At 45.1% G+C, this 115,343-nt stretch carries 83 protein-coding genes, 1 pseudogene and 1 riboswitch (2 of these 85 running past the window's edge); of the genes and pseudogenes, 62 read left to right on the top strand and 22 right to left on the bottom strand.

The window, feature by feature from the left end; translation table 11 throughout:
- Window positions 1–1,661, bottom strand: partial view of a TonB-dependent receptor gene (locus BDI_RS08415; RefSeq protein ID WP_005858129.1) — the 5' end (the start) only. The gene continues 1,747 nt to the left of window position 1, outside the view; the window shows 1,661 of its 3,408 coding nt (coding positions 1–1,661); it begins with the start codon at window positions 1,659–1,661; its stop codon lies off the left edge, out of view.
- 191 nt (window positions 1,662–1,852) lie between these two features.
- A complete protein-coding gene (locus BDI_RS08410; protein WP_011966559.1) occupies window positions 1,853–2,866 on the bottom strand; it encodes a FecR family protein in 1,014 nt (337 codons plus the stop codon).
- A 110-nt stretch (window positions 2,867–2,976) separates the two neighbouring features.
- On the opposite strand from BDI_RS08410, the gene BDI_RS08405 reads away from it, so the two are divergent.
- The gene (locus BDI_RS08405; RefSeq protein WP_005858125.1) at window positions 2,977–3,519 is read left to right on the top strand and encodes an RNA polymerase sigma-70 factor; all 543 of its coding nucleotides are present in this window, start codon (window positions 2,977–2,979) and stop codon (window positions 3,517–3,519) included.
- 55 nt (window positions 3,520–3,574) lie between these two features.
- Here the strand turns inward: BDI_RS08405 and BDI_RS08400 are convergent, their stop codons facing one another.
- Window positions 3,575–4,195 carry an HU family DNA-binding protein gene (locus BDI_RS08400; RefSeq protein ID WP_008779597.1) on the bottom strand — a complete coding sequence of 207 codons (621 nt, stop codon included), beginning with the start codon at window positions 4,193–4,195 and terminating at the stop codon, window positions 3,575–3,577.
- A 323-nt stretch (window positions 4,196–4,518) separates the two neighbouring features.
- Between BDI_RS08400 and BDI_RS08395 the strand changes: the two genes are divergently transcribed.
- The 6 genes from BDI_RS08395 (at window position 4,519) to BDI_RS08370 (ending at window position 14,055) form a co-directional block, all read left to right on the top strand.
- Window positions 4,519–5,490 (top strand): FecR family protein, encoded by a 972-nt coding sequence (locus BDI_RS08395; protein ID WP_011966558.1) that lies wholly within the window; start codon window positions 4,519–4,521, stop codon window positions 5,488–5,490.
- A 172-nt stretch (window positions 5,491–5,662) separates the two neighbouring features.
- Window positions 5,663–9,037, top strand: a complete 3,375-nt coding sequence (locus BDI_RS08390) for a TonB-dependent receptor (RefSeq protein ID WP_011966557.1) — start codon at window positions 5,663–5,665, stop codon at window positions 9,035–9,037.
- A gap of 18 nt (window positions 9,038–9,055) precedes the next feature.
- Window positions 9,056–10,561: a RagB/SusD family nutrient uptake outer membrane protein gene (locus tag BDI_RS08385; RefSeq protein WP_011966556.1), complete on the top strand. Its 1,506-nt coding sequence runs from the start codon at window positions 9,056–9,058 to the stop codon at window positions 10,559–10,561.
- Between the two features lie 84 nt (window positions 10,562–10,645).
- On the top strand, window positions 10,646–12,076 hold the full coding sequence (locus BDI_RS08380) for a sulfatase family protein (RefSeq protein ID WP_009274937.1): 1,431 nt from the start codon (window positions 10,646–10,648) through the stop codon (window positions 12,074–12,076).
- Window positions 12,073–13,647: a sulfatase family protein gene (locus tag BDI_RS08375; RefSeq protein WP_009017144.1), complete on the top strand. Its 1,575-nt coding sequence runs from the start codon at window positions 12,073–12,075 to the stop codon at window positions 13,645–13,647. The genes BDI_RS08380 and BDI_RS08375 overlap by 4 nt, the downstream gene beginning before the upstream one ends.
- A 216-nt stretch (window positions 13,648–13,863) precedes the next feature.
- Window positions 13,864–14,055 carry a hypothetical protein gene (locus BDI_RS08370; protein WP_009274938.1) on the top strand — a complete coding sequence of 64 codons (192 nt, stop codon included), beginning with the start codon at window positions 13,864–13,866 and terminating at the stop codon, window positions 14,053–14,055.
- Here BDI_RS08370 and BDI_RS08365 read toward each other — a convergent pair.
- On the bottom strand, window positions 14,044–15,135 hold the full coding sequence (locus BDI_RS08365) for a glycoside hydrolase family 76 protein (RefSeq protein WP_008779603.1): 1,092 nt from the start codon (window positions 15,133–15,135) through the stop codon (window positions 14,044–14,046). The two genes, BDI_RS08370 and BDI_RS08365, sit on opposite strands and share 12 nt — an antisense overlap.
- A 134-nt stretch (window positions 15,136–15,269) precedes the next feature.
- Between BDI_RS08365 and BDI_RS08360 the strand changes: the two genes are divergently transcribed.
- From BDI_RS08360 to BDI_RS08350, 3 genes are all read left to right on the top strand, one after another.
- The gene (locus tag BDI_RS08360) at window positions 15,270–16,205 is read left to right on the top strand and encodes an alkaline phosphatase (RefSeq protein ID WP_005858107.1); all 936 of its coding nucleotides are present in this window, start codon (window positions 15,270–15,272) and stop codon (window positions 16,203–16,205) included.
- Between the two features lie 11 nt (window positions 16,206–16,216).
- Entirely contained in the window at window positions 16,217–17,137 is a 921-nt protein-coding gene (locus tag BDI_RS08355; protein WP_009274939.1) for an endonuclease/exonuclease/phosphatase family protein, read from the top strand.
- A 106-nt stretch (window positions 17,138–17,243) separates the two neighbouring features.
- Window positions 17,244–18,821 carry a carboxylase gene (locus tag BDI_RS08350; protein WP_011966555.1) on the top strand — a complete coding sequence of 526 codons (1,578 nt, stop codon included), beginning with the start codon at window positions 17,244–17,246 and terminating at the stop codon, window positions 18,819–18,821.
- A 142-nt stretch (window positions 18,822–18,963) separates the two neighbouring features.
- Here BDI_RS08350 and rpiB read toward each other — a convergent pair whose 3' ends face one another.
- The 6 genes from rpiB to BDI_RS08320 all read right to left on the bottom strand — a co-directional run bounded on the left by rpiB (window position 18,964) and on the right by BDI_RS08320 (window position 25,971).
- Complete coding sequence (gene rpiB, locus BDI_RS08345; RefSeq protein WP_005866347.1) at window positions 18,964–19,395, bottom strand: ribose 5-phosphate isomerase B; 432 nt, start codon at window positions 19,393–19,395, stop codon at window positions 18,964–18,966.
- A 2-nt stretch (window positions 19,396–19,397) separates the two neighbouring features.
- On the bottom strand, window positions 19,398–21,428 hold the full coding sequence (locus BDI_RS08340) for a transketolase family protein (RefSeq protein ID WP_011966554.1): 2,031 nt from the start codon (window positions 21,426–21,428) through the stop codon (window positions 19,398–19,400).
- 180 nt (window positions 21,429–21,608) lie between these two features.
- A complete protein-coding gene (locus BDI_RS08335; protein WP_008779607.1) occupies window positions 21,609–22,301 on the bottom strand; it encodes an NUDIX hydrolase in 693 nt (230 codons plus the stop codon).
- A 20-nt stretch (window positions 22,302–22,321) separates the two neighbouring features.
- The gene (galK, locus tag BDI_RS08330) at window positions 22,322–23,467 is read right to left on the bottom strand and encodes a galactokinase (RefSeq protein WP_005858095.1); all 1,146 of its coding nucleotides are present in this window, start codon (window positions 23,465–23,467) and stop codon (window positions 22,322–22,324) included.
- A 107-nt stretch (window positions 23,468–23,574) separates the two neighbouring features.
- Window positions 23,575–24,849, bottom strand: a complete 1,275-nt coding sequence (locus BDI_RS08325) for an MFS transporter (RefSeq protein WP_005858093.1) — start codon at window positions 24,847–24,849, stop codon at window positions 23,575–23,577.
- 45 nt (window positions 24,850–24,894) lie between these two features.
- The gene (locus tag BDI_RS08320) at window positions 24,895–25,971 is read right to left on the bottom strand and encodes an aldose epimerase family protein (protein ID WP_005866355.1); all 1,077 of its coding nucleotides are present in this window, start codon (window positions 25,969–25,971) and stop codon (window positions 24,895–24,897) included.
- A gap of 225 nt (window positions 25,972–26,196) precedes the next feature.
- On the opposite strand from BDI_RS08320, the gene BDI_RS08315 reads away from it, so the two are divergent.
- Window positions 26,197–28,656: a hypothetical protein gene (locus BDI_RS08315; protein WP_005866357.1), complete on the top strand. Its 2,460-nt coding sequence runs from the start codon at window positions 26,197–26,199 to the stop codon at window positions 28,654–28,656.
- 214 nt (window positions 28,657–28,870) lie between these two features.
- On the opposite strand, the gene BDI_RS20875 is transcribed toward BDI_RS08315, so the two are convergent.
- On the bottom strand, window positions 28,871–29,107 hold the full coding sequence (locus BDI_RS20875) for a hypothetical protein (RefSeq protein ID WP_154395402.1): 237 nt from the start codon (window positions 29,105–29,107) through the stop codon (window positions 28,871–28,873).
- A 289-nt stretch (window positions 29,108–29,396) separates the two neighbouring features.
- On the opposite strand from BDI_RS20875, the gene BDI_RS08305 reads away from it, so the two are divergent.
- Window positions 29,397–31,745 carry an ABC transporter permease gene (locus tag BDI_RS08305; protein ID WP_011966552.1) on the top strand — a complete coding sequence of 783 codons (2,349 nt, stop codon included), beginning with the start codon at window positions 29,397–29,399 and terminating at the stop codon, window positions 31,743–31,745.
- Window positions 31,746–31,849: 104 nt separating this feature from the next.
- Here the strand turns inward: BDI_RS08305 and BDI_RS08300 are convergent, their stop codons facing one another.
- Window positions 31,850–32,380, bottom strand: coding sequence for a DJ-1/PfpI family protein (locus BDI_RS08300; protein WP_011966551.1), 531 nt, complete (start codon window positions 32,378–32,380; stop codon window positions 31,850–31,852).
- Between the two features lie 166 nt (window positions 32,381–32,546).
- Here BDI_RS08300 and BDI_RS08295 point away from each other — a divergent pair, with 166 nt between their 5' ends.
- A complete protein-coding gene (locus BDI_RS08295) occupies window positions 32,547–32,900 on the top strand; it encodes a winged helix-turn-helix transcriptional regulator (protein ID WP_005858079.1) in 354 nt (117 codons plus the stop codon).
- A gap of 20 nt (window positions 32,901–32,920) precedes the next feature.
- Here BDI_RS08295 and BDI_RS08290 read toward each other — a convergent pair whose 3' ends face one another.
- Window positions 32,921–34,441 carry a hypothetical protein gene (locus BDI_RS08290; RefSeq protein WP_011966550.1) on the bottom strand — a complete coding sequence of 507 codons (1,521 nt, stop codon included), beginning with the start codon at window positions 34,439–34,441 and terminating at the stop codon, window positions 32,921–32,923.
- Window positions 34,442–34,669: 228 nt separating this feature from the next.
- On the opposite strand from BDI_RS08290, the gene rbsK reads away from it, so the two are divergent.
- The 14 genes from rbsK to BDI_RS08220 all read left to right on the top strand — a co-directional run bounded on the left by rbsK (window position 34,670) and on the right by BDI_RS08220 (window position 51,569).
- A complete protein-coding gene (gene rbsK, locus BDI_RS08285) occupies window positions 34,670–35,593 on the top strand; it encodes a ribokinase (RefSeq protein WP_009017154.1) in 924 nt (307 codons plus the stop codon).
- A gap of 22 nt (window positions 35,594–35,615) precedes the next feature.
- Window positions 35,616–37,172 carry an ADP-ribosylglycohydrolase family protein gene (locus BDI_RS08280; RefSeq protein WP_009017155.1) on the top strand — a complete coding sequence of 519 codons (1,557 nt, stop codon included), beginning with the start codon at window positions 35,616–35,618 and terminating at the stop codon, window positions 37,170–37,172.
- A gap of 13 nt (window positions 37,173–37,185) precedes the next feature.
- Window positions 37,186–38,190, top strand: coding sequence for a nucleoside hydrolase (locus BDI_RS08275; RefSeq protein WP_005858071.1), 1,005 nt, complete (start codon window positions 37,186–37,188; stop codon window positions 38,188–38,190).
- Between the two features lie 7 nt (window positions 38,191–38,197).
- Window positions 38,198–39,199, top strand: a complete 1,002-nt coding sequence (locus BDI_RS08270; RefSeq protein ID WP_005858069.1) for a GRP family sugar transporter — start codon at window positions 38,198–38,200, stop codon at window positions 39,197–39,199.
- A gap of 89 nt (window positions 39,200–39,288) precedes the next feature.
- Window positions 39,289–40,038, top strand: a complete 750-nt coding sequence (locus tag BDI_RS08265; RefSeq protein WP_009274948.1) for a hypothetical protein — start codon at window positions 39,289–39,291, stop codon at window positions 40,036–40,038.
- Complete coding sequence (locus BDI_RS08260) at window positions 40,025–40,405, top strand: GtrA family protein (RefSeq protein WP_005858065.1); 381 nt, start codon at window positions 40,025–40,027, stop codon at window positions 40,403–40,405. The genes BDI_RS08265 and BDI_RS08260 overlap by 14 nt, the downstream gene beginning before the upstream one ends.
- Window positions 40,406–40,410: 5 nt before the next feature.
- Entirely contained in the window at window positions 40,411–41,343 is a 933-nt protein-coding gene (locus tag BDI_RS08255) for a glycosyltransferase family 2 protein (protein WP_005858063.1), read from the top strand.
- Between the two features lie 150 nt (window positions 41,344–41,493).
- Window positions 41,494–42,894 (top strand): class II fumarate hydratase, encoded by a 1,401-nt coding sequence (gene fumC, locus BDI_RS08250; protein ID WP_009274949.1) that lies wholly within the window; start codon window positions 41,494–41,496, stop codon window positions 42,892–42,894.
- Between the two features lie 94 nt (window positions 42,895–42,988).
- Window positions 42,989–46,432 carry an alpha-L-rhamnosidase gene (locus tag BDI_RS08245; RefSeq protein WP_011966549.1) on the top strand — a complete coding sequence of 1,148 codons (3,444 nt, stop codon included), beginning with the start codon at window positions 42,989–42,991 and terminating at the stop codon, window positions 46,430–46,432.
- Between the two features lie 190 nt (window positions 46,433–46,622).
- Entirely contained in the window at window positions 46,623–48,011 is a 1,389-nt protein-coding gene (gene potA / locus BDI_RS08240; protein ID WP_005858057.1) for a polyamine ABC transporter ATP-binding protein, read from the top strand.
- A gap of 12 nt (window positions 48,012–48,023) precedes the next feature.
- Window positions 48,024–48,821 carry an ABC transporter permease gene (locus BDI_RS08235; RefSeq protein ID WP_009274952.1) on the top strand — a complete coding sequence of 266 codons (798 nt, stop codon included), beginning with the start codon at window positions 48,024–48,026 and terminating at the stop codon, window positions 48,819–48,821.
- Window positions 48,821–49,609: an ABC transporter permease gene (locus BDI_RS08230; protein ID WP_011966548.1), complete on the top strand. Its 789-nt coding sequence runs from the start codon at window positions 48,821–48,823 to the stop codon at window positions 49,607–49,609. The genes BDI_RS08235 and BDI_RS08230 overlap by 1 nt, the downstream gene beginning before the upstream one ends.
- Before the next feature lie 6 nt (window positions 49,610–49,615).
- Window positions 49,616–50,953 (top strand): ABC transporter substrate-binding protein, encoded by a 1,338-nt coding sequence (locus tag BDI_RS08225; protein WP_041525665.1) that lies wholly within the window; start codon window positions 49,616–49,618, stop codon window positions 50,951–50,953.
- A gap of 1 nt (window position 50,954) precedes the next feature.
- Complete coding sequence (locus tag BDI_RS08220) at window positions 50,955–51,569, top strand: HAD family hydrolase (RefSeq protein WP_005858049.1); 615 nt, start codon at window positions 50,955–50,957, stop codon at window positions 51,567–51,569.
- Between the two features lie 25 nt (window positions 51,570–51,594).
- Here BDI_RS08220 and BDI_RS08215 read toward each other — a convergent pair whose 3' ends face one another.
- The gene (locus BDI_RS08215; protein ID WP_005858047.1) at window positions 51,595–52,275 is read right to left on the bottom strand and encodes a queuosine precursor transporter; all 681 of its coding nucleotides are present in this window, start codon (window positions 52,273–52,275) and stop codon (window positions 51,595–51,597) included.
- Window positions 52,276–52,336: 61 nt separating this feature from the next.
- Window positions 52,337–52,999, bottom strand: coding sequence for a DUF2490 domain-containing protein (locus BDI_RS08210; RefSeq protein ID WP_011966546.1), 663 nt, complete (start codon window positions 52,997–52,999; stop codon window positions 52,337–52,339).
- A gap of 113 nt (window positions 53,000–53,112) precedes the next feature.
- Between BDI_RS08210 and BDI_RS08205 the strand changes: the two genes are divergently transcribed.
- From BDI_RS08205 to BDI_RS08165, 10 genes and pseudogenes are all read left to right on the top strand, one after another.
- Window positions 53,113–53,994, top strand: a complete 882-nt coding sequence (locus BDI_RS08205) for a hydroxypyruvate isomerase family protein (protein ID WP_009017162.1) — start codon at window positions 53,113–53,115, stop codon at window positions 53,992–53,994.
- A 225-nt stretch (window positions 53,995–54,219) separates the two neighbouring features.
- Window positions 54,220–54,723: an RNA polymerase sigma factor gene (locus BDI_RS08200; protein ID WP_011966544.1), complete on the top strand. Its 504-nt coding sequence runs from the start codon at window positions 54,220–54,222 to the stop codon at window positions 54,721–54,723.
- Window positions 54,720–55,307: a hypothetical protein gene (locus BDI_RS08195; protein ID WP_011966543.1), complete on the top strand. Its 588-nt coding sequence runs from the start codon at window positions 54,720–54,722 to the stop codon at window positions 55,305–55,307. Before BDI_RS08200 ends, BDI_RS08195 begins: the two co-directional genes overlap by 4 nt.
- Before the next feature lie 27 nt (window positions 55,308–55,334).
- Window positions 55,335–55,775, top strand: coding sequence for a DUF5024 domain-containing protein (locus tag BDI_RS08190; protein ID WP_008779625.1), 441 nt, complete (start codon window positions 55,335–55,337; stop codon window positions 55,773–55,775).
- Between the two features lie 245 nt (window positions 55,776–56,020).
- Window positions 56,021–56,701, top strand: coding sequence for an ABC transporter ATP-binding protein (locus BDI_RS08185; protein ID WP_005858035.1), 681 nt, complete (start codon window positions 56,021–56,023; stop codon window positions 56,699–56,701).
- Window positions 56,702–56,796: 95 nt separating this feature from the next.
- Window positions 56,797–59,121: an ABC transporter permease gene (locus BDI_RS08180; protein ID WP_011966542.1), complete on the top strand. Its 2,325-nt coding sequence runs from the start codon at window positions 56,797–56,799 to the stop codon at window positions 59,119–59,121.
- Window positions 59,122–59,146: 25 nt separating this feature from the next.
- Entirely contained in the window at window positions 59,147–61,501 is a 2,355-nt protein-coding gene (locus tag BDI_RS08175; RefSeq protein WP_011966541.1) for an ABC transporter permease, read from the top strand.
- A gap of 199 nt (window positions 61,502–61,700) precedes the next feature.
- A pseudogene (locus BDI_RS21040) lies at window positions 61,701–61,784 on the top strand (ABC transporter ATP-binding protein); the annotation flags it as partial.
- Between the two features lie 82 nt (window positions 61,785–61,866).
- Window positions 61,867–64,251, top strand: a complete 2,385-nt coding sequence (locus BDI_RS08170; RefSeq protein ID WP_011966540.1) for an ABC transporter permease — start codon at window positions 61,867–61,869, stop codon at window positions 64,249–64,251.
- Between the two features lie 22 nt (window positions 64,252–64,273).
- Window positions 64,274–66,640 carry an ABC transporter permease gene (locus BDI_RS08165; protein ID WP_011966539.1) on the top strand — a complete coding sequence of 789 codons (2,367 nt, stop codon included), beginning with the start codon at window positions 64,274–64,276 and terminating at the stop codon, window positions 66,638–66,640.
- Here BDI_RS08165 and BDI_RS08160 read toward each other — a convergent pair.
- Together BDI_RS08160 and BDI_RS08155 are read right to left on the bottom strand one after the other, a co-directional pair.
- On the bottom strand, window positions 66,627–67,973 hold the full coding sequence (locus tag BDI_RS08160; RefSeq protein WP_005858025.1) for a sodium/glutamate symporter: 1,347 nt from the start codon (window positions 67,971–67,973) through the stop codon (window positions 66,627–66,629). The genes BDI_RS08165 and BDI_RS08160 overlap by 14 nt on opposite strands.
- Window positions 67,974–68,060: 87 nt before the next feature.
- On the bottom strand, window positions 68,061–68,951 hold the full coding sequence (locus BDI_RS08155) for an AraC family transcriptional regulator (protein WP_008774281.1): 891 nt from the start codon (window positions 68,949–68,951) through the stop codon (window positions 68,061–68,063).
- 102 nt (window positions 68,952–69,053) lie between these two features.
- On the opposite strand from BDI_RS08155, the gene BDI_RS08150 reads away from it, so the two are divergent.
- The 8 genes from BDI_RS08150 to BDI_RS08115 all read left to right on the top strand — a co-directional run bounded on the left by BDI_RS08150 (window position 69,054) and on the right by BDI_RS08115 (window position 85,297).
- Window positions 69,054–70,355, top strand: a complete 1,302-nt coding sequence (locus tag BDI_RS08150) for a hypothetical protein (RefSeq protein WP_005858020.1) — start codon at window positions 69,054–69,056, stop codon at window positions 70,353–70,355.
- A 32-nt stretch (window positions 70,356–70,387) separates the two neighbouring features.
- Window positions 70,388–72,133: a class I mannose-6-phosphate isomerase gene (locus tag BDI_RS08145; protein WP_011966538.1), complete on the top strand. Its 1,746-nt coding sequence runs from the start codon at window positions 70,388–70,390 to the stop codon at window positions 72,131–72,133.
- A 149-nt stretch (window positions 72,134–72,282) separates the two neighbouring features.
- The gene (locus tag BDI_RS08140; RefSeq protein WP_011966537.1) at window positions 72,283–73,380 is read left to right on the top strand and encodes an ROK family protein; all 1,098 of its coding nucleotides are present in this window, start codon (window positions 72,283–72,285) and stop codon (window positions 73,378–73,380) included.
- 3 nt (window positions 73,381–73,383) lie between these two features.
- Complete coding sequence (locus BDI_RS08135) at window positions 73,384–75,750, top strand: GH92 family glycosyl hydrolase (RefSeq protein WP_011966536.1); 2,367 nt, start codon at window positions 73,384–73,386, stop codon at window positions 75,748–75,750.
- On the top strand, window positions 75,740–76,882 hold the full coding sequence (locus tag BDI_RS08130) for an MFS transporter (protein WP_011966535.1): 1,143 nt from the start codon (window positions 75,740–75,742) through the stop codon (window positions 76,880–76,882). Before BDI_RS08135 ends, BDI_RS08130 begins: the two co-directional genes overlap by 11 nt.
- Window position 76,883: 1 nt before the next feature.
- Entirely contained in the window at window positions 76,884–79,772 is a 2,889-nt protein-coding gene (locus BDI_RS08125; RefSeq protein WP_011966534.1) for a hypothetical protein, read from the top strand.
- A gap of 730 nt (window positions 79,773–80,502) precedes the next feature.
- Window positions 80,503–83,679 (top strand): SusC/RagA family TonB-linked outer membrane protein, encoded by a 3,177-nt coding sequence (locus BDI_RS08120; RefSeq protein ID WP_005857976.1) that lies wholly within the window; start codon window positions 80,503–80,505, stop codon window positions 83,677–83,679.
- A gap of 25 nt (window positions 83,680–83,704) precedes the next feature.
- Window positions 83,705–85,297, top strand: coding sequence for a RagB/SusD family nutrient uptake outer membrane protein (locus BDI_RS08115; protein ID WP_011966533.1), 1,593 nt, complete (start codon window positions 83,705–83,707; stop codon window positions 85,295–85,297).
- A gap of 692 nt (window positions 85,298–85,989) precedes the next feature.
- Here the strand turns inward: BDI_RS08115 and BDI_RS08110 are convergent.
- Window positions 85,990–87,570, bottom strand: coding sequence for a RagB/SusD family nutrient uptake outer membrane protein (locus tag BDI_RS08110; RefSeq protein ID WP_011966532.1), 1,581 nt, complete (start codon window positions 87,568–87,570; stop codon window positions 85,990–85,992).
- 28 nt (window positions 87,571–87,598) lie between these two features.
- Window positions 87,599–90,763 carry a SusC/RagA family TonB-linked outer membrane protein gene (locus BDI_RS08105; protein WP_005857983.1) on the bottom strand — a complete coding sequence of 1,055 codons (3,165 nt, stop codon included), beginning with the start codon at window positions 90,761–90,763 and terminating at the stop codon, window positions 87,599–87,601.
- A gap of 358 nt (window positions 90,764–91,121) precedes the next feature.
- On the opposite strand from BDI_RS08105, the gene BDI_RS08100 reads away from it, so the two are divergent.
- From BDI_RS08100 to BDI_RS08090, 3 genes are all read left to right on the top strand, one after another.
- Window positions 91,122–93,476 carry a GH92 family glycosyl hydrolase gene (locus BDI_RS08100; protein WP_005857974.1) on the top strand — a complete coding sequence of 785 codons (2,355 nt, stop codon included), beginning with the start codon at window positions 91,122–91,124 and terminating at the stop codon, window positions 93,474–93,476.
- A 9-nt stretch (window positions 93,477–93,485) separates the two neighbouring features.
- On the top strand, window positions 93,486–95,756 hold the full coding sequence (locus tag BDI_RS08095; RefSeq protein WP_005857972.1) for a GH92 family glycosyl hydrolase: 2,271 nt from the start codon (window positions 93,486–93,488) through the stop codon (window positions 95,754–95,756).
- Window positions 95,757–95,874: 118 nt separating this feature from the next.
- Window positions 95,875–98,151, top strand: a complete 2,277-nt coding sequence (locus tag BDI_RS08090; protein WP_005857970.1) for a GH92 family glycosyl hydrolase — start codon at window positions 95,875–95,877, stop codon at window positions 98,149–98,151.
- A 35-nt stretch (window positions 98,152–98,186) separates the two neighbouring features.
- Here BDI_RS08090 and BDI_RS08085 read toward each other — a convergent pair whose 3' ends face one another.
- Window positions 98,187–100,727, bottom strand: a complete 2,541-nt coding sequence (locus tag BDI_RS08085; protein WP_008779642.1) for a hybrid sensor histidine kinase/response regulator — start codon at window positions 100,725–100,727, stop codon at window positions 98,187–98,189.
- Window positions 100,728–100,872: 145 nt separating this feature from the next.
- Here BDI_RS08085 and BDI_RS08080 point away from each other — a divergent pair, with 145 nt between their 5' ends.
- The 8 genes from BDI_RS08080 (at window position 100,873) to BDI_RS08040 (ending at window position 106,056) form a co-directional block, all read left to right on the top strand.
- Window positions 100,873–101,520, top strand: coding sequence for an AAA family ATPase (locus tag BDI_RS08080; protein ID WP_008779643.1), 648 nt, complete (start codon window positions 100,873–100,875; stop codon window positions 101,518–101,520).
- Window positions 101,521–101,578: 58 nt separating this feature from the next.
- Window positions 101,579–101,893 (top strand): hypothetical protein, encoded by a 315-nt coding sequence (locus BDI_RS21100; protein WP_005857964.1) that lies wholly within the window; start codon window positions 101,579–101,581, stop codon window positions 101,891–101,893.
- Window positions 101,893–102,186 carry a hypothetical protein gene (locus tag BDI_RS21095; protein ID WP_005857963.1) on the top strand — a complete coding sequence of 98 codons (294 nt, stop codon included), beginning with the start codon at window positions 101,893–101,895 and terminating at the stop codon, window positions 102,184–102,186. The genes BDI_RS21100 and BDI_RS21095 overlap by 1 nt, the downstream gene beginning before the upstream one ends.
- A complete protein-coding gene (locus BDI_RS21090) occupies window positions 102,183–102,740 on the top strand; it encodes a glycoside hydrolase family 3 C-terminal domain-containing protein (protein WP_005857961.1) in 558 nt (185 codons plus the stop codon). The genes BDI_RS21095 and BDI_RS21090 overlap by 4 nt, the downstream gene beginning before the upstream one ends.
- An 85-nt stretch (window positions 102,741–102,825) precedes the next feature.
- On the top strand, window positions 102,826–103,230 hold the full coding sequence (locus BDI_RS08060; RefSeq protein ID WP_005857959.1) for a hypothetical protein: 405 nt from the start codon (window positions 102,826–102,828) through the stop codon (window positions 103,228–103,230).
- Entirely contained in the window at window positions 103,227–104,528 is a 1,302-nt protein-coding gene (locus tag BDI_RS08055) for a DUF3440 domain-containing protein (RefSeq protein ID WP_011966531.1), read from the top strand. Before BDI_RS08060 ends, BDI_RS08055 begins: the two co-directional genes overlap by 4 nt.
- Entirely contained in the window at window positions 104,512–105,036 is a 525-nt protein-coding gene (locus BDI_RS08050) for an IbrB-like domain-containing protein (RefSeq protein ID WP_005857955.1), read from the top strand. Before BDI_RS08055 ends, BDI_RS08050 begins: the two co-directional genes overlap by 17 nt.
- A gap of 90 nt (window positions 105,037–105,126) precedes the next feature.
- Window positions 105,127–105,223: riboswitch (TPP riboswitch) on the top strand.
- A 62-nt stretch (window positions 105,224–105,285) separates the two neighbouring features.
- Entirely contained in the window at window positions 105,286–106,056 is a 771-nt protein-coding gene (locus BDI_RS08040; protein ID WP_005857953.1) for a sulfide-dependent adenosine diphosphate thiazole synthase, read from the top strand.
- A gap of 63 nt (window positions 106,057–106,119) precedes the next feature.
- Here BDI_RS08040 and BDI_RS08035 read toward each other — a convergent pair whose 3' ends face one another.
- Complete coding sequence (locus tag BDI_RS08035; RefSeq protein ID WP_011966530.1) at window positions 106,120–106,539, bottom strand: hypothetical protein; 420 nt, start codon at window positions 106,537–106,539, stop codon at window positions 106,120–106,122.
- Between the two features lie 70 nt (window positions 106,540–106,609).
- Here BDI_RS08035 and BDI_RS08030 point away from each other — a divergent pair, with 70 nt between their 5' ends.
- From BDI_RS08030 to BDI_RS08015, 4 genes are all read left to right on the top strand, one after another.
- Window positions 106,610–107,014: a DUF6769 family protein gene (locus BDI_RS08030; RefSeq protein ID WP_011966529.1), complete on the top strand. Its 405-nt coding sequence runs from the start codon at window positions 106,610–106,612 to the stop codon at window positions 107,012–107,014.
- Between the two features lie 78 nt (window positions 107,015–107,092).
- Complete coding sequence (locus tag BDI_RS08025) at window positions 107,093–108,301, top strand: efflux RND transporter periplasmic adaptor subunit (RefSeq protein ID WP_011966528.1); 1,209 nt, start codon at window positions 107,093–107,095, stop codon at window positions 108,299–108,301.
- Between the two features lie 15 nt (window positions 108,302–108,316).
- Window positions 108,317–111,400, top strand: coding sequence for an efflux RND transporter permease subunit (locus BDI_RS08020; RefSeq protein ID WP_011966527.1), 3,084 nt, complete (start codon window positions 108,317–108,319; stop codon window positions 111,398–111,400).
- 5 nt (window positions 111,401–111,405) lie between these two features.
- Window positions 111,406–112,590, top strand: a complete 1,185-nt coding sequence (locus tag BDI_RS08015; protein ID WP_011966526.1) for a TolC family protein — start codon at window positions 111,406–111,408, stop codon at window positions 112,588–112,590.
- A gap of 66 nt (window positions 112,591–112,656) precedes the next feature.
- Here BDI_RS08015 and BDI_RS08010 read toward each other — a convergent pair whose 3' ends face one another.
- Window positions 112,657–113,604, bottom strand: coding sequence for an NAD(P)H-dependent flavin oxidoreductase (locus BDI_RS08010; RefSeq protein ID WP_011966525.1), 948 nt, complete (start codon window positions 113,602–113,604; stop codon window positions 112,657–112,659).
- Window positions 113,605–113,712: 108 nt separating this feature from the next.
- Between BDI_RS08010 and BDI_RS08005 the strand changes: the two genes are divergently transcribed.
- Together BDI_RS08005 and BDI_RS08000 are read left to right on the top strand one after the other, a co-directional pair.
- The gene (locus BDI_RS08005) at window positions 113,713–113,892 is read left to right on the top strand and encodes a hypothetical protein (RefSeq protein WP_005857938.1); all 180 of its coding nucleotides are present in this window, start codon (window positions 113,713–113,715) and stop codon (window positions 113,890–113,892) included.
- A 164-nt stretch (window positions 113,893–114,056) separates the two neighbouring features.
- On the top strand, window positions 114,057–115,343 hold the 5' portion of the coding sequence (locus BDI_RS08000; RefSeq protein ID WP_008779650.1) for a M3 family metallopeptidase. The gene runs 834 nt beyond the window's last position; only the first 1,287 of its 2,121 coding nucleotides appear in the window; its start codon is at window positions 114,057–114,059; the stop codon falls past the right edge of the window.

The following is a 115,343-nucleotide window of genomic DNA, read 5'->3' as shown; positions in this document are numbered from 1 at the left end:
AGTCCGTCCGTGATATCGGCGATCAATCTAAAGTTACCGTTCATCTCCCGGGTATTGAACGTGGCGGTCTCGCTTTCCTTGGCCAGCGCTATCGCATTGCTCCAGCCTCCTTGCGTGAAGAACTCTCCGTTGGCGTTATAGATCGGGAAGTTCGGCATATCAAACATCGCCTCGCCGATCACCCAAGCGCCATTACTTCCTATGTCCGTACGTTTCTGGTTATCCAAAGATACCTTTGTCTCTAATTTTAGCCACTTTGCCAATCGATAATCATAATTCATACGCAGATTGTATTTGGTATTATTATCGTCTGCATATTTTACCACGCCAAATTGTTTGCTGTAGCCGGCGGATAGGTAATAGTTAGACTTCTCGCCTCCACCGGAGATTGTTAGGTTATGGCGATGTTGTACGCCATTGGTCAGCAACTCGTCCATCCAGTCCGTGTTCGTGAAAAAGAGCTTCCAGCCGGGTTGGGTGGGATGGTCGATAGGGTTCGGATCGTTCGCTAAGATGCGATCCAGAAGCTCTTGGGTATAGAGTGGGGCGGCACCGTTGTGTATGTTCGCCTCGTTATCCATAATCGCCATCTCATAATTTGTCGGGGCTTTCATGATTCCGGTCATTTTCGTGATCGCCAAGTTCCCGTTGTAAGTAAGTTTCGGTGCTCCGCTCTTTCCTTTCTTAGTCGTGATTAATACAACACCTCCGGCGGCACGGGAACCATATATGGAGGCTGAGGCATCTTTCAATACCGATATAGCCTCGATATCCTGCGGGTTGATCATATTCATATCCCCGGGGATTCCGTCGACCAAGACTAGCGGGGTATTCCCTCCGTTCGTGGAGGAGGCGCCACGCACGTTCAAGTCGAATTCCTCGTTACCCGGTTGTCCGGATGTTCGCTGAACGACCATACCGGGAATTTCTCCTTGCAAGGCGGACAGGACATTTGTAACCGGCTTAGAGTCGATTACCTCGGAGGATATTTTCGAGATCGCTCCGGAAAGATTGCTTCGTTTCTGTGTTCCGTAACCGATCACGACTACCTCATCAAGCTTCTGGGTGTCTTCCTTTAGCTGGATATTGAGGGTTTTGTTGTTGCCTACGGCCACTTCTTCCGATAAATAGCCGATGTAGGATATGAGTAGGATCGATTTACCGTTCGCCTCGATGCTGTACTGACCGTTCAGGTCGGTAACTGTACCATTTGACGTACCTTTTACCACGACATTCGCTCCGATGATCGGTTCGCCCCGTTCATCTGTAATGATACCGGTCACTTTTCGGTCTTGCGTCACCGGAACGGAGGCGTTGCCCGCGTTTCCGAGACTGACGGCTATCGTGTTATTCTCCCGCTTAAAATAAAGATTGGCTTGCCGGGTGATCTCGTTCAATACGCTGTTGACGGGAGCGTTTTTGAACTTTAGGTTAACCTGTACGTTCCGGTTCGCGATGGCTTCTCCATAGAAAAATTTTAATCCTGTCTGCTTCGACAAATCATCAAAGACTTTCTGTATGGGTTGGTTTTTGACTTGAATTGTTATTCTTTCTTTCTGATTTTCTTGCGCTTGCAGAGGTTCAGGGGAGCCTAACGCTAAAAAAACTAAAATAATAGAACAACACATCCAATTATTCCTAGTAATAGTTGGAAAGTTCATAATTTTGTATGTTTAAAGGTTGTTTTTATACACTTTTAAAAACAGTCCGATTTATGTAATCTCCAAGGGGGTCCAATCCAAGGGTGTACATATCGGGAAAGATAAAGGGAGATCGAAGGTCAGAGGTCGGTTTCCCTTTTTTATGTGGCTAAGCTTATGTCGTATCTTTCATGGGCAAATCGATTTTAAGGTTAATGACTCGTTTTATATAACACGATCCGACTTTCTTCTTTCCGGTATCGGATGCCGGTTGAATATTGAATTGCGTTCAGTACGGCTTCCAGACTTTTATTGTCGTGCTCGCCATAGATGTAATCGTCGAATACGACATTCGGATCGAGTACGATCTCTTGATTATACATCCGCTCCAAATCGTGTATAACGCTACTGATAGGTGTCCGGTTGAAATAAAGGCCGCCTTGCAGCCAAGCCGTTACTTTTTGGGCGTCCTCGTTCTTTTTAAGAATCTCTCCATTTGTGTTATTCACGATTATCTGCTCGTTCGGTAATAGGCGCATTACGCTTTCGGGCATATCCACCTCAACTTTTCCGGTCCGAACGCTGACGGCCATCAACTCATCCTCTTGATAGGCTTTTACGTTGAAAGAGGTTCCGAGTACTTTTACGTCGGCTTGCCGGGTACGGACGATGAAGGGCTTGCCCTCGTCTCTCATGACATTGAAAAAAGCTTCTCCTTCCATTTCTACCAAACGGATGTCAGAGGTAAATTCCGTTGGGTATCGCATGACGGTACCGGCGTTTAGATGAACGACCGTGCCATCGGGAAGGGTGACTTGCTTATGTTCGCCATGATTGACGCTTATTTCCGTTAGGAGATGGTCGCTGGCAGATGTATGCTGCTTTGCTGAATGATTTAGGTATAGTTTCGCTCCGAATCCGATGGAAACGATAATCGCTATGCTCGCCGCGTACTTGATGAAAGTGGATAGGGAGATTCTTCTTTCTCTTTTACGTGTCTTATCCAACAGGTCTTGCGCCTCCTTCTTATAAAGCAGATGATTATGGGAATCGGATTGAGGTAAGTCTTGCGCCTCGTTCCAGACCCGGTCCATTTCGCTTTCTAATTCTGCTCGCTCGGTTATGGATGCGGCTAGCTTCCGCAAGGTCTCTATATCGTTCCGTGTATAGAGTCCATTTACATATCGGATTAATAAATCGCTTATATATTTGTTTTCTTCTTCCATTATTTCTCGTGCTATATTAATAGTACAAAGAAGTCCGGGAGAACTGGGATATCATTAACTTTTATTAGTATATGATTTTATTATCTTCGCGAAACGATATGTGATGCTAAATGGAAGAGAGACAAATTATAAAGTCGTTGAAAGAAGGAGATAGGGAGGCTTTTTCGATGTTGTATAAACAATATTGGGAAAAGGTTTATCATTTCTGCGGGCTTTATTTGAATAATCGGGATGTAGCCGAGGATGTGGTACAAGAGGTGTTTATCAAGGTCTGGGAGTCGAGGGAATTCATCCGGGAGGATGATAACTTCAAGGGTCTTCTGTTTATCATCACCCGTAACTTGATCTTTAATCATCACCGGAAGAACGTGAACGAGGACTTTTATAAAATGACGGTCTTGTCCGCTATGGATACCTCCTACGACTTAGAGGAAGAGATCACCGCCTATAACTTGGGGGAGTATATCGATCATTTGATAGAGGAATTGCCGGAAAGACGCCGGGTTATCTTTAATCTAAGCCGGAAGGAGCATAAAAGCTATAAAGAGATAGCCTTCCAACTCAATATTTCCGAGAAGACCGTTGAGAACCAGATCAGCGAAGCCTTGAAGTTCTTGAAGAAAAATATCATGTTACTTATCTGGTTTATCTAGCGCTTTCCTAGGTCACGTATTTGTAGAGTCCGGAAGTGCCACTGCGTCTTAAGTTTTAGTTTTGCCCGTCTTCTTTTTCAGGCAGCACATAAATCCGGTGTGTTCGATATCCTACGCTGGCTATTACGTTATCCTTGATAAATTGCTTGATATCCTCGCTCGCACGGTAGCGGGTACAATTGTTCAAGCCGGCGTAATCGGTGAGATTTATATATGAGTTTCTTTCTAGATAAGATAACATCTTAGCCTTCCTTCCCTCGATTCCCGTTTTGGGCAGATTTTCCCGTTTAACCAAGATGGGGGCGTTCTTTTTTACCATCTCCTTCAGTCGGGGAGAGCAGCGGAAGTTAACGCCGTGTATGCTAGCGCTTGATTTAGTATTTCCTTTCTGGTCCGTTACTTCTTTGCTTTTTACCGATGGCGAGAAATGTCCCAATCCTTCCAGTTCCACGCTGTACCCATAGGATAATTCCCTGCCGATATAGGAAGTAAGTGCCTCCAATACACCTTTTATGTCGGCGGAGGTGACGGATGAGCATTCGGAAATATACTCACATATATCGTTCATGCGTTTGGTATCTCTGGTGATGACTCGTGCGCAGGATGTTGGCCCGCGTTGTTCATTGCCCGGTGTATTATAAATACTGACTTGGATGCCACTTCTTGGTTTTCCCATGATTTTCTCGTTATTTAAATGGATAATGTATAGGATGCCTCGGAGATTTAACGTTTATCTCTTTGGCGTTTCTATTTGATGAAATCGGTTGCCGACGCCCTCGGCAATGCTGCTGACGCTGTCGGAAATATTGCTGACGGCGTCGGAAATACTGCCGACACCGTCGGCAACCAATTTCATTGAATACAAAGGACGGAAATATAAGGATGGAAAGCAAGGAAGATCCGTTATATTTCTTGTATACCTAAGTGAAATTTTTTTATCACCCAATAGGGGGAAGGAAAACATGGCGTGTATTTATAAATAGAACAAGAATAATAAACATGAGCGAAGATACGAGAACGATATTGAAGAAGTTGATGCGGGATGCTCTGGATGAGAAAGATCGGCAACGTTTGCTGTGTGACCCAAAAGTGGAAGAGCGTATGCGTTCCCAATGGGACGAGGCTGCGGATCGCGTGAATCCCGTGGTGGGGAATCGCATGTGGGAACGAATCATAGCCCGGACAATGGCGACAAACGGTGTCCGTAAACTCTGGGTCTATAAGATTACGGCGATAGCCGCCTCCATATTGCTACTTTTAGGTGTAGGAAGCGTAGTTTATTGGTCTCATACGAAAGAAGATCAATATATATATGTAATGGCCTCCGGTGTCCGTTGCATAGAGTCGGTTTCCTTATCGGACGGTACGACCGTGAGAATGGGGCCTAATAGCCAATTGATCTACCCAAAGAGTTTCGATGGCAAGACCCGTGATGTGGAATTAAAAGGGCAAGCCTTCTTCGACGTGGCGAAAGATCGGGAAAGACCATTTACCGTGCATACCAAGAACATGGATGTAACGGCCTTGGGCACGGCCTTCGAGGTTTTCAATTATGATTCCGAGAGCAAGTTGGAGACGATCCTGCTAAACGGTAAGGTGAAGATTGGCTTGGGAGGTCCCAATATGAAGAACAGGCGTGAGGTGATATTGAATCCGAACGAGATGTTGGTTTTCGACAAACAAGCGAATACCGTTAGAGTTAAGACGGTTAATGCCGAGGAGTATTCGGGTTGGCGTAACGGTGTCCTCAGTTTTGAGAACGAACGCTTGAGCATGATCCTTACCCGTCTGGAGCCTTGGTTCGGGCGGAAGATAAAATGCCCGAAGGAGATAGCGGAGAAATATCGGTTTACGTTTAAGGTACGGGATGAATCCTTGGAGCGAATCCTGTTTATGCTGAGCAATACGTCACCCATTAAATACAGAGAGAAAGACAATGAATATGAACTATATATAAAGGGAGATAAATGAGTGTCTAACGTTAAATTCTAAAAGATATGCTTGTTAACAGTTCTTAAGTCTAATAAAAAAACAGGAGGACAAACTAGGTTTCTCCTCCTGAGCAAATGTTCTTGACGGCAGGCGTTAGGAGTTGAGAGGCCGACACACCTGCTAATTTATTCATCAGAAACATTACAAAGTTATGAAAAAAATCAGAAAAGTAAACCGAGTCATGAAGATAAGTACGTTGTTATCCTTGGCTTTCGCATGTACTGTATCCGCTTCTACCTATGGACAGAATTATAAGCTTTCCATGAATAAACAGGATTGCAGTATATCGGAAGTGCTAAAAGAAATAGAGAAAAATAGTGAGTACACGTTCTTCTTGAATGATAATCAAGTAAATGTAAATAGGAAAACGAGTGTAAAAGCAAATAATGCCTCGTTAGAGGAGGTCTTAGAGCAAGCCTTGAAAAATACGGGATACCAATATGAGATTGTAGACCGGCAGATTATAATTAAGTCAAAGAGTGTTTCAAGTGTCTCACATCCGAATGCCTTATTCCAGTCTTCGCCACGAAAGATTACCGGACAAGTAAAAGATGCGTTGGGAGAACCCATTATCGGGGCGAATGTTGTCGTTAAAGGCACTACGAACGGAACGATTACGGATATCGATGGAAACTTCAGTCTGGAAGTACCGGACAATGCGATCTTGGTAGTTTCTTATATCGGTTATACGGATCGTACGGTCGAGGTCGGTAATTCTTCGAAAGTAATGGTTAGCCTGTCCGAGGATACCCAGAAGTTGGATGAGGTCGTGGTCGTAGGTTACGGAACGCAGAAGAAAGTGAATTTAACGGGAGCGATCTCCTCTTTGGATGCGGAGACGTTGGAGAATCGCCCGATCACCAACTCGACCCAAGCGTTGCAAGGTACGCAAGGTGTTTACGTAAATCAAGCGGGTGCTCAGCCGGGAGCGGACGGGGCGACGATTCGTATTCGTGGTCAGGGAACCTTGAACGATAATAATCCATTGATTTTGGTGGATGGCATCGAGTTTCCGTTGGAAGCGGTAAATCCGAATGATATTGAGAGTATTTCCGTATTGAAAGATGCGGCTTCTTCCGCTATCTACGGTTCTCGTGCGGCGAATGGCGTTGTCTTGGTAAAGACAAAGGGGGGAAAGAAAGGTAAGTTTACCGTCGATTATAATAATTATTTTGGCGTGCAGCAGGCTACCTATCTGCCGGATTTCGTATATGACCCGGTCGTATTTATGGAAATGAGAAACCAAGCGCAACGGAACGAAGGTAAACTAACGGTGGATTATTCTGATGCGTTAATCGAGGAGTACAAACAAGGTATGTTGACAGACCCGATTATGTATCCGCAGAATAATTGGTTGGATATCATGTATAATAATGCCTTTATCATGGAGCATAACATGCGTTTCTCCGGAGGTGATGATAAATATACGTATTCCGTATCTTTAGGTTATGGCGATCAAAATGGAGTATTGCGTGGTACGGACTCCAATAAATATACTTTAGCCGTGAATACGACTGCTCAGGTAAATAGCCGTTTGAAGATCGGCGCTAATATCAATGCGCATTATCAGATCTATAATGAGCCGGTAGCGGGTGTGGCAAACTTAGTGGAGATGACTTATAAAGCGCAGGCTTTCCACCCGACTTATACGGCCGATGGTCGCTATGCGGATACTTTTATCCGTACTCCTGGGCATAATATCTATCGCCATCCGTTGGCGTTGGCCGATGAGGGCGAGAACAAGCATAAGTCCTTGCGTATGTTGGCGAATTTGTCTGCGGAATATAAGCTTCCGTTTGATATCGTTTATAACTTGAATGTCGGTTTAAACAAATATGATTATCTGCAATCTCGTTTTGCGCCTGATGTATACGAATATCAGTTGAAGACCAATGAGGAAAAACGAGTGGTTTATGACGGTCAGAATACACGCCATGCTTATAAAGGTGATAAGAATAACTTGGCAGTTACGGTATTCAATACCTTATCTTGGGGCAAGAAGTTCAATGATGCCCATGACGTAAAAGTCTTGGCTGGCTATAGTTTTGAGAGTGATGATAAGACTGAATTTTCCGCTAAGGTAGAAGGTTTCTTAGGGAACGAGTTGCACGAATTAAATGCGGGTTCTAGTAATCCGAGTGTAGCGGGCACTTCCTCGAGATCAGTCTTGATGTCTTATTTTGGTAGGGTGAATTATGGTTATAAAGACCGTTATTTATTTGAGGGTAACTTTCGTTATGATGGTTCGTCCCGTTTTGCCAAAGGAAATCGTTGGGGTATTTTCCCTTCATTCTCTGCCGGATGGCGTTTGAGCGAGGAAGAATTTATGAAAGATATTCCTTGGATCTACAATCTGAAATTGAGAGCTTCTTGGGGACAATTGGGTAACGAGCGTATCGATTTGTTCCGCTACGTGGACCTAATGAACTTGAAGGTGATAAAAAATGATGGTTCAATCACGGATTATAACTACCCGTTGAATGGAGCGATGCAATCCGGAGCGGCTATTACCGCTTATAACGATCCGAACATTACATGGGAGACAACGACCATGACGAATGTCGGTATTGACGCTAGCTTATTAAACGGAAACTTGGATTTCTCTTTCGAGTTCTTTGATAAACGTACTTCCGACATCTTGCGTAAGGTTACTTTGCCGGATCAAGTAGGTGGTCTGGATGGGCCGATCCGTAATATCGGCGAGGTGAGCAATAAAGGTTTCGAGTTGAATATGGGGTATCGGAACAATATCGGGAACTTCCGTTACGAGGTAAATGGAAATATGACCTTTATCAAAAATAAGATCGTTAGCTTGAAGGGGCAAACAATCATTGATGGAATGTTTATCTTGGAAGAAGGAAAGCCTATCGATTCTTATTATATGCTTCATGCTATCGGTATTTTCCAATCTGAGGAGGAAATCAAGAATAGTCCGTATCAAACCGCGGCTACTAAACCGGGATATCTGAAGTTTGAGGATACGAATGGAGATGGGAAAATTACCGAAGATGACCGCCAGATACGTGGTGGTGTGATTCCTAAGATAACTTATGGATTCAATATCAACTTAGGATATAAGGATTGGGATCTGAGCGCTTTCTTCCAAGGTGTAACTGATGTCTATACATATGGAGACCGCATTGGTGCTACTCCTTTATGGTTTGGTTGTGGTTTGCCGGAACAATGGTTGACGGATGCTTGGACTCCCGAGCGGGGAACCAGCGCTACATTGCCTATCTTGACTACATATGAAGGATGCTTGAATGAGAATTTCCGTACAAATGATTTCTGGTTGAGAAACGCCTCTTATTTACGTTTGAAGAACTTGCAACTTTCTTATAACGTACCGGTCTCTTTCTTGAAAAGCGGTGTTGTTAAGAGATTGAAGGTCTTTGTCAATGCGCAAAACTTATTCACGTTCTCTCCGATGAAGGATTTTGATCCGGAGAAGAACTTGAAGGGAAGCAACTGGTATGCCTATCCGTCTGTACGGACTTATACGGCAGGTGTTAATGTCACATTTTAAATAATAAGGAATAATAATATGAGACGTAAAATATATAAGATGATATGTGTCGCTGTCGCTTGTATGAGTTTAACCGCTTGCGATAGCTGGTTGGATGTAGATCCTTCCGATCAATATTCCACGGAAACATTCTGGAAGACAAAAGAGCATGCGAGTGCCGGTATAATGGGATGTTACAACGCATTGAAACTTTGGCGTTCATTGCATACGATGGAATTCGATATGTTGACAGCGAATGCGATGCCTTATAACGAGGCGAATGGTACGCAAGCAATTGGAAAAGGTGAACATTTGTCTACTACGGCTTTAATCGGAAGCTTATGGAAGAACTGTTACGTTGGCATTGGCCGTACGAATACTTTCATCGCTAATGTAGGAGGTGTCGATATGGACGAGTCGGAGAAGGCGAAGATGGTGGGTGAAGCCAAGTTCTTACGAGCTTTCTATTATTTAAGTCTGGTCGATAAATTCGGAGGTGTGCCACTGATTATAGATGCTCCCAATGCGGATGAGCAAGCCGAATTACCTCGCAATTCCAAGGAAGAGGTAGTGAATCAGATTGTCAAGGATTTGGAGGAGGCCGCTGCCGTGCTACCGGACACCTATGCTAGCTCAGACTTGGGACGTGCGACAAAAGGTGCTGCGTTAGCGTTAAAAGCCCGTACTTTATTATATAATTCTCGTTGGGCGGAGGCGGCCCAAGCTGCTAAGCAGGTAATGGAGTCTGGCGTTTATCAATTATTCAATGATTATCGTCATTTCTTTAGCGAAGATAATAAATATAATTGTGAGGTAATCTTTGATATAGAAGCGAAATTGCCAGAGTATCCAACGGATTATGATCAGAATATCTGGCGCTTGAATCGTCCGGCTCCCTTGAAGGAACTGGTTGATACATATCTCTGTGTTGACGGGAAGACGATAGAAGAGTCACCACTTTATGATCCGACTCGTCCGTATGAGAACAGAGATCCCCGTTTATTGAAATCGATCGTTTGCATCGGTTATCCGTATTTAGGAAAGACGATCACAAAAGAAGATGTGGCGACTACGGGTTTCGGTGTGAAGAAATACACTTCTTATGAGGATGATGTAACGATTCCTTTAGTAGAACGTTCGGCTTTCAATTTCATTTTGATTCGTTATGCGGAAGTTCTGTTGACGTATGCCGAGGCGCAGAATGAGGCGAGTGGTCCTGATCAGTCAGTTTATGATGCCATCAACCAATTGCGTAGGCGTCCGGATATCAATATGCCGGAAGTACCAAAAGGTTTGACGAAAGATCAGATGCGTGAGGTAATCCGCCGTGAACGCCGTATCGAGTTGACCTTTGAAGGACTCTACTATTCGGATATCTTGCGCTGGAAAACCGCTGAGAAAGAAAATAATGGTATGATGCATAATTATGAGGGAATAGAAGTCGTGAAACGTTCTTTTAATCCGAAACGAGATTATTTATGGCCGATCCCTTATAACCAAACAGTCTTGAACCCTAATTTGGAGCAAAATCCGAACTGGGATTAATTCTTGGGTAAATTAAAAACTGTTATCTTTGAAGTGCCAAACACAGGATGGCACTTCAAAGCCAATATTTCAATAAATAATATCATGAAGAATAAACTAATGTTACTGACGGCCGCCTCAGCTTTTTCAATGGCAGGCATAGCCGCTGATTACACGAATATCGTCCTAATCAATTTGGATGATGTGGGTTACGGAGATTTTTCTTTTAATGGAGCTTACGGATATACCACTCCGAATATCGATAAGATGGCGGCGGAAGGCGTTCGTTTTACGCACTTTTTGGTAGGACAGCCGATCAGTGGAGCCTCTCGTGCCGGCTTGTTGACCGGCTGCTATCCGAATCGTATCGGTTTTTCCGGCGCTCCGGGGCCAGATTCGAACTACGGTGTCCATCCAGAGGAGATGACGATCGCAGAGGTATTGAAACAGAAAGGATATAGTACCGCTATCTTCGGTAAATGGCATTTAGGTAGCCAAAAGGAGTTCCTCCCCTTGCAAAATGGCTTCGATGAGTATTATGGGTTGCCGTATTCTAACGATATGTGGCCATTCCACCCGCAACAAGGTGAGGTCTTTAATTTCCCGGATTTGCCGACTTATGACGGAAATGAGATTATCGGTTATAATACGGACCAAACACGGTTGACTACGGATTATACCACCCGTTCTGTTAATTTCATCAAGAAGAATAAGAATAAGCCTTTCTTCTTGTATCTGGCCCATAATATGCCCCATGTACCGTTGGCCGTTTCCGATAAATTCAAGGGAAAGAGCGAGCAGGGTTTATATGGCGACGTGATGATGGAGATCGACTGGAGTGTAGGTGAGATATTCAAGGCATTGCGTGAGCTGGGCTTGGAAGATAATACGTTGGTGATCTTGACTTCCGATAATGGCCCTTGGACCAATTACGGGAATCATGCCGGTTCAGCCGGTGGGTTACGTGAGGCAAAGGCTACGACCTTTGATGGTGGTAACCGGGTTCCTTGTATCATGTACTGGAAAGGTAAGACGTTACCGGGCACGACTTGTAATAAGTTAGCTTCTAATATCGACCTTCTTCCTACGTTCGCCGAGATCACGCAGGCTCCGCTTCCTCCTCGCAAGATTGACGGAGTAAGTATCTTGCCGTTGATCGAGGGTAAAAAAGACGCCAACCCACGTGAGTCTTTCGTCTATTACTATCGAAAGAATGACTTGGAGGCTGTTACGGATGGAATGTTCAAATTGGTATTCCCCCATAAATACGTTACTTATGGGGCTTATGAGCCGGGAAACGACGGCCAGCCGGGTAAGTTGACGAATCTGGAGATCATGAAGCCGGAGATGTACGACCTGCGCCGTGATCCGGGAGAGCGTTATAACGTGATTACCCAATATCCGGAGGAAGCCGCTAAATTGATGAAGATCGCGGACCAGAAACGCCATGAGTTAGGGGATGACTTGACTCGTATGAAGGGTACGGAACGTAGGGAACCGGGTTTAGTACAAGGGAAAAAACGTCATGACTTATGAAACAATCGATCATTAGTATCGGAATGACTGCCTGTTGCCTTTCGGGAAACGGGCAGTCTCTCTTTGCCGCCAATAAACCGGCGCAAGAGGAACGTCCCAATATCTTGTTTATCCTATCGGATGATCATACTTCCCAATCGTGGGGTATTTACGGGGGCGTGTTGGGGGAATATGCCCGCAACGAGAATATCCGTCGCTTGGCTGCGGAGGGTTGCGTATTGGATAATTGTTTTTGTACGAACTCGATCTCTTCTCCGAGTCGCGCGGCGATCTTGACCGGAGCCTATAGTCACGTGAACGGTGTCTACACGTTAAGTGATTCTTTTGATCCGGAGCAGGATAATATCGCCAAGCAAATGCGGGCGGGAGGCTATCAGACCGCTTTGGTCGGTAAATGGCATCTGAAAACGCAACCGCAAGGTTTCGACTTCTATTCCGTGTTCCATGACCAAGGCGAGTACCGAGACCCTACTTTTATAAATTGTACGGAACCTTGGCCGGGTGAGCGTAATTTCGGGGAGCGGGTACGAGGTTTCTCCACGGATATCGTGACAGATAAGGCGATCCGTTGGATGAAAGAGGCCGATAAGGACCGGCCTTTCATGATGTGTTGTCATTTCAAGGCTACACACGAACCTTGGGATTTTCCAGAACGGATGAGGCATTTGTATGACGGCGTTGTTTTCCCGGAACCGGAGAACTTATTTGATTGGGGGCCGGAGACGAATGGACGTACTTTCTCCGGACAGCCTTTGGAGGAGTTGGCCCGTCGTTGGGACGTGGCGTCGCAAGACCCTGATAAATGGTGGTGCCGGTATCCGGAGTTGCCTTTTACGACGAAGGGGATGCATCGATCTGCCGCCCGTAGCGCCGCTTACCAGAAATTGGTGCGCGACTATCTGCGTTGCGGGGCTACGATCGACGATAATATCGGGAAGTTATTGAAAGCGCTGGACGATATGGGAATCGCCGATAATACGATCGTGGTGTACGTATCCGACCAAGGTTATTTCTTAGGAGAGCATGGTTTCTTTGATAAGCGTATGATGTATGAGGAGTCTCTACGTATGCCTTTCGTGATCCGTTACCCGAAAGAGATCCCGGCGGGGACCCGCAATAAGGATATGATCTTGAACGTGGATTTTGCCTCTTTGTTGGCGGATTACGCAGGCGTGAAGACCCCGAATGAATCGCAGGGCCATAGTTTTCGCGATAATCTGAAAGGAAATACCCCAAAGGATTGGCGTAAGGAGATGTATTATCGTTATTGGACCCAACATTCGAACCGTCCGGCCCATATGGGTATCCGTAATGAGCGGTATAAACTGATGTTTTTCTATGGCGACCGTCTGAATATGACTGGTTCGGAGGATAAGACCACGACACCAGCATGGGAGTTTTACGACCTTCAATCCGATCCTCGTGAGAATCACAACGCTTATAACGATCCCCAATACGCTAAGATCATCCGGCAAATGAAGGAGGAGATGCTGAAGCTGCGGAAAGATGTTAAGGATGAGGACACGAATACCCCTAAAATGAAGGAGATTATGGATACCTATTATTGGTAAAAAGAAAACGGAGGGAGACGTAGCGTGCTGCGTCGCCTATCCTTTGTAATAGAAGTCCACGCTAGCAACCGAGAGGGCGTGCGGTATGTTATAAAGCATGTATTTCTAGAAAGAAGAAGGAATTTGTTCTTTTGTGAAAAAGAAGTCTTATGTTTGTGCACGATATGAAAAACAGGGTTTATATGGCCCCGTTATCAGTAAAAAACCAGCCTTGACATGAATACAAACAGAGATAAGGCTGTCTCTTTTGGGCGGGACGGCGGAGATGTCCGCCGTCCCGTTTTTTTGTCAATGAGCCAGAGCCGTATGTTACATCCGTTCCAGCTCCGGGGGAGCCAGAGCGGAATATCGCCCGTTGGCTATGTGAATAACGACAAGCTGCGTCTTTCCGGATACCTATTTCGTTAAATCATAAGCCTCTATCACGCATTCCAAAGCGCAAGCGTTTGCTGCCGAGTTTTCCTTGTGGAAAGGGCCGTACCAATAACAACCGAAGCTTTTGGATGTGGGATCATAATCTTTTGTGATGATGGATTCCGCATTTTTCAAGATGAAATCTTTATAAGCCGGATTCTTTGTCACTTCATACAGGAAGGCTAAATGACGGATGAAGATACCCTTAAATTGGACACCGTCGTTGCTATCATCGATCTCGGGCTTCATTTCACGGAGAATACCCTCGTCAGTTATCAATTGTGTGGTGATGGTAGCGTCGGCGATCTTTTCCGCTAGTTCCAAATAAGATTTATCGTTGGTTTGGAGATACATCTCGGCTAAGACAGCGATGGCTACGCCTTGGTTATAGGTGTAGTGGGCATTTCGGTTGGGGGTACAATCGTCTTTGGTACCGTCTTCGATTTGGTAGATGTTCGTATTGATCATGCCGGTTCGCATATACCAATCTACGTTCTTCTTGAACCAGTCGAGGTATGCCGGATTCTGGGTCGCTTTATATAAACGGATCGCCGTAAGGGAGAATAAGTTGTTGGCAATCGAGTTCTTGTAATGCAGTGGATTCTTCTTCCAGAAAATGCCGCCTCCGCAAGCGTCGCTCCAGCCGGTTGTCATATCATCGAATATGATCTCGGCCATATCTAGGTACTTTTTCTCTCCGGTCAGTTTGGAGGCCTCGATCCATGCCAATGCCCACCAACCCTCGTCATCGTAATAATCGTTGATGAAGTTGTCGCAATAACGGGGAGTACCGGTTGAGTCTACGCCTACTTGGTAATGACGGGCTTTCTCGAATACATCCTCTATGACAGAAGGGATGGCCGGATCTTTGGTTACGGCACCGTAGCGAATGGTGGCGGTTAATACGTTCGCCGAGTTCCACCAGCCTGCTGTTTCCCAGATACCGGTCGTGTCGTTTCTCCAGCTTAGGGAGGTTTGTACGCATTCTCGCATCTTTCCTTCAAAAGGGGAAAGTTTGCTACAGGATAGCATGAAAAATACAAGCAATACGCTTGTCAGGAAATGTTTGTACATACGTATTTATTAAAATAAGATTAGATTAAGCTACAAAGATAAATGATCTTTTTGAACTTTATTTAAACTTTGTACCTTTGTCTGACGGAATCTAAGATACTTCAATATTAATCATAAAAGAAAAACACGGTAAGATGAAAAAGCAAATCTTATTTATTTGTTGTGCGGTAATCGCATACTGCCTGAGCGCCTGTAATACGGCACCTCAGCAAGTGCCTTTGAAAGAGAAGAATCTGCCAAAGCATGTAATCTTGATTGGTTTCGACGGCTTGAGCGCCCATTGCTTGAATAATGGGGCGGATATGCCTACTTTCCGTAAGATGATGGCGGAAGGTGCTTCCACGTTAGAGAATCGTTCGATCCTGCCTTCGTCGAGTGCTTGTAATTGGGCTTCCATGTTTATGGGAGCAGGACCGGAGTTGCACGGATATACGGAGTGGGGATCTCGTACGCCGGAGCTTCCTTCCCGTGTCGTGAATAGCGACAACCGTTTCCCGAATATCTTCGGCATGTACCGGGATAAGGCTCCCGAGGCTGAGATTGGCTATATCTATGAGTGGGAAGGCATGAATTATCTGGTGGATACCTTGGCCATGAGCTTCCGTAAGCATGCCCCGATGTCGGCTGAGAACCCGAACGGATGTACCCCGGTAGCCGTTCAGTATATCAAGGAGAAGAAGCCGAACCTTTGCGCGATTATATACGATCAGCCGGATGGTACCGGACATGGCAAGGGATGGAGTTCCCCGGAGTATTTCGCCATGGTGAATCATTTGGACAGTTGCTTGACGCAAGTGATGGACGCCGTTCGTGAGGCGGGTATCATGGATGATACGGTGGTTATACTGACGGCCGACCACGGCGGTATCGAGACCGGTCACGGTGGCAAGACGATGAACGAGATGCAAACCCCGATCGTTTTCTATGGAAAGAACGTAAAGAAAGGCTTCAAAATCCCGGAGAGCACGATGGTATATGATATCGCCGGTACGATGGCTTACCTATTGGACGTACCGCAGCCGCAGGTGTGGATCGCCCGTCCGATATTATCAGCTTTCGAGGATAATTAAAAACATAGATCATGAAGAAAGTTATTTATTCTTTTATTTTTCTTTTTTGCGCCGTATTAACCTTACAGGCGGAGACAATGGTGGTTGCCACCTATAATTTGCGTAACGCCAACGGCGGCGATTCCACGAACGGTAACGGTTGGGGACAACGCTATCCCTACATCGCCCAGATCGTACAATTTCACGGGTTCGATATCTTTGGTACCCAAGAGGGCAAATATTCGCAATTGCAGGACTTGAGGCAAGCCATGCCCGGATATGATTATATCGGTGTGGGACGTGACGATGGTAAGCGGGCGGGAGAGCATTCGGCTATCTTTTACCGCACGGACAAGTTCGAGGTTTTGGAGCATGGCGATTTCTGGCTATCCGAGATCACCGACCGTCCGAATAAGGGCTGGGATGCCGTCCTTCCCCGTATCTGTACGTGGGGTGAGTTCCGGGATAAGCAAACCGGTTTCACTTTCTTGTTCTTCAACCTTCACATGGACCATGTAGGCGTACAGGCACGTGCCGAGAGCGCCAAGCTGATCTTGGAGAAGATCAAGGAGTTCCCCAAGAAACTTCCCGCTATCCTTACCGGCGATTTCAACGTGGACCAAACAAGTGAGTCCTATCAGTTGTTAGATGGTTCCGGTATCATGCGTGACTCTTATGAGATCGCTGATTTCCGCTATGCCCCGAATGGTACCTTCAACGGTTTCCATCCGGACCGCAAGACCGATAGCCGTATCGACCACCTTTTTCTTACGAAAGAATTTGAGGTGAAGAAGTATGGAATCTTAACGGATACTTATCGCTCCGAGGCGAAAGAAAGCGCCCGGAAGGAGCAAAACGGTAATTTCCCGAAAGAGGTGTCATTGAGTAAATATGAGGCCCGTACCCCTTCCGACCACTTTCCCGTAATGATCGTTGTGGAAGTAAAAGACTGAGGTTTTAGAAAAATTGGTTATTATTAACCCCGTAATCTTTATCAAATTTGTTTAGATCTTGTTATATAATCAGAATATTGACTAAAACGATCTAAACAAATTTGGTATGATACGTAAATTATTGATTCGTGATTTGACTCTTCGCGATGGTCAGCAATCGGCATTCGCTACAAGAATGTCTCAAGCGCAAATAGACCGTGTACTTCCTTACTACAAAGACGCAGGCTTTTATGCCATGGAAGTATGGGGTGGGGCGGTTCCCGATTCCGTGATGCGTTATTTAGGTGAGAATCCGTGGGATCGTTTAGAGATCATCAAAGAGAAAATAGGAAATTCCTCCAAGTTATCCGCTCTTTCCCGTGGGCGTAATTTATTCGGTTATAATCCTTATCCCGACGAGATTATAGAAGGCTTTTGCCGGAACTCGATTCGTTCTGGTATCGATATCATGCGTATTTTCGATGCTTTGAACGACGTGGATAACGTGAAATCCACGATCCGTTATGTGAAGAAATTCGGGGGAAAGGCTGACTGTGCCATCTGTTATACGATAGATCCTCACCATTCCCCGGTAGAACGTATAAAAGCCGCCTTGCATGGACGGCCCTTGCATAAGCCTGTTTTTACGAATGAGTATTTCTTAAACAAGGCCCTTCAACTGGAGTCGCTGGGCGCTGATATGATCACCCTGAAGGATATGAGTGGTTTGATACCTCCGGCTCGTACGGCGGAATTGGTGCGATTGTTCAAGAAGAGCCTGAAGGTACCGGTGGATTTCCATACGCATTGTACGCCCGGTTACGGATTGGCGTCGGTCGTATCCGCCATTATCAATGGGGTGGACATCGTTGATACGAATATCTGGAACTTCGCCGGAGGACCGGCCGCTCCCGCCGTGGAGCTGGTCTATATCTTCTGCAAGAAATTGGGTATCGAGCTGGATCTTGATATGGACGCGATCGCTAAGATCAACAAGGAGTTATTGACGATCCGCAAGGAGCTTTCCGTGTTCGATACCGCGAAGAAATTCCCGAGGCCCTTTAATCCCGTAGAGGATAGTTTCCCCGCCGAGATCGACCGCTTCTTCAACGATGCCATCGAGGCCGCCCGGAAAGATAAGGAGGACGATTTGCTGCTTTATTGCCGTGCGATCGAGGAGTATTTTGATTTCCCCGAGCCGAACGAGTTGGTGAAAAAAGCGCAGATCCCGGGAGGTATGTATACGAATATGGTTGCCCAGTTGAAGCAATTGGGGCAGATCGACTTGTTGGAGAAGGCGATGTCGCTCATTCCGCAAGTACGGATGGATGCCGGCTTACCTCCGTTGGTGACGCCTACGAGCCAGATTATCGGGGCGCAAGCGGTTTCCTGTGCGCTGGATGAGCTGAAAGGTCGCCCGATGTATAGTAATCCTTCCAACCAGTTTATCGCCTTGGTAAAAGGAGAGTATGGCAAGACGCCGATTCCGGTAGATCCGGCGTTTCGGTTGAAAATCGCCGGCGTACAAAATGAGGTGCCTTACGACGGTTCCCATTACGTGATGCAAGAGAATCCTGTATTGGAGGATTTGGATGTGCTATTAGCTGAGAATGAGAAAGAAATACTGTTGCTGGAGTTGTTCCCGACGGTAGCCCGTACATTTTTAACTAAATGGAAAGAACAAAAAGCGAGATCGACTGTTTAATAGTAGAAAGTCCTCAAATTTGGCATCCGTCATCTATTATATGTACGTTGCCGTTTAAACGGTGATACGAAAAGGCTCTCCGAATGGTAAGCGAACCATGGGAGAGCCTTCTTTATTTTATAAAGTGACTTTTACGCGGACTCTACAAAGGGATCTTGTCTATACGACGTTGGTGGCGACCACCCTCAAAAGGTGTATCCAAGAATATCTCAACGATTTTCTTAGCCTCTTCCTTGCTGATAAAACGACCGGGCATTGATAACACGTTCGCATCGTTATGCTCACGTGCCAGTTTCGCGATATCCTCTCGCCAGCATAAGGCGGCACGGACACCCCGATGTTTGTTCAAGGTCATACTAATGCCATTCCCTGTACCGCAGACAGCTATTCCCGGATAAACCTCACCAGCTTCTACGGCCTTGCCCATCAGATGGGCGAAATCCGGATAATCGCAACTGTCAGAGGAATAAGTTCCAAAATCTTTATAAGACAATCCCCTTTCATCGAGGATTGTCTTTATATATTCTTTTAACTCAAAACCAGCGTGATCGCTACACAAACCTACTATACCCATCTTTATGCTAATAATTCTTTTACTTGGTTATAAACGTTCTTAGCCGTGAAACCTAATTTCTCGTCCAATACTTTGTAAGGGGCGGAGAAACCGAAGGATTCAAGTCCCCATACCTTGCCGTTAGGACCTACCAACCCTTCCAGATTAACCGGAAGACCAGCGGTTAAGCCGAAAATCTTGCTTCCTGCGGGAAGAATGGATTCTTGGTATTCTTTGCTTTGTGAACGGAATAGACCTTCGGAAGGTACGGAAACGATACGAACCTTTATGCCATCGGCACGAAGCAGGGCGGCGCCCTCGACCAAAGTCGATACCTCGGAACCGGAAGCCAAAAGAATTACATCCGCATTAGCGTCTTCATTGACGATATAGGCACCCTTTTCCGCTTGCAAAGCCTCTTGATAGCGGTTTTCCTTAGCGGGAAGATCTGTGATATTCTGACGAGAAAGAATCAATGCGGTAGGAGTGTAAACGTTCTCCATCGCTAGTTTCCATGCGACTGTTGTCTCCACAACGTCTGCCGGACGAAGTACCAACATGGAGTTGTGTCCCTTATGATTCTTCAATTTCTCTAATAAACGAACTTGAGCTTCTTGCTCTACCGGCTCGTGCGTAGGTCCGTCTTCTCCAACACGGAAAGCGTCGTGTGTCCAGATGAACTTAACGGGCTGCTCCATCAATGCGGCCATACGTAACGCAGGCTTCATGTAATCGGAGAATACGAAGAAAGTACCGCAAGCGGCGATCACGCCACCATGTAAAGACATACCGATACAGATACAAGCCATAGAAAGCTCGGCTACACCCGCTTGGAAGAAAGCTCCGCTAAAGTCGCCTTTCACGAAAGCATGAGTCTTTTTCAAGAAGCCGTCTGTCTTATCGGAATTGGAAAGGTCGGCGGAAGCTACGATCATGTTTTCTACATGGGTAGCAAGCACACCTAATACGGTAGCGGAAGCGGCACGGGTCGCTTGGTTCGCTTTCTGCTCGATTGCGGCCCAGTCGATTTTAGGAGCCTTACCGGAGAACCATTGCTCCATCTTAGCCGCTAAGTCCGGGTGAGCTTTCGCCCAGAGGTCTTTCACGGCGTAACGCTCGGCGACGATTACTTCCAGTTCTTTCGCACGTTTGGCATATAATTCGGCTACCTCAGGAAGGATTGCGAACGGATGTTCCGGATCGCCTCCTAGGTTCTTGATCGTATCTGCGATGGAAGCTCCTGCCGCGGATAAAGGTTGTCCGTGAGTAGATACCTTATTCTCGTAACAGCTGTTATCAGCGCCGACAGCACCTTTCCCCATAACGGTGTTACCGATGATCAAAGTCGGTTTGGAGATCTCTGCCTTAGCCTCTTTTAAAGCCTTGCGGATCTCGTTTATGTCGTTACCGTTTATTTGAATGACTTTCCAGCCCCAAGCCTCGTATTTCATGGCTACGTTCTCCGCATCGACGTCTTCTACCTTGGTAGATAGCTGCACGTTGTTAGCGTCGTAGAACATGATCAAGTTATCCAGTCCTAAAGTTCCGGCGATACGTCCGGCACCTTGGGAGATTTCCTCTTGGATACCTCCATCGGAAATATATGCGTAAATAGTCTGGTTCATTACTTCCTCACCCAGACGTGCTTTCAAGAATTTAGCCGCGATAGCCGCACCTACCGCATAAGTATGTCCTTGTCCCAGCGGGCCGGACGTGTTTTCGATACCACGCATAACGTCTACCTCAGGATGTCCCGGAGTAACGCTTCCCCATTGGCGGAACTGTTGAAGTTCATCCAATGTGAATTTGCCGCTTAAAGCCAGTACGGAATAAAGCATCGGAGACATATGCCCCGGGTCAAGGAAGAAACGATCGCGTCCTTCCCATTTGGGATTCTTGGGATCGTATATTAAGAACTCTGAGAACAGTACGTTAACAAAGTCTGCACCACCCATAGCGCCACCCGGGTGCCCGGAGTTCGCTTTCTCCACCATTGACGCAGCCAGTATACGGATGTTATCAGCTGCTTTGTTCATTACTTGAATATCGTTCATTTTATCAGATGAATTATTTATTTGACTGCAAAGATAATCAAACTCTTTGTAAGAGCCGTTATATCAATCAAACAATTCCTTTTCGGTAAAGGTTCCTATCTTCTTATATTTTTGATAAATTGAGAGATATTTAAGATAGCCCGCTGAGCGCCTTATTCTTGCGGGTATACATCATTCGGATTAGAGCGAGAAGTCAAAACCCTGTTCAACCCATTTGTTGTATTTTTTCTCGTTGAATTTGTAGAGGAAAGCTCCTCGTTTAGAACTTTTCTTGTCTTTGATATCCAGTTTTTCCAAAATATCCATGGCGTTTAGCTTTTTGCGGAAGTTTCGTTTGTCTAAAAGGGTTTGGTAGATGGCCTCATACAATGTCTGTAGTTGGGGCAAGGTAAATTGCTCGGGAAGCAAATTGAAACCGATAGGGCGGCTTGCCGCTTTCTTTTTAAGGACGGACAACGTATCGTTTATCATTTGGTTATGGTCGAAAATCAAGTCGGGAAGCTCGGATATCTTGGTCCAAGTAGCGTTATGGCTTTCCAATATCTCGGGACTAAAATCATTCATATTCACCAAGGAATAGTAAGCTACGGAGATAACCCGCTCCCCTAGGTCACGCGATACATCTCCGTAAGCCCCTATTTGTTCCATAAAAAGATGCTCGATGCCCGTGCAATCGGTTAATACCCGTGATGCTGCTTCATCCACGCTTTCCCCGGATTTCACGAAGCCTCCCATAAGAGACCACTGTCCTTTCATCGGCTCGAACGAACGTTTGTATAATAAAACATTCAACTCCTTATTGTTAAACCCTAGAATGATACAATCTACGGCAACATAGAATTTTACTTCGTCTTGATAAAAAGCTGCTGACATCGTTTTATGGATTTTAAAGATTAACAGAGCTTGCGTGCTCCGTCGCTGATTACTACATTATATAATTTAGGTTCACGGCCAAACTTCTCTTTATAAGCGGAGAAGGCTTTCTTCACGAAATCGTCGTACAACTCATCCTTAACCAAGTTGATCGTACAACCGCCGAATCCTCCACCCATGACACGAGAACCCGTTACACCACATTCCTTGGCGATATCGTTCAAGAAATCCAGTTCCTCGCAGCTAACTTCATAAAGCTTGCTCATACCTTGATGCGTGCCGTACATCTTTTCGCCGACAGTCTCATAGTCGCCTTTCTCCAAAGCGGCACATACGTCGAGTACACGTTGGATTTCCTCGATAACATATTCGGCACGCATGTAATCCTCTGCGCTGACATCCGCTTTTACCTCGTTCAGCATCTCCATCGTAGCGTCACGTAAGAACTCTACTTCCGGATGGTTGCGGCGAATGGCGGCTACCACGTTCTCGCAGGATTTACGGCGTTTGTTGTAGGCTGAGGATGCCAACTCATGCTTAACGACCGAATCCAATAACACGAGTTTGTAACCAACCGGATTAAACGGATAATATTTATATTCCAAAGAACGGCAATCCAAGCGGATCAAACTTCCGGCCTTGCCGAATACGGAAGCGAATTGGTCCATGATACCGCAATTCACGCCACAATAATTATGTTCTGTAGCTTGACCGATCTTAGCCAACTCGAATTTATCGATATTCAATGAGAATAAGTCATTCAATGCGAAAGCATAAGTACTTTCCAATGCGGCGGAAGAAGACATTCCAGCGCCCAGAGGTACGTCTCCAGCGAATACGGTATCGAAACCTTGGATATTACCACCTCGTTTAATAATCTCCCGGCATACGCCAAAGATATATCTTGCCCAGCTTGCGGAAGGAGCGTCCTCCTCGGTCAAGCCAAATTCAGCGTAATCATTTAAGTCGATGGAGAACGCCCGGACTTTGCCCGTCCCATTCGGTTTGATCTCGGCGATCATCCCTTTATCTACAGCACCCGGAAAAACGAAACCTCCATTATAATCAGTGTGTTCACCGATCAAGTTAATACGTCCCGGGGATGTGTATAAGCTACCTTCGGTATTAAATAACTCTTTAAATTTAGTTCTGATTTTTTGTTGCATGATACTTAATTTGATTAAGGTAAATAATTGAATAAACAAGAAGAAATTACCCATTCAGATAACTCTGCCGGATAATTTCTTCTTTATCATATTATGTCCTGTCCTTATTATTCAACAGGAATGTCTTTGTTTACGTTCTTGCTACCGATCAAAGCGTAATATAGCAAATATGCCAATCCTAGGAATACCACCCAAAAGCTAGTAATGAAACCGCCAGCGTCGGCTACAGCTCCTTGGATCAACGGAAGAATACCTCCACCGCAAACCATCACCATGAAGATACCGGAAGCGGCTGCCGTATATTTACCTAAACCTTCTACTGCCAAGTTGAAGATACCACCCCACATGATGGAAGTACATAAACCACAAAGAGCCATGAACATGATTCCAACCGGAACCTCAACCATACCGAAAGAGATATCAGACAAGAATACAGGCATACTAACTTTAGTCGTAGCAGGGGCAAAGATAGCGATCAAGATAAAGATCATACCTACCGTGGCGGCTGATGACAACATCGCCTTACTAGAGATCTTAGCTCCGAAAGAGGCACCGAACAAACGTCCGATCATCATCAAGAACCAATATGTACCCACGATAGAACCGGCTACTGTAGGATCGATACCGATCTCAGAAGAAGTAGCGAACAAGTTCATGAAGTTAGGAATACCTACTTCGACACCCACATACAAGAAGATTGCGATGGCACCTAAAATGAAGTGACGGAAAGAAAGCGCGCTGTGCTTGTCCGGAGTCTTGGCTTCATTTTCCTTAACCATATGCGGTTCTGGAATTTGCATGCAGAACAATACGATAAATACGATGGCAAAGATACCCATAGCCAAGAACAATGCCGGGTTAGCGTCACTGATCTGAGCCTTGGCAGCGTCACCGATCAAATAACCAACCAATACCGGAACGATCGTAGCGCCGATAGAGTTTACGGAGCCGGCAACCTGAATTAATTGGTTACCTTTGTTTCCACCACCACCTAGCGTGTTCAACATCGGGTTTACTACGGTATTCAACATACACATAGAGAAACCGGACACGAAAGCACCTGTCAAATAAACAGCGTAGCTACCAGCCACACCGGAAAGATAAGAAATACCTACACCACAGAAACCTACGATGATCGCTAACAAAGCGGTTTTCTTGTAACCGATCTTCTGCAATAGCATACCGGCCGGAATACCCATGAAGGCATAGGCGATAAAGTTAGCCGCGTTACCCAGCTGCGACATGAAGTTGCTGGCAGCGAACTGGTTCTTAACGATGATACCGAATGGGTTCTGTAGACCCGTCACGAAAGATATCATGAAGAAGAGAGCCACCATCATGATAATAGGCAATGTGTAATTCTTTTTTGCTGTTGATTCCATTTCTTTTTTGTTGTTTTAGATTATTAGATTACTTAAATTATTCTCTTATTCTACACTGAATTTATAAATAGTAGTACTTTGGAAAACCTCGCCCGGGCGGAGTTCCGTTGTCGGATATTCCGGTTTGTTGGGGCTATCGGGGAAATGTTGGGTTTCCAGACATAAAGCGGCCCGTTCCGGGTAGCGTTGTCCGTTCTTACCTTCGAAATTCCCAGTCATCCAGTTACCTGTGTATAATTGCACGCCCGGTTGAGTCGTATAAGTTTCCATTACGATACCGGTCTTGGGGGAGGAGCAGCGAGCGCAGTAAGAAAGTTCGTTGTCCTCTTTATTTAATATGTACGTGTGGTCATATCCCTTACCGAATATAAGCTGTTCGAAATTGTCATTGATTCGTTCGCCTACCTCATGAGGAGTCCGGAAGTCCATCGGTGTACCTTCTACCTTCTCTTTAGGTCCGTACGGGATTGCCGTATTGTCTGTAGGCAGATAATAGTCGGCGTTGATCGTGAGAATATGGTCTCCTATATAAGGGTCTCCCGCACCGGATAGGTTAAAATAAGAATGATTGGTTAGATTCAAGACCGTAGGTTTGTCCGTAGAGGCTTGATAGGAGATAACGACCTCATTCTCATTTGTCAGATGATAAGTTACGGTTGTCTTTAGTTCTCCGGGGAAACCTTCCTCGCCATCGGCGGAGGTATATTTCAACTCAATGGTTTGCTCGTCTATTTGTTTGGCGTCCCATACGACCGCATTGAATCCCTTGATTCCGCCATGCAAGCTATTGGGGCCATTATTTATGGCTAATTTGTCATAAGTAATACCGTCGATCGTGAATTTTCCAGCGGCGATACGATTTCCATAACGACCGCAAATGGCACCGAAATAAGGTTCTTCTGATGTTAAGTACTCTTCAATCGAATTATGGCCAGTAACGACATCGGTCATTTTTCCGTTCTTATCCGGAACCATCAGTGAGACGATTTTCGCTCCATAATTCGTGATCGCTAGCTCTGCTCCAACCTTGTTACACAGGGTATAAAGCGCCGTTTCTTTCCCGTCAATTTGCTTGCTGAAGTTAGCAACAGACAAGCCCGACAGTGTATTTATGTTCTTCATGCGTATCAATATTATTGAAATTGCGTGTAAAAGTAACTTTCTTCTTTGTATTTATAACCTTTCTGAATAATGTTTTATAGCATGATTTTAGATTTGTCTACCAAAAATATATAATTATCGCTTGTTTATACGTCAAGTCCTTGATTCTTCTCTTAGGCTAAAAAAACAAAACAACTCTTGTCTTACCCCTGTTATTAGTAAAACAAAGATAGAAAGAAATTGTCCATGCGGTCGTCCTATAAATATATCATACTCATACTCTTTGTGCTTATGCCCGGCTTGCTTTATTCCCAATCTCAAGATTGGGTACGTAAGTCCATTTATCCGCAAGCGGATAGTGGTAAAAGCAAGATCTATAATTGGATGTGGGGGAGGCATTATCGTCACCTTTATACGATCCCGATCAGGGTTCCTTCGGCTACGATAGAAACGTTGGGGGGTGGGATGGATATCGTCGGGCAAGCGGAAGGGTTTCACGGATTATTGTTGGAGAATAAGCGTAAGCAATTGTATTTGCTAAAGCCCTTGGGTGGCTCTACAAGTTTCTTGGAGTCGAAGTTTTTCCGGGAAATATATAATAAGACTGATTTTAAGAATACATATTTGGATGAGTTCTTAGGAGATGCTTATACGATTATCAATCCCTATACCTTTTTGGTCGCAGATTATTTAGCGAAGTCCGCGGGATTGAGTTTTTCTCCCTCCCGTATTTACTATATTCCTTCCCACATACGGAAAGACACAGTTGCGGACGGCAGCGATATACAAGATAGGCTGGTCAATCTAATCAATGTTCCGGATATTAATTTAAGGTCTAATTTGTATACCACGGAAGACTTTCTAGACAGCCTTCAAGTGAGTAAAAACTATATGGCGGATCAAAATCTATACATTCGGGAACGTATTTTCGATATGTGGACCGGAGATTGGAATAAGACGAACGAAAACTGGGAGTGGCAGTCACATACCGTCAATGATAGCGTAATTTATACCCCGATCGTGATCGATAGGAATCATGCTTTCACGAAGGTGGACGGAGTATTGTTCAAGCAAATGTTGAAGATGTTATCGTTGGATTTTATCTGTAATTATGATAGCCTGATTTTAAAAGATACAAAGAAAATCAATAAGCTAGCTTTTGCGCTGGATATGGCGGTAGCAGGCCGCAGTGATGAGTCGGTTTGGATACGCCAAGCCCAAGAAATTCGGAGACAGATGACCGACTCTTTGATCGATAGCGCTTTTACTTATTTGCCGGAAGGTGTAAAACATGATGAGATAGAACTGATTAAACGAAAGTTGAAACGAAGGAGGCTAGAGCTGGAAGCGGTTGCCAGCCAATATTATCGCTTATTGCAACGTACGCCAGTGGTTGCCGGAACCAATCAATCCGATTATTTCTTGATCGAGCGGCAAGCGCCGGACCGGACTGTTTTACGGATTTATGATCCCGAGACCGGAGACTGTAGGTTGGAACAACAATTCTCCGGCAAGGAAACCAAGGAACTGTGGTTATATGGGCTTGCGGGAAACGATACGTTTGAAGTGAAGGGAAATACACGGAAAGATTTTCCGATATACTTGATCTCCGGAGAGGGGGAGAACCAATACCAATTGAATCATAACCGGAAAATACATGTCTACGATAAAGATTATAAATATGATTACCAAAAGATAAAATACCATAAGATATCTTTTACCCCGTGGGGAATATATGATTCGGATAAAGGTATTAGTTTGGGTACGTTCTTTACATATACGATGTATGGCTTTAAACGAGCCCCATTCACCTATCAGCATCGGATCGGGTATAATTATTTGAAAGGGTTCATGTATGCAGGTATCTTCCCTAATTATGATGGCCGGAGACGTTTATACCTAAATGCCTCCATTTCTTCACCCCGTAACTTCGAGAACTTCTTCGGATTTGGAAATAATACGGCGGGCTATAAAGAGGAGAAAAAGAATTATAACCGGGTGAAGCTCCGGACGTATATGTTTAATCCATCCTTCGAGATGGATTTGAGGAAAGAAGAGGTGATGACATTCTTTGGCTCTTTGGATATGTACAAGGCTAAACGTACGGATGATCGATATATTTATACGGTTTATGGAGAAGATCATCCTATTTTCCGCACGAATTATTTCGTAGGTCTTGGCGCTACTTACCGGATAACGAAACAGCCTTATTCGTGGCTTCCCCTATTGGAAACCGAATGGACGGCCGGATGGAAAATGAATTTGAAAAAGCCGGAACGTAATTTCCCCTATGCGCAGGGAAGCCTTTCATGGAACGTACGGTTCTCGGATCGTTTTACTTGGGCCTCCTTGATGAAGGGAACGGTATTATTCGATAATGACTATGAGTTCTATCAAGCCGCCACGATTGATTTAAGGGGATTCCGTGAGAACCGTTTTATCGGAAAGCAATCCTTTTACCAATACTCGGATTTACGCTTGGACATGGGAAAACTAAAGAATCCGTTCACTCCCTTAAAATATGGTCTATTCGCGGGCTTTGATTATGGGCGGGTCTGGTTTCCCGGTGAGCGTTCCCATAGTTGGCATACTTCCTATGGTGGCGGGATTTGGCTTACTTTCTTGAATAAGTTCACCACTAAATATTCTTGGTTCGGCTCGACGGATAGTTTCCGGTTCGCCTTTGAGTTGGGGCTTGGGTTTTGATATAGCCTCAAACCTACACGGGACTGATGAGGGAAATTCTCATCATGATAAGGAGGGTTATTGTCTATTTCTATATTTGTTCTTGTCTTCTGTCGTATGACCCGGTAAAAACGTGTACGTGTTTTCCGAAAAACATGTACGACTTTTGTGGAAAACATGTACGTGTTTTTTCAGAAATATAATCATGTTTTTAAGGATGATGATAATCAATGATTTACATATTCGTGTTATTTGCATGCTTATTGTTTGGATTTATTGAGTGAAAATCCATACATTTGCCTTTGATCAATTTTGTTCTTGTTATGAAGTGGTTAAAGGCAATGTTTTTGTGCATGGTCGTTTTTGCCGCATTGACTGTGGTCGCCAACGATTCTTTCTCCCAAAAGAAGGTACGGGTGTGTGCTTCTACATCTTTATTTTCAATAGCGAATAAAGAGCCGGCTGCTTTCATCTCTTTTCAAGAAATCATAACTCCTTTGACGTCTTTCTCCGCTTTTGGGGAGAAACTTTTGTACCTTATTGCCTCATTGACTTTTTTCCTCGCTTTGTTTACCCTGTCGGTAGCTTTGTTGTTTTACGAACGGAGGGTAAGTTATGTTCGATTAAAATCCGTCTTTTGGCAAGAACGATACTCTTGCTATGTGCTTTGTCGTATGCTGAATTAGACATGATTATGCCCTGTCTTCAAGGGCATAGAGGAGAGTTGTGTCAATTTATTTTATACGAAAAACAAGCGTATCATGAACTCTATATATCGAAATTTTATTATCACGTTGAAGGCAAATAAAATGGCGGCAACACTAAATATATGCGGCCTCGTAATCGCCTTTACTTTATTTAATAGCGTAGCTATCCGTACGGAATCCGAACGAACTTTTGATAAAATACACTCGAAAGCCGAGGTTATTTATCGATTGGATTGTGTAACGAGTAAAAGTCAATGGCCTACGCAAATCCTGCCTTTCGCCCAAGCATTTGCCTCGTCTTCTCCACATATATTGGTAAGTACGATCATAAATCCTTACGTAGGGGAAGTTTATTTTACGATCGGGAGGGACGAGATTCTCAAAGGTTATAAGGAACCGGTGATAACCTGTACTCCGGGGATCGTTTCTATATTTGACTTCCAATTGGTGGAAGGTTCACTAGATTGCTTAGATGATCCGGAGAAATGCCTTTTGCCGGAAAGTATGGTCCGGAAGATATTTGGCGAGTCATCGGCTATTGGTAAGGAGTTGCTTGCGGAAGAAGAGATTTGGAGCAAGGAACGAAAATCACTAGTCGTAGGAGGAGTTTATAAAGATTTCCCGGAAAACACACAATTGAATAATGCCATTTATACTTCTTTATCGTCGACTTATTGTATGGATGATTGGGATAACTGGATTTTCCTTTGTTATGTCCTTTTAGATGATCCGTCACAAAAAGATCTCATTTGCTCCCAGTTTAACCAAGCATTTCCCTTCAAGCAATACGAGAGGCTCCAAGAGGTACAGACCCGTTTGGTGAATTTATGCGATATTTATTATATGAATGATATGAATAGTGTTACTTACATAAAATCAGGGAATAAAAGACAAACGGATTTGTTGTTTAGCGCTTCGTTTCTAGTGGTATTGATAGCAGTGATTAATTTTATAAACTTTACAATGGCATTGGTTCCGGCAAGAATAAAAAGTATTAACATCCGCAAAATTCTAGGGGACTCGGTATGGCGGTTGCGTGGATTTCTTTGGTTAGAGTCTTTTCTTTTTGCGCTATTGTCTTATGCTATATCCTTGTTGCTGTTATTGGTTTATGAAGGTTGCATTGGAGGAGGCTTTCATATGAAGGGAATAGTTTTTTGGGGTGGATTATTTATGGCTTTGTGTGCGGGACTATTGGCCGGTGCATATCCGGCTATTTATGCGACTTCTATTCCTCAGCGAATCGTGCTGAATGGTTCTTTCGGTTTGTCTCCAAAGGGAAAAAGAATGCGGGAATGTCTGGTTGGTTTTCAGTATACGGTTTCAATTATATTGATCGTCCTGTCACTGTTTATTTATAAGCAGATAGAGACAATGCGGAGTCATTCCTTTGGTTTCGGGAATGATAATGTAGTTGTCGTAGAATTGAATAAGGAGATAACCGAGAAATATAAAGAGAATTTTACCAACCGTTTGCGTGGTTATGCGGGAATTGAGGATGTGGCTTTCGCCGCTAGTAAGATAGGAGCGACCAATGAGAATCGTGGCGGGGCCGCAGAGTTTAATGGAGAGACTATTTATTTTTATTATTTGAATGTATCACCTAATTTTTTATCCCTTATGGATATTACCGCGAACGAAGGGCGTGTCTCAAGGATGGAAGATGGGAGGAATAAAGAGTTGCTTTTGGTTTTTGACCAAAAAGCGAAAAGGCAATTAAACCTTCATGTGGGTGACCGTATGAAAACCTTTTGGGGGAATGATGCCCGGGTATTAGGATTTACGGATGAGGTGGTGATCGCTTCCACACATAAAGCATCGGAGCTGCTAGCTACTTATCCTGTCGCTTTTGTGACGAATGAGGAATTTTATATGCCTTACGCTTATATTAAGTTGATGCCGGGGGCTGATAAAGGAAATGTTTTACTTTATATTAGGGACATGCTCAGCGAACTTTCTCCTTCATGTTTATCCGATTTTGAGTTTTGCGATACATTTTCCCGGCATCTGTATGAAAAAGAAATCCAGTTTGGCGACCGGGTTATTTTATCCAGTGTTTTATCTATCTGGATGGCATTGGCAGGTATTTTAAGTCTGGTATTGTTTGATGTCCACTATCAGCGGCGAGAAATTGGTATAAGGCGGGTGTATGGATCTTTCGTGAGTGAGATACTATATCGTTTGAATAAAGTCTATTTAAAGGTCTTGCTCATTAGTTTTGTTATCTCGATTCCAGTTTCCTATTATTTTATGGAGAGATGGGCCAGTAATTTTATGGAGAAAGCCCCTGTCGGTTATTTGATTTATTTTGTCGCATTGCTAGGGATCAGTATCCTGACGGTAGGAGTGGTCACGTTCCAAAGTTGGAGGGCGGCGAATGAGAATCCGGTGGATATGTTATAGGCAACTTACATCGGCAACGAAGTTAACTTCATCGGCAAAGTATCTTAGGTTACTTTGCCGACGAACTTAAGATACTTTGCTGATGAAGCTAAGATACTTAGAACTTATTTCTTCAAGGCCTCCAAAACTTGAGGCATCATAGTACAGATATAATGTTCTTCTTTCGCTGTAAAGAAATTGCCATCGACTACGGAATCCTCATCTGTTGTTTGTCCTTTGCTAATGGCAGGCTTAGCCAACGGATGTACCGCTAGCGTCTTTCCTTCCGTGATTCCGGTGAAGTCGAAGAGCATAGCGGCAGCGCAATGTCCAATCATAATTTTACCCTTTTCCCCGAAATTCTTAATCACATCCATTAGATCGATATTGTATTGTTTGCTAGCGTTCTGCTGGAAAACAGGAACCGCATCGCCACAAGCGAATACCATTGCGTCGTATTCATCTTCATGCCCTTTTAAATTAGCGATCACATCGTCTACTGTCAAAGCTATGCCAGAGTTCGTTTTGATCTCTTTTGAATCGGCAACCGCATATACTTTATAAGTAATGCCATTCTCGAAAAATGATTCCAAATATTGGAACAAACCAAATCCATTTACTGGATTTACCGCTAAAACTGCTACTTTCTTTGCCATAATCGTAAATTATTAAGTGATACAATAGTTATTTTTCGTAAGTTTATTACTTTTGTGGTGTAAAAGTAAGTCCCTTTTTTAGAGAAAACAAGAAGGCACTTATAAATAAGGAACTTACATGGATGTAACCATTGTTGAGATTCAAGTAAATAGAAAAGGTTAAAAAATGAAAAACTTTCATCCGACAGGGAATTGCCCCGTAAGAGACGTATTGAGCCGGCTAGGAGATAAATGGTCTATGCTAGTGCTTATCACTTTAAGTGCTAACGGTACCATGCGTTTTAGTGATATCCATAAAACCATTGCGGATGTATCGCAACGTATGCTGACCGTAACCTTGCGCACGTTGGAATCGGATGGTCTGATCGAACGAAAGGTCTATGCGGAAGTTCCTCCCCGAGTAGAATACTGCTTAACGGAAAGAGGATTAAGTCTTATTCCCCATATCCAAGGCTTGGTGGATTGGGCGTTGCAGCAGATGAGTGGTATTATGGAAAGCCGGGTTTTACATACGTCATGACTTGCTCTGGCATTAATCTATCAGTGAGCTTTTTCTGCAAAAATATCTGCCAGCGACCGTTGGGTTAATTTACTCTCAATCCAAGCAAGGACATCAAATGTCTTTAAAAGTTGGCGTTCATATTTATCTTGTTCGATTTTTTGAATGTCTTTTTGGTATTGTAGCCAGCGTTTATTTCTAGCTTTCTCGTATGATGGAAGCGGATAGCCCTGTATAAACTTGAATATTAACTTTTCTGTGATATAAGTCTGTTTCTCGAAGCGGATGTTTCTTTTGATGGAAATAATTTCGTTCTTAAAGAAATCATAATTGCCTAATTCTGCTTGGAGTAAAAGATTTACCAATCTTGCTATCTTGTAAGAAGGAAATGCGCAAAATAACTTTCCCAAACTAAATATCTTTTTCATGTATTTGCGAGCTTGTACATAATCTTTCGTATACATGCCTAATACAGCGAAGCTTAGATATAACCGTAATTGAGACTCAAGTCCTAATGATGTTACTTTTTTTAGTAATTCATTTTCTTGCTTATCCCTTAGCTCTAAGGCCTGTTCAAAGTTTCCGGCTTGTAACAAGCTATTGGATTTGTAGATATATATCAAGGTTTTCAGATGTAAGATGAATTCAGTGGAGTACTCATTTTGTGTTAATTCTTCTAGTTTAGAAAGGAAAAAGGGAGTTTCATGATATAATCCGGCAATACATAAACTGTCTAAAATACCTTGTATGGCACTTAAATAGTAGATAGGAGGATTTAATATTAAATGTTGGTTGTCGTTAAATAAGTTGATAAGCTCTTGGTAATATCGGATAGCCGATTTATAATTGCCGGAGTTAAGATAATAAGTGGCTTGGAATAGCAAATGTAACTTTTGCGCTTCGAATCCTTGGTAGGAATTGTTTGCGATTAAATGGAGTTCGCTCAATACGAGATCGTTTAAATCCTCTTTTTGTTTGTCGGAACGGATATAGCCTTTGTTAATTAAACGGTGTTTAAGAATATCGTATAGCTGTGTATGTTGATTAAGGGTTCTTGCGTATTTTAATACTTCATTGATTTTCATTTGCTTGTTTACCAGCTGCTTTTCTGAGATTGTTTTAAAATCAAGAGCGCTTAAGTATTTCAGTTCCGTTCTCCGAATCAATAAAAGCAAGGAATCATTTTCATAAGTGATCGCTAATTTTTTTGCTTTATCTAATTCAATGAAAGCTTCATCAAATATTTCTCGTTCGAATAATACGCCAGCCTTTGATATATAATTGAAAATTCTTGTTTGGACATCCTGTTTTTCTCTTAGTCTAACTAAACATTCTAGAAGTACCCGATATAAATGTTTGACTGCGGTCTCGAAACTCTTCCCGTCTTGAATCTGACAAAAGCGTGTATACAGCTGTTCGGGAGACGTATTAGCGTCTATTAGATTAAAAAGGGTGAGGTATACCTTATCACCGTTTTGAAGGTTTGCGCAAAGATGGAAATATCTTTTCTCAGCTTTTGTCAAGGTGTTGACAAGCATTAATAATATGTATGTGTTATTCATGGACTTTTGATGTTATCAAGTGTTTGATATATAGTGAATATGAGAAATTGTATGATGCAAATATATCGATTTGGGTTTATCTACGATGAAGATTAATTGATGATTTTTATATTTTGGATCTTTTTATATTTGCGACATCGGTGAATGAATTTAAATTAACATGAAATCTGGTGTACCAAGCGGAATATATGATATTTTTGTTAAACGAATGATTAATAAGAGAAAAGCATGAAAGACTTACGGAATCATAATATATTGGTTGTTGGAAGTAGCAATACCGATATGGTCATAAAGACGAATCATCTCCCTCGTCCGGGAGAGACGGTATTGGGCGGAACATTTTTTATGAACCCGGGTGGGAAAGGAGCGAATCAAGCGGTTGCTGTTGCGCGGTTAGGGGGACAGGTCTCGTTTATTTGTAAAACAGGCAGTGATATATTCGGACATCAATCCCAGCAGCTATTTGAGGAAGAGGGGATTGATACTTCCTATATTTTCTCAGATCCGAAGAATCCATCTGGCGTAGCGTTGATTACGGTGGATGCTCATGCTGAAAACTGTATTGTGGTGGCCTCCGGAGCTAATGCTAATCTATTACCTTCTGATTTAGCGAAATCGGAAGAGGCGATAGAAAAAGCCGATTTGATTTTAATGCAATTGGAGATTCCTATGGATACTGTCGAGTTTGTCGCTAAGATGGCATCGAAGAAGAACAAACGGGTAATATTGAATCCGGCTCCAGCTCAAACTTTGTCGGCTACGTTACTCCGGCATCTGTATATGATTACCCCGAATGAGACAGAGGCAGAGATGATCTCTGGCGTGAAGATCACGGATGAGGTTTCCGCGAAGAAGGCTGCGCAAGTTATAATGGAGATGGGAGTACAGAACGTAATCGTTACTTTAGGCTCAAAAGGAGCTTTGATCTATTGTGATTCCATGGTAGATATGGTTCCTGCGATAAAAGTGGAAGCCGTTGATACTACTGCCGCCGGGGATATTTTCAACGGCGCTTTAACGGTGGCTTTGGCTGAGGGGCGGGATTTAAGGGAAGCCGTGAGATTCGCTTGCAAAGCTTCCGCCATTTCCGTGACTCGTGTGGGAGCGCAATCTTCCGCTCCTTATCGGAATGAGGTGGATATTTTTGATTAATCTATAAAAACAATCTAATAGTATGAAACAAACAGTATTTGCGATGATAGCGGGAGTCTCTTTATTTATAGGGGTGACCTCATGTTCCCAACAACCCTCGGCAAAGGATCAAACGACGGTGCCCGCTGAGTTTACGATTAGTAAAGAAAAGTTGATGGATAAGATTAAGGGAGGTTGGGCCGGACAAACCATAGGCTGTACGTATGGCGGTCCGACGGAGTTCAAATATAACGGAACGATGATTCAAGAATACGTACCGATCGTATGGCCGGACGGATATATCAAGTGGTGGTACGAGAATGTACCCGGATTGTACGATGATGTTTATATGGACCTTACATTCGTGGATGTCTTTGACCGGTTGGGATTGGACGCTCCTGTGGACTCATTCGCCATGGCGTTCGCTACGGCGGGATATACGTTATGGCATGCTAACCAGTCGGCACGTTATAATATTTTGCAAGGGATCATGCCTCCGGCGTCCGGCCATTGGCTGAATAACCCTCATGCGGATGATCTGGATTATCAGATCGAGGCGGACTATGCCGGACTGATGTCGCCGGGTATGCCGAATACGGCTTCCGAGATTTCTGATAAGATCGGGCATATCATGAATTACGGAGACGGTTGGTACGGCGGTGTGTATGTCGGGGCGATGTATTCGTTATCGTTTATCTCGGATGATATCGAGTTTATCGTGACCGAGGCGTTAAAGACGATACCGGAGCAAAGTACCTATTATAAATGTATGAGCGATGTGATCCGCTGGCATAAGGAATATCCGGACGATTGGAAACGCACTTGGTTTGAGTGTGAGAAGAAATGGAGCTCGGATATTGGTTGTCCGGATGGCGTTTTCGTTCCGTTCAATATCGATGCCGTGATCAATAGCGCATACATTCTTATCGGCTTGCTTTATGGTGAGGGAGATTTCTATAAGACATTGGATATCTCTACCCGTTGTGGACAAGATTCGGATTGCAACCCAGCCTCTGCGGGTGGTATCTTAGGAACAATCCTTGGTTATAGCCGTATACCGGATTATTGGATGAAGAACTTGAGAGAGGTGGAGAATATGGATTTTGCCTATACGACCATCTCATTGAATAAGACTTACCAAATGGGCTTCGATCAAGCGTTGCAAGTGATAGAGCGCAACGGCGGTTCCGTTTCAGGTGACGAGGTGACGATCAAATGCCAGCAACCTGTAGCCGTTCGTTACGAGAAGGCTTTCGAGGGTATGTATCCGATAGAGAAAGTGGCGGTTAATAAGAATTTGTCCGATGTAGGAGAACTTCCATTTGAGGGAACAGGCGCCGTATTCAAAGGCTTTGTGAACGCTAAAGATGATAAATACGTAGCGAAAGTAGAGATGTACCTAGATGGGGAGCTGGTTGAGACGGCGAACCTTCCGGCATCCTATACGACTCGTAGGAACGACCTGTTTTGGAAGTATCAGCTGCCCAAGGGAAAACATACGGCTACGTTTAAATGGCTAAATCCACGTAATGATGTCTCCGTACATTTCGGTGAGATACTGATTTACTCGGATGCTCCGAAAGAGATTGTTCACCAATAAAATTATAAAGATTATGAAGAAATCATTGTTTCTGATGGGCTTATTCGCCTTGTTTATCTCCTGTAAGGGGAATGTTTCTCAAACCGATAAGCCTCAACCGGTAAATCTTATTCTAGATACCGATTTAGGTCCGGACTATGATGATGTGGGCGCTATGGCCTTGATGCATGCCTTGGCGGATAGCGGTCAGGTAAATATTCTTGCGACTCTTTCCTCCAACCATGATGAGCGGGTGGTGCCTTGCATTGAGGTGCTGAATACTTATTTCAACCGTCCGGACATACCGGTAGGGGCACCAAAGAGCGAACCGGGGGCCTCCTTGACTACTTGGCATAAAACGAAGTGGACTGACGAGTTACCCGCTAACTATCCGCATCATACGGCGAAGACTTCCGACGCTCCGGATGCCCTGAAGGTGTATCGTAAGATTCTGAGCGAACAACCGGATACCAGCGTTGTTATTTGTACGATTGGTTTCTTCTCTAATTTAAGGGATTTGCTTCAATCGGGAGCTGATGAATATAGCGATCTCTCCGGAAAGGAATTAGTCGCCAAGAAAGTGAAACGTTTGGTTTCTATGGCGGGCCTGTTTCCGGAAGGTAAAGAATTCAATGTGTATTGCGATGTCCCTGCCTCTAAAGTCGTAGCGGAGGAATGGCCTACAGAGATTGTCTTTAGCGGTTTTGAGATCGGGAACGTAATCTTGACCGGAAAGAAACTGGTGCAAATGAACGTGGAGAACAGTCCTGTAAAAGATGCGTATGCCCTTTGTTTTGCGGAGGGAGACCCAGAAGGGCGCATGAGCTGGGATCATACGGCGGTATTGGTCGCTATAAAAGGTTATGAGCCTTATTTCGATGTAGAGCGAGGAACCTTTCATGTCGTAGATGATGAGGGGACTAACAATTGGGTGGCAAATCCCAATGGCCGTGATCTTCGTTTGATCGAGAAGATGCCGCCTACGGAGGTCGCTTCCTTGATAGAGAATTATATGATGCATCAACGATCTATTAAATAGTATTTTTATGTATATCGTACAAGATTATTCTTTAGCTGTCATATTCTGTGTCGTTACGATGCTTTGTTGGGGATCGTGGGGGAATACGCAGAAATTAGCCTCCAAGACTTGGAGATATGAGTTCTTCTATTGGGACTACGTGATTGGTGTCTTGCTCTTTTCTCTGATTTCCGGCTTTACCTTGGGTAGCATCGGGACGGAAGGACGCAGTTTCCTGCCGGATTTGGCGCAAGCGAACCTCGCTAGTTTAGGGAGTGCCTTTTTGGGCGGTATTATTTTTAATGCTGCCAATATCTTGTTGTCTGCGGCGATCGCCATTTGCGGATTGTCGGTTGCTTTTCCGGTTGGGATCGGATTAGCCTTGGTGCTAGGCGTATTGGTTAACTATTTCGGGGCGGCGAAGGGGGAACCAACTTATATCTTTATCGGTGTAGCTTTAATCACGGTCGCCATCATCTTGAATGGCCTGGCTTATAAGAAAGCCTTGGTCGGTACCAAGAAAGTATCGGGGAAGGGGATCCTTATATCGGTTGTGGCCGGCGTGATCATGGCCTTTTTCTATCGTTTTGTCGCCGCTTCCATGGATATGGAGAATTTCGCTTCTCCGGCACCCGGGAAGTTGACGCCTTATACCGCCGTATTTGTTTTTGCCATAGGAGTATTTGTTAGTAATTTCTTGTTTAACACATTGGCAATGAAACATCCGGTGGAAGGTAAGCCTGTCTCCATATGCGGTTATTTTAAGGGAAATATGAGTACGCACCTCGTGGGTGTATTGGGGGGTGTTATCTGGTGTATCGGTCAATCTTTCAGTATGATAGCGTCAGAGAAAGCGGGAGCGGCTATATCTTACGGATTGGGGCAAGGAGCCACGCTAGTCTCCGCTTTATGGGGCATCCTTATCTGGAAAGAGTTCAAGGGAGCACCAGCCATTTCCAATCGTCTGAATGTCGGGATGTTTATTTTATTCGTGATCGGACTTGGGTTTTTAATTTATGCGGGAGCTTAAATAACGTTATTTTTATTTATTCCGGAAAAAACATTACCTTTGTTCTTGTTTCTTGTTTATGGGAGTTTAATAACGAAAAAAGACGATCTATGAAAGAAGAAGGTGATGTATTCAAAAAGTTCCGTGATTCCTTCAGTAGGATGGAGGGACATTTCCATATACTAGAACAGCGTGTGCCGGTTGAACTTCAGATGGAGTATTTCAAATACTCGGAAAACGTACGGAAGGAAAACCGGCCTCCTCGTCCCTTATCGGAGGATGAGTGCGAGACCCTGTACAACACTTTGTTGACGGAGGAAACCAAGGACAAGACCGAGAAGAGATATCTGTTATCTCAATTGGCTACCTCGAAATCCGTCCGTGCGTACCGCTTGTTGGAGGAATACACCCAGCATCCGGACCCAGAAGTGACAGATTGGGCCTACATGGCTTTGATGGAGTCTCGTATCTCCTTAGAGTCCGATTTCTCCGACGAGAAACAAATTTATATCTCGACCGGCTTGGGAGGAAAAGGGGAGAAGCTGCGTTTCTATGTCTTGATGACGTCTAAAGGCAAGAAACCTTTCCAAGAATATCAGCGGCAGACAATCGAGCGGGAGTTCGCTTATTATCTGCCGAAAACGGACTGCGAGATCGAGCGTTTGACGATCGGTGAGCAGTATGTGGAGTTGGTGTTCTTGATCCCGGTGCGTACGGATATAAAAGCCACGTTGGATCGGGTGATCAATGAATGTAACCAATACGGCGATTTCCTCTCGAATGTTTTCACGATCACGAATGTCAAGGAATTGACAGCGGAGGAGGTTTCCGAGATTATAAATAAGAATGGAGACGATTAAGCAAGCTATTAAGTATGGTGTAGTCGGGTTGAGCAATACCTTGATAACGATGATCGTTATCTGGGTGATGATGAAACTCTTCGGATGCCGGGAAGGTTTATCTAACTTAACGGGATATGTGGCAGGCATATTAAACAGTTTCATCTGGAACAAGCAATGGACTTTCAAGGGAAGTTCCACCGGATGGACGAAAGGGGCGGTTCGGTTCACGATCGCTTTTATTATTTGTTATGCTTTACAGTACGGATTGGTACTGATCTTGAATTCCCGACTTACGATCGATCATTACTACAACCACTTGATTGGAATGGCTTTCTATACGGTGATTAATTTTTTAGTAAATAAGTTTTATACCTTTAAAGCTTAAAAGGCATGAAGAAGTTAGCGGTTATAGTCCCGTGTTACAACGAGGAAGCCGTGATCGAGGAATCGTATCGGCGTACGAAAGAGGTCTTGGTAAAGTTGCCGAACCCTACGGAGATTATCTATATAAATGATGGTAGTCAGGATAAGACACGTTCTTTGTTGGATCATATAGCCGCTACCGATCCTCATGTGAAGGTGATTCACTTCTCCCGGAATTTCGGTCATCAACCGGCGGTAACGGCGGGTATCAATAACTGTGACGCTGATTTGGCGATTATCATCGACGCCGATATGCAGGATCCGCCGGAATTGATTCCGGATCTGCTGGAAGTGCAGGAGAGAGAGAATGCTAACGTGGTTTATTGCGTCCGTAAGTCACGGGAAGGGGAGAGTCTTTTCAAGCTGTTCACCTCCAAGGCTTTTTACCGGGTGATGAATTATATGAGCGAGGTCCATTTCCCGCTGGATACGGGAGATTTCCGTTTAGTGGACCGGAAGGTGATGAATGAGTTCGACCGTTTTAAGGAACGGGGAAAATATATCCGTGGCTTGATAAGCTGGGTGGGCTTCCACCAAGTGCCGTTTTATTATGAGCGTGAGGCGCGTATCGCCGGCGAGACGAAATATCCGATTAGTAAGATGCTGAAATTCGCGTCGACGGCAATGCTTTATTTCTCGAAGAAGCCGTTGCGTTTGGCGACGAGTCTCGGGTTTATATCCGTATTGGTCGGTATAATCTTGGCGGTTTGGTTCACGTTGGGCAAGATCTATGGTTTTAGTAACGCCGAGGTTGGCTGGACTTCTATCATGACTTCCATTATCTTCTTTGGAGGTGTACAGTTATTGACGGTCGGCGTGTTAGGGCAATATGTCGGTATCCTCTTTGACGAGATCAAGGCCCGTCCCGAATACATTATTGACGAGAAGAAAAACTATTAAAAAACATCGGAGGCGAAATAAGCCGTTTCTCTATGATCTGAATTCTGTTCCATGATAAATGTCTTTTCATGATATACTCGTGAATGTAACATAAACAATTCGATATCCAGATAGTTTATACATAGAAGAGATTAATAAAACTTATGTGTCATGAAGTATAGAATAGAGAAAGATACCTTAGGTGAGGTGGAAGTGCCGGCGGACGTTTATTATGGGCCGCAAACACAACGGAGCGTGAATAATTTCAAGATCGCCACCGATATTAGCCGGATGCCCGAAGAGGTGATAGAGGCGTTCGCTTACTTGAAAAAAGGAGCGGCTTTGGCTAATAAAGACGCCGGTGTCTTGTCTCCGGAGAAATGCGAGTTGATCGGTAAGGTATGCGACGAGATCTTGGCGGGTAAATTAAATGACTCCTTCCCCTTGATCGTATGGCAAACGGGGAGCGGGACCCAGACGAATATGAATGTCAATGAGGTGATCGCCAACCGGGCACATGTGCTGAGCGGAGGAAAGCTAACGGATAAGGAGAAAGTGCTGCTTCCGAACGATGACGTGAATAAATCGCAATCCTCCAATGATACGTTTCCTTCCGCTATGCATATTGCCGCCTATAAGGTGATAGCGGAGGTGACGATCCCGGGATTGGAGAGTCTGTATCGTGCGTTGGCGCTAAAAAGTGAGGAGTTCATGAAGATCGTGAAGATCGGGAGGACTCATTTTATGGATGCCACTCCATTGACATTGGGGCAAGAGTTCAGTGGCTATGCGGCTCAATTAGAATATGGTATACGGAAAGTAAAGGATTCCCTATCGCATATCTCCGAATTGGCTTTAGGAGGTACGGCGGTTGGGACCGGTATTAACGCCCCGGTCAATTATGACGAGTGTGTCGCTAAGAAGATATCAGAGTTGACTGGGCTTCCTTTTGTAACCGCTCCGAATAAATTCGAGGCCCTAGCTACCCATGATGCCTTGGTTGAGGCGCATGGAGCCTTGAAATCCGTAGCGGTCAGCTTAATGAAGATCGCAAACGATATACGAATGTTGGGCTCAGGTCCTCGTGCCGGTATCGGTGAGATCCATTTGCCGGAGAACGAGCCGGGTTCCTCCATCATGCCGGGAAAGGTGAATCCTACGCAATGCGAGTCATTGACGATGATCGCCGCTCAAGTAATGGGTAACGACGTGACAATCTCGATAGCCGGCTCCAACGGGCAGTTCGAGTTGAACGTATTTAAGCCGGTGATTATCTCGAACTTCTTGCAAAGCGCCCGCTTGATCGGTGACGGTTGCCTGAATTTCAGCGAACATTGCGTAAAAGGCATTACCCCGGTGAACGAAAACATCAAACGCCATCTGGATAGCTCCTTAATGCTGGTTACCGCCTTGAATCCGAAAATAGGATATTACAAGGCCGCCGCTATCGCCCAGAAAGCCTATCAAGAAAATAAGACTTTGCGGGAGGCGGCTATCGAGTCCGGTTATGTGACCGCCGAGGAGTTTGATCGTTGGGTAGACCCGTCCAAGATGGTAGGAAAGATTGAGTAGTGTCAAAACTGCTACATCTTCTCCCAAAAATGAAACAAAGAGTTAAGATGATAATGGATATTTTTGTACCGTTATCATTTTAATTCTTTGTATTATGAAGAGCACACGATGTATTTTGTCTATAATCTTAGGGTTGCTGGCCGGATGGCTACCTCTGGGTGCGGTTACCGTATTGAAGAACCTACAGGTTGAGTATCAAACCAATCCACTGGGAATTGATGTCAGTCAGCCACGTTTTAACTGGCAGATGGAGTCCGATCGCTATGGGGCCTGTGGGCAGGCTTATCGGTTATGGGTGGCCGATAGTCCGGAGCAATTGGCTGCCGGGCGTTATATCTATGATTCGGGAAAGGTTCTTTCCGGGGAATCGGTCGGCGTAGTTTATCAAGGAAAAGCATTACAACCTTCCACTCGCTATTATTGGAAAGTTTCCGTATGGGATGAATCGGGAACGGAAATTACCTCCACCGAGCCTGCGTGGTTCGAGACCGGTCTTCTGGGTTCCGGATGGAGTGGCGCCCGTTGGATCGGCTCGTCGGAGACACAACTCTCCAAATATCGCTCGCATTATGTGATCGACTATGATGTGCGGGTGGCCGAGGGTAATGATAAAGCCGCATTTGTCTTTGGGGCGAGGGACGCTGATAATTATGTGTCTGCTGAACTGGACTTGAATGGTTCGGGGGACGCCCGTTTCATCTTACGCCATACCACGGATGGAAAAACGACGCAAGACGCCTCGGAGAGTCTGGCCTCCATCATCCCAGCCTCGGATAAGCATAAGGCGCATCATATCCGGTTGAAGGTGACGACGGCCCAATATGCCTTGAAATATTTCGTGGATATAGAGATCGATGGAAAGACCTTGGTGAATTCCTCTTTGACTCCCGAGGAGAAAGAACGGAAGAGCCGTGGTGATTTCTGGGGAGGCAAGGAAGGGGCTTTCACCGTGTATCCTTATCCGGATGGAGAGTTGGTTTATCATTGCCGTTTGTACGCGATCGGTTTCCTGCAACCTAAAGGGCAGACCGCTACATTCTCCAACTTGTGTATCAGCGAGGATACGTGGAATACGCTTCTGTACAATCCTGCCGAGACTTATGTGGAGAAAGGGGAGGGAAAGCTCAATGTCTGGTATCCGGGCGAGAACGTATCCGCTCCCATGCTCCGGAAAGCGATAAAGATAGAGAAACCGGTCAAGAGCGCCCGTTTATACGCTACCGCTAGGGGTGTCTACGAGTTCTCGGTGAACGGGCAGAAGGTTGGAAAGGATTATCTGAATCCGGGTTGGACGGATTACCGTTACCGTATCATGTATAATACGTATGATATAACGGATTTGCTACGACCGGGCGATAATGGTATCGGGGCGATGTTGGGCGCCGGATGGTGGAGCGAGCATAGCGGTTTCCTTACCGGTTGGCAGGATCAATACGGAACCCGCCAGTCCTTATTGGGAAAGATCGTGATCGAGTATGCCGACGGTACTCGTGAGACGATCGTTACGAATGATAGCTGGAAATGTTATGACCGGGGACCGATCACTTTTAACGGCCTTCAGAATGGAGAGGAATATGATGCCCGGAAAGAGGTGAACGGCTGGGATGCTCCGGGTTTTGATGACTCGTCATGGAAACCGGCGACCTTATTCGCCGCTCCTCCGGTAAATGTGGAGATCCAAGGATATGTAGGCAGCCCGATACAAAATAATGTGACCCTGACCGCTCAGTCCATGGTAGAGCCTATTCCCGGCGTCTATGTCTATGATATGGGGCAGAATATGGTCGGTGTTCCCCGTCTGACTTTCAAGGGAAAGGCCGGACAGGAAATCACGATCCGTTTCGGGGAGATGAATTATCCGGAAACGATCCCTACCAAACCTGTCGCCCCGTACACGATCGCGATGTATAAGGAGAAGAAAGGGCAAGTCTATACGGATAATTACCGGAGCGCCCTTTCCACGGATCGTTATATCCTGAGAGGGGATGCGGCGGGTGAGACGTATGAGCCTCGCTTTACGTTCCATGGTTTCCGTTACGTGGAGATTCACGGGTTGGAGAGGCCGTTACCCTTGGAGGCGGTGAAAGGGATCGTGCTGGAATCTATCGGTGCGCGGACGAGCGGTTATGAGACGTCGGACGAGCGTGTCAACCGTTTGTTCAGCAATATCATTTGGGGCCAACGGGGTAATTTCCTGTCGGTTCCGACCGATTGCCCGCAACGGGATGAGCGTATGGGCTGGACAGGGGATGCGCAGGTATTTGCTCGTACGGCTACTTATAATATGAATGTCGATCCGTTTTACACCCGTTGGCTCTACTCGGTCCGGGATAATCAAGGAGATGACGGTAGTTACGCGAACTATATACCCGTGGTCGGTTTCCCTCCACACGGCGCGGAGGATGGCGGAGGTGCCATGGGATGGATGGAAGCCGGCGTGATCGTACCGTGGCAAATGTATCAACAATACGGAGACGTGCGTATTCTGGAGCAACATTACGCTTCCATGGTCGCTTATATGGATTATTTGGAGCGTCGTGCCGTACGCTATGTACAGCCCTTCGGTGGTTTCGGCGATTGGCTGGCTATCGAGCCGACGAATTCCATGTTGACGAACACCGCTTACTCCGCCTACGACGCTTTGATTATGGAGCAGGTAGCGAAACGTTTAGGGAAGGATGCGGACCAAAGGCGTTTCCGTACTTTCTACGAGAACGTGAAGAGGTCCTTTAACGACTTGTTCGTAAACGAGGAAGGACGCACGTTCGCCCCGACGGTGGAATCTATCTTTGGCAAGGATTCGCAAGTAGGTATGTGGCCCGGAACGGCGGCTACCGAGGCGAAGATCGTGGATACGCAGACCTCATACGTGGTTCCTCTCCAGTTCGATCTGTTCAATGAGAAAAACAAACCCTTGGCGATCCGGTATCTGGTAGAGAATATCAAGAAACATAATTATACGCTTACGACCGGCTTTATCGGTACGCCTTACCTGAATTTGGTATTATCCGACAATGGTTATGACGATGTCGCCTATAAGCTGTTTGAGCAAACCGCCTATCCTTCATGGCTGTATCCTGTCCTGCAAGGCGCTACCACGATTTGGGAACGTTGGAATTCCTACACGTTGGTAAATGGCTTCGGCCCTGTGGATATGAACTCTTTCAACCATTATTCGTATGGCGCTATCGAGGAGTGGATGATAGCTTATACCTTGGGTATCCAGCGGGATGAGGAACAACCCGCCTATAAGCACATCATCCTTCAACCCCGTATCGGCGGAACCTTCTCGTTCATCCGGGGTCATTACGATTCCGCCTATGGCCGTATCGAGAGTGGATGGCAAATCCAAAAGAAGGGCTATATATACGAGGCAACCATTCCCGCTAATACGACGGCTACCTTATATCTGCCCGCCAAATCGGAGAAGTCCGTTCGTATGGAGAAAGGGCAGGAGGGGATCACGCCCGTGGGATTGAAGGATGGGAAGGCTGTGTACCGATTGGGATCGGGGAGCTACCGGATATACGTGGATTGAATATTTCCCAAATATCCCGCCCGCGTCGGGTGCGCGGTCGAATCTTGGAGAAATGCGACGCTTCTCACCCGGTGTAAGGTCAGATTTTGTAAAAACGATAGTGCCCGGCCTTATTAAAATCTGTACATTCGCGCAAAAATAAATAAGAACATTGTTCATGATTGTTTAATTCTAATTAGATCAAGCGAGAATGTCAATACGAAAATCGGATCGCATTATCAGCGTGGAGCACGTATCGAAGTATTTTGGCGAGAAGGCCGTGCTGAATGATGTAAATTTACAGGTCCGCAAGGGCGAGTTTGTAACCATTTTGGGGCCTTCCGGTTGCGGAAAGACTACCCTGTTGCGTTTGATAGCCGGCTTCCAGACGGCCTCCGAGGGCGTTATCACGATGTCCGGGAAGGAGATTACGCAGACGCCGCCGCATAAACGTCCCGTAAATACGGTATTCCAGAAATATGCTTTATTTCCACATCTGAATGTGTACAATAATATCGCCTTTGGCCTGAAGCTGAAGAAACTTCCTTCCGCCACGATCGAGAAGAAAGTGAAACAGGCGTTGAAAATGGTAGGGTTGACAGACTATGAGGATCGGGATGTCGATTCCCTTTCCGGTGGCCAGCAGCAACGTGTGGCGATCGCTCGCGCTATCGTGAATGAGCCGGAGGTGTTATTGCTGGATGAGCCGTTGGCGGCCTTGGACTTGAAGATGCGCAAGGACATGCAAATGGAATTGAAAGAGATGCATAAGTCCTTAGGCATTACGTTCGTGTACGTGACCCACGACCAAGAGGAAGCGCTGACGCTGAGCGACACGATCGTTGTCATGAGCGAGGGAAAGATCCAGCAAATCGGTACCCCGATCGATATTTATAACGAGCCGGTCAATTCGTTCGTCGCTGATTTCATCGGTGAGAGTAACATCTTGAACGGGACGATGATCAAGGATAGGCAAGTCTCTTTCGCCGGTCATGAGTTCGAGTGCGTGGATGAGGGATTCGGGGAGCAAATGCCGGTAGATGTCGTGTTGCGCCCCGAGGATATTTACATCTTCGAGCCGTCGGAGGCGGCGATGTTGACGGGTACGGTAACCTCCTCCATCTTTAAGGGTGTGCATTACGAGATGATGGTGCAAACCCCGAACGGATACGAGTTCATGGTACAGGATTACCACTGTTTCGAGGCAGGTAGCGAGGTCGGGCTTCTTATCAAGCCTTTCGATATCCATGTAATGAAGAAAGAGCGTATTTGCAATACCTTCGAGGGAAAGCTTATCGACGCTACGCATGTGGAATTCCTAGGCTGTACGTTCGAATGTAAGGAAGTAACCGATATAGAGCCAAATACGCCTGTGAAAGTCGAGATCGATTTTAAAGATGTGATCTTGGAGGATAACGAGGAAGACGGTCGCTTGACCGGAGAAGTAAAATTTATCCTCTACAAAGGCAACCATTATCATCTGACCGTGTTTACGGATTGGGACGAGGACATCTTTGTCGATACCAACGATGTATGGGATGATGGAGATCATGTCGGCATAACGATCGCCCCGGATAAAATTCGAATTATTCATGCTTAAAAAGGGAAGGAAGTGATCAATACGTTTTCTGCATTTTTTATGAGACGAAGGAACTGGACCATTCCTTATGTCCTGTTCTTGGCCATCTTTGTCGTGATACCGCTCTTCTTGATCGTGTATTACGCCTTTACGAATGACGAGGGGATGTTTACCTTCGCCAACTTCCGTAAGTTCATGATCCATCCCGAGGCGATCAACACCTTCGTGTATTCAGTCGGGATCGCTTTGATAACGACCATCCTTTGTCTGCTGCTGGGATATCCGGCCGCTTGGATATTGAGCCAAGCCCGGTTTAATACTTCCCGTACGATGGTCGTTTTGTTTATCCTTCCGATGTGGGTCAATATCTTGATCCGTACGTTGGCTACCGTGGCTTTGTTCGATTTCTTGAATTTCCCGCTGGGAGAGGGGGCCTTGATCTTTGGCATGGTGTACAACTTCTTGCCCTTTATGATCTACCCGATTTATAATACGCTCCAGAAAATGGATCACAGCTTGATAGAGGCGGCGCAAGACTTGGGGGCGAATCCGTCGCAGGTATTTATCAAGGCCGTATTCCCACTATCGATGCCGGGAGTGATGAGTGGTATCATGATGGTGTTTATGCCGACCATCTCTACGTTTGCCATCGCCGAATTGTTGACGATGAACAATATCAAGCTCTTCGGTACGACCATACAGGAGAATATCAATAACGGTATGTGGAACTACGGGGCGGCGCTTTCTCTTATCATGTTGTTATTAATCGGAATCACGGGATTGTTCAGTAATGAGAGCAGTGATTCGGCGAATGAGGGAGGGCTTATCTGATGGTGAAATATTTAGCTAAGGGATATCTGTGGGCTTTGCTTTTGTTGCTCTACTCGCCGATCCTGATTATCATGATCTTCTCGTTCACGGAGGCGAAAGTGCTGGGTAACTGGACCGGGTTCTCCACGAAATTATATAGCTCCCTTTTTGCCGGCAACGTGCAGCACTCGTTGGTAAGCGCCCTTTGGAATACGTTCGCTATCGCCATGATAGCCGCTACGGTATCTACCTTGTTGGGAAGCGTGGCCGCTATCGGGATCTTTAATTTGAAGACAAGGGCCCGTAACGCCGTGAGCTTTGTCAATAACATCCCGATGTTGAATCCGGATATCATCACCGGTATTTCCTTGTTCCTGTTGTTTGTCAGCTTAGGGATCTCTCAAGGTTTGACGACGGTCGTGTTGGCGCATATCACGTTCTGTACGCCGTATGTGGTATTAAGCGTCATGCCCCGCTTGAAACAGATGAACCAGAATATCTACGAGGCGGCGTTGGATTTGGGGGCGACTCCGTTTCAAGCCTTGCGGAAGGTGATCTTCCCGGAAATCCGTCCGGGTATGATCAGTGGTTTTATCCTTGCCTTCACGCTCTCTATCGACGATTTCGCCGTGACCATATTTACGATTGGTAATGAGGGCTTGGAAACCCTTTCCACCTTTATCTATGCGGATGCCCGGAAAGGAGGATTGACCCCGGAGTTGCGTCCCCTCTCAACGATTATATTCGTAACCGTGTTAGTATTGTTGATTGTTATAAATAAACGTGCTGAGAAAGCGAAGCGAGCGTAAATGAAAATGAAGAAATTTATATCGATTTTGTCTGTTTTGGCCCTGCTTATGGGGCTGTTCACTTCTTGCGGGCGCTCGGACGAGGAGAGAAGTAAGATCTTGAAGATTTATAACTGGGGAGATTATATCGACGAGGACGTCCTGACGGATTTCCCGAAATGGTATAAGGAACAGACGGGTGAGGAGGTCCGGATTATCTATCAGGTCTTTGATATCAATGAGATCATGTTGACCAAGATCGAACGGGGGCATGAGGATTTCGACTTGATTTGCCCTTCGGAGTATATCCTTGAGCGCATGCTGCGGAAAAATCTCTTGCTACCGATCGACCGTAATTTCGGGAAGACACCGGATTATATCAACAATGTCTCTCCCTATATCCAAGAGGAACTGAATAAGTTAAGTCAGCCGGGCCGTAAGACTACCGACTACGTGGTTCCTTATATGTGGGGAACCGCCGGCCTGTTGTATAATAAAGCCGATGTCTCGAGGGACGAGGTAATGTCGTGGAAATGCCTTTGGGACCCTCGTTTCAGGAATAAGATCTTGATGAAGGATAGTTATCGTGACGCTTATGGAACCGCTATCATATACGCCCATGCGAGGGAATTGGCGAATGGTACGATCACGGTGGAGCAATTGATGAACGATAGCTCCCCGGAAATGATCGCTATCGCCGAGGAATACTTGAAGAAGATGAAACCGAATATCGCCGGTTGGGAGGCCGATTTCGGTAAGGAGATGATGACGAAAGGAAAGGCGTGGCTGAATTTCACTTGGAGCGGCGACGCGGTCTGGGCCATGGAAGAGGCGAGTGCCGTAGGCGTAGATCTGGGGTATGAGGTTCCTTTGGAGGGTAGTAATATCTGGTACGATGGTTGGGCGATCCCTAAATACGCTCGCAACGTGAAGGCGGCCAGTTATTTTATGGACTATCTATGCCGTCCGGACATCGTCAGCCGTAATATGGAGGTGACCGGATATGTCAGCACCGTGGCCACCCCGGAAATATTGGCGGAAAAGATCGATACGACGCAGACCGAGTTCTCGGACGTAAGTTATTTCTTCGGACCGGGAGCGGAGCGTGTCCAGATAGACCCGGCTCAATATCCGGACCGGAAGGTCGTGGAACGTTGTGCCATGATCCGTGATTTCGGGAACGAGACGGAGGTGGTTCTGGAAATGTGGAGCCGGGTAAAAGGTGACAATCTTAACTCTTGGATTGTTATATTGATATTCGCTGTTTTCGGCTTGTTGTTTGTCTGGGTCGTTTACAAGCGGATCAATCGTTATCAACAGAAAAGACGACATCGCAGACGTCGTAGCTGGTATAAAAAGAAATGATATGGAAGGCATAAAGAACTTGATTATAGACTTGGGCGGTGTGCTTATTAACCTGACTCGCAACCGTTGTATCGAGGCTTTCGAGAATCTGGGCGTGGAGAATATCCGGGAGCAGATCACGAATAACTATCAACATAAGGACTTGTTTGAGCGATTAGAGTTGGGAACGATTTCGGTGGAACAGTTTCGCGATGATATTCGTGCCTTATCGGGGAAGCCCCTGACGGACGAACAAATCGACACGGCATGGATCGCCATGTTGGGAGACGTCCCGGAAAATAAGTTGCGTCTGCTATTGGAGCTTCGTGAACGCTATAATACGATGCTTCTGAGCAATACGAACGAGCTTCATTGGAAATGGTCCGAAGATACCTATTTCTCTTATCAAGGTCTTTGTGCCCAAGATTTCTTCCATAAGATTTACCTCTCTTACGAATTGCATATGCTGAAGCCGAACGCGGATATTTTTGAGTACGTACTGAAGGACTCGAATCTTTTAGCCGAGGAGACTATGCTGATTGATGACGCTTCCGTGAATTGCCGGGCGGCTGAATTATTGGGAATGAAGTCCTATATGCCGCAGCAAAGGGAGGATTGGTCGCATCTATTCAAATGAAGGCCGGTCATTGTTTGGTCCCGGCCTAAATGTCTTTAACCTTTAGGATATTATACGAGGTACCAAGATCATACACATCATTCCCGTCTACTTTCTTGATGTACTTTACGACACGGATGGTGACGGGAAGGATGATAACCTCGTACAAGGATTTAAGTACCGCCTGCGTCCCGATCATGATAAGCAATTCTCCGGCCGGGATCAATCCGGCGAAGGCGATCGGGAAAAAGATCAGGGAATCGGCGCTCTCACCGATAAGGGTAGATACGATCGCTCGTAACGAGAAATTCTTTCCGTTGGAGGCGATTTTCATTTTGCTCATCACATAGGCGTTCAGGAAAGAACCGGCCAAAAACGCTATCAAGCTGGCGACCGCTATACGTGGGGCCATCCCGAAGACGAAATTGAAACCTTCCTCCCCCTCCCAGAAAGGGGCGGCCGGTAATAATACCGCCAATTGCGCGAAAGCGATCACTAGGAAATTAGAGGCGAAGCCACTCCAGATAATTAGCCGTGCCTTCTTGAATCCCCACACTTCCGCTATACAATCATTGATGATATACGAGATCGGGAATACGATCAAACCTGCGGTAGCCGTTATACCGCCTACTTGCACTACTTTTGTCTCTAAAAGATTGGACGCTACAAGGCATATATTAAAAAGTATACCTAGCAGCATGAAAGGTACTGTAACTGTTTTTTGCATGTCTTCTTGTTTTTAACGAGGTTTATCAAGCACTCGGGACGCGAAGGTACGAAAATTCTTATTAAAAACGATGGGTATAGCAGATACCGATCGCATGGCGGTAATTCACGGGATCGTCTACATTAAATATATGGTAGCGATAATAGAGTTGGAGGTTATTGTTCGGGTTTAGTTGGTAATTACTTCCTGTGGAGAAACGGATCTTATCGGACCGCATCTTATTTCGCGTATCATTGAAGACCTCGGTGTAGGCAAAAGGACAGAAACCACTCTTGCGGATCTTATAGGAGAGGGTCAGCATCGAACGCAGATAATTCTTGGGATGTTCGGCGTGAACCTTATAGGTACTTTGAAAACGTTCCCGGACAGAGAGGGTAAAACGTCCGGCCGAATAAGTCCCCGTAGCGTAGAGATAATATCGGTTTCGTAACTCGTCGGATGCCTTGTATCGTGCTAGAGACATATATCCGCTTCCTGCCAGAAGATATTTATTAAACTTGTAGTTTACCTCAACGGTGGTGAGGAACCATTCCGCTTCCTTAAAGTCATCTCTCGGACGGATGTCCTCTTCTACAAGAAAGGAAAAATGCTTATAGATTTTTCCGCATAGGCTCGCCTTGAAATACACACCTGCGCCTTCCATTCCGTATAGGGATGAAGTGCATCCTATTATAAAGAATAGGATCAGATAAATAGATCGTTTTGTATATGATGTGTTTTTCATGTAGAGTGACTTCCGATGCAAAAGTAGTGTTTTTGGATGTAATACCAACGCCTCAGGATATTATATCCGATTTTTCTTATATTTGTCTCCTATTAACTATCAAATTCGAATACATGGAAAACATATCAAGAAGAACGGCTATCAAGACATTTTTAGCTGGAGGCGTGGCTTTGGCGACTACAGGTATCGAGGCGGCAGCCGCCGCGAAAAAGAAAACAGACGTGAAGGAACCCTTGAAAGGAAATGTCCGCCACTCCGTAAGTAAATGGTGTTTCGGCGATTATAAGCTGGATGAGTTCTGTGAGATCTGCAAGCATATAGGGATTGAATCCGTTGAGTTGCTGGACCCGGTAGATTGGCCGATCGTACAAAAACATGGCCTGACGGTGGCGATGGCGCAAGGGGCCGGGCTTGGAATAGATCGAGGTTTCAATGATCCGGCCTTGCATGACGAGTTGGTCGCCAGTTATGAGAAGGTGATCCCGATGGTGGCGGACGCTGGATTGACAAACTTGATTTGCTTCTCCGGCAGACGTAATGGCGTAACGGACTTGCAAGGCTGGGAGAACTGCGAGAAGGGGTTGAAGCGCCTTATCCCGTTAGCGGAGAAACACAAGGTCGTCTTGACCATGGAGCTTTTGAACAGTGTCGGTCATAAGGATTATCTGTGCGATCATACGGTTTGGGGTGCGGAGCTTTGTCGCCGTATCGGTTCCCCTAATTTTAAGTTACTATATGATATTTATCATATGCAGATCATGGAGGGGAATATCATCGAGAATATCCGGAAATACCATCCTTATTTCTCGCACGTACATACCGGTGGAAGTCCGGGCCGTGCCGAGATCGACGAGACGCAGGAACTTTATTATCCGGCTATCATCAAGGCTCTTATGGAGACAGGCTATAAAGGCTTCGTTGGGCAGGAGTTCGTCCCCGCCCAAGAAGACAAGATCGCTTCCTTGGAGAAGTGTATCCGTATCTGTGATGTATAGGGCTATTTAGTAATAACTTACAGTGCCAAGCCAGTGCCGTTATAGTGGCACGGCTGTGCCACTAGCGTGGCATCGTTGTGCCATCGCTATGGCATCATCGTGCCATCGCCGTGGCATTATCGTGCCATAAGGGTGGCACGACTATAATACTAGAATGACAAAGACCTTGAATTTATTTTTTCCAGCCATGTTACGTTTTCTTTTCTCGATTGTCATTAAGATAGAATGGAACAAGAACAGTTTAAAAAAGAGATATTGCCTTTGCGGGAGAAACTATTCCTTTATTATGCGAGAAGGCTGCTGGATAACCCGGAGGATGCCGAGGATGTCATGCAGGAAGTCTTTTTGAAGCTGTGGTATATGCGTGGCGAGTTGGACTATTATAATAATGTAATGGCCTTGTCCGTACAAATCACCAAGCACCTTTGCCTAAACCGGATGAAAGTCCGTGAACGCACGGAAGGTGAGGCGGGCGAACAATTCTTTATCTGCGATGCTTCCACGCCTTATACCCAGCTGGAACAAAAAGACAGTTTGGAGCATGTAATGCGGCTTATCAATAAACTACCGGGACTTCAACAGACCATTCTTCGCATGAAACACGTGGATGGTTTCGAGGTGGAGGAAATCGCCGGGTTGACCGGAAGTACCCCCGAGGCGGTACGTATGAATCTTTCCCGTGCCCGTAAACGGGTGAGAGAGCAATTCTTTAAAATGCAGACGTTATGAAAACAGAGGAATACAGGTCTATAGAGGATTTATTAGACCGCTTCTTCGAGGGTCAGACCTCGAACGAGGAGGAGCGAGTGTTGTATGAGTTTTTCGCCCGTCCGGATATTCCCGCCCATCTGGAACGTTATCGGGAGGTATTCGGATATTTCGAGAGTGGCATTGCCTTGGATTTTAGCGAGACTCCGGAATTGAGGCTACCCGCTAAGGAAATTTCTTATAAACGAAAAATAGGATGGGCAATCGCAGTTTGCGTGGCGGCTTCTCTTTTGTTGTTTTTGGTGAATACGGTCTTTATGAATCAAAATGCTTCTTTTAACCCTTATGAGGGAAGCTACATCGTGCGCAATGGTGTCGTAATGACAGATATAAAGAAGATACAACCCGAATTGGAGGTCATATCCCGAGCGGCGGAAGCGATGGAGAAGAATGCGGATCAGCTCTTAAGAAATGCGGATGAAATAGCTTATTTGCCGGAAAGGATGAATAAGCGGTTCGAGAAGAAACGGGAGACTCTACTGAGGAATATTCCGGATACTCAGGTACGTAAGGAGGTTTATAAGATCTTGGAATTGGATAAATAGTAAATTAACTAATAAACAAAAGAAGTTATGAAAGCAAGTAAATGTTTTTGGGTGGCATTATGCCTTTTGGTGGGAAATTTCAGTACAGAGTTATGGGCACAGAAGAATTTGGAGGCTGTCGTGCAGAAATGTAAAGCGGATAAGACGATCGATAAAAGCGTAGTAACGAATAAAGATCCGAAAACTAAAAAGGTATATAAGATAGTCTCTTCTTTCGTCGTGGAGGGCCACGCCGCATTACAACAAGAAATTAAATCCGCTTTTGAGCGGGACAAGGAAGAGGCTTATCAAGTGATCGAGAATGAGAACGATGGGGTGGTTAGTTGGTTTATCCGTTTCTCGAAGGGTAAAAATACAGTTTCTTATTCTATAAATGTTGATGAAGAGGAGCTTCTCTTGACAGTCATTGAGAACTTCGACATGCCGGAGGAAAAAGATATAGAGATAAGATCAAGTAGTGACATGTAGGTTTTACTATGTAGATAAGTCAACAATAGCACCTCTCATCTGTGAAGCTGGGAGGTGTTTCTTTATGTCGAGATATTGGATAGTAGTGTCTAAATTTTGTACACCACTGTCAAATAATTGGACAGTCTGTTTTGGAAAGTAAAATACTACTTGTTTGAGAATTAAATATTTAGTTAGTTTGGCACACTATTTGAATTAGATATGGTAAATTAAATAGTTAGATAACAATTAAAACAAATACAGTCATGATTAAGATCGAAGGTTTAAGTAAGTTTTTCCGTACGGAAGAGGTTGAGACAATTGCGTTGAATAAGGTTTCTTTGGAGGTAAAAGATGGCGAGTTCGTCGCTGTCATGGGACCTTCCGGTTGCGGTAAGTCTACGTTGTTGAATATTCTGGGTTTGCTGGATAATCCTTCCGAGGGAAATTATTACTTGGGCGACCAAGAGGTAGGACACTTGAAAGAGAAAGAGCGTACGCAGGTCCGTAAGGGAAACATCGGTTTCGTGTTCCAGAGCTTCAACTTGATAGACGAGTTGAACGTTTTTGAGAACGTGGAGCTGCCGTTGACTTATCTAAAGATCAAGGCGTCGGAGCGTAAGCAGATGGTAACGGATATCTTGAAGCGGATGAATATCAGCCACCGTGCGGCTCACTTCCCTCAGCAACTCTCTGGAGGTCAGCAGCAGCGTGTGGCGATCGCTCGTGCGGTAGTTTCCAACCCGAAGATAATCTTGGCCGATGAGCCAACGGGTAACTTGGATTCCAAGAACGGTGCCGAGGTTATGCAGCTGCTCACCGAGCTGAATAAGGAGGGAACGACAATCGTAATGGTGACGCACTCCAAGCACGACGCGGGTTTCGCCCACCGTGTGATCAATTTATTCGACGGTAGCGTTGTTTCTTCCGTTAGTGAATTTATTTAGTCAACATGACATAAACACATACACACAAGAGTTTTTTATAAGCTAATTGGCCTGTGAAGGTCGGTTAGCTTTCAATTTAACTTAAATACAAATCGATGAGACAGCTATATTATACAATCCGTTATTTACTTCGAGGCCGAGGGGGAAATGTGATCAAGGTTCTGTCCTTGACACTAGGACTTGGAGTGGGATTGATCCTGTTCGCTAGGGTCGCTTTTGAATTGAGCTTCGATACATTCTTTGACCAAGTGGAAGATTTGTATAGCGTGCATGTGCGATACAATGATGATAAAACGGGAGAGGAAGATGGGTCTCGTATCCTATTTGCCCCGATCCCGGAGGCTTTGCGGCAAGAGTTCCCCGAGATACAGTATGCGACGGTTTGCCGGAGAAGATACGGAGCCGTATTGTATCATGGTGAGGATCGGTTCAAGCCCCGTTTGATGATGGCGGATTCCCTCTTTTTCCGTACGATGGGAATCAAGGTGCTAAGAGGGGATGATCGTTTGTTGGGAATCGAAGATCAAGTTTTCTTATCGGAAAAAATGGCTGAACGTATATTTGGCAAGGAAGATCCGATCGGGAAACAACTGCTGTACGGAAAAAACTATCCTTATACGGTGGCCGGGATATTCCGTGACATACCGGAAAATAGTCATTTACGTTTTGACGCTGTCGCTTCTTTCATTAATATGAAAACCCAGTTCGGTGCCTATGCCGGTTGGGGTGCCGACGATAGTTATCTGGGCTATATCCGCCTGAAACCGGGTGTGTTCCCGGAACAAATCAATCAGAAAATACCGGCTTTATTGCCTAAATATATAGATGTAGAAAGAGAGAGGAAACAAGGTTTTGATATGGAGCTTTATATCAAGCCGGTCTCGGAGATATATACGCAAAGTACCGAGGTGAAGCGGATGGTGGTGATCATGAGCGTACTGGCTTTCGCTTTGTTATTCGTGGCGGCGATGAATTATATCTTGAACTCGGTATCTTCTCTGCCGATCCGGGCGAGATCCGTAGGAGTACACAAATGTAATGGAGCTTCCAGCAAGGACATTTTCAATATGTTCTTGTTTGAGACGGCGGCTTTATTTGTAGTGGCTCTTGTATGTATGGCATTGCTTTTATTCGCTTTCCGGGAATATGTAGCGGATATGGCGGCTGTTCCTACTTTGGGCACTTTATTGAATGCGCAGACTATATGGCTTCCTGCGATCATGATCTTGGCTATATTCATTTTGTCCGCCTTGCTACCGGCCCGTTTGTTCAGCGTTATCCCGGTTACCCAAGTATTCCGGGTATCTACTTCGGGTAAGCAGGGATGGAAGCGGAGTTTGCTCTTTATCCAGTTTGGGGGAATTGCGTTTGTCATTACATTATTGGTGATCGTGTTATTGCAATATGATCGGCTAATGAATAATGATTTAGGATATGATCCGGAAAATATAGTGTATGCCCCCTTGAATAATATGGATGATCCGGAAACGGCCAAACTTACCGCCGAGTTCAAGAAGTTACCTTATGTCACGGCTACGGGGCTTTCGTCAATGGACATTCTAAGTGGTTATGGTGGTTTCCCTATTCTGGATAATGAGAAAAACTGGCTGTTCACGGCCCGACAGGTAAACTATGATGCCGATTATCTCTCTCTGATGAAAATCCCCTTGCTTGAGGGGCAACCACTAAAAGGTGACGGGGATATTTTAGTGAATGAGTCATTCGTGAGTAAACGTGGGTGGACGGATGCTGCGATCGGTAAATATATTTATGATGATGAGGGTAATTTAAAAGGAAAAATAGTGGGTGTAACCCGTGATTTCATGGTGAATTCCTTCTTCACTCCCCAGTTACCGGTCATCATGTTTGGTAGTGACCGGATGAGTTATTGTAACTTTACGGTTCGTGTCTCCGAGCTAACTCCGGAATATTTGCGGGAAATGAATGATCGGATTGCGGAACTATTCCCGGATGAGGATGTCGGTTTTACGGTGCTGAAAACGATTATAGAGTCTCAGTATGAGGGAACCCGTCATTTCCGTGACGGTGTCTTTGTTGCCTCGATCGCTATCTTGCTGATCACCTTAATGGGATTATTAGGATATATTACGGACGAGATGCACCGTAGGAGCAAGGAGATAGCGATTCGCAAGGTGAATGGAGCGACGGCCCCGAATATTTTACGTCTTTTATCTAAGGACGTTTTGGTCACGGCTTTCCCGGCTATCCTTTTAGGAGTGATAGCCTCACGAGTCGTGGGAGAGAGCTGGTTGAGGCAATTCGCGGATAAGATACCGCTGACTGTTTTTATTTTCATATCTACGGCTCTACTGGTTCTAGCGATCATTTGGGGATGCGTGATCCTGAAATCTTGGAATATCGCCAATGAGAATCCGGTCCGTAGCATTAAGAACGAATAATATAACAGGTAATATAAAATTACGTATGAAAACTATTTTGAGGAATCTCTTGAGTGTATTGCGCCGTTTCAAGATGGCGACACTTTTAAATGTATTAGGACTATCTGTGGCTTTTTCTGCTTTCATCTTGATTATGATGCAAGTCGAGTATGATCAGAATTTTGACCGAGGATATACGGATACGGAATCTATATTTCGGGTAGAAGCTATGTTTGAGGATGGTGGGCAGGCAGTTATTTGCCGTCCGCTGGCCGATGCTTTTATCCAATCCTCGCCTCATATCGTAGCTGGGACCTTGGCGAATCCTTGGGGAGGGGACTTGTTTTTCTCTGTAGAAGAGAATGGTGTACGGAATACTTTTAAGGAACAATGTATAAATGTTTATCCTGAATTCACGAAGGTATTTGACTTTAAATTTCAGGAAGGAAATCCGGAGGCGTTACAGGAGCCAAACGTTGTTTTGTTGCCGCAGAGCATGGCTCAGAAGTTTTTTGGGAATCAATCGGCTGTAGGCAAGCAATTGAAGTTTGAGAATGGAGATCATCTAACGGTAGGTGGAGTGTATAAGGATTATCCACGGAATTCATCTGTACGGAATTGTATTTATCAAAAGATGGACCCGAAGGAAAACGCCCAAAGCTGGGGAAACTGGAATTATATTTTCTATATCCGTTTGGACAATCCGAAGAATGTCGAGGGGTTATTTGAAAATTTCAAGGCACATTTTGATCCTGCTCTAATAAAGGATAATAGTTTCTCATGGGGGGGATCTGGAATGACTTTCCGTATTAATCCGTTGCCTGATGTTCATTATACGACTGATGTAAAATATGACCAGACCCCGAAAGCCAGCAGGCAAACTTTGATGATATTATTTGCCATAGCTATCGTGATCGTGGTAATCGCCGGAATTAATTTCACGAATTTCAGTACGGCACTTACCCCGATGCGTATTAAGAGTATTAATACACAAAAAGTATTAGGGGGAAAAGAATCTGTGATCCGTTTTGCTTTGATTTTAGAAGCGGTGTTAATAAGTATAATCTCTTATTTGTTAGGACTGCTATTAGTTTATATTGCGGGGAAGACGGAAATAGCCTCATTGATAAATGCCGATATTTCGTTATCAATGCATATCGGATTGGTTTTGGCTACAGCTTTTATCTCAATAGCTACCGGGTTTCTTGCCGGTATATATCCAGCATATTATATGACTTCTTTCCCACCGGCTTTAGTGTTGAAAGGTAGTTTTGGCTTGTCTCCGAAGGGACGTCAATTACGAAATGCATTGATAGGAGTGCAGTATGTAGCTTCTTTCGGATTAATTATTGGTGCTACATTCATGTATTTGCAGAATTATTATATGCAAAACACCCCTCTCGGTTATGATAAGGATGAGATAATTATTACGAATATGAATAACAATATCCGGAAAAGTCGGGATGCCTTCGCCAGCCAAGTGAAATCTTTCTCCGGTATCGAAGAGGTTACATATGCGGAGATGCTCCTTTCTAGTCAGGACCAATACATGGGATGGGGACGTAAATACCGGGATAAGGATATACAATTCCAATGTCTACCGGTTGAACCTTCTTTTTTGAAGGTGATGAATGTGAAAATATCGGAAGGTCGTGATTTCCGGGAGGAAGATAAGGCGAAACGTTATGGCACGTTTGTCTTTAACGAACGTGCCCGGACAGAATATGGGCTGGAGATAGGATCTTTAATAGATAGTATGGAGATTGTCGGTTTTATGCCGGATGTTAAATTCGCCTCTTTCCGTACGGAGGTAACGCCTATGGCCTTTTTTGTATGGGGTACTAATAATTGGGGAAACCAACCTAATTACGCTTATATAAAGGTAAAAGCCGGCTCTGACTTACGGGGGGCTATGCAACATGTCAAGACTACGCTTCAATCATTTGATCCGGAATACCCGTTTAATGTCCGTTTCTTCGATGAGGTATTGAACGGACTTTATGAGAAAGAGAGAAGCCTCAGTTCATTGATTACCTTATTTAGTTTAATCGCGATCTTTATCTCGGTGGTAGGGGTATTCGGTTTGGTCGTATTCGATAGTGAGTACCGGAAGAAAGAGATCGGTATCCGTAAGGTATTAGGCTCTACTACCGAGGAGATTATCGTGATGTTTAACAAGACATACATAAGAATCTTATGTGTTTGTTTTGTTTTGGGGGCGCCTATCGCCGGTTATGTGGTACATCGATGGCTTGAGAATTTCGCTTATAAGACTCCTATGTATTGGTGGGTGTATTTGATCGCTTTTGCTATCATAGCGGTTATCACGATATTGACTGTCACTTTCCAGAACTGGCGTGCGGCGAATGAGAATCCAGTACATAGTATTAAGAATGAATAGAAGATTTTTGTAGAATCATATTGCTGTTTTCATAGAAAAGTATGTGTCCAATAATTGTACAATGGTGTCCAATTATTGGACACTTCTGTTTTATGAATTGAGAATTAATTTATTGAATATTAGTTTGATATGTAGTTTGGCACGTTATTTGAATATTATTAGATGGATTTGAGTATAATAAATTAAAACAAATACAGCCATGATTAAGATCGAAGGTTTAAGTAAGTTTTTCCGTACGGAAGAGGTTGAGACAATTGCGTTGAACAAGGTTTCTTTGAATATCTTGAAACGAATGAATATCAGCCATCTTATTTAAGGAATACTCTTTTTGGGTCGATTTTAGTATCAATAAAATAGAGTAAGTTATGAAAACAATCATACGCAATTTCATCAATGTATTAATACGTTTCAAGGTAGCTACCTTTTTGAATGTAGCGGGATTAGCGGTCGCTTTCGCCGCGTTTTTAATTATCATGATGCAAGTAAGCTTTGAGCATAACTTCGATCGTTGTCATCCGAACTCGACCCGGATTTATCGGATGGGGCTTTCTTTCCCGGATGGAGCGAGCATGATCCATTGCCGCCCGTTGATAGAGTCGTTTATCCACTCTTCCCCGCATATTGAGGCCGGTACGTTAATTAATCCGTATATAGGAGAGATGTATGTGACTGTTACAAGAAAAGAGGGAAAGCAAGGTTTCAAGGAGACGATCATAACTTGCCATCCGGAGATTACCCGGATGTTCCAGTTTACGATGCGTGAAGGAGAATCTTCTTGCTTGTCGGAACCGGAAAAAGCCTTGATACCGGAAAGTATGGCTCACCGGTTATTTGGAAAGGAATCGGCAATTGGAAAGCAGATCGTTTCCGATGGTGGGATCTGGACAAAACCGGGTGTGAAATATTTGGTCGTAGGAGGTGTTTATAAGGATTTCCCGGAAAACACACAGTTGAAAAACGTGATTTATACAGAGATGTCTCCGGATTACGCACTGACGAATTGGATAAGTAGTAACTATTTCTGTTACGTGATGCTAGATCCTTCTGCTTCCCCGAAAGAAGTGGCTGGGAACTTTGATGCCCATTTTGACTATTCGAAGCAATATGGGGATATGGCGAAAGATATACATGCCGAGCTGGTCCCCCTAACCGATATTTATTATATGAACGAGGATTCCAGCGGAAGTTTAGTGAAAAGCGGTAGTGCGGAGAAAACCCGGCTACTGATGCTGATCGCTTTTCTGGTGATTATCGTGGCGGGTATCAACTTCACGAATTTTAGTACCTCTTTGGCGCCTTTGCGCATCAAGAGTATCAACACGCAAAAAGTGCTGGGGAGTTCTGCCGGCATATTACGTGCTTCCCTGTTATTTGAGGCCGTGGGCATTAGCTTGCTTGCTTTCCTTTGTTCTTTGTTTATCGTTTGGGGATTAGGACATATGGGATGGTTGTATTTCGTGCAAGCGGATACGGCACTGTCCGCTTATCCCGGTTTGGTGGGAGGCTTGGCAGCATTGTCTGTTATAATAGGTCTTATCGCGGGGATCTATCCATCTTTGTATATGACATCTTTTCCTCCGGCAGTGGTTTTGAAAGGCTCCTTCGGGCTTTCTTCCTCGGGGAAGAAGTTGCGTACGGCATTGATCGGTTTTCAGTTTGTGGTCTCTATCGTGTTGATTATATCAGCCATGTTCGTTCGTCAGCAAAATAGGTTCATGCAAAAGTACTCTTTAGGCTTCGACAAGGATCAGGTAGTGGTTGTCGAGTTGAATGGGAATATTATGCGTAACCATAAGGATAGTTACGTGGGCGGATTGAAAGAATATCCGGGGATAGAGGATGTGGCGTTTTGTCGCCAGAAGTTCGGGTCGGAGGATAGTTACCGTACGTGGTCTGGCATCTATAAGGAACAGAGTGTCGGTTTTACGTCTCTCGCTGTCTCTTGGAATTTCTTCAAGGTAATGGGTATTCCCTTGATCGGGGGGCGGATGCCTACCGAGTCTGATGAGAAAGGCAACAGCTATAGCTATGTATTCAATAAACAAATGCGGGATAAATGGAGCATGGAGCCGAATGATATCATGCGGATTCCATGGCTTGAGGAGGAATCGGCCGATGGTTCCTTGATCGGGTTTGTGGATGATGTCAAATTCACCTCCTTGCGACAGGGCGTCTCCGAGTTAGGTTTTGTTATCAATGAACCCAGCTTGATGCTGTATTCGTTTATCCGGGTGAAGGCGGGAAGCGATATCGTGGGTGTGGTGGATCATATCCGCCAGACGGTGGCTCGCTTGGACCCTACCTATCCTTGTGAGGTGGAATTTTATGATGAGATTTTCGATCATTTATATCATCAGGAACGGAATTTAAGTACGATGATTTTATTGTTTAGCCTGTTGGCTGTGATTATCTCTATTGTCGGTATATTCGGCCTCGTTATATTCGAGACCCAGTATCGCCGGAAAGAGATCGGCATTCGTAAGGTATTCGGGGCCACGGTTCATGAGATCTTGGTTATGTTCAATAAGATTTATTTCCGTATTGTCTGCGTTTGCTTTATCATAGCGGCTCCCTTGGCTTATTATGGCGTACGGAAATGGTTAGAGGGTTTCGCTTATAAAACTCCTATTTATTGGTGGATATTTGCGTTCGCTCTATTAATAGTCTCCTTAATAACGATGTTTACGGTAACTTTCCAGAACTGGCGTGCGGCGAACGCGAACCCGGTGGATAGCATTAAGACGGAATAATAAATGAAACTATAATAATAAGATGAAAACGATTATTCGGAACTTTCTGAGTGTGTTGAGGCGGTTTAAAATGGCGACCGCATTGAACGTAGCCGGTCTTGCGGTTGCTTTCGCCGCTTTTATCGTGATTTTGATACAGATTAATTTTGAGCGGACTTTTGATCGTTGCCATCCTACGTCCGGGCGGATTTTTAGGGTGGACTTGACCATTCCGGGTACTTTCGGGACAATATTACCCCGTGCCTTTGTGGAGGCTGTCATCCAATCTTCCCCGCATATAGAGGCGGGTACATTGTTGACTCCTTCTTTTGGCCAGAATGGTGTTTATCTCTCGGTGGATAGAAACGGGCAACCGTTTGGGTTTAAGGAAATCGTGACAACCTGCCACGCTAGTTTACCGAAGATATTCGCGTTCCCGATCGTGGAAGGCGATATCGATTGCTTGAAAGATCCTGAGAAAGTAATGGTACCCCGAAGCTTGGCTGACAAGTTGTTTGGGGAAGACATCTCTGCGGTTGGTAAGACGTTGCGAGCGGAAGAAAATATCTGGACTAAATCGGCTAAACTCTTTACGATTGGTGCGGTTTATAAGGATTTCCCGGAGAACACGCAGCTTCGGAACGTGGTCTATACGGCGATCGATCCGGATTATAATATCAATAATTTTAGCTCAAGTAACTGGGTTTGTTATTTATTGCTTGATAATCCTGCCATGGCAGATGAGGTTGCCGATAATTTCAACCGTCATTTTGATTTCAAGAAGATTTACCATGAAGGAGAACAGATCCGGCTCGTCCCGCTGACTGATATTTATTATATGAATGAGACGCAAGACGGTGGTACATTCCGGAGCGGAAACAAGGAAGTCACGGCCTTATTGTTCGGTATAGCCCTTCTGATTGTCATTGTCGCGGCTATTAACTTCACGAACTTTAGCACTTCTTTGACTCCGTTGCGAATCAAAAGCATCAATACGCAGAAGGTATTGGGTAGCTCGGATACTTTGTTGCGCAGATCTTTATTGATAGAGGCAGCCCTTATTAGTTTTATGGCGTGGCTGGTAAGTCTCGTTATCGTTTGGGGATTGGATTGGGCGGAAGCGTTACCTTTTATCGAGGCCGATTTGAGTTTGGTCTCAAATCTTCCGATCGTTTTCTTGTGTGGCATCGTAGCGTTGGTTATCGGTTGGCTGGCGGGTATTTATCCTGCTTATTATATAACTTCTTTTCCTCCGGCCTTGGTGCTGAAGGGCAGCTTCGGGTTATCTCCTTCCGGGCGTAAGTTACGTACGACATTGATTTGTGTCCAGTTCGTTGTTTCGATCGTGTTGATTATCGGGGCTTGCTTTGTGCAAATCCAGAATAGTTATATGAGGAATTTCTCTTTAGGATTCGATAAGGATCAGGTAGCTATCGTGGAGCTGAATGAGACAATGTATAATAAGCATCACGATACATATGTGAATCGCTTGAAAGAGAATTCGGGGATCGAGGATGTAGCTTTCGCTATGGAGAAAGTGGGCTCTAAGGACGGGTATAACACGAATGGCGGTAATTATAAGGGTAAGGACTTTCAGTATTTCATAATTATAGCATCTTCCAATTTCTTGCGGGTGATGGGGATTCCGGTTATAGAAGGGAGAGATTTCTCAAAGGCGGACGAACTTTCGGATCATGTGTCTTATATATTCAATCGTACGGCGATGGAGGGGTTGGATATGCAAGTGGGGGACGCGTTCGATAGCTATTCTTCCGGTCATCTTATCGGTTTCTCCGACGATGTGAAATTCACCTCGCTTCGTGGTGGAGAGGATAATATCGCTTTCTTGGTCGGAAACTTTGGTTATTCTTTGCCAATCTCTTATATCCGCTTGAAAGCCGGATCGGACTTTCATGCCGTAGTAGGTCACATCCAGGAGACGATGAGAGAATTAGATCCTTCTTATCCGTTCAATATCGAGTTCTATGATGAGATCTTTAATCATCTTTACCAGAAAGAGGAGAACCTACGCGATCTGGTTACGATCTTTAGCTTGCTGGCGATTATTATCTCTTTGGTCGGGGTATTTGGCTTAGTGGTGTTCGAGACTCAATACCGCCGTAAGGAAATAGGTATCCGCAAGGTACATGGAGCTACGGTAGGGGAGATCCTGCTGATGTTTAATAAGGCCTATCTGAGGATTGTAGGTATTTGCTTCGTGATAGCGGCGCCGATCGCTTGGCAGGGCGTGAGGATGTGGCTCGAGGGTTTCGCTTATAAGACTCCACTTCATTGGTGGGTATTCTTAATCGCCTTATTGATCGTAACCGTAATCACGTTATTGACCGTGAGTTTCCAGAACTGGAAAGCGGCGAACGAGAACCCGGTAAATAGTATCAAGAGCGAGTAATCCACCATCCCATCTTCCACGCCAGCAGCAAGATAAGTAGGGAAAGGACCAAGCAGGCTAATAGCAACCAAACTCCCAATCCGTTTACGAAAAGGATGGGGACGAAGGTGATCAATAAGATCTCTATGGGAGCGATAGGCAGGTAAGCCATCGCATAATCATCCATCGCTTTGCTGGAAAGTTTCGGGTCTACGATCCGCAGCAAGGCGATGCCCATAGCCATCGTGCCGGTCCACCATCCCCAAGCGAAAATCATTCGCTCGAACCAGAAAGTCTTGGCTAATCTTCTTCCTAAGAAGAATGTTATGCACCAGACGATCGCCACGCCCGCTATGATGAGTACGATAAGCGGCAAGGCATATTTTACGATCACCCCTAGCTTGATAGACGCTACACCGCAAGCTACCAGCATATCCGTGAAGGAACTGCTCAGCCTCTGGGTCGTCTGTGGACAGATATATCTGGATATGGTTGTCGCGTCGAAGAATTTCTTTAATACTAATCCAATGATAAAGGCACAACTGAAAACAGGTAACTCCAATACCGGATAATATACCTTTACGGTTTGGCTAACCATATATCCCAAAAAAGCCACGACAAATACCAAAGCCACATGGAAAGTCAGCGTATCGATGGATATGGAGGAAGTCGTAGCTTCTCCGATGGAATCCCGCTTATCCTCTGGCAGCAACCCACTTCTCAGCTCGTCCGGGAGATCGTCGAAATCCGAGATAAAAGCGGTTTGTTTATGCTTGGCCGCCCATTTGACCATCAGTAAACCTCCGATGATCGAGCAAATAACCCCTACGGTAGCAGTAGTCATGCCTAAACTGCGAGCCTCGTCCCAGCCCAATCCCTCGAATGCGGACCCGATAGCGGCGGCCGTGCCGTGTCCGCCATAAAAACCTGTCGGCAGCATAATGCCGAAAGCGTCATTCAGGTCCGGCCAGATCAGCTTGATCACGTACAATCCGAACAAGCCTACTAATGCCCATTGCAATAACATACCCACCTGAGCGTACGCCCACATCGGTCCGACTCGTTTCGCTACTTCTTTCATGGAGACGTTCGGGGAAGATAAAGGCAACGCGCCAAACACCAAGGCGATAAGGATAGCCGCATAAGTACCTAAGTCATTGGAAAGCGGAATCCACCCCAGTCCATTAGGTCCGAACGCCAGTCCTAGCAAGCCCGCGATCAAGCTGGGGGGTATGAATAATTGTTGTATCAGTTTTACCTTGACTCGTATGAATTTGCCAACCAATAGAAGTATCGAAATGAATCCAAGATCCGTAAAGAGAGTCCAAGGGGTGAACTGTGTTAGGTCTATCATAGTAACTACTTACTTTATGTTCGTTTAAATATCTATTGTACAAATATATTTTATTCTTATGAGAAATACTAGAAATCCAAACGAATTCTATATCTCCATCTCCTTTTTACGATAAACGGAAGGAGAGCAACCCATAACTTTCGTAAACGTACGCGAGAAGTAGGCGGCATCCTCGAATCCCAGATGCGTGGCGATCTCATTCAACTTCATATTCGTTAGCTCGATATATTCACAAGCCTTCTGTATTTTCAAGCGTATGAAGTAATTCATGGGCGAGACCCCGGTCTCGCCAAAGAAGAGAGCAGAGAAGTGAGAAGGGGAATATTTGAAATAAGACGCTAATTCCTTCAAGGTAAGATTCTGCTGGATGTTCTCACGCATATAATGAATAACCCGTGCCGTGAACGGATATTCTTTTTGCGAGGGAATCATGATATGGCGGAATTGCTCCAGATAGATGAAAGAGGCCAGAAAATTGTAAAGGCACATGGAGGAATAAATCATATATTCTTTAATATATCCCATGGAGAAACTGCTATATATCTCCTCAAACAGCCGTAACCGATCTTGTAAACGGGAATATTCATTCGGCGAAATAGTGACCGGAACCGGATGCGACGGCAGGAATTGATCGCAAAGCTTCCCTTGGAAGTGTAACCAGTAAATAGTCCATGGATCTCCCTCGTCTGCCCCGAATGAGTAGGGGATACCGGGAGGGATGATGATATATTGGTATTTCTCCACGGTATATTGTTTACCGAGGATACGATACCATCCTTTTCCCTCCGTACAATAAATAAGCATGGCGTAGTCACAGCCATGTTCTTTTTGGAGAAAATGATATTTAACACGTGGGAAGAAACCTATCTTGCGTACATATAAATTATTGATGAGCGGTTCCCTCCGGTAGCTTGCCAATAGTTCCTCGGGTAAAGAAACGAGCCGTTCTCCCTTAAATCCTTCTTTTATCTTGACCATGATCTATAAATCATAAGATTGTACAAGTAAATCGGAACAAATGTAGCATTTCTTTCTGGATTATTGAAATAATTTTGCCGACATAAATCATAACATAATGCCATGAATAAAATTCTAGTTGTAGTTTCTTTTGTATTTGTATCTTTTTTGTCTTGTACGGGATTAACCGATAGACAGCGATTGGCCAATCAGATATTGTCTGATACGAATTTGTTGAAGGTCGATAGTATGGCTCGTGCTACCATCCGCAATGGTTTTAACGCAGGTAGCGGTTATTCCCAGATATGGGCTCGTGATATGAATACGTTTATAGAGATCGCTTGCGAGGAGAGTGATCCACACGAACTGCGGGAAGCTATTTTATTGTTTTTCGCTCTTCAACAGCCGAATGATGAGATGATCGATGGTTATGTGCTGAAAGAAGATTTTACATGGTATGATGATACGCCTTATTATTCGAATGCCGCTCCGAAACATGTCGCTTTTAAGAATACGGTAGAGACGGACCAAGAATCTTCCTTGATTCAGATCGTAGGTAAATACATTCGTAAGACGGGTGATCGGGAGATATTGAATGAGAAAGTTGTCGGGAAGACCGTTCTCGAGCGAATGAACGCGATGGTAGATTATCTGATGCGGGAACGATATAATGAGAAATATGGATTGCTTTATGGAGCAATGACCGCTGATTGGGGCGATGTACAGCCGAATGACGATTTCGGATGTGATATGAATGATTTGTCGGATCCGGCTATCGATGTATATGATAACGCTATGTTCATAATCGCCTTGGATTATTTGTTGGAAATGGCTCCTGATTCTCCGCAAGCCTCCCGTTGGAAAAGTCTGCGTGAGGGAATCGAGAGAAATGTGCGGGCTCATCTATGGGATGTAAAGCGCCAGAAGTTCATTCCTCATATTTATCCGGAGAAATCTCCGATTCCGGAAGGTTTTGATGAACTTGCCATTCATTATCATGGTGGGACGGCTATCGCTATAGAGGCCGGCTTATTATCGAAAGACGAGATACGTACCGTAAATGCCCAGATGCTTGAGAATGTTCGCCTGTCGGGTATGCCAAGCATTGGTCTGACCTTATATCCCGTGTATCCGGATGGTTTTTTCCATGGAGGAATGTCTAAGGCTTATCTGTATCAGAATGGCGGGGATTGGACATGGTTTGGCGGTCGGATGATCCAGCAGCTTGTCGTTAATGGAATGGTTGAGGAGGCTTATGCGGAGATCCATCCGATGATCGAGCGTGTGATCCAAAATGACGGATTCTACGAATGGTATGGCAAAGGCGGTGTCCCCAGCGGCTCTGGTAATTTCAAGGGATCGGCCGGAGTGTTATCTAAGGCGATTGAATTATTAAGGGATTGGGCAGAGAAAAATAAGAGTTAAATACAAGCGTGCAATATTAAATGTCAAAAGAGATGAGAAAAAGTAATTATGATAAAATGCCGGCCACCGTTGTAGACGGTACCTTGTGGAAAGGCTGGGAATCGATACGGAAGCGATTGGCGGAGATACATGCGGAAACGAATGGATCACAAGTTTGGGTGGTGGAATGCTACCAAGGGGTTCATCACGAGGAGTTGATGCGTGAACTGCAAGCGCTCGCGCCCGATCGTTTTATCAATACGCGAGATTTATTTAAATCGGCAGAAGATATAGAGGCGATGACCTATCCTTATCTGACGGATGACCGGTTGTTTGGCCGCCGGGCTCATTTCTCTTATACGGATTTCTTGGATGAGGAGAAGGTGAACGCCTGCCGGGAGTCCTTGCGTGATGGAAAAGGCTGGACAATCGTTTATGGCCACGCCGCCGCCGAGATCGTTTCCGCTCCGGACAAATTGATCTATGCGGATATGGCTCGTTGGGAGATCCAGATGCGTTCCCGTAGAAAAGAGGTGAACGGGCTAGGTGTGGAAAACCGGGAGGAAGCCCCGTCGTACCATTATAAGCGAGGATATTTTATTGATTGGATTGTTTGCGATAATCTGAAGAAGAAAGTCCTTCCTAAGGTCGATTATTGGTTGGATACCCATATCGTCCGAACACCTAAGATGATTTCCGGGGAGACATTGAAAGAAGGGTTAGAGAAAACGGCGCATACTCCGTTCCGGGTAGTACCTTTCTTTGATCCGGCTCCTTGGGGCGGCCAATGGATGAAAGAGGTCTGTGATCTGAATAAAAAGCAAGATAACTTCGGTTGGTGTTTTGATTGCGTGCCCGAGGAAAATAGTTTATACCTGAAAGTTGCCGGAGAGCTGTTTGAGATCCCTTCCAATGACTTGGTATTCTATAAGACGAGAGACTTGCTGGGCGGGCCGGTCGAGGCTCGTTTCGGACAAGATTTCCCGATCCGTTTCGACTTCTTGGATACGATGGGAGGAGGAAACCTAAGTTTGCAAGTGCATCCGGTCACCCAATATATCCGGGATACGTTCGGGATTTATTATACGCAGGACGAGAGCTACTACCTGCTGGATGCCGAGGAGGACGCTACCGTTTATCTGGGATTGAAAACCGGTGTCAACCCGGACGAGATGATCGCTGCCCTAAACGAGTCCCAACAGACCGGAAAGCCTTTCGATACGGAGAAATATGTCAATAAATGGCCTGCCAAACGCCATGATCATTATCTGATCCCCGCCGGAACGGTCCATTGTTCGGGAGCCGGTGCCATGGTGCTTGAGATTAGCGCTACGCCAAGTATCTTTACGTTTAAGCTTTGGGACTGGGGCCGCTTGGGATTGGACGGACTGCCTCGACCTATTAATATCGGCCACGGCTCGAAAGTGATCCAATGGGAGCGGCAAACGGAGTTTGTCCGTCATAACTTGATCAACCAAGTGGAGATGATCGCCGAGGGAGACGGTTGGCGGGAGGAGCGGACCGGCTTGCATGAGAACGAGTTCATCGAGACCCGCCGTCATTGGTTCACGGATATCGTGCCTCACAATACGAATGGAGGGGTGCAAGTACTGAATGTAATCAAGGGAGATGAGTTGATCGTGGAGAGCCCGACAGGCGCATTCGAACCTTTCATCGTTCATTACGCGGAGACTTTTATCATCCCGGCTTGCGTGGGTGAATATACGATCCGTCCGTATGGATCGTCTGTAGGTAAATATTGTGGTACTATAAAGGCTTACGTACGTTTTAGGCAATAATCACCGTTTGCCATAGGCATTGCACTGCTTTGCCACTACTGATGGCACGATTGTGCCACTTCGAAGGCAAGGTTGTGTCACCTCTAATGGCAAAGTAGTGCCACTGCTGTGGCACTGGCGGGACCTCTTTAAGTAAAGAAAAGGAATATATGATGTACACAAATGACAATAGAATAGTAATGACATTGGATGCGGGAGGAACGAATTTTGTCTTCTCTGCCATCCAAGGTGGAAAAGAGATAGCCGATCCGGTAGTTCTTCCGGCATGCGCGGATTGCTTGGATAAGTGTTTAGGTAATTTGGTAGAGGGTTTTAAGGCAATTCAAGCAGACTTGCCGGAAGCTCCGGTCGCTATCAGTTTCGCTTTTCCTGGTCCGGCGGATTATCAAGCCGGTATCATAGGCGATTTACCCAACTTCCCCTCTTTCCGGGGTGGCGTAGCGTTAGGCCCGTTTCTGGAAGATATATTCGGGATACCGGTATTTATCAATAACGACGGAAGCTTGTTTGCGTACGGAGAGGCGTTGACGGGAGTGCTCCCGGAGATCAACCGCCGTTTGCGGGAGGCGGGAAGTACGAAACGATATAAGAATTTGCTAGGTGTCACGCTAGGGACAGGCTTTGGTGCCGGGGTTGTCATCGATGGAGAGCTTTTGCGGGGTGATAACGCGGCGGGAGGATATGTATGGTGCCTGCGGAACAAGAAGTACCCGGAGTATATCGTGGAGGAGAGCGTCAGCATACGGGCGGTCATGCGTGTCTATGCGGAGCGGAGCGGTGATGCGGGGGCGCGTACCCCGAAAGAGATCTTCGAGATCGCCGAGGGTATTCGTCCGGGTAACCGGGAAGCGGCTATCGCCGCGTTTGAGGAGTTGGGTGAGATGGCTGGGGACGCGTTGGCTTCCGCTATTACCTTGATCGATGGGCTTATCGTGATAGGCGGTGGTTTGTCCGGTGCTTCCAAGTACATCCTGCCGGTCTTGTTGAAAGAGATGAACGCGCAGACGGGAATGATGGACGGTGCTCGTTTCGGGCGCTTGCAAAAGGAGGTGTATGACTTGGACGACGAGAAGAGCTTCGCCGGTTTTGCCCGGGGAGAGGCTGTCGAGGTGCTAGTCCCGGGTACGAATCGCAAGGTAGGATACGATCCTTGTAAACGGATAGGGGTGACCTTCAGCAAGCAAGGAGCCAACCGCTCGATCGCTATGGGTGCTTATGTTTTTGCGTTAAACCATCTATCTAAATAAATTATGAGAAAGTATAGTATGAAGCCGGTCTGTTTCCTCTTGTTCCTGTGCGGGGTTTTCACATCCTGCGTGACACAAGGCAAGAAGGTCCAGCAAGAGGAGCTTAGCCAATATGTAGAGCCTCGGATCGGCACGGCGCATTGCCGTTGGTTTCATTTTACCCCGGGAGCGATGCCTTTCGGTATGGCCAAGCCGGCCCCTTCTACGAACGGGCATATCGGGAATAAATCCGGTTGGGAGGCTACCGGTTACGATTATCGGGATCAATCGATCGAGGGTTTCCCCTGCTTGCATGAGTTTCAGATCGGTGGAATCGTCTTGATGCCTACGACGGGTTCATTGAAAACAATTCCCGGGGCGGTAGACGACTCGACAGGTATAGGATACCGTTCCCGTTTTGATCGTGCGGACGAGATCGCTACCGCCGGTTATTATTCCGTTCTCCTAAAAGATTACTCGATCCGGGCGGAGCTTACCGCTACCCCTCGTGTCGCTATCCAGCGTTATACGTTTCCGGCCGGGGAGGATAGCCGTATCTTGTTCGATATAGGAAACCGCCAAGGAGAAAGCGGAGCCGTGCGGGACGCGGAAATTACTTTTACGGAAGACGGGCGTATCGAGGGCTGGGTGATTACCGAGCCTGAATATGTGAGGAAATACCAGCCCGGGGCATCGGTTCCTTTGTATTTCTCGGCGGTGCTGGATAAGGCTCCCGTTGGATATGGCGCTTTCAACGGGGCGGATATCCGTCCGGATGAACGAAAAGCGACGGGTGTGGGAGCCGGACTTTATTTGACATTCCGTACCCAAGATCAAGAGTCGGTAACCGCTAAAGTAGGTCTTTCCTATACATCCGTGGAGAATGCCCGGTTAAATAGGGAGACGGAGGCCGCTACCCTTACGTTTGACGAAGCAAGGGAAATCTCTCGCCAAACATGGGAAGAATATTTGGGACGTATCCGGGTAGAGACTCCGGCGCAAGAGGATAAGGTGAAATTCTATACCGGTTTGTATCATGCTTTATTGGGCCGCGGATTGGCTAGCGACGTGAATGGCGCTTATCCGAGAAATGATGGCTCGGTAGGACAAATCCCTTTGAAAGACGGGAAACCGATACATAACTTATATAATACCGATGCCGCTTGGGGAGCGCAATGGAATCTGACGCAGGTTTGGGCTTTGGCCTATCCGGAATATTATTCGGATTATATAAGTAGCCATTTGTTGGTGTACAAGGACGCCGGCTGGCTGGCGGATGGAATCGCTAATAGCCGTTATGTCTCCGGGGTTGGTACGAATTTATTAAGTACGATTATCGCTGGCGCTTATCAATGTGGCATTCGGGATTTCGATGTGAATACGGCCTATGAGGCTTGCTTGAAGAATGAGTTGGATGGGGAGAATCGTCCATTGGGCGCAGGAAAGATCGATACCCGTTATTTCGTGGAATATGGTTATGTGCCTCATTTGGATAAGGGGGACGGGCCGGACGAGGCTTTCATGTTCTCCGCTTCCCATACCTTGGAATATGCTTATAGCGCATGGGCCGTGGCCCAATGGGCGAAGCAACTGGGTAAGACGGACGATTATAACCGTTTGATGGACTTATCGAAAGGCTGGGAGCGTATCTATGACCCTTCCTGTAATTTTGTCCGTCCTAAAAAGAAGGATGGTACGTTTATCGAGGACTTCAATCCGATGCAAGTATGGCGCGGATTCCAAGAAGGTAACGCTTGGCAATATACATTCTATGTACCGCACGACGCGAAAGGCTTGGTCGCGAAAGTAGGCGCAGACGTGTTTAACCATCGGTTGGATAGCATCTTCACGGTGTCTCGTAAATTAATCTTTAGCGGAGGCACGGAAGTAGGGGCTTTCGCCGGTTTGCAAACCTTGTATAACCAAGGAAACCAACCGTGCTTGCACATCCCTTGGATGTTCAACGAGGCCGGTCGTCCCTCGCTTACGCAAAAATGGGTACGGGCGATCTTGAATGAGTTCTATGGTACGGATGGCATCCACGGTTATGGCTACGGACAAGATGAGGATCAAGGCCAGCTCGGGGCTTGGTACGTGATCTCTTCCTTAGGCTTATTCGATATGAAAGGCTTGACGGATCAAGCGCCTTCTTTCGCTTTGGGCAGTCCTTTATTCGATAAGATTACGATCCGGCTGAATGACCGCTATTATAAAGGGAAGGAATTCGTGATTGAGGCCCGTAATAATAGTAAGCAAAATGATTACGTGCAATCGATGAACTTAAACGGGAAACCATTGACGGATACTCGTATTCCTTTCTCGGAGATTATTCAAGGTGGACATTTGGTTTTAGAAATGGGTAGCCAACCAAAAGATGGATATGAGAACTAAAAGTACGAACTCCGCTATATTCCCGATCCTTTTCGGCTTTTTTGTGATGGGATTCGTGGATGTCGTGGGAATTGCCACGAATTATGTGAAGATGGATTTTGGTTTGTCCGACACCTTGGCGAACCTATTACCCATGATGGTCTTTCTTTGGTTCGCCCTGTTCTCTGTCCCCACCGGTATCTGGATGGGACGGCACGGGCGTAGGAATACGGTAGTCGCTGCCTTGGCCATCACGACCTTGGCGATGCTGATACCTCTTTTCTTCTATGACTTTGCTTGTATCTTGTTTGCGTTCGCTTTGCTGGGAATTGGAAATACGATTTTGCAAGTATCTTTGAACCCGATGGTAGCCCGGGTGGTAAATCCGGATAAGGTAACGAGCGTGCTTACGTTAGGGCAGTTTATTAAGGCGGTATCTTCCTTCTTAGGTCCGATTATTGCGGGGGTCGCTTCCTCTTTTTGGGGGGATTGGAAGTTGATATTCATTGTCTATTCGGTGACTACCTTGTTGTCTATCATTTGGTTGATAACGGCTATTCCGGGTAAAGAGGAAGGAGAGGAGCAAGAAGCCTCGTTCGCCTCTACATTAGCTTTATGTAAAGATGCTAGGATACGGATGCTTTTCTTGGGGATTCTGTGTATTGTCGGGATCGATGTCGGTCTGAATACGACGATCCCCAAGCTATTGATGGAAAAGTTATCCATGCCGTTGCAAGAGGCCGGATTAGGGAGTAGCCTTTATTTCGCCGCTCGTACGGGAGGCTCTTTCCTGGGGGCTATATTGTTGGCGAGGATCTCGTCACGACCTTTCTTAAGGGGAAGCATGCTGATCGTTATCCTTGCTTTCGTGGGATTGCTTATCTCGGATAGCTTGTGGAGCATGGGCGTTATGATCGTACTGGTTGGCTTGGCTTGCTCGAATGTGTTTTCGATCCTGTTCTCTTTCGCGTTGGAACATCGTCCGGAGCAATCCAACGAGGTATCGGCCTTGATGATTATGGGGGTATCGGGAGGCGCCTTGATTACGCCTTGTATGGGAGGCTTAGCCGATATGTTCGGGCAGGTAGCCGGCTTGATGCTATTATTAATATGTATGTTGTATATAGGACTTATATCCATAAAAACACGATAAAATGAAAAAAAGAACTTATTTATCAGCAGGATTGGCTTTGTTGATTGGGACATTGTCGGTCCATGCGTCTCCGGGATTATCGGATGTCAAGAGCCGTGTATTGCCGGCGGTTTATAAATCGAAAAACGGACTGACCCAAAAGGTCGAGATCTCCGTGAAACATGAAGGAGAGCCTTCTACAGTAACGATCCGTTTAGGCGAGCAAAGCCGTAAAGAGAAACTGGTGTCCGGGGATAATGTGTTCCGAATCGAGATACCCGAGGTTAGCACGACTCGCCAATTACCGTTGACGCTGACAAGTGGGAAAGAGAAAGAGGAGACTATGGTGACGGTAAAACCGGTTCGCCATTGGCAAATGAATATGGTGCAACACACGCATACGGATATCGGTTATACCCGTTCCCAAATGGAAATCCTAGCGGAACATCTACGATATATTGATTATGCGTTGGATTATTGCGACGCTACGGATAATTATCCGGATTTCGCTAAATTCCGTTGGACTTGCGAGATCGCTTGGGCGGTTAGCGAATATTTGAAATGCCGTCCGGCGGAACAGATCGCTCGCCTGAAGCAGCGGGTAAAAGAGGGTCGTATCGAATTAGCTACGATGTACTTGAACTTTGACGAATTACCCGATGAGCAAACGCTCGCCGCCTCCCTTTATCCGATCAAGCAATTCCGTGAGAATGGGATGCGTGCCGAGGTAGCTATGCAAGACGACGTGAATGGAATCGGTTGGTGCTTCAGCGAGTATTTTGCGGATGCCGGCGTGAAATATGTGAATATGGGAACCCATGGCCACCGGGCGTTGATCTGTTTTGATAAACCTACCGTATTCTGGTGGGAATCTCCATCCGGGAAGAAGGTCTTGACCTATCGTGCCGAGCATTATAACCAAGGAAATTTCTTTGGTATCCATACCGATGATTTTGAGCAGTTCGAGGAACGGGTCTTAGCGTATCTGGATCAAATGGAAGCGAAAAACTATCCGTATGATATATTGGCCGCCCAGCATTCGGGTTATTTTACGGATAATGCGCCTCCATCCACGAAAAGTTGTGAGATGCTACAAAAATGGAATGAGAAGTATGAATGGCCGAAATTACGCACGGCGGTAGCCAGCGAGTTCTTTAAGACGGTAGAGAGCCAATATGCGGATCGTATCGAGACCATTCGTGGAGCTTGGCCGGATTGGTGGACGGATGGTTTTGGTTCCGGTGCCCGCGAGGCCGCCATATCTCGTGTGACTCACTCGGATATTATCGCGAACCAAGCCGGATTGTCATTCGCCAAAATGCTAGGCGCTCAATTGCCGACAGACATCAATGATCGAATTCAGGACATCAACAAAGCTCTTTTGTTCTATGATGAGCATACTTTCGGGCATAGTGAGAGCGTACGTAATGCTTATGGACTGGAAACTTGGGAACAACGCTCCTTGAAACAATCGTATGCGTGGGAAGCCTATCGCCATTCCGGTTTGCTGGGAGAGGCCACTATGGGTATATTACAATCGTTCGTGCCCAAAAGCGATGTTCCGTCTATCGCTGTATTCAATACGCTCAACTGGAGTTATAGCGGTATCGCTAAAGCTTATGTCGATCATCAGATTCTTCCGAAAGACAAGGCTTTCGAGATCGTGGATACGGCTGGCAACGTAATTCCCGCACAAGCCGGCGAAAGCCGTTCCGATGGTACTTATTGGAACTTTTACGTGAAAGATGTCCCGGCTTTGGGATATGCGCAGTATTATATAAAGGTAAAGGATGCGCCACGTCCGGAAATACAGGGCGCAACGGATTTAAAAGAGACACATGTGGAGAATCCTTGGTATGCCATCGACTTCAATACCCGTAAAGGTACGATTCGTAAATTATGTGATAAGGATTTGAACAAACAATTGGTTACGCCGGATGCGGAATGGGAGATGGGAGAGTTTATTTATGAGATTATCGATAGCCGTCATCCGATGGAACAATATCGTGCTCCCCAATTCCTCCGCCGTCGCCCAGAGAAGATGCGTTTCGAGAAATATGAGAAAGGCGATGTCTGGGATACCTATCGTTTCCGGGGAGAGACGGTAGCGGGACGTGAGCCGAATAATTTGATGGTGGAATTCCGTGTATTTAACGTAACAAAGAAAATCGAGGTAGTTTATCGCCTGCGCAAAAAAGCGGTAACAGATCCGGAAGCGGTTTATATCGCTTTCCCGTTTGAGGTTGAAGGAGGAAAGATCCATTTAGATGTACCCGGCGGATCGATTGAGGCGGGTGTAGACCAAATCCCGGGCTCCTCTAACGATTGGTACACGGTGCAAAACTTCGCTACGGCTCGTAATGGAGAGTCACAGGTCGTGATGGGTAGCCAAGAAATACCATTAATGCAATTTGGGGCGATCAATACGGGGCGGTATAAAGCCGGAGCCGTACCTCAGTCCACGAATATGTATTCATGGCCGATGAACAACTACTGGGTAACCAATTTCAATGCGGACCAAATGGGAGAGATGCAATGGAGTTACTTCATCAACTCTTCGAAAGACAACTCTATTGAGTATGCGACTAAGTTCGCTTGGGAAAACCGGATTCCGTTCTTGACCCGTGTTTTGCCTGCCGGAGATAAAAAGGTGGAGCCTCTCCAATCGGCTTCCATTTTCAAGATCGTACCGGAGAACTTGTTGTTGGTAAACATGAGGCCTGTGGAAGGCGAGAACGCTGTTATGCTTCAATTGCGTGAGATAGGCGGGAAGCCCGCTACTTTCTCTGTAGCTTCAGATAAAATTAATTTTGTGAAAACTACGGTTTGTGATGTCGTAGGAGACCCAGTTTCGGGGAATCCGTTGAGTTTCGCTCCGTGGGAGAATAAGTTTATAAAATTATCTTGGTAGCATGGTAGGGGCGGGGTTTGCCCGCCCTTATCCAGTTTGTCTTATGTTTGTATATTGAATGTTTTGATAGGATTTAATCCCAAATAAATCGGTATTATTCTAAGCAGAAGACTTGTTTGTGTTAGAGTGATGGGTGAAGAGTGTCATGAGAGACTCTGTTTCGGGTAATGCCTTATTGGATTTCAAGCCTTGTGGGAATAAGTCTATGGCGCTTTCTTGGTAGAAATATTGTAGATAATGTGGTTTTTCTTTTATTTATAAAGGAGGGCTAAATTTTTTCATATTATCCAGTCTCTGAATACATTATCTGTTTTTTTCATAGAAGCCATACTAGTGTCATTTTCGCCTAGCCTTGAATCTCAATAAATTTAACATTTGTTTGTTGTAACCAATTTAAAGTGTTTTTACTGCTAATATTTGATAGTTAATTATTTATGTGATAGAAAGACGATGATACTATTGTAAGTCCGTACGGAACAATATATTTTTAGTACATTTAGGGGCTGATATTCTTGGTTTCAAGGGGTGATTTGTGATAAATGTGTCATTTTTATTAAAAAAATACTATAGATTTAAGTCTAGTTTACAAAAAAAGTTATACATTTGCCCAGTTTTTAATGATATAGACCATGAATGGCGCACTAGTTCCGTACGAACTATGTCCATCTATAACGATAAAAATTACATAGACAATGTAATCAATCTAAACTTAATTAAAAAACAAAGCAAAATGACAAAGAATGAATCTAAGCTATTATCCATTCAGGGGATAGCTAAAGCCTCAGCGTTCTGTTTGCTGCTTTCTGCCTTCTCTGTAAACGCCGCTATGGCCGCTCCCGCTCCCGCAGGCACGGTTGATGAAGTAATGGCAGTGCAGCAAGGCAAGAAAGTAACAGGTGTGGTTGTTGACGGTACAGGTGAGCCTGTTATTGGCGCTAACGTGGTGGTGAAAGGCACTACAAACGGTACGATCACTGATTTCGATGGAAATTATACGATCGAGGGTGTGCCCGCCGACGGAGTTTTGGTGATTTCCTATATTGGTTATTTATCTCAAGAGATCCCTGTAGGCAACCAATCTGCAATCAATGTTACATTGAAAGAAGATACACAGACTTTGGATGAGGTAGTAGTAGTAGGTTACGGTACGATGCGTAAATCGGATGTAACAGGTTCTATTTCTACAGCTAAAGGAGAAGAGATGTTAAAAGCTCAAAACTTTAGTGCATTGGATAACTTGCGTGGTAAGGCTGCCGGTGTAAATATCTTCTCTAACTCTAGCCAGCCGGGTGCTTATGGTAGCCGTGTTGTTATCCGTGGTCAAGCGACAATTAATGCCTCTTCTGATCCGTTGTATGTTGTGGACGGCGTAGTAATGGAGAACTTCTATTTGATGAACCCGAATGACATCGAGTCTATGGAGGTATTGAAAGATGCTTCCGCTACCGCTATCTATGGTGCTCGTGGTGCCAATGGTGTTATCATGGTTACTACGAAACGTGGTAACAAAGAAGGCGGAACGAAGGTTAGCTACTCTGGTTCTGTAAGCTTGGCTCATCGCGCTCGTAAGATGGATACGATGAATGCGCAGGAGTGGTGCGATGCTTTTATGCAAGGTATTGAGAATGAGAATAGATGGGGATCTGATAAGGATGGCAATCCATTTAACTGGTCTACTAATCGTGCGGATTGGTTTACAGATCGTCGTTTCTTCGATTCTAACGGTAATCCTCTTTATGATACAGATTGGCAAGATGAGGCAACTCGTACAGCGATCTCTCATAACCATCAATTGAATGTTCAGCAAGGTGGCGAGAAATCATCTATGGGTGCATTCTTGAACTATACTGATAACCAAGGCATCATGCTGAATACCTATTCAAAACGTTTGAATGCGAAGATCGCTTATGACGCCAATCCTACGACATGGTTGTCTACAGCGGTCAATTTAGCTGTAAATCATACTTGGGGCAACTCTACTCCTGAGGATGGCGGTGGACAGGACGCTCGTCGTACTATGATCGAGATGGTTCCTTGGATGCCGGTTCAATACGATGGAAAGTATACTTCTACTAATACTCCAGAAGGTATGCCGATGGACTTTGAGGCAATGTCTAACCCTGTTCATATCTTGAAGACTTATAAGAATATGAACTATAATACAAAAGTATTCGGTAATGCAGCCTTGACATTCCATATCATCGAAGGTTTGGATTTGAAGACTCAATTCGGTGTTGACGCTAACTTTAAGACTTTGCACAAATATATGCCAAGTGACTTGGTGAATTTGGCATATGACCAACATGGACGTGCTGAAAGATATCACGCAAATACTCTTTATTGGCAGGAAGAGACTTACTTGACTTATAACAAGACGATTGGTGAGCACCGTATCAATGCTATGGCCGGTTTGTCTTGGCAGGAGCGTAAATATGACTATTCTAGAATGTATACAGAGAACTTCACTAGCGATTTCTTTGAGGACTTCAATATGGACGCAGGTACGAAGCCTGATGCTCCAAAGACTTATTGGGAACGTTGGGCTATGAACTCATATTTCTTACGTTTCGCTTATACATTCAAGGATCGTTACTCCGCTACAATTACTGGTCGTTATGACGGTTCTTCTAAGTTTGGTAAGAATAATAAATACGCATTCTTCCCATCAGCAGGTTTGGCTTGGAACATCACGCAAGAAGACTTTATGTCTGATCAAAATACGATCAGCAACTTGAAGTTGCATACTAGCTATGGTTTGACCGGTAACTCTGAGATTGGTGTTTACAAATCTTTGGCAACAGTTACAAGCGAAACCTTATTATTGAATGGAACACGTAATTCCTATTCTTATTTGAATAGATTACCAAACTCTGATCTGAGATGGGAGAAAACCGCTCAATTCGATATAGGTTTTGATTTAGGTTTGTTCAATAATAGAATCACGTTAGATGCTTCTTATTACAACAAGAAGACTTCTGATCTGTTATTGGATGCCCCGGTTCCTCATACAACAGGTTTCGAGACAGTTTATAAGAATATCGGTTCTATCCGTAACCAAGGTTTGGATTTGATGTTGTCTACTCGCAATATTGATACGAAAGACTTCACTTGGACAACCTCTATCAATGCCAACTTTAATAAGAATAAGATCTTATCATTAGGTGATAATGACGAGGATATCTTGAAGAACGAATGGGTAAGTGGTGCTTCCATCTTACGTGTTGGTGAGAGTGTAGGTAGTTTCTATGGTTATAAGCGTTTAGGCGTTTATACGATCGAGGATTATGAGGCTGGTAACTGTGAGAAGAAACAGATCGGTCGTGCGAAACGTTCTTCTGAGCGTGAGATCATAGGTAAAGGTGTACCTGATTGGACTGGATCTATGATCAATACATTACGTTACAAGAATTGGGATTTCACATTGGATCTACAATTTGTCGCTGGTGTTCAGACCTTGCAACAGTTCTATCACTCTACGTATGACCGTTTCGGACAAACTAACGGTTTGACAAATATCTTGTATGACGCATATAATGGAACGAATCCTAATTCTATGCAGCAAGCTATCTGGTTGTTCAACGGTGGTCACGCAGGACAGGATACATTGACAGACTCTCAATGGGTGGCTAATGGTTCTTATTTACGTGCGAACTTAATCCAGTTAGGTTATACTTTCGACTCAAATCAATTGGCAAAGACTCCGTTTAGTAGCTTACGCCTATATTTGAATGTGAACAACGCATTCTTGATCACGGCGAAAGACTTTAATGGATACGATCCTGAAAGTACATCCCAGATCTCTACATCTAATGGTGCGGTATCTCCAGAGCAATTTGGTCAGAATATGGCCTTCTTCTCTTATCCGAGAGCTAGAACGTTTACGTTGGGTGTAAATGTAACATTTTAATTAATTAATTATTCAGAAAATTGCGATGAAAAAAATATTAACAACGGCTATTTTATGTGCGGGATTGGTAGGATTTACCGCATGTGACAGTTTTTTGGATGAGGAACCAAAGTCATCCTTGACGCTGGATACCTATTATAAGACAAGTGCTGATATTATTGGCAATGTCAATTATCTATATCGTGACGGTGCTCCCGATAAGATGGGTAATATGACAGGCGCTTATAGAGGTTCTAGCTTGTCAGTAATGAACATGGTAACTGGTTATTTTGTGAATGAGTATGAAGGCCAGGAAGTAGACTGTTCTTATGCTCGCCAGTTGACTCGTCAGAACTTTACGCAATCTTGTTGTAATTATTTGACTAATGACACATGGAAAGGTTGTTATAAGTCGATCAATGTAGCTAACGCAGTTATTAAATATGTGGATGGCGTAGAGATGGACGGACAAGCTCAGTATAAAGCAGAGGCTCGTTTCTTCCGTGCGCTAAACTATTTCTATCTTGTGAAGATGTTTGGTGATGTTCCAATGATTACAGAGCCAACAGAAGATGCTACTTTGGTTGAATATCCGGCTCGTACAGCTGCGTCGGAGGTTTACAAAACTGTTATTATTCCTGATTTACAGTTTGCTGTAGAGAATTTGCCTGATGCTACTTTCGCGGGAAATAGTCACCGTGTGACAAAATATGCGGCTGATATGTTGCTGGCCGATGTTTACATGCGACTAGGCGAGTACGCTAATGCGATTACTCCATTGAAAGATGTAATCAATAGCGGAAAATTCGCTTTGGCTACTAACGATAACCTTGCGGAAGGTAGTGCGTTCAATAAGTTACGTACAACAGATGATCTGCCAGAGGTTATTTATGCCCGTGAATATGATGCGGCTATTTCTCCTAACGGTAATATCCCTGTTCACGCATTCAATTTGATTTCTCCGACATTCTTCGCCAACTCTTCTACTGGAAACAAGTACTCTTTGTGGGTAAATGTGTATGGTGTTAGCGAGCGTTATTTAAATGTGTATGGTGAGAAAGACTTGCGTGCCCAGATGAATCAGTTCTTCCATCGTACATATACACATCCGGTTGATGGAACAACTTTGGATATGAAGATGCTTTGTAACTGGTACTGGTACGATGAAACTGCTATCTTAGAGACTGGTAAGGGTACGAAAGACTGGAACTTCTATCGTTATGCTGAAACATTATTATCTGCCGCTGAAGCTATCGCTCAGTCTAGTGGTGTAAACGCTGAGGCTGCCGGCTATTTGGCACAAGTTAAGGCACGTGCTAATATGGAAGGTAAGGATGTTTCTACAATCGCTTCCGAGCTTCAAAGATTAGGCAAGCAAGCTTTTATTGAAGAGTGCTGGAAAGAGCGTTTACGTGAGTTCCCATTGGAAATGAAGATTTGGGATGACTGTGTTCGTACAGGTAAATTCCCTCAAATCTCCGCTACAAACAAGGGTGAGGTTCAATTTGTTGATTTGATCGGTGCTACGAATGGTAGTGGTGCTAAGTTCAAGGAGACAGACCTATACTGGCCGATCCCTGTAAATGAAATACAGCGTAACCCGAATTTAACTCAGAATGAGGGATATTCTGCGAAGTAATATTTTTTATTTTAATAACTGATGGTTTTAAAGGGGAGGATGAGTTTTTCATTCTCTCCTTTTTATTCATTGCCACATTCATATTAGTGTACAATTATTATGTTTTCTCTGCTTTTTAAGGTATATGAATAGTAAGTAAAATACCGAAAACCTTGACAATTCATGTTAAAAAGAAGCATTTCTCTGACAGCCCTCTTTTTTAAAAAGACTCAACCAGCCTAAACTTTAGGAAAAAAAAGACATTCAGGACCTTATTTTCTTCAAAAAACCATCATTTTCCGATACAATAAGTAGTATTAACCGATGCAAACTGTGCCGTTGGCCAACGTATACGGTGGCGTTAAGTGATAAGAGCGGTAGTATGAAGTGATAGATTGGGAAGAAATGGGTGTCGTATTCAAATGAAAACGGGTCTTTTACCCTGTAAATATGAATTAGAATGAATAAATCTCGCTAGAATAAAAGGTGCTTTTTTAACAATATGTTATAATACAGCAGATTGCGAATATTTTTTCTTGTTTTTCGTAGATGATACGTGCCTCAGTTCTAAAAAAGCAATCCTCAAGGACTTTCATTTACAAAATGATAAATTGATAATCGCCAGACAAATCGAAAAGAGAGGACAATGAAAAAGAGGAGAATGAAAAACTCATCCTCCCCTTTAAAACCATCAGTTATTAAAATAAAAAATATTACTTTGCAGAATATCCCTCATTCTGAGTCAGACTCGGGTTACGCTGGATCTCGTTCACGGATAACGGCCATAATAGGTCGGATTCTTTGATTGTTGCTCCAGATGCGTTCTTAGCACCCACTAACGGAATGTAGGTTACTTGTCCCGGGGTTGTCTCGGAAATATTCGGGAACATGCCTGTACGTACACACATATCCCACATCTTAAATTCCAAAGGCAACTCACGTAGACGCTCAGTCCAACACTCTTCGATGAAGGCTTGTTTACCCATACTTTGTAAAGATGATGCAATCTCCGCAGCGGTTTTACCTTCCATATTCGCACGAGCCTTCACTTGAGCCAAATAGCCGGCCGCTTCAGCAGTCACTCCAGTTGATTGAGCGATTGACTCTGCAGCGTCCAATAAAGCTTCAGCATAACGATATACGTTCCAGTCTTTTGTGCCACGACCTGTAGTAAGTAAGGCATCCTCATCGTAATAATACCAACAACAAGCAGCGTTACCTACAGAATTCCAAACCTTTCCAGTTTTTGGATTTGTATAAGTCCAGTGGTAGAACTGATTCGGTTGACGACGTAAATCGTTTGATTCATAAATATTCAGATAACGGTCATTCGGTCCATGTACTTTCTGGGTGATGGCATATGTTCCAAACAAACCGTTACTAGAAGCGTCACCATCAAAAGCATAAGTAGGTAACCAGTTACTCGGACTAATCTGATTATCATACTCATAGGCATAGATAGCCTCATCCAAGTCATCTGTAGAACGCAATTTGTTAAATGCGCTATTCATCGCCAAATCATCATTTGTTGTTAATTTATGATTTGAATTAACGACAATACGCACAGTTTCAGCAGCCTCTGCATATTTATGCTGATACATATAAACATCAGTCAGCGTCATAGCGGCCACATACTTCGTGATACGATGACCATTAGCGGCGAAAGTAGCCTCTGGCAATACATTCATAGCATCCTTCAAATCGCTTTCGATTTGGTTATAGATGGTTGAGGTTTCCGTACGGGGAAGCTCCATGTTCTCAGCCAGCTCATAGGGATCTGTATAGAATGGAACCGCTCCGAAAGTCTTTACTAAGTAAAAATAGTTGAAAGCACGGAAAAACTTAGCCTCAGCCGTCAAGCGATCTGCAGTAGCCTGATCCATAGGTACCTCTGGCATATGCTTAATCGCTCCATTTGCCACGTTAATTCCGCGATAGCAGTCATCCCAAACCTTGTCCATCTTAGATGCTAACTGCATCGTGTTTTGTTGACGGGTCAATTCTCTGGTATAACGGCAAACTATTTCCTGTCCTTCATAAGAATTAGAGAAATATCCTGTCAATTCTTCTTGAATAGAAGCGAAAGGCCCGATATAAGCACTACCGAAATCCACATAACTACCGATCGCACCCGTACGATACAAATAGTTTACATTAGATTCCATTTGAGATTGTGTCTTATAGTATGCGACATCAGTCAATGTTGACTTAGGCTCTTCGTCCAAAAAGTTGTTACAAGCCGTAAAGCTCAATAACCCGGCACAGGCAACCGCAATTGTTGATATTTTTTTCATTTTTTAATGTCTAATTTAATGAGATTAATTAAAATGTTACATTAACACCAAATGTAAATGTCCTAGCTCTCGGATATGAGAAGAATGTCATGTTCTGCCCAAATTGGCTACCAGAAGAAACTCCACTAGAACTACTTACCTCTGATGTACTCTCTGGATCGTAACCTAAGAAATCTTTGGAAACAATCTGGAACAAATTATTACCACTTAAATACAGACGTAAACCTGACAAACCTACCTTCTTCGCTACGCTTGAGTCAAATGTATAACCTAACTGAAGCATATTCAAACGTAAGTAAGAACCATTAGCTACCCATTGTGAGTCAGTCGTTGTATCTCCACCACCATGAGGTTTGTCATAAGCTAAGAAGATAGCTTGCTCCATCGTACCTGCATTTGTACCGTTATAACCGTCATACAGAATATTGCTCAAGCCATTAGTCATACCAAAACGGTCATAAGTAGAGTGCATGAAACGCTGCAAAGTCTCAACTCCCCATACGAACTGGAAGTCAACCGTTAAGTCAAAGTTCTTATAAGAAAAGTTGTTGACCCAGCTTCCAGTCCAATCTGGTAAACCTTTACCAATGATCTCACGAGACTCTGAGCGGTCTGGACGTCCGATTTGGTTTTTCTCGCATTTGCCAGCCTTATAATCTTCTTCCGTGAAGATTCCATTACGTACCAAACCATAGAAACTACCCATACTTTCACCAACACGAAGGATAGAACCACCTCCTACCCAGTCGTACAAGTAAACATCAGCGTCGGTGTCACCCAAATGAAGAATCTCATTCTTGTTAAAGTTCAAATTCACCGTAGAGTTCCAAGTAAATTCGCCTTGTACCGGAGTACCGTTCACCATGATATCTAAACCTTGGTTACGAACAGAACCGATGTTCTTGAAGATTGTAGAGAAACCTGTTGAGTGAGGCACCGGACAATCCAACAGCAAGTCGGTTGTTTTCTTATTGTAGTAAGACACATCAAAATTCAAACGATTGTGGAATAATCCTAAATTGAAACCAACATCAAATTGTCCGGTCTTTTCCCATTTCAAATCCGGGTTTGGCATCGTTTCCATATAGGAATATGGCGCACGTGTACCATTCAATAATAAAGTCTCCGACTTAATCTTACCCAAAGACTTATACGGATCGATCTCAGAGTTACCAGTTAAACCATAGCTGGTATGCAGTTTCAAGTTACTGATTAAATTACTATCCTTCAAGAAATCCTCTTGAGAGACATTCCATGCCAAACCGGCTGATGGGAAGAATGCATATTTGTTGTTATCACCAAACTTGGAAGAACCATCAATACGACCTGTTACGGTAGCGGAGTAACGATCTTTATAGGTATAAGCGAAACGCAAGAAATAAGAGTTCATCGCCCAACGAGTCCAGTCGGATTCAGGAGATTTAGGGGTTGTACCTACGATCATATTGTAATCCTCGTAGAAGTCGTCGGAGAAACCTTCCGTTTTAGACTTATTTCTTCTATAAGTACGTTCCTGCCAAGACAAACCGGCCATAGCGTTGATACGATGATCGCCTAACACCTTATTATAGGTTAAATAAGTCTCTTCCTGCCAATACAAAGTATTCCAGTTCTCATATTCGGCCCAACCATTCGGCATAGAGATATTGTTCAAACCGACAGAAGAATAACCACGATAAGTGATATTATGGCTATCCAATCCAAATTGAGTCTTCAAGTCTAAGCCTTCAGCTAAGTGGAATGTCAATGCGGCGTTACCGAAGATCTGGGTGTTATATTTCATTCTACGCTGATCGTTCAAGATAAATACTGGGTTTGACATACCCTCCAAGTTGAAACCGCTCAAAGAAGGAGACGTGCTAGTCGTATACTTATTTGTACCCGGCTCATATACAGGTAGCCAAGGCAACATTTCGATCATGGTACGACGAGCTTCCTGTCCACCACCATCTTCAGGAGTATAACGGCCCCACGTGTGGTTAACCAATACGTTTACAGATGTAGATAACCATTTTGTAGGATCTGCGTCGTAAGCCATCTTAGCGTTCAAACGTTTGTTATAGGTGTTCAACATGATACCTTGTTGATCGGTATAGTTCAAGAACGCACCCATAGAAGAGTTCTTACCCGCTTGTTGAATATTCAACTGGTGGTTGTGGGAAACAGCCGTGCGAGTTGCCTCATCCTGCCAATCCGTATCGTAAATAGGATTACCGTTTGCATCAAAGTAATTACGGTCGGTAAACCAATCGGTACGATTTAAAGACCAATTGGTTCCTAACCATTTGTTCTCATTCTCCAGACCTTTCATAAAAGTGTCTGTCCACTCTTGTGCATTTAGCAAATCCATTTTTCGTGCTATCGAGCTCACGCTAACAGAACCTTGGTAGCTAATAGCGACACCTTCGCCATCTTTCTTACCACGTTTGGTCGTTACCATGATGACACCATTGGCACCACGGGCACCATAGATAGCGGCAGCGGAAGCGTCTTTCAATACCTCCATAGACTCGATATCATTCGGGTTCACCAAGTCGAAGTTTTCCATTACTACGCCGTCCACTACATACAACGGATTAGAAGAAGAGTTGATTGTCGCGATACCACGAATAACCACACGGTTTGAATAAGCGCCCGGCTGGCTAGAGTTAGAGAAGATGTTTACACCAGATACCTTACCACGCAAGTTATCCAATGCGCTAAAGCTTTGATTCTTTACCAAATCATCTCCTTTAGCCGTAGAGATAGAACCTGTCACGTCAGATTTCTTCATCGTACCGTAACCTACTACTACAACCTCATCCAATGTTTGGGTATCCTCTTTCAATGTCACCTTGATCATCGATTGATTACCTACAGGAACCTCTTGAGATAAGTAACCGATATAAGAAATGACCAACACATCGTTTGCGGACACACCCTCGATCGTGTAATTTCCATCGAAATCAGTGATCGTACCGTTTGTAGTGCCTTTCACCACCACGTTAGCGCCAATAACAGGCTCACCTGTACCGTCAATAACCACACCTGTTACTTTCTTGCCTTGCTGCACTGCCATTACTTCATCAACCGTGCCTGCGGGAGCGGGAGCGGCCATGGCGGCGTTTACAGAAAAAGCGGAAAGCAACAAACAGAACGCTGAGGCTTTAGCTATCCCTTGAAGGGATAATAGCTTAGATTCATTCTTTGTCATTTTGCTCTTGTTTTAAATTAAGTTTAGATTGATTACATTTATATGTAATATTATATTCTAGAATAGACATAGTTCGTACGGAACTAGCATGTGATATTTAATCTTTTTCGATAGTGATAAAAGTGCGATGAACAGAGTATGATCTGGCTCATTGGATTTCTTTTTTCTAATTCTTTTTGTTAGATTTGCACCTATATTCGTATAATGCCAGAAATTCATAAGAAAGAAAGGGATATTTCTAAATAAATGACACGAGGATCACTTTCTATTCATGTTAATTAAATGGATATTTGTAGTCTAACTATGAATATAAAACACAAAAACGGATAAATTATATTATTAATTAAATAGCTATATCATGAAGAAAAAAAGCGTTTGGGCTTTAGCTTTAGCGGCGATGCTGATGTGGGTGGGGAAACCTGCGGCAGCGGCTGTGAATGAGTCTTTTGACCCAGTAGAGTATGTAAACCCGCTAATGGGGACGCAATCTTCCTATGAGTTGTCTACAGGAAATACCTATCCGGCGATCGCTCGTCCGTGGGGTATGAATTTCTGGACTCCTCAGACTGGTAAGATGGGAGATGGATGGCAGTATGTATATACGGCTAACAAGATCCGTGGTTTTAAACAGACCCACCAGCCAAGTCCGTGGATCAATGATTACGGACAATTTGCGATCATGCCGGTGGTTGGTAAACCGGAGTTCGACCAAGATAAACGTGCGAGCTGGTTCTCTCACAAAGGGGAGATCGCCAAGGCTTATTATTATAAGGTATATTTGGCGGAGCATGATGTGGTGACGGAATTAACGCCGACAGATCGTGCGGCTATGTTCCGTTTCACTTTCCCGGAAAACGAGCATTCTTATATCGTGGTGGATGCCTTGGATAAGGGCTCTTATATCAAGGTAATTCCGGAGGAGAATAAGATCATCGGTTATTCAACGAAGAATAGCGGTGGGGTTCCCGATAATTTCAAGAATTACTTTGTGATCGAGTTTGATAAACCTTTCACATACGAGGCTACATTTGCTGACGCTTCCTTGAAAGAGGGAACGAAGGAACAAACGAGTGACCATGTAGGAGCCGTTATCGGTTTCAAGACGAAGAAAGGTGAGATCGTCCACGCTAAGGTGGCTTCCTCATTTATTAGCTTCGATCAGGCCGCTATCAATATGAAGGAATTAGGTAACGATAACTTTGATACTTTGGTTCAGAAAGGTAAGGATGTTTGGAATGAGCATCTGAGCAAGATCGAGGTTGAAGGTGGAGATTTGGATCAATACCGTACTTTCTATTCTTGCTTCTATCGTTCATTGTTGTTCCCTCGTAAGTTCTATGAGATCAACGCTCAAGGCGAGGTGGTTCATTACAGCCCGTATAATGGTGAGGTATTACCCGGTTATATGTTTACCGATACCGGATTCTGGGATACGTTCCGTAGTTTGTTCCCATTCTTGAACTTGATGTTCCCGTCTGTAAACAAGGAAATGCAAGAGGGTTTGATCAATACGTATAAGGAAAGCGGCTTCTTCCCGGAATGGGCAAGTCCGGGCCACCGTGGTTGCATGGTCGGTAATAACTCGGCATCTATCTTGGTAGACGCTTATATGAAAGGCGTGAAGGTTGACGATTTGGAGACTCTATATAAAGGTTTGATCCATGGTACGGAAAACGTTCATCCGACGGTTTCTTCTACAGGACGTCTGGGGCATGAATATTATAATAAGTTGGGATATGTTCCTTACGATGTGAAGATTAACGAGAATGCCGCTCGTACATTGGAATATGCTTACAATGACTGGTGTATCTGGCAGATCGCTAAACAACTAGGCCGTCCGAAAAAGGAATTGGATTTATATGCCCGTCGTGCGTTGAACTATAAGAACCTGTACGACAAGGAAACCAAGTTGATGCGTGGCAAGAATGAGAATGGCGAGTTCATGGCTCCGTTCTCTCCGCTGAAATGGGGTGACGCTTTCACGGAAGGTAATAGCTGGCACTATTCATGGTCTGTATTCCACGATCCTCAGGGATTGATCGACTTGATGGGCGGTAAGGATTCATTTGTGATGATGCTTGACTCCGTATTTGCTGTGCCGCCTTTGTTCGATGATAGCTACTACGGTGGTGTGATCCACGAGATCCGCGAGATGACCGTGATGAATATGGGTAACTACGCTCACGGTAACCAGCCGATCCAGCATATGATTTATTTATACAACTATGCGGGTCAACCTTGGAAGGCTCAATATTGGTTGCGTCAAGTAATGAATAAGATGTATACTCCGGGTCCGGATGGTTATTGCGGTGATGAGGATAATGGCCAGACTTCCGCTTGGTATGTATTCTCAGCGTTAGGATTCTATCCGGTAGCTCCGGGTACGACCCAATATGTGTTGGGCGCTCCGCTGTTCAAGAAGGCTACGATCCATTTTGAGAATGGAAACAACTTGGTGATCAACGCCCCGAACAACAGCGATAAGAATATCTATATCGAATCTATGACGTTCAACGGCAAGAACTACACCAAGAATTATTTGGATCATAACGATTTGTTTAAGGGTGGCGTGATTGACTTCAAGATGGGTGACAAGCCGAATATGAATCGTGGTATTAATCCGGAGGATATGCCTTACTCATTCTCCGTAAACGAGGAAGGGATCAATAAACTTTCCCCTATTTCCGTAAAACCTAGTAAAAAGAAGAAATAAGCAATTAAGATGAATTTCATTCATAAACCATTAATGTCAGGCATAGCGATATGCCTGACATTTTTCGCATACTCCTGTGCTACACCGGAGAAGATGGAAAACAAGACAGACTTTACCGCATATGTAGATCCTTATATCGGATCGGGAGAGCACGGACACGTATTTGTCGGGGCGAACGTTCCGTTTGGAGCTGTTCAGGTAGGTCCTCAGAATATTTTTAAGGGATGGGACTGGTGTTCCGGTTATCATTACTCCGATAGTATCATTATCGGATTTAGTCATACGCATTTGAGCGGAACCGGATGTTCTGATCTGGGGGATATCCTTCTGATGCCTTATACGGGCGAGGTACGTACCGCCCGTGGCGAGCAAGATAATATAGAGGGAGCCGCTTCTTCCTATTATAAACATGCCAACGAAGCCGTAGCTCCGGGATATTACTCTTTGCTGATGGATAATGGCGTAAAGGCGGAGTTGACAGCGACCGAGCGTGTAGCCTTACATCGTTATACGTATCCGTCGGGAAGTGAGCATCGCCTCTTGATCAACTTGAAGGAGGGTATCGGTGATAAAGCGTATGACACTTATTTGAAGAAGATTGATGAGTACACGATCGAGGGGTACCGCTTTTCCAAAGGTTGGAGCCCACGTCACAAAGTATTCTTTACGTTGAAATGTGATCAGCCGATCGAGTCTTTGGCTGTATTCAACGATGATGAGGCCGCAGGTAATGATGAGTTGACGGGCGAGTCCGTTAAGGGAGTGATTACCTTTAAGGGAGATGCCCCGACCGCCTTGGTAAAGGTCGCTATCTCTTCCGTAAGTTGTGAGAATGCCTTGGCTAACTTACGTACGGAGCTTTCTCATTGGGATTTCGACGAGGTTCGTAACGAGGCTATCGATAAATGGAATGACCAATTGTCTTGTATCTCCATCGATACGAAAGATGAGCGTGCCAAGAAGATTTTCTATACCGCCATGTACCATGCGTTTATCGCTCCGACGTTGTATTGCGACGCGAATGGCGATTTCCGTGGCCATGACGATAAGGTGTATACGAACAATACTTGGAAGAACTATTCCACTTTCTCTCTATGGGATACGTATCGTACCTTGCATCCGTTGTTCACGATTATCAAGCCTCAATATGTGTCGGATTTGGTGAACTCGATGTTAAGCATTTACGACCAGCAAGAGAAATTACCGATCTGGCCGTTGATTGGTGGTGAGACGGACCAAATGCCGGGATATAGCGCTGTGCCTATTATCGCAGATGCCTATCTGAAAGGTTTTACCGGCTTTGACGCCGACCGTGCGTATCGTTATATGGTTGCTTCATCTGTCTATGAGAAGCAAAACGGGGTGCCGTACGTGTTGGAAAAAGGCTATATCCCTTGTGATAAGGTACGTGAGGCTACTTCTATCGCGATGGAATATGCCGCTGATGATTGGGGTATCGCCTTGATGGCGAAAAAAATGGGCAAGACGGAGGATTACCAAAATTACTTGAAACGTGGTAAATATTATACGCAGTATTTCGATAAGGATATCAACTTTATCCGTCCGAAAATGAATGATGGCAGCTGGCGTACGCCGTACGATCCGATCCAGTCCATACATAGCGTAGGCGATTTCTGTGAGGGAAATGGCTGGCATTATACATTCTTCGTGCCCCAGCATCCGGAAGGCTTGATCGAGTTGATGGGTGGTGACGCTCCGTTTATCTCGAAACTGGATTCTTTGTTCTTGGTGGAAGGTGAGTTAGGGGAGAACGCCTCTCCGGATATCAGTGGCTTGATCGGCATGTACGCCCATGGAAATGAGCCGAGCCATCATGTTACTTACTTGTATCCTTACGCCGGCGAGCAATGGAAGACAGCCGAGAAAGTTCGTTACATTCAAGATGTGTTCTATACCGACCAGCCGGAAGGCATCATCGGAAACGAGGATTGTGGCCAGATGTCCGCTTGGCATATCATGTCTGCCTTGGGATTTTACCAAGTGAATCCTTCCAATGGCGTATTCGTGTTCGGTAGCCCGTTATTCGATAAGGCTTCCGTTCATTTGCCGGAGGGTAAGACTTTCGAGGTCGTAGCCCAGAACAACAGCAAGGAGAATGTATATATCCAATCCGTGTTGCTAAATGGTAAACCTTATAACAATTCTTATATTCTGTATGATGATATCGTGAAGGGAGGGAATCTTACCTTTGTGATGGGCAACACGCCGAATAAGGAGTTCGGAGCTGCCCCGGAAAATCGTCCGAAGACGGCTGAGTAAATAGCTCCCTTACCAGTGAGCGGTTTGCTCTGTTACCCGTGAGACAACGTCTCACGGATTGCCGGGAAAGTACCCGGCTGAGGAGCAAAGAATAATTAACGAATTAATAATCGACAAAATGAAGACAAAGCTTAAAACTTCGATGGCCCTTTTGGCTTCCGTTTTCCTGTGGGTGTCATGTGCCGGTGGCGGAGGGACTTCTCCTTCTGCGATGGACCCGGTGGATTACGTGAATCCTTATATGGGAAACATCAGCCATTTATTGGTGCCTACTTTCCCGACCGTGCATTTGCCGAACAGTATGCTACGTGTATATCCGGAGCGTGCGGACTTCACGGGTGACCGTCTGGGCGGTTTGCCTATTATCGTGACAAACCATCGTGAGCGTTCTGCGTTCAATTTATGCCCTTATCAAGGTGACGAATCCGGCTTGCGACCCGTGATCGCTTATAGCTATGACCGGGAGAAGATTTTGCCGTACCGTTATCAGGTATATCTGGATAATGAGGAAATCGACGTGGACTTCGCCCCGTCCCATCAAAGTGCCGTATATTCGCTCACTTTCGAGAAAGAGGGACCGGCTTATCTGGTATTTAACAGCCGTAACGGACAGCTACAAGTAAATGGTAACGCCGTAAGCGGTTATCAATATATAGATAAGAAAACGAAAGTCTTTTTATATGCCGAGACGAACCAGAAGCCTGTGAAAGCGGGGGTATTGTCGAACGGCAGTGTCAACTATAACGAGACTTCCGTGGAAGGTATCAATGCCGCTATCGCCCTTTCCTTCGGGGAGGACGTGAAGAAACTTGGCGTTCGCTACGGTATCTCTTTTATCAGCGAGGAACAGGCGAAGAAGAATCTGGAGCGTGAGATCGCCGCTTACGACGTGGATGTGGTAGCGAAGATCGCCCGCAACGATTGGAACGACGCTTTAGGTAAAATACAAGTACAAGGCGGTACCAAGGATGAGAAGACCGTATTCTATACCTCTTTATATCGTTGCTACGAACGCCCGATAAACTTGAGCGAGGACGGACATTATTACAGTGCTTTCGACGGAAAGATCCATGAGGATGGCGGACGGTCTTTCTATACGGACGACTGGATTTGGGATACCTACCGTGCTACACATCCCCTGCGTGTCTTGATCGATAATGAGCGTGAGAACGATATCATCAACTCTTATCTCCTGATGGCGGAGCAGATGGGTACCGATTGGATGCCTACCTTCCCGGAGGTGACAGGAGATACACGCCGTATGAACTCAAACCATGCTGTCGCTACCGTGATCGACGCTTACCGCAAGGGCTTGCGTGGGTTTGAGCTGGAAAAAGCCTATATCGCTTGTAAGAAAGGTATCGAGGAAAAGACCTTGATCCCGTGGTCTGCCGCTCCCGCCGGTTGGTTGGATGATTTCTACAAGGAACATGGCTATATTCCCGCATTGAGACCGGGAGAGAAAGAGACGGTGCCTAACGTATCCATTTGGGAAAAACGTCAGCCGATCGCCGTGACTTTAGGTACTTCGTATGATGAATGGTGCTTGTCCCAGATCGCTCAAGAATTGGGAAAGAAAGACGAGGCGGATTATTATTTGCGTCGCTCTTACAATTACCGGAACGTATTTAATCCGGAGACAGGTTTCTTCCATCCGAAAGATAAGGATGGCAAGTTTATCTATCCATTGGATTACCGTTATGATGGCGGTCTAGGTGCCCGTGATTATTACGATGAGAATAACGGATATATTTATCGTTGGGACGTACAGCATAATATCGGTGACTTGATCTCTTTGATCGGAGGCAATGAGGCGTTTACCTCTGCCTTGGATTCCATGTTCAATACGCCGCTGGGTATGTCTAAATGGCAATTCTATTCCACGCTTCCGGATCATACGGGTAACGTAGGTATGTTCTCTATGGCGAATGAGCCGAGCTTGCATATCCCGTACTTGTATAATTATGCGGGTAAGCCTTGGATGACCCAGAAACGTATTCGTACCTTATTGAATCAATGGTTCCGCAATGATTTGATGGGTGTGCCGGGCGATGAGGACGGTGGTGGTATGTCCGCTTTCGTTGTTTTCAGCCAGATGGGATTCTATCCGGTGACTCCGGGTTCTCCTACCTATAATATCGGTAGCCCGATGTTTACCGACGTGAAAGTGGATATGGGTAACGGCAATACGTTCGAGATCCGTGCGAATAACGCATCCGATGAGAATAAATACGTACAATCCGCTAAGTTGAACGGCGTAACCTTGAACCAGCCTTGGTTCAATCATAGCGATATCGCCGCTGGTGGTTTGTTAGAGTTAGAGATGGGGCCGAAAGCGAATAAGGAATGGGGATTGGGAACGCCTCCTCCTTCTGCCGCTCCGATGCCTAAGTAAAAAAAAGCGTGTTGCGATTGTCGCAACACGCTTTTTTATGCCAATACCTTAACGATTAATTTCTTTAGTTCTTTTATATCAATGGGCTTCACTACATAATCCGTGAATTCACATTGTTTGGCGATCTCCTTTTCCCTTTCGAAAGCGAATGCCGTGAGCGCTATGATCGGAATGGTCTTGGATAAGGTGCGGATTCTGCGAGTCGCTTCGAATCCGTCCATAACCGGCATTTTTATGTCCATCAGGATTAGGTCCGGATGATATGTCTCGAACATATCGATAGCCTCTTGCCCGTTTAGCGCATGATAAAGTTGGTATTGCTTGCCAAACAAGGTTTCCAAAAGGAAATAATTCTCATAAACGTCCTCGGCGATTAAGATGGAATGATGCCTATCTGAACGGGGCGTTTCTTCGGATTGGACGGGGATATCCGGTGAAAGCTCAATATCAGTCCGTTTTGTGTCCAAAGGCAGAGTGAACCAAAAAGTGGAACCCACCCCTTCTTCAGAGTCTACGCCGATTTTACCTCCTAATGCCTCGATAATGGTTCGGCTGATGGTTAATCCCAATCCCGTACCTTGCTGGAAAGTATCTACCTTGATGAATCGCTCGAATATACGTCTTTGGTTTTCCGCGGAGATACCGATACCTGTATCTTTCACGCAGACTCGGATAAAATCCCCTTCTATCTCATAATAAATCGTGATACTTCCTTTTGTGGTAAATTTGATAGCGTTATTCACGAAATTAGATATCACTTGCATAACCCTCCGCTCATCGGTTTTAACGATTACGGATGGGGAGCCGAGATCAAAGATAAGAACCACGTCTGAAGGCATCTTTATAGAGTCTGCCAATGCGATTTCGCCACATATATCCTTGATGTCCACTTCCTCGAAATGATAATCCATGGTTCCCGCCTCGATTTTAGAGAAATCAAGGATATCATCGATCAGTTGCAGTAGCAAATCATTGTTTTTATGAATGATATCTAAATAAGATTGACGCTCTACCTCATCATCAATCTCGGCGATTATATTTGAGAACCCGACGATAGCGTTCAGCGGCGTGCGTATCTCATGACTCATATTCGCCAAGAATGCGGACTTCAATTTATCAGCTTCCTTTACCTTGATTAGCTCGATCTCCTTTTCCCGTTGCTGGGTTATGTTGGAGGTATAGCTTACGATCCTGTTAGGCGTTCCGTCATCGTTGAATTTATAGGAGCGTACATTGGAGTTGAACCAGAATGTTTTGCCATTGAGGATACGCCTGTAGGCCGCTACGAAGTTATTGATCTTCCCTTGCAGGAGAGGTTTGAACTGTTTATTATATACCCGGTCAAAATCATCCGGATGGATTGAGGATTTATAGTCTTCTTGATTCTTGAAGTTGTAATCATGAATCGCTTTTAGCCCCTCATTATTATTAATGTCTTCATTGAGGCCAAAATCTACGGTCAATTTATCATTCTCTACATCGTATTCCCAAAGAATGGAATCCCCGGTATCTACTGATACTTTTAGCCGGGCTAGGCTATTTTCGATTTGTTCCCGCTTGATGTGATTCTCGGTATCGTCGAATACAATATAAATATAGCCGAATATATTATCAAGAGAGTCTTTTAATGTGACTCCTTTTACCAACAGATGCTTTGTTTTAGAATCATGATGACTATCGTAATAGCCGTTTTGAGAAGCAACCTTGAAATCATAATTAAGAGGAAAGAATATATCTTTTCCGTTTTTGAGGCTTTGGTTTACATATTTCGGGATATTAGGATTCTCGAACATATTCAGTCCCACGGCCTGCTCACGGGTAACACCAAAAATATCGAGATCCGCTTGGTTGATATCTACCAACACTCCATTCTCATCATAAAGTTCGGCGCCCCAAGGCATCTTGTCGAAAATGATCTTAAACTTCGTCTCGCTTTTCATGACTTGCATAGCCGTATGTTCTACTAATCCTTGAACTTCCCCTCTTTCAATGGCTATGGAAAGGATATCAGCCAACATATGTAAGTTCTCTATATCTAAGGCACTCCAGTTCCGTTTCTTTTTTACAGAATCAAAGCCGATAAATCCGGATGGTTTGCCTTGCTTGAAAATAGGGATGACTAATAAGGATGAAACCTCTTGCAAAATCAGAAGATGCTGCTCACTCTTCGCCTCTTCCGGCATTTTAGAGACATCATGAATAACGATATCCATGCCCTTTTTGATACTGTCGTACCACCAAGGAATCTCGTCTTGCGGGAGTTGACGCAGTAAATCCTCTCGCATAGAGATAATGCCATCACAAGTAACTTCATTCGTAAAATCAACAGTATGAGTTTGTTCGTCAAATGTTCCGATATACACCCGATCCACATCGAAAAATTGTAAGATGCGGAATAGCGCTTGGTCAATAACCGAGTTTTTTTTGGCTCCAAGAAGAAGTGACAATACATCCGACATCGTTTTTCGCAAATCAATCATATTGGCCAAAATCAAGTCGGTCTTTTCATCTTCTACATCGGTCTTCTTGTCTATAGCCTCATTAAGAAATGTTGTATTGGAATGAATGTTATTCATGATAAATTGAGTGTACTAAATTTATTCGAAAACAAATGTAAGTATAAACTTTGATTATTTTTTGTTTTAGTGTTTATTATATTATTATCGTGGCTTTAAAAATAATTTTGTACGTTTGTAGATGGTTGAATTAAACTTGAAATCTATGGATAATAAAATCATATTGACGATAGGCCGCCAGTTCGGAAGCGGTGGCCGCGAGATCGGACAACGTTTGGCGAAGGAGTTGGGTATCGGTTACTATGATAAGGAACTGATTACCGTGGCGGCCCGTGAGAGTGGATTATGCGAGGATGTTTTCGAGAAGGCAGACGAACGTGCCTCCAGTGGTTTATCGTACGCTTTTACGATGGGGTATTCTTCTTTTATGGGAGGGATGTTTACGCCTTATAATGATATTTTGTCTAATGACGGTCTTTTTAAGATACAGAGTGACGCTATCCGTAAATTGGCGGAGACTGAGTCGTGTGTTTTGGTAGGGCGTTGCGCTGATTATATCCTCCGGGATAATCCGGCTTGTTTGAGCTTCTTTATCCATAGTTCAGTGGAGAGCCGGGTCCAAAAGACCGTGGAAAGGCATGGTGTGACGGTGGAAGAGGCGAAGAACATGATGGAGAAGACTGATAAATCCCGTGCGGCTTACTATAATTATTATACGAATAAGACATGGGGAATGGCCTCTTCTTATAATTTCTCGATCGATGTATCCGTATTAGGGATCGACGAGACCGTGGAATTTATGAAAAGCTTTATCGAGCGCAGATTGAATAAGCGTCCGCCTCATTTCGGATAAATCGTATTCTTGAGAAACCATTATTGAATAGAGATTAACCTATTAAAACTAAGAAAGTATGCGAAAACCTTTTATTACTGTTCGGCTGACCCATGGTATGTTGGGCGCCTTGTTAGTTTCCACCTGTGCTTGTTCGGGCACGAAGTGGACGGAGGTGGAGAAAGATTCTATCCGTATCGTTACCCAGCAAGAAGGAGCTGTATTAGGATATTCCGCCAATTCGGGGGTGAGACTTCTTACTGTTGACGGATATGCCTTCAAAGATCTGAATCGGAACGGGCGGCTTGATCCGTATGAGGATTGGCGTCTTACGCCCGAGGAACGTGCCGTTGATTTGGCCGGACAGTATCTACAGAGGAAATCGCCGGATTGATGCTTTATAGCGCCCATCAATCTATCCCCGGTGCCTCGAAAGGGTTTGGAACTTCTACCTACAATGGCAAATCTTTTGATGAGAGTGGAGCCCAGCCATCCGATCTTTCCGATGCGCAGCGTAAATTCCTCACCGAGGATAATGTTCGTCATGTATTGGTTACGAGAGTGCAAAGCCCGAAAGTGGCGGCTCGCTGGAATAATAATGCGCAAGCTTTAGTAGAGGGTATCGGTCATGGTATCTTACGGTCGTTGATAATCCCGATGAGGCGGATTTCGCCATCGTCTTTATGACGAGCCCGAACAGTGGTACGGGGTATGATAAATCCGATTGTGAGAAAGGTGGAAACGGTTATATGCCTATCAGTTTACAGTATAATGATTATACCGCTACCTATGCCCGTAACCCAAGTTTGGCGGGGGGAGATCCGTTTGAGAATTTCACGAACCGTTCTTATAAAGGTAAGTCCGTGAAAACAGCTAATAAGCAGGATATGCTTTCTGTTTTGGAGACAAAGGCTAAAATGAAAGGTAAGCCTGTAATCGTATCTTTGGAGATGGATAAGCCTACGATTATGTCCGAGTTCGAGGGTTCGGCGGATGCCATTCTGGTGAACTTCGGTGTACAAAACCAAGCGGTCTTGGATATCATCAGTGGAAAAGCCGAGCCTTCCGCTTTGTTGCCTTTGCAGATGCCGGCAGATATGCGTATCGTGGAGGAGCAATTCGAAGATGTTCCCCGGGATATGAAATGCTATACGGATAGCGAGGGCCATCTGTATGATTTCGCTTTTTGTATGAATTGGAAAGGCGTTATCGATTATGAGCGAGTGACTAAATATAAATAGAGTAAATTACATTTTTGTGTTTTTGTGGCTACGGTATCTATATATAATGCCTAAATTTGCATGGTAATATTATTAAGTGCAGACCATGAAAATTATGACATTGCAGGGAACGGACAAATTGTTATATGAACTTGTCGCACCTTTGGTCATGAATCCAGCCATTTTGCGACAAAATAACAATTACCCTTTTAAAACATCTCGTAGCCACGTTTGGTATATAGCCTTTCATGAAACAGCTGTTGTTGGTTTTATGCCTGTAAAAAAAGGACATCTCTATTACTCTATAGACAATTATTTCGTGAGTGGTGATGATCCTTCGGTATTGAGTGAACTTCTTGAAGAAGTCATAAAGGATTTTTCATCTCAAGCTTCACTTATGGCTGTTGTGCATAAACGTCATGTAAAAGTGTTCTCACAAAAAAAGTTCCAGACATGTGTTGAGTGGAAAAATTATGATAAAATGCATTATTTACCGGAGGTAGAGTCATGATGCGAAGAATGGATGTGTACGAGGCGACAGAGAAAAGATTGAAGATCATTTTTGATTATTTCGATTACGTATACGTCTCTTTTTCCGGCGGAAAGGATAGTGGTGTACTGTTGAATTTGTGTGTAGATTATATTCGTAGATACGCTCCGGGACGAAAATTAGGTGTATTTCATATGGATTATGAGGTTCAATACAGCCAGACGATCGAATATGTGGAAAAGGTTTATGCCGCTAATTCCGATATCCTTGATATTTATCATTGTTGTGTTCCTTTTAAAGTCCAGACATGTACATCTATGTTTCAACAATATTGGAGACCTTGGAGCGAGGAGTACCGGGATATCTGGGTTCGAGAGATGCCCCATTCATGTCTCCGGGCGAAAGACTTTGACTTTTTCAAGGAGGACATGTGGGATTATGATTTTCAGAATATGTTCCCTTTTTGGTTGTATCAACGGAAAATGGGCCGGCGTATATGTTGCCTTGTTGGTATCCGTACCCAAGAGAGTTTTAATAGGTGGCGGGCCATACATAGTGATAAGAATTACAGAAAACTAGCTAATTATAAATGGACTCGCAGAATGAATTATTCTATATATAACGCATATCCTATTTATGATTGGAAAACTCAGGATATCTGGATAGCGAACGGAAAGTTCGGTTGGACATATAATCATTTGTATGATTTGTATTATCAAGCAGGGGTGCCTTTGTCCCGGCAACGTGTGGCGAGCCCATTCATATCCCAAGCGATATCCACACTGTTCATTTACAAAGTTGTCGATCCCGACATGTGGGGGAGGATGGTTGGACGTGTAAACGGTGTTGGCTTTGCCGGTATATATGGGAATACCTCCGCTATGGGATGGAGGGCTATCAAGTGCCCAGCCGGGTTCTCTTGGGAGAAATATATGTATTTTCTCCTAAATACTTTACCCGAAGAAACTCGTGAGAACTATTTGAATAAGTTAAGAGTCAGCCGTAAATTCTGGAGAGAAAAAGGAGGATGCCTCAGTGAGGAGACTATCGCTAAGTTACGGGCGGCTAATATTCCTATCATTGTGGAAGAATGTACCGCTTACCATACGGATAAGAAACCGGTACGGATGGAGTATATCGATGATATCAATATACCTGAGTTTAAAGAAATCCCTACTTACAAACGTATGTGTGTTTGTATTTTGAAAAACGATCATACATGTAAGTATATGGGTTTTTCCCAGACAAAACGAGAAAGGGATATGAGAAAAGAAGTAATGGACAAATATAATTTTTATAAGCATGGGAAACTTTGTTAGTCCGGCATATGGTGTTAGGGCTGTCCCTATAGAAAAAATTGTAGCCAACAGCTATAACCCTAATATCATGGCACCACCGGAAATGCGATTATTGGAACTTTCCATTTGGGAGGATGGCTATACGATGCCTTGCGTCTGTTATTATCTTGAAGAGGATGATTTATATGAGATAGTAGATGGTTATCATCGTTATCTGGTTATGAAGCAATCTCAAAGGATTTATGATCGTGAGAAAGGAATGTTGCCTGTAACGGTGATTGAGAAAGATATTTCAAACCGAATGGCTTCAACCATTCGCCATAACAGGGCTCGAGGGATGCACAACTTGGAACTTATGACGGAGATTGTTACGGAGTTGGTCAAATCTGGGATGTCTGATAAGTGGATCATGCGTAATATTGGAATGGATAAAAATGAGTTACTTCGGTTCAAGCAGATTTCGGGATTAGCTGAATTATTCCGGGATAAAGAATTCGGTTGGTCTGATGACTGGTCGGAAGAAGATTAAGCTTCTTACATTTTGTTTGGCTGAGCGTTTTTTGCCTTTTATGGCTCTGTTGAGTACATATATACTAATTTTTTGTACATTTGCCCCCGACTTTTCACATAGGGGTGCCCGAGTCATACGGGCTGAGATTATACCCATCGAACCTGATCCGGGTAATGCCGGCGAAGGGAAAATAAGGTAGAACTAGGAAATAAAGGGGGCGTTACCTCTATGTGCTCCCTGATGTTTAAACTTTAATTAGTTATTAAGATGGAACAGATTGTTTCAAGTGGAATCATTGACTCTTACTTCGAGAAGTTGAAGAGCAACTTGTCTGTGGATGTAGCGATCGTGGGAGGGGGACCTTCCGGTATCGTGGCCGCTTATTTCTTGGCGAAAGCCGGTAAGAAGGTGGCGTTGTTTGATCGTAAGCTGGCTCCCGGTGGAGGTATGTGGGGCGGCGCTATGATGTTCAACGATATCGTGGTGCAGGAAGAGGCTATGCCGATTATCAAGGAATTGGGCGTAAGTTATAAGGAGGGTGCTAACGGCACGTATATCATGGATTCGGTACATACCACTTCCGCTTTGATTTATCAGGCGACGAAGGCGGGCGCTACGATCTTTAACTGCTATTCGGTAGAGGACGTGGTGTTTCATAACGATGCCGTAGCCGGTGTGGTAGTGAACTGGGCTCCGGTAATCCGTGAGGGGATGCACGTGGATCCGTTGACGATCATGGCAAAGGCTGTCTTGGAAGGTACGGGGCATGATTGCGAGATCGCCCGTGTGGTAGCCCGTAAGAATGATATCCAATTGAATACACCGACCGGAGGCGTGATCGGCGAGCGTTCCTTGAATGTGGAGCTGGGTGAGCAGACGACGGTGGAGAACACGAAGGAGATCTACCCGGGATTATTCGTTTCCGGTATGGCCGCTAACGGCGTAAGCGGTAGCTTCCGTATGGGACCGATCTTTGGCGGCATGCTGATGAGCGGCAAGAAGGCGGCTGAGTTGATCTGCGAAAAGCTTGGGAATTGAAAATTGAGAATTGAGAATTGAGAATTGAGAATTATTGATTGTTGTATCTTTAATTTTCAATTCTCAATTCCCAACGGTTTTTCCTTGTCTCAAGAATAAGAATCCCGTTATGATCAACGCCGTGGATAATCCCGTATAGAATACAGAAATGAAAGAATTCGGCAGTAAATGGAGCGCACGGATCGTGATCCCGAAAGCGATCATGAAGATCATGATAATCCAACCTTTCACGTCGAAGAAAGAGAACGGGCAATGTTTCCCGTTTTTCCGGGAGATCCGTTCGGAATGTTTATAGAAAAGCCGTTTAAAGACCAAATTGAAGAAAAGCAAGAAAACGATGGTCGCTTCCCCGATCTTGAATAACCAATAATGGGTATCGTTTAACCATGTGACGATACCGATGCGTAAGATATTGATACCGGCGAAAATCCATACGCAACCGGCGGTATATAATAATATCTTTTTATTTACTCCAAACTTCATCTATCTTTTTATTTACCGCAAACTTACAACATTCATGTAAAAAACGGAAAAATATCCTTATCTTTGTGCCATGCGTGAGAAAATGAAACAGAGGATTGTACAATACGTGGTGCTGATGGCCGGCATCTTGGCGTTGCTTTCTGTGGTTATCCCTCACCATCATCACCGGGACGGGATGCCTTGTTATCAATCCTTGACCGCAGAGCAAGCGCATGGCGATAAAAGCACAGATACGCATGATTGCGGTTGCGACGGGCATAACTTGGCCTATTTCAGTACGCATATTTCTCATTTTATGGATGGAGATGTGGATATACATCTGATGCCGTTACTCGTTTTATTTGATTACATTTATCCACCTGAACCGGCGTTTTGCGGACAGCTCCTTGATCACGAGAACGCCCCCTACATTGAGTCGCTGCACGACGCTTGGATAGTGAGTGCCTCGGGACTTCGTGCCCCTCCTATGTCTTGATACCTCGTTTGTGAGAGCGGGTGAGGACAGACTTGCCCCTATCTATTTATTATTAACGATATCAAGATTTTTTACACAATGAAGAAAATATATTTGGTAGGTGCGATGTGCGCTTACCTGTTTGCCGGTTGTGCGGGAAATGCGTCGCAAGCCGGACACGATGAGCATAATCATGAATTAGAGGCTCACGATCATGATCATGAGGGACATGAACACGAAGGCCATGACCATGAGCATGAGCATGAGGCCGGTGGTACCCATCCCGGCGAGATTGTCTTTAAGAAGGCTTTAGCCGAGGCCGTTGGTTTGCAGACTGTAACGGTTAATCCCGCTCCTTTCACGGATGTGATTAAGACGAGCGGACGAGTAATGGCGGCGCAAGGGGAGGAGTCCGTGATCGTCGCTACCGTCCCCGGCGTGATCTCGTTTGGTAGCTTGCCATTCGTGGATGGTACGGCGGTACGCAAGGGACAGGCCGTGTTGAGTATCGCTTCCAACGCCCTCTCTGATGGAGACGTGGCGGCAAAGGCTAAATTCGCTTATGAGACGGCGAAAAAGGAATACGAGCGTATGCAAGCCTTGGTAGGCGATAAGATCGTATCCGCCAAGGATTTCGAGCAGGCCCGCTTGAATTACGAGAACGCCAAGGTCGCTTATGAGGCGATAGCGGGAAAACAGACGGCGAAAGGTGTGTCTGTAGTCTCTCCCTTGAATGGTTACTTGAAGAACATCCAAGTGAAAGAGGGTGATTATGTATCCGTAGGTCAGCCTTTGGCTACGATCTCGCAAAACAATCGTTTGGTATTGCGTGCGGACGTGTCTGAGAGGTATTACAACGATCTTCCCATGATCCAAACCGCTAATTTCATGACTCCGTATGATAACGCTCTCTATAAATTGTCTGATTTGCGTGGACGGTTGTTATCGTATGGAAAGGCTTCCGATATGAACTCTTTCTATGTACCGGTGACTTTCGAGTTCGATAATAAAGGAGCGGTTATCCCCGGTTCTTTCGTGGAGATCTTTTTGTTGACAAAGCCGATGGAGAATGTCTTGAGCGTGCCTGTCTCCGCCCTTATCGAGGAGCAGGGCGTTTATTCGGTATTTATCCGTCTGGATGAGGAAGGCTATAAGAAGCAATGGGTGACGCTGGGAGCGAATAACGGCTCGGAGGTACAGATCCTTTCCGGATTGAAACCGGGCGATGAGGTCGTGACCCGTGGCGCTTACCAGATCAAGTTGTCTTCCGCTTCTAACGCGATACCGGCTCATAGCCATAGCCATTAATAGGAGGGATGTTGCATGTTAAATAAGATAATTTATTATTCATTGCACAACCGGTTGGTAATCTTGGTTTGTGCGCTATTGCTGATGATCTGGGGTACGTACACGGCGTTTAATACGGACGTGGATGTGTTCCCGGACTTGAACGCCCCAACGGTCGTGATCATGACCGAGGCGAACGGTATGGCTCCCGAGGAGGTGGAACGCTTGGTGACATTCCCTGTGGAGACTGCCGTGAACGGTGCGATGGACGTACGGCGTGTGCGTTCCTCGTCTACCACCGGATTCTCCGTGGTTTGGGTAGAGTTCGATTGGGGTACGGATATTTACCGGGCTCGTCAGATCGTGTCCGAAAAACTGGCTGTCTTGGGTGAGAGCCTTCCCGAGAACGTAGGTAAACCGACCTTAGGCCCGCAGTCATCCATCTTGGGTGAGATGATGATCCTCGGTTTGACCGCCGATTCCACGTCTTTGTTGGACTTACGTACGATCGCCGACTGGACGATCCGTCCCCGTTTGTTGTCTACGGGCGGTGTGGCGCAGGTTGCCGTGATCGGTGGCGATATTAAGGAGTACCAGATCTTGTTGGACCCGGCTCGTATGAAGCACTACGGTGTAGGGTTGAACGAGGTGTTGGATGTTTGTCGGAATATGAACCGGAACGCCAATGGTGGTGTATTGTATGAGTTCTCGAACGAATACATCATCCGAGGAGTCTTATCGACTTCGAAGGCGGAGGAGATCGCTCAGGGTGTGGTGAAGACCGTGAATGAGTATCCGGTTACGCTGGGTGATATCGCTACGGTTAAGATCGGCGGTAAAAGCCCGAAGCTGGGAACCGCTTCCGAGCGGACAAAGCCAGCCGTGCTGATTACTGTGACCAAACAGCCGGATACGAGTACGGAGAAGTTGACGGAGAAGCTGGACGAGATTGTTGTCGATTTGCGGAAGAACTTGCCGGCGGATGTACATGTCTCTACGGATATATTCCGCCAGAGTCATTTTATCGATAACTCTATTAATAATGTAAAGAAGAGCTTGTTTGAGGGTAGTTTCTTCGTGGTGATCGTCTTGTTCCTGTTCTTGATGAATATACGTACGACGGTGATCTCGTTGGTAGCCTTGCCGTTATCTTTGCTGGTCTCTATCATCGTATTGCACTACATGGGATTGACGATTAACACGATGAGCTTGGGAGGTATGGCGATCGCTATCGGTTCCTTGGTGGATGACGCTATCGTGGACGTGGAGAACGTGTATAAACGAATCCGGGAAAACCGGCTCTTGCCTCCGGATCAGCAACGCTCTACCTTGGAGGTGGTTTACGACGCTTCCCGTGAGGTACGTATGCCGATCTTGAACTCTACCTTGATTATCGTGGTGAGCTTCGTGCCCTTGTTCTTCTTGAGTGGTATGGAAGGCCGTATGTTGGTTCCGCTGGGTATCGCTTTTATCGTGGCGTTGTTTGCTTCTACGGTGGTGGCGCTTACCTTGACCCCGGTGCTTTGTAGCTATTTGCTGAACCGTAAAGCGACGGGAATGAAGGAACTGCGTGAGGCTTGGATAGCCCGGAAGTTGAAGGTGGTGTATAAACGGGCTTTGGAGTTAGCGTTGGCTTACCAGAAATGGGTGCTAGGTACCACGATCGCTTTGTTTGTGGTCGCCTTGGTGATCTTCTTTCATTTGGGACGTAGTTTCTTGCCCCCGTTCAATGAGGGTTCTTTTACGATCAACGTAAGCTCGCTTCCGGGAATTTCCTTGGACGAGTCGGATCAGATCGGACGCCGTGCGGAAGCGTTGCTGTTGCAAGTACCCGAGATAAAGACTGTGGCTCGGAAGACCGGTCGTGCGGAATTGGATGAGCATGCCTTGGGCGTGAATGTTTCCGAGATCGAGGCTCCTTTCGAATTGCAAGACCGTAGTCGGGATGAGGTGATGAATGATGTCCGCAAGAAGTTATCTACGATCAGCGGCGCTAATATAGAGATCGGGCAACCTATTTCCCATCGTATCGACGCTATGCTTTCCGGTACGGAGGCGAATATCGCTATCAAGCTGTTTGGTACGGACTTGAACCTGATGTTTACGATCGGAAACCAGATCAAGGCCGCTATCCAAACGATCCCGGGTCTGGTGGACTTGAAGGTAGAGCAGCAGATCGAGCGTCCGCAGTTGACAATCACCCCGAAACGTGAGTTGCTGGCTAAATATGGCATTCCCCTGCCGGAGTTCGAGGAATATATCAACGTGATGTTGGGAGGAGAGGCCGTAAGTCAGGTGTACGACGATGGTAAGAGCTTCGACCTGACCGTGAAGACCTCCGACGCTAGCCGTGCCACGATGGATGATATTAGCAATCTGATGATCGATGCCGCCGGACAGAAAGTGCCGCTAAGCTACGTGGCCGATATCCGTTCGGTGACCGGTCCGAATACGATCAATCGTGAGAATGTGCAACGTAAGATCGTGATTAGCGCCAATGTATCGGAACGTGACTTGCGAAGTGTGGTTAATGAGATACAGGATCGGGTAGAGGCTAATATCCGTTTGCCGGAGGGATACCATATCGAATATGGTGGCCAGTTCGAGAGCGAGGCGGCGGCCAGCCGTACCTTATTGCTGACGTCGTTGATGTCGTTATTGGTGATCTTCATGTTACTGTACAATGAGTTCAAGGACGTGAAGGAGAGTGGCGTGATCTTGTTGAACCTGCCGTTGGCGTTGATCGGTGGCGTGATTATCCTATGGCTTACTTCCGGCGAGATCAGTATCCCGGCGATTATCGGTTTCATTTCCTTGTTTGGTATCGCTACCCGAAACGGTATGCTGCTGATCAGCCACTATACGCATTTGCGTGGAGAGGGAATGGGATTGCGTGAGTCCGTGATACAAGGTTCCCTAGACCGTTTGAACCCGATCTTGATGACGGCGTTGAGTTCCGCCTTGGCGTTGATCCCGTTGGCGTTGAATGGCGATCTTCCCGGGAATGAGATCCAAAGCCCGATGGCGACGGTGATCTTGGGTGGTTTATTAACCTCTACGTTCTTAAACGGATTCATCATCCCGATTGTTTATCTGATAATGAACAAGAATAAAGAATAAGTTTTATGAAATCATATATTATAGTCGCCGCCTTGTCTGTATTGACAGGCGGCCTTTCCGCCCAGACTTCTATAGAGGACGTGCTCCGGAGCGTGGAGGCGAACAATAAGGATTTACAGGCGAACAGCCAGTTGGTCCAGTCGCAGAAGCTGGAGGCGAAGTTGGATAATAATTTGCCAGACCCTTCGGTCTCTTATTCGCATTTCTGGGGGAATAAAGAAGGGATGGGATTCACGGGCGAGTTCGTGGCTTCCCAAAGCTTTGATTTCCCGTCCGTATATGTCCGGAAGCATAAGCTGACGAAGGCGAAATCCGCGGGTTTGGATCGTCAAGGGATGGCTTTTCGTCAGCAAATCTTGTTGCAGGTGAAAGAGGTTTGCCTAGATTTGGTGCTGTTGAACCAGCAGAAGAACCTATTGGATACCCGTCTTAGGAACGCCGAGCAACTTTCCGCTTTTTATGCGACTCGTTTGGAGAAAGGAAATGCGAATATCCTTGAGACAAACAAGATCGATCTGGAATTATTGAACGCTCGGACAGAGGCCCGGATGAACGAGACTTCCCGTATTGCCAAGCTGCAGGAGCTGGCTACCCTGAACGGCGGTATCGCTATCGAGTTTACGGATACGGTTTACGCCTTGCCGGATAAGGATGTGCTTTCCTTTGATGAGCTGCGGACGGAGGCGATGCAATCCGATCCGCAATTACAGACCTTGCGTAGCGACCAGACGACAGCTCTTCGGCAGGTGAGCGTGAATAAGGCGAAAGGTCTGCCCGGCTTTGAGTTAGGGTATCGTATGAATCCCGCCTCGGGTGGAGAGCGTTTCAATGGTTTCTTGGTAGGAATCACCATCCCGTTGTTCTCGAACCGTAATAACGTGAAACAGGCGAAGGCTCAGGCCCGCTATACGGAGATGCAGTTGGAGAGCGCTTCTTTCACGGTAGAGAATGGGTTGAGGCAGCTATATGACCAGTCTGTCTCCTTAAAGAAATCTATCGATGAATATAAGGATGTGCTGAAAAGGCAGAATAGCTTGGTCTTGTTGAACAAGGCTATACAGGCCGGGCAAATCTCTATGATCGAGTATTTCGTGGATGTGACGACCTATTACCAAAGCGTGCAAAACTACCTGCAATTGCAAAACCAATACCAAAAGGTCATGGCGCAATTGTATAAGTATCGATTATGATAAGGAACACAACTGTGTTTTCTCTTGAACACAGTTGTGTTTATCCACAGATACAGTTGTGTTTTCTCACGAACACAACTGTGTTTTTACGTTCTCTAAGGATAGCTTAAAGTCACGGATCAATTCTTTCATCACCTCTTCCACGGATAATTCCTCCCAGAATAAAGACGCTACCTGTCCGATCTCTAACTCGCCTTCCTTTAGGTCGCCCTCAAAGATTCCTTTCTTGGCACGTCCTTTGCCCAATAACTCACGTAATTCTTCCACGGACGCTCCCCGGGCTTCCGCTTCTTCCACTGCCGTAGCGAAATCTCCTTTTACCAGACGGGTAGGAGACAGTTTCTTTAATAATAACTTCGTATCGCCTTCCTTAAGATTCAAGCATAGTTTCTTGAAATTCTCGTGTGCCGAGCTTTCTTTGGTTAGGGCGAAACGAGTGCCTATCTGTACGCCGTCGGCCCCTAGTGCGAGTGCCGCTAGCATCGCTTGACCGTTTCCTATACCTCCTGCCGCCAAAAGGGGGAGAGAGGTCGCTTTCCGGACAGCGGGGATCAGGCACATCGTAGTTGTTTCCTCCCGTCCGTTGTGCCCGCCGGCCTCGAAGCCTTCGGCAACGATGGCATCCACTCCGGCCTCCTCGCATTTCGTGGCGAATTTAGAGCTGCTTACCACGTGAACGACCGTCATGCCATGATCCTTCAAATACTTTGTCCATATTTTCGGGTTGCCGGCGGAGGTAAATACGATCTTCACTTTTTCCTCCACCAATATCCGCATCAAGGTATCGATTTCCGGATACATCAGCGGGACATTCACGCCAAAAGGCTTGTCGGTCGCCGCCTCGCATTTACGGATATGTTCCCGGAGCACTTCCGGGTGCATGGAGCCTGCCCCGATCAATCCTAATCCACCGGCGTTACTAACCGCTGAAGCTAGCCGCCAACCACTACACCAAACCATTCCCGCCTGTATGATGGGATACTGAATACCAAAAAGACTACAAATTCGATTCATATTATTTCTTGCGTTAATCTCGCTAAAATTAGTGAACTATTTTTATTGGAACAACAATTTCTTTGTCGAGGTTGTTGAATAGGCATATAACTTTAAAATATAAGAGATATGCCAGAGAATATAATGAAAACGTTATGGGATGAGAGCGATGATCTTCACGATGAGACCATGTCTACCAATTCGGTATTGTCGGATGATTACACGTCTAATGACATTCAAGATTTACAAGAAACGATCGAAAATGAAAATATCGAGGACGGTATAGAGAGCGATTCGATTGAACATTGAATGAATGCATATTGGGTCCCCGAAGGGAAGATCTCCCTTTGGGGATCTTTTTTGTGTGAATTGTGAAAATCTTTTTCCGGATTCTAAATAATAACAATTTGAAATAGAATTGTAACGCAAAACTTCGTTATCTTTGTCCATTGTAATTCTAATATAACAATGGCATGAATAAAACGCTTATGGCCGCAGGTTTAGCGGTTATTTTGGGAGCTTGTTCCTCCTCAAAGAAAAGCGATGTAGCGGAAGGCGCTACACCCAATCCGTTTTTTGCGGAGTATACGACACCGTTCGGGGTGCCTCCGTTTGACCAAATAGAGGTGGCTCATTACAAGCCGGCTCTTTTGAAAGGCATGGAAGAGCAGTCGAAGGAGATTGAGGCGATCGTGGCAAATCCGGATGCGCCGACATTCGAGAATACGATCGTGGCCTTAGACCAAAGTGGCGAGTTGCTTACTAAAGTAATGTATGCTTTCGGTGGCCAATCCAGTGTGAATACCACGGACGAGATCCAAGAGCTCGAACGTGAGCTTTATCCCCTTTTATCCAAACATTCGGATGATATCAGCTTAAATCCCAAGCTTTTCGCCCGGGTGAAATCCGTATATGAGAATCAGGCGAGCTTCCATCTGGATAAGGAACAGAAGAAGCTGTTGGAGGAAACCTATAAAAGTTTTGTCCGGGGAGGAGCCAATCTGCCGGAGGATAAGCAGGCGAAGTTGCGTGAGCTGAACGAGAAGATATCCATGCTCCAACTTACTTTCGGACAGAATACCCTGAAAGAGACCAACGATTTCCAATTAGTGATCGATAATAAAGAGGACTTATCCGGTCTGCCGGAAGACGTGATCGTCAAGGCGGCGCAAACGGCCCAAGAGAATGGTCTGGATGGTAAGTGGGTGTTTACCCTCCATAATCCGAGCGTGATGCCTTTCCTTCAATACGCCGATAAGCGTGATTTGCGTGAGAAGATCTTCAAGGCGTATACGAATCGTGGCAACAATAATAATGAGAATGATAATAAGGAGGTCGTTAAGCAGCTGGTTGCCGCTCGTCTGGAGAAAGCCCGATTGATGGGATATGAGGATTATGCCGCTTTCGTATTGGAAGAGAATATGGCGAAGAACGAGAAGAACGTGTACGACTTGCTTGATAAAATCTGGCCATCTGCCTTGGCGAAAGCGAAAGAGGAATTGGCCGATATCAACGCCGAGATCAAGAAGGAAGGCGGTAATTACGAGGCCGAGGGCTGGGACTGGCGTTATTATTTCGAGAAAGCCAAGAAAGCGAAATATAACTTGGACGAGAACGAGATGCGTCCTTATTTTGAGTTGGGACATGTACGTGAGGGCATCTTCTATGTAGCCAATAAATTATACGGTATCACGTTTACCGAGATCAAGGACATCCCGAAACCGGACCCCGACGCTCTCGCTTTCGAGTGCAAGGATAAA

Origin of the sequence: Parabacteroides distasonis ATCC 8503 (genome assembly GCF_000012845.1) — a bacterium.
GTDB classification, from domain to species: Bacteria; Bacteroidota; Bacteroidia; order Bacteroidales; family Tannerellaceae; genus Parabacteroides; species Parabacteroides distasonis.
The sequence above is the reverse complement of the archived record's forward strand: the minus strand, read 5'-3'. Positions and strand labels throughout refer to the sequence as shown.

Bases quoted from the DNA above. Each gene is read 5' to 3' on its own strand.
- BDI_RS08410 (WP_011966559.1), bottom strand. From the start codon at position 2,866: ATGGAAGAAGAAAACAAATATATAAGCGATTTATTAATCCGATATGTA.
- BDI_RS08405 (WP_005858125.1), top strand. From the start codon at position 2,977: ATGGAAGAGAGACAAATTATAAAGTCGTTGAAAGAAGGAGATAGGGAG.
- BDI_RS08400 (WP_008779597.1), bottom strand. From the start codon at position 4,195: ATGGGAAAACCAAGAAGTGGCATCCAAGTCAGTATTTATAATACACCG.
- BDI_RS08395 (WP_011966558.1), top strand. From the start codon at position 4,519: ATGAGCGAAGATACGAGAACGATATTGAAGAAGTTGATGCGGGATGCT.
- BDI_RS08390 (WP_011966557.1), top strand. From the start codon at position 5,663: ATGAAAAAAATCAGAAAAGTAAACCGAGTCATGAAGATAAGTACGTTG.
- BDI_RS08385 (WP_011966556.1), top strand. From the start codon at position 9,056: ATGAGACGTAAAATATATAAGATGATATGTGTCGCTGTCGCTTGTATG.
- BDI_RS08380 (WP_009274937.1), top strand. From the start codon at position 10,646: ATGAAGAATAAACTAATGTTACTGACGGCCGCCTCAGCTTTTTCAATG.
- BDI_RS08375 (WP_009017144.1), top strand. From the start codon at position 12,073: ATGAAACAATCGATCATTAGTATCGGAATGACTGCCTGTTGCCTTTCG.
- BDI_RS08370 (WP_009274938.1), top strand. From the start codon at position 13,864: ATGAATACAAACAGAGATAAGGCTGTCTCTTTTGGGCGGGACGGCGGA.
- BDI_RS08365 (WP_008779603.1), bottom strand. From the start codon at position 15,135: ATGTACAAACATTTCCTGACAAGCGTATTGCTTGTATTTTTCATGCTA.
- BDI_RS08360 (WP_005858107.1), top strand. From the start codon at position 15,270: ATGAAAAAGCAAATCTTATTTATTTGTTGTGCGGTAATCGCATACTGC.
- BDI_RS08355 (WP_009274939.1), top strand. From the start codon at position 16,217: ATGAAGAAAGTTATTTATTCTTTTATTTTTCTTTTTTGCGCCGTATTA.
- BDI_RS08350 (WP_011966555.1), top strand. From the start codon at position 17,244: ATGATACGTAAATTATTGATTCGTGATTTGACTCTTCGCGATGGTCAG.
- rpiB (WP_005866347.1), bottom strand. From the start codon at position 19,395: ATGGGTATAGTAGGTTTGTGTAGCGATCACGCTGGTTTTGAGTTAAAA.
- BDI_RS08340 (WP_011966554.1), bottom strand. From the start codon at position 21,428: ATGAACGATATTCAAGTAATGAACAAAGCAGCTGATAACATCCGTATA.
- BDI_RS08335 (WP_008779607.1), bottom strand. From the start codon at position 22,301: ATGTCAGCAGCTTTTTATCAAGACGAAGTAAAATTCTATGTTGCCGTA.
- galK (WP_005858095.1), bottom strand. From the start codon at position 23,467: ATGCAACAAAAAATCAGAACTAAATTTAAAGAGTTATTTAATACCGAA.
- BDI_RS08325 (WP_005858093.1), bottom strand. From the start codon at position 24,849: ATGGAATCAACAGCAAAAAAGAATTACACATTGCCTATTATCATGATG.
- BDI_RS08320 (WP_005866355.1), bottom strand. From the start codon at position 25,971: ATGAAGAACATAAATACACTGTCGGGCTTGTCTGTTGCTAACTTCAGC.
- BDI_RS08315 (WP_005866357.1), top strand. From the start codon at position 26,197: ATGCGGTCGTCCTATAAATATATCATACTCATACTCTTTGTGCTTATG.
- BDI_RS20875 (WP_154395402.1), bottom strand. From the start codon at position 29,107: ATGAAAGCAGCCGGCTCTTTATTCGCTATTGAAAATAAAGATGTAGAA.
- BDI_RS08305 (WP_011966552.1), top strand. From the start codon at position 29,397: ATGAACTCTATATATCGAAATTTTATTATCACGTTGAAGGCAAATAAA.
- BDI_RS08300 (WP_011966551.1), bottom strand. From the start codon at position 32,380: ATGGCAAAGAAAGTAGCAGTTTTAGCGGTAAATCCAGTAAATGGATTT.
- BDI_RS08295 (WP_005858079.1), top strand. From the start codon at position 32,547: ATGAAAAACTTTCATCCGACAGGGAATTGCCCCGTAAGAGACGTATTG.
- BDI_RS08290 (WP_011966550.1), bottom strand. From the start codon at position 34,441: ATGAATAACACATACATATTATTAATGCTTGTCAACACCTTGACAAAA.
- rbsK (WP_009017154.1), top strand. From the start codon at position 34,670: ATGAAAGACTTACGGAATCATAATATATTGGTTGTTGGAAGTAGCAAT.
- BDI_RS08280 (WP_009017155.1), top strand. From the start codon at position 35,616: ATGAAACAAACAGTATTTGCGATGATAGCGGGAGTCTCTTTATTTATA.
- BDI_RS08275 (WP_005858071.1), top strand. From the start codon at position 37,186: ATGAAGAAATCATTGTTTCTGATGGGCTTATTCGCCTTGTTTATCTCC.
- BDI_RS08270 (WP_005858069.1), top strand. From the start codon at position 38,198: ATGTATATCGTACAAGATTATTCTTTAGCTGTCATATTCTGTGTCGTT.
- BDI_RS08265 (WP_009274948.1), top strand. From the start codon at position 39,289: ATGAAAGAAGAAGGTGATGTATTCAAAAAGTTCCGTGATTCCTTCAGT.
- BDI_RS08260 (WP_005858065.1), top strand. From the start codon at position 40,025: ATGGAGACGATTAAGCAAGCTATTAAGTATGGTGTAGTCGGGTTGAGC.
- BDI_RS08255 (WP_005858063.1), top strand. From the start codon at position 40,411: ATGAAGAAGTTAGCGGTTATAGTCCCGTGTTACAACGAGGAAGCCGTG.
- fumC (WP_009274949.1), top strand. From the start codon at position 41,494: ATGAAGTATAGAATAGAGAAAGATACCTTAGGTGAGGTGGAAGTGCCG.
- BDI_RS08245 (WP_011966549.1), top strand. From the start codon at position 42,989: ATGAAGAGCACACGATGTATTTTGTCTATAATCTTAGGGTTGCTGGCC.
- potA (WP_005858057.1), top strand. From the start codon at position 46,623: ATGTCAATACGAAAATCGGATCGCATTATCAGCGTGGAGCACGTATCG.
- BDI_RS08230 (WP_011966548.1), top strand. From the start codon at position 48,821: ATGGTGAAATATTTAGCTAAGGGATATCTGTGGGCTTTGCTTTTGTTG.
- BDI_RS08225 (WP_041525665.1), top strand. From the start codon at position 49,616: ATGAAGAAATTTATATCGATTTTGTCTGTTTTGGCCCTGCTTATGGGG.
- BDI_RS08220 (WP_005858049.1), top strand. From the start codon at position 50,955: ATGGAAGGCATAAAGAACTTGATTATAGACTTGGGCGGTGTGCTTATT.
- BDI_RS08215 (WP_005858047.1), bottom strand. From the start codon at position 52,275: ATGCAAAAAACAGTTACAGTACCTTTCATGCTGCTAGGTATACTTTTT.
- BDI_RS08210 (WP_011966546.1), bottom strand. From the start codon at position 52,999: ATGAAAAACACATCATATACAAAACGATCTATTTATCTGATCCTATTC.
- BDI_RS08205 (WP_009017162.1), top strand. From the start codon at position 53,113: ATGGAAAACATATCAAGAAGAACGGCTATCAAGACATTTTTAGCTGGA.
- BDI_RS08200 (WP_011966544.1), top strand. From the start codon at position 54,220: ATGGAACAAGAACAGTTTAAAAAAGAGATATTGCCTTTGCGGGAGAAA.
- BDI_RS08195 (WP_011966543.1), top strand. From the start codon at position 54,720: ATGAAAACAGAGGAATACAGGTCTATAGAGGATTTATTAGACCGCTTC.
- BDI_RS08190 (WP_008779625.1), top strand. From the start codon at position 55,335: ATGAAAGCAAGTAAATGTTTTTGGGTGGCATTATGCCTTTTGGTGGGA.
- BDI_RS08185 (WP_005858035.1), top strand. From the start codon at position 56,021: ATGATTAAGATCGAAGGTTTAAGTAAGTTTTTCCGTACGGAAGAGGTT.
- BDI_RS08180 (WP_011966542.1), top strand. From the start codon at position 56,797: ATGAGACAGCTATATTATACAATCCGTTATTTACTTCGAGGCCGAGGG.
- BDI_RS08175 (WP_011966541.1), top strand. From the start codon at position 59,147: ATGAAAACTATTTTGAGGAATCTCTTGAGTGTATTGCGCCGTTTCAAG.
- BDI_RS08170 (WP_011966540.1), top strand. From the start codon at position 61,867: ATGAAAACAATCATACGCAATTTCATCAATGTATTAATACGTTTCAAG.
- BDI_RS08165 (WP_011966539.1), top strand. From the start codon at position 64,274: ATGAAAACGATTATTCGGAACTTTCTGAGTGTGTTGAGGCGGTTTAAA.
- BDI_RS08160 (WP_005858025.1), bottom strand. From the start codon at position 67,973: ATGATAGACCTAACACAGTTCACCCCTTGGACTCTCTTTACGGATCTT.
- BDI_RS08155 (WP_008774281.1), bottom strand. From the start codon at position 68,951: ATGGTCAAGATAAAAGAAGGATTTAAGGGAGAACGGCTCGTTTCTTTA.
- BDI_RS08150 (WP_005858020.1), top strand. From the start codon at position 69,054: ATGAATAAAATTCTAGTTGTAGTTTCTTTTGTATTTGTATCTTTTTTG.
- BDI_RS08145 (WP_011966538.1), top strand. From the start codon at position 70,388: ATGAGAAAAAGTAATTATGATAAAATGCCGGCCACCGTTGTAGACGGT.
- BDI_RS08140 (WP_011966537.1), top strand. From the start codon at position 72,283: ATGATGTACACAAATGACAATAGAATAGTAATGACATTGGATGCGGGA.
- BDI_RS08135 (WP_011966536.1), top strand. From the start codon at position 73,384: ATGAGAAAGTATAGTATGAAGCCGGTCTGTTTCCTCTTGTTCCTGTGC.
- BDI_RS08130 (WP_011966535.1), top strand. From the start codon at position 75,740: ATGAGAACTAAAAGTACGAACTCCGCTATATTCCCGATCCTTTTCGGC.
- BDI_RS08125 (WP_011966534.1), top strand. From the start codon at position 76,884: ATGAAAAAAAGAACTTATTTATCAGCAGGATTGGCTTTGTTGATTGGG.
- BDI_RS08120 (WP_005857976.1), top strand. From the start codon at position 80,503: ATGACAAAGAATGAATCTAAGCTATTATCCATTCAGGGGATAGCTAAA.
- BDI_RS08115 (WP_011966533.1), top strand. From the start codon at position 83,705: ATGAAAAAAATATTAACAACGGCTATTTTATGTGCGGGATTGGTAGGA.
- BDI_RS08110 (WP_011966532.1), bottom strand. From the start codon at position 87,570: ATGAAAAAAATATCAACAATTGCGGTTGCCTGTGCCGGGTTATTGAGC.
- BDI_RS08105 (WP_005857983.1), bottom strand. From the start codon at position 90,763: ATGACAAAGAATGAATCTAAGCTATTATCCCTTCAAGGGATAGCTAAA.
- BDI_RS08100 (WP_005857974.1), top strand. From the start codon at position 91,122: ATGAAGAAAAAAAGCGTTTGGGCTTTAGCTTTAGCGGCGATGCTGATG.
- BDI_RS08095 (WP_005857972.1), top strand. From the start codon at position 93,486: ATGAATTTCATTCATAAACCATTAATGTCAGGCATAGCGATATGCCTG.
- BDI_RS08090 (WP_005857970.1), top strand. From the start codon at position 95,875: ATGAAGACAAAGCTTAAAACTTCGATGGCCCTTTTGGCTTCCGTTTTC.
- BDI_RS08085 (WP_008779642.1), bottom strand. From the start codon at position 100,727: ATGAATAACATTCATTCCAATACAACATTTCTTAATGAGGCTATAGAC.
- BDI_RS08080 (WP_008779643.1), top strand. From the start codon at position 100,873: ATGGATAATAAAATCATATTGACGATAGGCCGCCAGTTCGGAAGCGGT.
- BDI_RS21100 (WP_005857964.1), top strand. From the start codon at position 101,579: ATGCGAAAACCTTTTATTACTGTTCGGCTGACCCATGGTATGTTGGGC.
- BDI_RS21095 (WP_005857963.1), top strand. From the start codon at position 101,893: ATGCTTTATAGCGCCCATCAATCTATCCCCGGTGCCTCGAAAGGGTTT.
- BDI_RS21090 (WP_005857961.1), top strand. From the start codon at position 102,183: ATGACGAGCCCGAACAGTGGTACGGGGTATGATAAATCCGATTGTGAG.
- BDI_RS08060 (WP_005857959.1), top strand. From the start codon at position 102,826: ATGAAAATTATGACATTGCAGGGAACGGACAAATTGTTATATGAACTT.
- BDI_RS08055 (WP_011966531.1), top strand. From the start codon at position 103,227: ATGATGCGAAGAATGGATGTGTACGAGGCGACAGAGAAAAGATTGAAG.
- BDI_RS08050 (WP_005857955.1), top strand. From the start codon at position 104,512: ATGGGAAACTTTGTTAGTCCGGCATATGGTGTTAGGGCTGTCCCTATA.
- BDI_RS08040 (WP_005857953.1), top strand. From the start codon at position 105,286: ATGGAACAGATTGTTTCAAGTGGAATCATTGACTCTTACTTCGAGAAG.
- BDI_RS08035 (WP_011966530.1), bottom strand. From the start codon at position 106,539: ATGAAGTTTGGAGTAAATAAAAAGATATTATTATATACCGCCGGTTGC.
- BDI_RS08030 (WP_011966529.1), top strand. From the start codon at position 106,610: ATGCGTGAGAAAATGAAACAGAGGATTGTACAATACGTGGTGCTGATG.
- BDI_RS08025 (WP_011966528.1), top strand. From the start codon at position 107,093: ATGAAGAAAATATATTTGGTAGGTGCGATGTGCGCTTACCTGTTTGCC.
- BDI_RS08020 (WP_011966527.1), top strand. From the start codon at position 108,317: ATGTTAAATAAGATAATTTATTATTCATTGCACAACCGGTTGGTAATC.
- BDI_RS08015 (WP_011966526.1), top strand. From the start codon at position 111,406: ATGAAATCATATATTATAGTCGCCGCCTTGTCTGTATTGACAGGCGGC.
- BDI_RS08010 (WP_011966525.1), bottom strand. From the start codon at position 113,604: ATGAATCGAATTTGTAGTCTTTTTGGTATTCAGTATCCCATCATACAG.
- BDI_RS08005 (WP_005857938.1), top strand. From the start codon at position 113,713: ATGCCAGAGAATATAATGAAAACGTTATGGGATGAGAGCGATGATCTT.